Here is a 115,343-nt window from a genome sequence, read left to right on the forward strand (position 1 = left end):
TAAAAATTATGTAGCTTTTCTACATATACGGCTGTTCAGTTTGATAGAATTAAATACGAGGTAAAAAAAATGAATGGCCTGTCTATGCGGCTTTAGCTATGGAAGATAGCTTAAATGCCGGGCTATGGTGCCTTATGGCACAACCGCTCTCCATACATAGTCGTCCTTTTGCCTATGCCGAAGCTGGGCTGATGACATAAGCGTCATAGCCTGATCTGCAAATCATTTATTTCAAGCAGTCAAACCGGCAATGGATTGCTCATGCAGCTGAAACTCCCGGCAATGGCTGGGTCTGGCAGATGCTCGACCTGGCTATGGCTGGTTCTGGCTGGCGCACGACCTGGCCATGACATGGGCTGGCAGATGCTCGACCAGGCTATGGCTGGTTCTGGCTGGTGCACGACCTGGCCATGACAGGAGCTGGCAGATGCTCGACCAGGCTATGGCTGGTTCTGGCTGGTGCTCGACCTTGCCAGGTAGGGACATGGAGGATGACCTGCACTCTTGATCGCAATGAGCATATGTCAAGTCATGGCAGCATATTGACGCCATTACTCATGACAGGCTCTGTCCTGAGTGTTCCTTATTTATACGTCTGGTTCACATGTTTGTGGATACCTGCAGGAATGGAGTGCAAATGCTCAGCAGGGAGGATGTTTGGCCAGCCATGCTGTGCCTGGCTTTGGCTGTGTCTGGCTTTGGGTTTGATGAATCATGCAGCTCTGGCAGCTGTTACAGCATTGGCTGGAGTTTTTCCGGGCGTATGGGCTGTGAGTTGCAGTGCCGATGCAGTGGCTCTGCAGTTGTGCTGCACTGGTGCTGCAGTACGCAGCATGTCCGGTGGTCGACAGTGAGTAAAGTATTGCAGTAATTTCAGTGAGTATGGTCGTGCAGTAAGCATTGATGCTGTTTAATAAACGAACAAATTTTGGGATGTGAGCTGACCTTTTCAGGGCAGGCGCCATAAAAGTGGGCAATTTGTGCATTTGCGGGTCTTTTGCAGATAAAAATGCGCAGGCCCTGGTCCCTGCCCGTCTCATGCGGACGCATGCACAGCCTGGCAGCAGCAGGGACGGCAGAGCAGCTGCAGAACTGCTGCTGGGACGGCTGGGTGGCTGAGCGTTTATCTTGCCGGAGCATCGCTGCAAGCATTTGCAGCTGTCGGGGCTGTGTCTTGCTCAGATGCAGCATCTGAAGCAGGGCTGTTGTCAGATGAAGCCTGCAGATCACTGATGCTGTCGGCAGCAGCCGCATCGCAGCCCGGTGAGCCCTGCATTATCTGATCGAGAACTGAGCTCAGCTGCTCATCATTCATGTCGTCAGCTCGTGTGACATCCCTGATAACTTCATAGGCTATGTGGTCAGCTGCAGCAGTGCCCGAGTCGGCAGCTGCGCCAGATGAGGCAGAAGCTGCGCCAGCTGAGGCAGGGGCGGCGTCGGCTGAGGCAGAGGCTGCGGCCGAAGCGGTGGCAAGGGCTGCACCGGCCTGGGCAGCTGCGGCCGGGACGCTGATGGCAGCCTTGGCTGCGCTCTTTTGAGCTGCGGCCTCAAGGGAGGCTGCGATGACACTGGCAGCCGTTACCAGGGCTTCATCAGTGTGGTGATGAGCTTTGCTTTCGTACTCGCAGGCAGTTCCTGAAAGAGCAGCGACTGCCTATTTTTCATCAGGGGCTGTGACCTTGTGGTAGCGCTTTTCTTCACCAAAGCCATATATGGTTCCTGCCACTACCGAGCCGGTACCGGCAGCTGCATCCTTGTCTGGGGCAGTGACCTCCGGTACGTCTGGTTCCTGATTCTTATGGCGGCTGGCATCAAGATCAACTCCGCTGGCAATATCCTGAGCAGCCTGTTTTTTGATGCTGTCGATGAGATCGTGACTTGGGGTTTCTTTAGCTGCTTTCTGAGGATTAACCTTAAGAGAAGCCGGAGCCTTCAGATAGACCAGCAAGGCAATGATTACGAGAATCGTGCCTGACATCATGAAGATAATGGACAGATTAATCCATGTGGCGATCAGGCCGCCAATCAGAGGGCCAATGGCACCTCCAATCTGCTGGGATGAGAACAGCATGCCAAAGGCTGAGCCACGCTCGAGGGGGCTGGTGAGGTTTACTATCATGGCATTGGCTGAAGGGAAAATACCGGAAAAACCAAGTCCGACACAGAACTGCAGGACGGCAAAAGGTATGAGCGTATCCGGAATGAACTGAGCAGCTATCAGAACGCCTGAAGCTACCAGTGCGGCCAGCATGGTACGGTAAAAGCCTACAGCCTGACCCTTGCGGCCCCATAAAGGAGCTGCAATGGCGCCGGCTATGCCTGACAGGGAGAATACAATTCCAGAGATCAGGATCAGATGCTCCTCGCTGTGGCGCAGCTCTGCAATATACAGAGTCATGATTGGCTGAAGCAGCATGATTACCATATTGGTAAGTCCGGCTGCTATCAGAAGAATGCCTACACCGTCACGGCGCAGCAGTGCGCTGTAAGTGACCTTTACTCTGGTGCGACCATCCTGAACTTTAGGCGGCTCTTTGATGAATATTACGGTAATTGCAGTAATGACGCACAGGGCTAAAGCAGCAATGAAAAATGAGGTTCTGATACCGAAGCTTTCAGCCAGCAGGCCGCCGAAGAGAGGGCCAATGATATTGCCGGTAATCAGGGCGCTCTGCATGATACCCATGCTTACGCCTACCTTGTTTGGCGGGGTATAGGCTGAGGTAAGAGCCAGTGAGGCAGGCCACAGTCCGGCGGCAAAGCCCTGCAGCACACGCACCATAAACAGCTGGCCTGGTGTCTGCACCAGGGCACCGCAGAAATAGGTAACGGCAATCAGAGCGCTTGAGCGTATCAGCATCAGCTTCTTGCCTTTGGAATCGGACATTTTGCCCCAGATAGGAGCCATGACGGCACAGACGGCAAAGGAAATGGCGAAAATGGCACCGGACCACATGTTCAGTGATTCTTCAGGGGTGCCGAGTTCGTTGCGCAGATAAAGGGGCAGGAAAGGGATAAGCATGGTGTAACTTGATGACATCAGTACAACGTTACACGTCATGATGGCTAAAACAACCTTCCAGTTCACAGAGACCTCCAGTTTCCGAAGTGAGCACATCAGCAAACTGTTTCAGTTACTGTCATGGCTCTGCTAAAACAGCGGAAACCAGCCATGGCAGGCATTTGCATCATCACCTGGCAAAAGAGCATACCTGCACGAACCTTAGTGCAGGCGGCTTCATGCCACTTTCAAAGCAGACACCAGTCTGGAGATTACGGCTTAGCTTAATAGAGAGTTCTGTATAAGATAAATGCCGGCAAATCTGACGGACGTCAGCTCTGGTGCTAACTCAGACGGGGATCTGCCATGCACTGTATACCGGGGAAGCATCCAGTTTCAAATCCTCTTGTGAGTTGAGAAAGCCATGGTAATGCCATGAACATGACAGGAATATGTCACTGCACCTGTATCATGCCAGGGCACCGCGCGGCAGCGAAAGCCATTGCACGGGGCTGTGCTTGACCATGCACGGGCAACAGCATGACACTGCATGGGCAACAGCATGACACTGCATGGGCAACAGCATGACACTGCACCGCAGAGTATGACACTGCATTGGCGGCAGCATGTAACTGCGTGGCAGAGCATGTCATTGCACGGGGCTGTGCTGACAGAGCATGACAGGAGCAGGTCCTGGCATGGGCATGTCATGACATAAGCATGGAAATCTGGGAGGTATTATCCAGAGTGATGAGGGAAACAGGTACTGAACCTGAGAACAGATAAGCTTCGATTCCGACGGCACGCGCACAACTACTTTAAAAAGGGATAGGTCCAGTGCAGGGCGCGACAGGATCTGCAGCTGCCTCAATATGTATTGCCCTGATCAGATTCAGAGCCGGTAATACATAAGGCTAAGGGAGCACAGCATGATAAGGACAGGACTGTGTAAATAAGGCAGCAAGGATAGTGTGAATTTCTTCCTGATCCCGTGCGTGGTCGATGGGGAGTCAAGCCTAAGAGTCTGTTGCTAAAGTATATGCCCAATTGAACTGCATAAAAACCCATGCAGTACTAATTTTCTCGATAAGGTTAAGCAAAAGGCAAAAGAATGGCAGTATATGATTGTTTAGCAATGCACCAAAATAATGCGATAAAAGTTTGGCCCGGATCACGCTTTGTGATGGGAAGATGAGCGCTAAAGAGTGAATAAAGCCTGTTAACAGAATGTAAATATCCGGCCGTAAGTGCACCCTCAGACCGCGTCAGTCAGGCTGCCACCATACTGTTCACCGGGGGCAGCACACTGGGCGTCTGATGCATAAGCATGCAGCCATGGGGCATGGGCTGCTCTACAGCGTGCTGGACGGATGACGGTGAGGATGGCTGGCGCCGCCATGCCCGCAAGGATGCAGGAGGATGGGCATGGGCTGCTCTACAGCGTGCTGGACTGATGACGGTGAAGATGGCTGGCGCCGCCATGCCCGCAAGGATGGAGCCGGCACGGCATGTGGCAGGCAGCTGGGCATGTGGCAGCCGGCTGGGGTGAGGAAGCGGGACGCGGCGTCACTGGCTGTGCCCTCAGGCTGCCATAAAGCAAACAGGCGGCCTGAGGCCGCCTGCAGTCAGCGATAAATGTTTAATGGCGCGTTTTTAATCATACTGGCCAGTCTGCCCGGGGCATAAATACAGGCGGCCGTTGTCAGCACTACCAGCAGGCATACGAGTCCTGCATCCTGAACACTGATAATCTGGCCCATCAGGGCTGCATAACGCATTTTAATCATCAGGGTGGTGATGACCTCAAGAGACATGCAGATCATGGCACTCATGCCGGCAATGCGCACCATCAGACCAAGCAGGTGGAGCATATAGCTCCATGCAATAGGCCTGGTGGTTTTAAAGGCGGCAAAGGTTATTGTGAACATGCCAAAGGAGCAGGACAGGTAGACATTCAAAAAGAGCAGAATGTAGTAGACCACCAGTACCAGAATGCATACGTAGATGATGGAGACAAAGATAAAGAAGAAGATGACATTGGTTGAGATAATGCTGCGGGCATAATCCTCAATCAGGGCAAAGATCTCTCCTATCACTGTTGAAATATCACCTGACACTATGGCGTTATCGCCACCAAGGCGCAGGGCGGTAGCAACAAGATCCGGGGCTATAAGGTCACTTGACAGTATCAGTACCTTGATAATGCCAAAGACCAGAATAATGCGTACAAATGAAAGTACGAAGGTGTTCAGGGTGCGATGGCGCAAAATCAGCTTTATGCCCTCAAGGGTAATAGCCATGGTGAATATATAGACCATGAAGTTATTGGCGTAGAAAATCAGCCTCTGGTGCAGCAAAAGCAGCTCTCCCAGCAGAAACTGCACTGTCTGAGAAATGCTTATCACATCAGAAATCACAGGTGCAGCCTGAGCGCTGCTGCCCGTAACAGCCAGCAACACAGTGAGCATAAAGCCTGTCATAAGTCGGCCATTTGCACATAAGTCCCACAGCCTCATGGCACGGCCAGCGCTCCAGCCCAGAGCGCGGATCAGCACAAACACGCTGTTTGCAGCGCTGCCTGCGGTTCCAGCGCTGGCTCCGGCTCCGGCTCCGGCTCCAGCGCAGGCTCCATATGCGATGCCAGACGCAGTGCAGACAACGGTGCCGGAGCAGACAACGGTGCCGGAGCAGGCGCCGATGCCGGCTCTGGAGGACGCACTGAGGCCTGTCATGGGGCTGGAAGTGGATGAAGGGGGCGTGTTTGCTGTTATGGTCTTGCTTTCCTGCTCTTTGAGGAGCTGTTGGTTTAATGGTGTCATAAAGATGCTCCTTACTGTCAGTGGCGCTGCATAAAGCTTTGCAGAGGCAGGCGATCCGGTGCCCGCTCAACATGGCGGGTAATCTCTTTGAGATAGCCCTCCTGCGCAAGGCGGACATTGCTCTGACGGGCAAGGTCATGGCTTTGCAGACGGGTAAGCAGGGCTATCTGATTGTTCAGGTCAATCATGGACAGAGCTGCTGAACCGTTAATCTTGGACAGAGCATCGAGAGTGCCGGCCTGACTTGCTGTGGACTGGCTTTCAACTACCAGAGCCTGAACCTGGTCAATCTGCTCCTGAAGCTTGATATTCATGGACTGTGACATTTCAAAGGCTTCCATGGCCTGAGAAATTGTGCTGTCCTCAAGTTCGGTCAGAACTCGGGAAAACGAGCAGTTGCCCGCCTGCATGCATTTGCTCCAGGCACTGGCTTTTTGGAAGGAAGCCAGATACTGCTGGGCCGAACCAAACTCCTCCCATGCAGAGCGCGAGGCATAGAGCATGGACAGGGACTGCTCCTTGATGCGGGCAATGTTCTGCCAGCTTTCCTTGCTGTCCATGACATAGTTTCTGTCCATAAGATTCTGGGTGTCATGAGCAATGTTATTGCCCGAAAGCAGCTCCTGTATCTGACGGGCCTGATTGATATTGTCACGGGCCCACTGCTCAATGGAAATAATGCGCTGCATTACGCTTTCGTTAAGTGCCGAAGCATCCATAACTGGAATAGCAGCATGTGCTGTGTTGAAGCTGGCAACTGCTGTCATGATTGCTGCGGCGCTCAGTCCTGTTTTCAAAGCGCCTCTCAAGGTTTTTGTAAGACTGCTGCCATGGGGTGAGGTGAGGTGCTCTGCAGTCTTTACAGCGCCCGCGCCCGCGCCAGTGTCGACGGCGACGTCCGGGCCGCCTTGCTGTGATAAGTGTTCCTGGGATGAAGCTCGTGAAAAGTGTTCCGGGAGGGAATACTGTGAAAAATGTTCCTCGGAGTAAGCCTGTGATAAGTGTTCCGGGAAGGCATCCTGCGATGAGCGTTCCTGTGAGGGGGTCTGTGATGTGTGTTCCTTGAATGAAAGCTCTGATGAAAAATGCTGGTTGAAAACTGTCATTGCAGATACTCCATAAAATTATAAGTACAGTGATTACGGCAATTACCTGGTTTTTGCTTTATGGCCGGTCAGGGAAGTGACCGGCTTTGCGCCTGATGACTTTATGGTGCCCTGATATGAAGATTCATATCTAAAACATAAAATAAAGCGTTTATCAGTTAAATGCCGTGCCTGCAGATGTCTGGGCTGTGTAAGCCTGCTGATAACAGGCAGATGCTCTGTAAAATGAATTATGGATGGATCTGCTCTGAGCGACTGGCTGCACAGGTCTGTTATGCAGCTGCAACTGCATCTTTGGCTGCAGCATCTGGGGCTGCAGCGGCTGATGCTGATGCTGGCGCTGGCTCGGGCGCTGGCTCTGGTGCTGTGAATCAGTTGCTGATTGCCTCTGAGGTCTGGCCTGATGGGCCTGTACCTGTGGTACCGGGATTTTGGCAAGGCTGACGCAGCTGCGGATCAGCTCGCCGTTGTTGCGGGCGTGCTGCTCAAGGTAGTGGCACAGGATAATCAGAGCATGAAAGCGGCCCACAGTGCTGTTGGCAGGCAGGGTCTGAAGTGCATAAAGGGCTCGCTGACTGAGGGTCATGCACTGTCTGTGCTGGGCACTGTCACTGCGTGGAGTTATACCCATGCTGCTCAGATGGCTTAAGTAGCGCTGTGAAAGTTCGCTGTGCATGAGCTTTAGCAGGCGGCTGCGGCGCTGCTCATAGCCTGTTTGCAGCCTGCGCTCCTGCTCTGAGTGCTGCAGTGAGCCCATACCGTTGTCCACTGTATGACGCAGGGCATAATCATGGCTGCAGCAGGCGGCTTCGGCGCTCAGTGCCAGAATACGGGCACGGCGCATATTGAGCTCAACCATTTCATCAAGGTCATCACTCTGGATGCTTCTGACATTTAACAGAGCACCACTGCCTCTCCAGCGCAGCTGCTCGGCTGTGTTCTCAATAAGAGCAGCGGCACGGTCACAAAGGTCAATAATGGTGTCGATAATGAGCTTGCGCAGCGTACCCACTCCCTTGCCTTTAAGACTGTCTCTGATATGTGCCTTGAGCCTGACACAGCCATGGGCAGCCGGATCAAAGAAGGCCCGGGCCAGCACGCTGTCGCGCGGAATAAGACTGAGCACCTCTTTCATCTGCATGCTGCCCGCCCAGGTGCAGTCCCATCCTGTAATCACCTCATTGACCGGCTGTGCATTCTTAGCACGCTCACGCTCGCGCTCAGTTTTACGCTCCTTATCTCCATTGCGCTCATGCTCATGCCCGCATTCGCACTTACGCTCATGCTCGAGCTCATGATCATTGAGTTTAGTCCTGCCCGCCATGGCGGAACCATATTCCATGGTGCCCACAGCTTTCACAGCTGATACGCCGGAGCTGCCCTTGTCGTGAGCTGGAGACTCCAGAAAGGTCAGCAGTTCATCAGGCAGGTCCAGTCCCATCAAATCACCGAGCATTCCATGAGCACGTACGGCTGACATGCGGGCACGGGCATTAATCTGAGCTGTGCCCAGCTCCTGCTCAACGATCATCAGTGCTGTCATGGCCTCACCGGTGCGGCAGGTAGTACGCCAGCTCTCAAGCTTGCGTAAAACATGAACCACCATGGCCTCTCTGATGTGAGCAAGTGCTCCCTTGTGCCCGCCAGTGATGCCGCTGCCTTCGCTGCAGTACTGTCCACCATTGCTGGTGGCAGCGGCAGAACAGCTGTTTGCAGCGCCAGCACAGCTGCCGTCGTGGCTGTTCTTGCCATAAGTAAGACTGCCGTCAAGGCCAGTGCAGCTGCTGCCTGCTGTGGTAACTGAGGTAACAGAAGTGACTGCAGGGGCATCTGTACCTGAGATGACTGGATAGTCTTGAGTGAGTGCAGTATCTGCAGTATCTGAGGTGACTGGATAGTCTTGAGTGAGTGCAGTGTCTGCCGTATCTGCAAAGCCCATAATGGCACTTACAGTGGCGCTGTCGGCATCAAGGCCGGTAAGGGAGTGGATAAAGGTCAGTACTGAGCAGAGCTGGTCCAGATCGCCACTTAAACGGCTGGCGCTTTTAACCTGCAGTCCGTAGTGGGCAAGACAGCCGCGCAGATGGCTGTAGTATTGAGCATCATGGCCAGCTTCAGGGAAGACAGTGCAGTCGCAGTCTGCGGCTGGATCAGGGGCGGCCACAATCATGCGTGCGTTGTGAGCAAAGAACTGGCGTGAACCTGTATGGCCGGCATCATGGTCGGCATCATGGCCGACATCACGACCAGTGTCATGACCAGTGTCATGACCAGTGTCATGACCGGCATCGCCCCCTGCCTCATCGACAGCGGTATTTGCCTTACCAGCAATCTCTGCTGCAGACAGAGCGCCTGAGCGGCCAGCCCCATACTGGGTTCTGCCCAGAGTTGTCACTGCAGGCAGGGCAGAGAGCACGGAGTCCATGCTCTCAGTAAACTCTCCCTGACATCCCACTGTGTGCATTTCCCTGCATAAAGAAGATTCACAGCCGGTATTGGCAGCACAGGCAGTCGCAATGCTGCTTACATGACTGGCAGCACAGGCCCCTGGCTGGGCAGAAGATGCTGACTTGCCTGGAGCTTTGAGCAATGGCAGGTCAAGCAGCTTGCAGCTTACTTCGCCCTCTTCCATACGGCGCAGCATGAAGGCACAGCGGGCGCGCAGCTTAAAGGCAATGGCGCTTAAAGTAATCTGGTCGCTGCCTGATGCTGCAAGGGCAAGAGAGGTAAGACAGTGACGCATTTGAGAGAGCATGCGGCCTGGCATAAGGCGCAGCACCGGCTCAAGAGCAATGCCGCTTCCAAGGATTAGGGAGCTCCACTGCGGATCCTTACTTTCTGTGCCTGTGCTTATGCCTGCGCTGCTGGTAAAAGCGCTGCCTGATACAGCAGCTGAGTTATCTGCATCAGGCAGTGCTTCATTGCCAGCCTGTCCGCCTGGGACCTGGTCGCTGCGCAGGTGGGCGCTGTGCTTTAAGTAACGGGCGGCAATAACATGGAACTGGTCAGAGACTCTTTCATTGGCAGCCTCATTGGCAAGAGGGATATGACGGCTTGGGGATGCCGGCTGCAGTCTGAGCTCAGAGCTGCTGCCTGGGAGAGTGAGATTTGATTTGAGGGCTGTAGCAATCATGACTGTTATCCTTATGTTTATCTGACTGGTGCGCGCATCAGCGTGCTTTGTCTATGTGACTTGCTGTTACTTTCAGGCCTGTCTGAATGGCAGGCTGAACGTCTGTCCGCAGAGCCAGCATAGTCAGCTGCAATGTCGGTCCGCAGAGTAAGCAGCATCAGCTGCAATGTCTGTCGGTAGCGCTCACTGCAATGTCCGTCTGCAGGGGCTACTGTAAAGCCTGTCTGGAAAATCGGCTTAAGTGTCGGTAAGACCGACTGTTGTGTGGGTAAGCGCTACTGCAGTGCCGATCGGTAAGACTCTGTGCAGGGTCTGGGTGCATTGCACGGGTGTTCAGCATGTTTGTTTTTCTGCCAGCAGGCCTCGGTGAAGCGCCTGCTGGTAACTTTGGCATATCAGGCGGTCCTGACAGCGGGGGAAGGCCTGCCTGGTGGTTAAGACTGCCGGGCCTGAGTCAGGCTTATGATGTGGCGGCCGCAGTTCCGACCTGTCGTGACCGGCTGTCCGTCAGCGCCACTGTCTGGCTGCTGCGCTGCGGGCAGTGCTGCGGTCAGTGGTGTTGTGGTAAGGGGCGTCAAAGTAGATGTCTTTGGTCAGGGTGACATTGAAGGCAAAGCCCGGCTGAACCTTTAAGGTAGGGGAGAGGTTCATATTGCGCTCAATTACCTGAGTCATTACCCGTCCAAGAGACTGGCCCATGCTCTGAGACAGGGCTCCATTGAGGGTGAGTTCGCCATTGCTGTCGCGGGTATTATCGTCGGTGCTCAGGGAAATACCGGCTGTGATGCCGCCCAGCAGCACGGCATGACCGAGCATGGACCAGAAGTGGGTATCAACATCGGCACTGAGGCCTGACCATCCGTCATGACCTGCTGCCGGCATGGCGCCAAGATTCATGGCACGGCCATCAGGGAAGATAACGCGGTTAAAGGCCAGCATCAGGCGCTCCTGACCCATCATGGGAGCTGAGGCATACTGTCCTGTTACTTTGGAGCCACGGGGAATCAGAACATGATCACCGCGAGGACTGTCATATACATCCTCGGTAACCTGAGCCTGAACCATGCCTGGCAGGTCAGAGTTGATGCCTGTCATAAGTACGCATGGCAGTACTGCTCCCTGACGAACCAGATAAGGGCTGAGCACAGGCTCAACTGCGGTATTAAGTAAACTGTCACTGTTGCCAAGGGCGTTATAGGCACTCAAAGTGCGGGAATTCATGGCAGGGGCGCTGTGAGCTCCGTAGGCTCCATAAGCTCCGGAGGCCCCATAGCCAGAACCGCTACCGCCCATGCCACCCATACCTCCCATAGCGCCACCGGCTGCCAGTGAGTTATAGGAAGACTGGGCTTCTGAGGCTGTATTCATTCGTAAGGCAGCTGAGTTCAGATAGGCCTGAGATGCAGGTGGAAGAGCGCCAGCTGCTCCATAAGCACCGGCGGCATATTCAGCTGCCAGGGAGGAACCGGCGGCACCGGCCCCCTGGGATGCGGCGCCCGCCCCGGCTGCACCTGTGCCCCTGGCAAGCGGACTCATATCTACCGGGGCACGCAGTGAACGCATAATGCTGTCATCGCGCATCTGGCGCAGGCGGGCGGCCATTTCCTGCTCCGGTGTCAGGGCAGCAGGTGCAGCTGCAACTGCAGGAGCGGCTGGTGCCTGCACTGGTGCCGGGGTGTCATTGCTTTCATAGCGGGATACATAGGTTTGCAGATCCTCAATATTGAAGGCATCAGATCCCTGGCTTTCAAGGGCGGTACGGCTTAAGGCCATAACAGGACTGCTCATGCCCTCAAGATAGTCAACAAAGCCGCCGGCACTTTCAAGAGCTGAACTTTGCTGCTGATTCTGAGGTGGCTGAGCTGGAGGAGCTGAAGTGCGCTTGAGGCTGACATAAAAGCCAAGGCCCATAAGCACAAAGGCAATGCCCAGGGCTATGAGCAGCGGGGTGCGGGTAATATGCCCGGCTTTTACGGTCTGATTGCGGTTTTCCATAACCTTATTCCTTATGTTCTTTCAGGCAGTACTGCTGTTATCTTCTCTGCCTGCTGCGTTACCTGGCATGGCAAGGCCAGACTGTGAACTGTCATGCTGCTGTCATAATGAGGCTGCAGCCTGCAGCCAGGTGACAGGTGCGCTCCTGCCTGAGCTGTCAGCTTCGGCTCTTTGTGAATTGACAGCGGCATTAAGGCTGTCATCCTGGCGGCGCATAAGCAGGGATGCTCCCTGCAGCTGTGAAGACTTGTGGGACTGCACGCTATGGTTAAGAGCTGCACCTGAGAGCAGGGCAGAGGATGACAGTGATGCAGTGGTCCTGGTCTCAGGCTGTGCACAGTCGGCCTTGTCAGACTCTCCTGCACTGTCCATGTTCCAGGCGGCTCTGAGGTCTTCAGGAATATGTGCAAGGCCTGGCGCAGCGGCTGCACCTGGCCTGGCAGCTGCGGTATCACCTGACTGAGCTGCGGTTGTACCTGAGAGAGCAGCACTTGAGGCTGACCTTGCTGTCTGTGAAGCTGATGCACCCTGAGCACTGTGGGCAGAGTCAGAGCCATAAGCTGATGCTGACAGCACTTCAACAGCAGCAGGGGCAGATGTTGCAGAGGCGTTTACTTCACTTGCCGGGGCGCCAGTTGCACGAGCGGCTTGAGCCCTGGCAGTTGCATGGGCATCTGGAGCATGGGCGGCAGCTGCATGGCTATCTGGTGATGCCGCAGCAAGGTCAGCGGCGCCAGCAGCAGCTGCCAGGCTCAGGGCATGCGGCTTTTGGTCTGGGCGGGCGCTGCCTGCGCTGTGTGCTGAGACAGGCTGCCATGTGGCTGTGTTTAATGGGGTAGCAAGGCCTATCTGAGGCAGGGCCTGACGGGTAAAGGCAAGGCTGTCGAACAGTCTGTTTTCATTGCTGGCACTTTGCAGCGGGGCGGTAAATTTGAAGTTGCGCAGCTTCTGCTCAGCTGTGCTCTCCTGGCTGTTAGCTGGCAGAGCGCGTTCGGCGGTGCCAGAGGCTGAGGAGGTGGCTGAGGATGTGGCTGATACCTTCAGGGTCTCACTTTCAGGGCTGAACTTTACAGCATCCTGATCCTTGGCAAGTGCTGCGCGGGCAGCTGGTGCGTGGCGGGCATGGCTCTGTCTGTTCGAGCCGTTACGGGCGCTCAGCAGCGGAATACGTGGCTCGTCAGGCTGGGCATCATACCAGTAAGATACGTCGTCATCGCTGAGCACTACTATGCCCTTATTGCTCTGTGCCAGATTCTGGTTAAGGGCAGTGAGGTAGTTGTAAAAATCACCCTGCAGCCGGGCCATGCGGCCGGTGATGGAGTCAGCTGGCAGGCCGGAGGCCTGTGCAGCACCGGCATTGCCCTGTGCAGCAGCGCCGAGGCCCTGCTGGGCTGATGCGCGGGCGCTCATGGCAGCCCCGTATGCGCTGCCTGATGGATGGCCGGCGGCATCGGCAGCGGCAATGGCGGCGGTGGCTTCAGCGCGGGCACCGGGATAAAGCTCAGGCAGTGAGGTGCGCAGGGCGGCAGGTCCCATCAGCTCGCCTGAAGGTCCAATCAGAGCTGAAATGGAGAAATCGTCGTTATAAAGCTCTACCAGGGTGCCGGAGGCAGATCCTGTGCTGCTGACAAAGCTGTGCAGAGGTACGGCAGCGGCCGGGCAGCTGCTCTGATCGGTGCATACCATGGCGCCCTTATGCTGCAGGGCACGTCTCAGGCATTGCCAGTTTACGCGGGTCAGGGCGTCATCTGAACTGTCCTCAACAGCCGCAAAAGCAGTGCTGTTAAGGGCATATACAGAGCTCAGGGACTCAAGCAGGCTGCCATAGGCGCGGTCAAGCTGACTTTCACGGGCGGCCATGATCTCTGCAGGAGGAATTTCCTCAAAAGCAAAAGGCATCTGGCAGCCGCTCAGGCCAATAATACCGGCACTGAGCAGGGCGCAGGTCAGGGACTTTTTTACCAGGGAGGCTACGCCTGTGCCTGTGGCTGATCCGGAACATGATGCCATGGCGCCGGCAGCAGCGGCAGTACCTGCAGCGCCTGCAGCAGGGCGGCCGGCACCATGCATGCTGGCTTTGCCAGTGCTGTTGCTGTGTATGTCGCTACTGTCCTTGCAGCTGGAGCTGACCTTGAGTCCGTCAGTTCCAGGGGCACCTGAGACACTGGTGCTGTTAGTGTGGGGTGAGTGGGAAACTGTTATCTGTATGCTTTTCATATGCTGTCCTTTGAGTGCCTGGTCAAACGAACTCAGGGCTTATCTGACTGTTATCCTTATGACTGCTGGTGGATCTGGCTATATCAAATGATGCCAGGTTGTGCAGCAAATACTGTTATCTCATTTCGCCGGGCCGCGAAAAGCTGTGCCTGGCAGGCTTAAGGCCCGTCAGCACAGTTCAGCGTGGGCGCTGGAGGTGACGTCCGGCGCGGGCACGGGGGCTGACGTCAGGCGCGGGCACGGGCGCCCGAGCTTAAGCAGGGGCCTGCGGCCGGGGCGGAGCTCAGGAGCGGGTGATGTCCACGCTCAGGTGGGAGCCGTTTTTCTCATTGCCCAGTATCAGACGCATGTGATCCGGTATGCCGTCCACTACGAAGCTGTCGTTGCGGATACGGTAGTTGGTAACAGCAATCTCGTCATCGCTCATCATGCCGCTTGAGTGCACTACCACCAGAGCTGGCAGTCTGCCCTTCATGACCTGCTCAGGCATTTTGATATAGGTCTTAAGGCCGTCATTGAAGACGCGCAGCGGCTGAATCTTGCTGTCGCCCTCAATCTCGTAGGCAAAATCAAGAGCGGCCGGATCCACTCCCTCTGGATGAGCTGAGGTGGCAATGGCACTGTGATTCATCTTCTGGCTGAGCAGATCACGCTGGGCCTGCACATTTTCAAATACGCTCTGAGGATAGATAAAGGACACCAGCGGCATATAGTCTTTTTCGGTGGACTTGAGGGTCAGATGATACATGCGTCTGTCAGTGGAGATAAGCATATTGGTATGCATGCCCGAGCTGAAAGGCTTGATGATGACCTGCTCAACAATGCCCGCATCTGATCCGCTGACAGTACGGTTGATTGACCATGACTCACGGGCACCTACATCCATGGAAATAATCTGCTCGCCCGGCTCAAGCACAATGGCAGTCAGATGCAGAGGAGTGGTCAGCACAGTATGCATGCCGCTGCCATACACAAGGCGTACCTGAGAGTCGTTGCTGACCTGCAGGGGAGTGCGGCGGGCCAGATCGGCACTGCGCTGACGTGCCTTATTGAGAGCTGCAGCCGTGCGTCTGTCCTCGGCAGAGCTGTGATATTCATAGCCGCTCTGAGCTACCAGCTCATCCTGAGTAAGGGCCTGAGCCTGCAGGGTGCTTACCAGCAGACCGGCAGCACACAGGGCCTGCATGATCCGGCCTGATGCCAGAGGATTTATGCGCCTTGCGTCTGCCGATAAGGTGCCGGCACCTCCCATGCTGCCAAAGAAGGCCATGCCCCTGGACATTCCCTGGGAGCCTGTATGGCACTGGGCCATGCCCTTGGAGCTGTGGACCTGGGAGCTGTGGCAGCTCGAGTTTAAATCACTGAAGTTAAGGTGGTGTTCCATATTGTTCATTTGAATTACTCCTGATGTTGTCTTTTCTGGGCCTGCCCTCAGGGCCATGGCCATGGCCAGTTCTGGCTGCCGGGGCTGTCAGCGCCCGTACGGGGCAGGCTGCGGCAGGCTGCGCGGCGGGTCATGACAGTACCGGTGATACTGTATATTCCGTTATGTAAAGATTTAAGGGATTGAGCATGACCATGGCCGGATCGGATGACTGTGCGGTGCTCAGCTCATAGGAGATGATGGCGCGCATCTTTTTGTCAGGAGAGGCAAGGCCATCACTGTCGGTGCTCTTTTCTGTCCAGTCAATCTGATAGCTGGAAGGACCACGCGGGATGATATTGGCAATTTCAACTCTTACCTGACGATTGCGGGTGTTAACCATGGGGTTGTTGGCCGAATAGTACTCATGCAGCTGACGGTAAACTGTGCTGCCCTTGCGCAGCAGGGCAAATACATGGCTTACGGCCTGGCGCTGTACTTCCTTGTCAGTGGAGATAAGGCGTACATCGCTGATAAAGCTGCACAGCTGGGAGCTGATAACCTCAGGGGGCAAAGTGGCTGCACTTACCGGCTCAACTGTTCCCTGAGAACGCACTACACCATGGGTATCAACAGTTACTACGTAAGGGACCAGACTGCTTTGCATGCTGCGATAGACATAAGCTCCGGTAGTGGTCAGGGTAATGCCGGCCAGAGCAAAGAACATGGCGGCGGTTACTATGCTGCTATTAAAGGTCTTAAGCTGCAGATCCTGACGGGCCATACCTACAGCAGCCTCATCGCCCTTGACCTTGCTGCTGCGCCAGGCGCTCAGCATACGGATGTGGCCGCCGCTGCTGGCGCCGCCGCCGCTGCCGCTTTTGCCCTTGCTGGCCGAGGCTGTTCCTCTGCTGGAGGCCGTGCATCTGGCGGTGCTGCCTGCGGCTGCACTTTTACTGGCACTGCGGGCTGTGCTGCTGCGCGAGCCGGTACCTGCAGTGCTGCGCGAGGAGGCGCTCGAGCGAGTGGCTGAGCTGCTGGTGCGGGCGCCTGAGCGCGAGCGGCTGCCGGCTGTGGTGCTGCGGCCGGCGCGGCTGCGGGCAGTGACAGCTGCTGTTGTTGAGGTGGAAGCGGCAGCCTCAAGCTTTGCCGCCTCGGGAGCAGCCTCAGGGGCCGGGGCAGCTGCGGCTGCAGAGCCGGCAGCTGTTGTGGCGGTGGAGGAGGTGGCAGTATCTGCTGTCTCACGGTCAGGGGCTGACGCGTCATCCATGGACCTGAGGCCACTGGCAGCGTGTCGGGCCGGGGTTTGGTACTTGCGGGTACTTTCGGTCTTTTTACCGTTACTCATTGCTGAAATAAGGAAATTCATAAGTGCTCCTTGAGCCTGCCCTGGGTTTGATATTCAGGGCAGGGCTGTGGTTAATCAGGCAGGACTGCGCCTGAGCTGAGGATCAGATCCGGTCTTGTCCAGCTCAGCAGCTGCTGGCCGGGCGTTGGCCTCGCTTACGGCGCTCTGGGAGGCCCCGTCCAGATAGTGGGCCGGAGCCAGTTTGAGCATCTGAGTCTGGCCAGGCTCCTGAGACCTGGCATCAGCCTCTGCAGCGCTGGCAGGGACGGCTGCAACCGCAGCTGCTGCATTTGCAGCTGCAGCAGGAGCTGCCTGGGAGGCGCCGGCCGCCGTTGCTGTGGCGGCAGGCAGGTGTTCGTAGAAGGAGGAGCCAAAGCGGCTGTACAGTTCGTCAACTTCAGGGACGCGGTGGTCACCGGCAACGCTCAGCAGCGCCAGCTCAGGGGCTGACATGGGCAGGGATACCATGATGCGCTGATCGTTTTTGACGAAGTAGTAGTCCTGCTTGGGACGGGCCTGAGCAATGGAGCTTATTTCAGCATCGCTAAGACCCATGGTCTGGTAGGTGCCACGTACCGCATCAGTGCCGGCATCGTAATTAGGCAGATAAAAACGGGTGCGGGCGCATTCAAGCAGATTGTTAAAGTGAGGGGAGCTCTGCAGATCGGTAATGGACTGAGTGGCAAGAATGACAAAGGCGTTGAATTTGCGCAGGGTCTTAAACCACTTGATAAGCTCGCTGGCAAAGACCTCGTCCCTGAGCATAAGCCAGGCTTCATCAACCACAATGGCAGCCGGACGGCCGTCAAACTGCTTTTCAATCATGCGGAAGACATGGCGCAGTACCGGCAGGGCAAAGGATGGAGAGGCGCTGAAAATGTCGGCACATTCAAAGACAGTAAGACCGCTGTTCATGGCAAAGGAGCTGTCACCATCGAGTATGCAGTGCTCGGAGCTGACACGGCTGTAAGGAGCCAGAGCTTCCTTGAGATGACGGGAGAACAGAGCCAGATGCAGATCGCTCAAAGTGCGCTGGGACGGTTCACGGCCACCAAGGATATGCAGACAGTCGGTCAGCTCACTGCGCTCGGCCGGGCCAACGGTCAGACCATTGAGACGGAAGAGCAGCTCCAGGAAAGACAGGGCATAGTCGTAATCAAGCTCACTGTCCAGATCATGCAGGGGACAGAGCATGGCACGGCTGTTGTCAAAGGTAATGTGAGTACCGTTAAGAGCGCGGCTTAAGGCATAAAAGGAGCAGCCCTTGTCAAAGGCAAAGATCCTCATGTCCTTATAGCGTGACAGATTGAGCATTAATGAGCCCAGCAGTACTGACTTGCCCGCACCGGTAGGACCAAGGACCAGAGTGTTGGCCAGATCAGAGTCATGCAGATTGAGCAGATAGCGGCCCTGACCTGCAGTGCGTACCTGCATGAGCGGACTGCGTGTGCTGCCCAGCAGCGGGCTTGGGCAGAAGCTCTCACCTGCCACAGGCTCGGACAGAGGAATGAGGTCAAGCAACACATCCTGAGAGACAGTAGGACGGCGCAGGTTTTCAAAGAAATGACCTGGCAGGCTGCCAAGGAAGGCGTCAGTGGCATTGATGGTCTCAACACGTACCGACAGACCTGCCTTTTCCACAGCTCTGATGACCATGCGGGTTTTGGCACTCAGGCGCTCGTAGCGTTCGTCAGCAAGGATAATGGTGGCGGTATAGGCACCATAGACCACCTCATCGTTATCAAGAGCACGGGCGGCCTCGTCAATTTCCTTCATCTGATCAAGGGCATTCTGATTGACGCGGGCATTTTCAAGATTGAACAGCTGAGCGGCAAGGCTCTTGGAGCGCTGTGACCAGTGAGCGCGGTAGCGGCTTAGCAGGGTCTTGCTGCGCAGCTTGTCAAAGAAAACAAAGCGGGTGGAAATACGGCAGGAAAAAGGCACCCCGGCCAGAGCATTGACCATGCCCTCATGGGAAAAAGAAGGCAGGCCCTCAACAGCCAGTACGCTGATAAGCTTGCGATCGGCCTTGAGCGTATGGCCGGTAATGAGGTCACAGGTGCCAAGGCTCTGGTCAAGCCAGCTGCCCGGACGGGGAACAGCAATACGGCGCTCACAGGCAGTAAGACACTGATGAATGAAGGACAGTCCCTGATGCCATGTTCCACCTGCGCAGCTGGCGCCGCTTGTGCCGCCGGCGCAGGCATGAGCGGCGCCAGCCTCTGCAGCCATGCCTGCATCTGTGCCTGCAGCCATGCCTGCAGAGGCGTCTGCAGCCGGGGCCAGACCGAGGCACTGCTCATCGGCGCGCATGCGCTCCAGCTCGGCGGCACTGAGGGCAGGCCCGCTGTGCTCCTGGCTGATGCCCAGAGGGCGTACGGTAAAGTGAGCCTCAAGGGTATCGACAGCTGCAGCGCACAGGGATCTGAAAGTGGCCAGCTCCTGCAGGGCATCGCAGTCGAAGGCGTCAGCGGTGAAATCATGGCTGACATAGCGGTCAAGACGGGCGGTAGCGGCGGCAGCACCAATCCAGGTGATGGTAAGCACGCGGCGGGTACGATAAGAGCCGTCGCGGGCGAAGATCTCGCGGCGCAGCTGCTCAAGATGCTTTACTGTACCAAGGTCGCTCTCTACCTCAGGCAGGTAGGAATAGTCCTTATTGCGGACGACATCGACATGAATGGCGCAGTTTTCACTGAGCTTGAGCAGGGCTTTCTGAGCGTTGGCATAAATGGCAGACACCTGGTTTTCACTCATGGCTGACATGTCAGGAGCACCGATTTCGTACATGGCCATCAGGGCTCCTGATTTGAGCACAATGATGTGCTCGTCAGCCATGACGGCATAATCGAGCAGATCGGTTACAGCCGGCATGGTCGAAGCCCGGCGGCTTACCAGACGTGAGCGCAGCAGCACCGCGCAGCTTAGCAGCATGCACAGTACTGAAAATGCCATAACGCTGTAAAAGGTCAGGGTTACGTAACTCATATTAAAAGTACCGGAAACAGTGGGTTTATCAGCAGGTTCAGGCCCGGCAGGTCATATGTCGCCTGCAGCCATGCTGCAGCCTGGCAGCCGCCTGCCGTACAGAGTCCTTACTTTCTGCTGATGCGACGGCTTGAGCAGTGCAGATGAGGCTGCGCAAGGTAGTAGCTGTAGTAATGAAGCTGTCTTACGTAGATATGCCTCATCCAGATATCCTTTTTGCCCATGGTGTACAGCAGGCCGAAGTTCAGGCCAAATACCAGTGATGAGGCAATAAAGACGGTAAGATCAAAGGACATCATGCAGACGGCTGTGCAGAAAATCAGGTTGAAAAGGAAAAGCTCGCGATCGCAGCCAAAGAGCTGATCGGCGTTTCCCAGAGAGTGGTAAATACGGTGTGCTGACATGCTTTACTCCAGATATCTGTCACCGTGCCGTGCCCAGGGGCAGCAGCACGGTGCCGGTGCTGTCCTGACTGCAGCCAGAGGGGCTCCGTCCCCTCAGGGCGCAGCCAGTTGCGCACCATCAGGCAAAAACACTTAAAGTGCTGTCAGAGCAGGAGATAAAGCTGTGAGCTGGCACTGGCTTTGGCAGGGTGACGAAAATCATGGAGCGAATCATTTCATCGGCTTCATCACTGCGTGAGCTGCCCTTTGCTCTGTCAGCGTTATCCTCAGTGGCCACAGCTGCCACAGCCACAGCTTTCACTGCAGCCGGCTCAGCAGCTCCCTCAGCAGCTGGCACAGCAGCTGCCACGGAGGCAGCCACGGAGGCAGCTGCTGCGGCAGCCGGTGCAGCGCCCTTAAGCGGCAGGTCTGAGGCCCTGTCGCTCTGAGCTTTGTAGGTGGTGGTAAGAGCGGCCTGCTCAGGCATTGGGATGGAGGCTCCGTTGAAGAAATTGGTCATCAGGGAGTTGGCACCAATGAGCATGGACATGACCATGATGATGTAGATAATGGTGCGCACGAAGTGGGATACCTCACCACTGCCCAGAATCAGGCTGATGCCGCCTACTACAATGCCAATGAGGGCAACGGAGAAGGCTACCGGACCGGTAAGGGATTTCTGGAAAGTGGCAAGCCAGGCCTCGTAAGGCAGCACTGAAGCAACTGCATTGCTTGAGGCCATGGCCGGGGAGGAGATCAGTGCCATAATGCCGGCCATGCCAAGCATTACCATAGTAATTTGTAAAGTATTTCGTATCAGTGAGTGAAGGGTCAATCTCAAAGACTGATTGCAAAGATATAAGTCATTCATGACATGTTCCTCGATTAAGCGCGGTATCGGCAAGGCCGGTACAGCACAATGTTCTGTGCTGAGCTCTGTATCAGATGCGGGATGGTTATGGGTTCCGTCTGCTGCCCGGGCTTAAGGCCAGGACAGCACTGCCGGACTGACAATCCATCCCGTAAACAATGACAGTGCTGTAAAGTGGTGTCGCCAGCCGCCGCCAAAAGCTGCTGCCGTCGACACCTGATGATCCTGAAAAACTACCGCACTTTACTGTTATCACAGGCCGCACCGGGGCCTGACCATAACGTCAGCTCCTCAGTGCTGCTCCTGCTGCATATATGCTTTACAGAAGATAAAACATGGTATGCAGCATCTCCTTATGTCTGCAGACCTTGCCGCAAGTCCTTACGCTGTTTGTCAGAGAGCTGCTGTTGCATCCCGAAGAAAGACAGCGCACTGTTTGCGGCAGTGACTCACCCTGATGCATCCGGGCTCTGGCATTTGCGCCTGCGTCTGCAATGCATGTGCACTGCACCTGCATTGCAGCTGCATGGGGCTGCATAGCAGCCCGGCGCAGCTGCCGGCCCTTTCCTTATGTCTGTTTGAAGCTCACTGCACCGGTCAGGAGACCTCAGCAGTGAGTGCTACTGTTATCTTTTACTGAAAGAGGCTGCTGCCTTAAGGCTTGTAAACTCATGCAGATTACACGGTTGCACAGGCCTCTTAAAGCGGTACAGTCTCTGTCAGTACTGTTACTGTTATCCTCAGTGCCTGGCAGTACATTACTGCGGCACTCCATATAATTATGTAAAGCATCTTATCTGTTAAGGTGGTCAGATGATGCCTGACTCTGGATGTCAGGATTTATGGTCCTTACTGTCAGCAAAAGTGGAGCAATGCGCCACTTTCCATACTGTTATCTAAACTGATTTGTAAAGCTTTTGCATACAGCAGCTGTCATGAACGTCAGCTGCCATGAAAATCAGCTGTCATGAACGGCAGCTGTCATGAAAAACAACTGGCATAAGCAGCAGAAATCATTAACAGCAGCTGTTATTAACAAGGGCTGTATGCAGCCGGCTTTAAAAGCAGCTGTTTCAAAGAGCAGCTTCAAATCTGTGTTTCAAGCTGCTCTTTCAAACCGCTGTAAATGGCCTCCGTTCAATGGGCACCAGGCATGGACCTGAGGCCATGCGCAGAACCTGAGTTTTATCTGCAGCACCCTGCCGCTAAGCTGCAGTGCCCTGCATCTGCAGTGTCCTGCAGCATCATGGGATCAATAATCTGTGCTTTTGTTTACGCTCTCACTGCGCTTTTGCAAAGCGTATGTCAGTGAATCTGTTACTTCGGTAAGCTCGTACTGGCCGTTATGGCAGCCTGTTACCATGGTCAGTGATTTTACGCAGCGGTGCGGAGAGCGGGTCACCTGAACAATGAGTTCAATGGCAGCTGCGGCTGTAGGCTCAATCAGGGCCGGACAGGACGGATGGCGCGAAATAAGAAGGTTAAGGCGCTCCATGGCCTGCAGCGGGGATCCTGCGTGAATAGTGCACATGCCGCCACGGTGACCTGTGGAAAAGGCATCGATGAGATCAAGGGCCTCAGCGCCGCGTATTTCACCTACTACAATGCGGTCAGGACGTAAACGCAGGGAGGATCGCACCAGACGTGACATGTCTGTGCCTTCGCTGGTAAAGAGACTTACGCTGTTGGCTGATCTGATTTTGAGCTCAGGTGTGTCCTCAATGGTAATCATGCGCTCGTCAGGGCACATAGTGCTCATTTCATTGAGCAGGGCATTTACCAGCGTGGTTTTGCCTGATCCTGTAGCACCGGCGACCATAATGGAAACATGAGCTGCTATGGCCTCACGCAGCAGTTCACTCTGTTCCGGGCTTACTACCTGCATGGCTGTCAGATCATCAAGGGTGAGGTCAAGGCTGTTATGGCAGCGAATGGAAAATACCGGGCTGCGCACCAGAGGTGGCAGCAGGCCCTCAAAGCGTGAACCGTCATAAGGAATCTCAACTGAAACTACAGGACAGGCCGGATCAATCTGACGGTCGGCAATCGAGGCCACGGTACGGATAATGAAATTGCCCCTGGCTGAGTTGATATGGTCAATAAGCTTCATGCCCTCAAGGCGGTGCTCAACAAATAAGGAGCCATCGCTGTTGAGCATGATTTCATTGACCATGGGATCTCTCATGGCGGCGCAGATATTCTCGCCCAGATCCCTTTTGAGATTGTTAAAGCCCAGCTCATCATAGGATGAGCGAAAGGCCATCACTTTGGCGCCTTTCATCAGCAGATCGGCACCACCATCAGCCACGGCACCAGCGCCTGGTCCTGCGGCACCGCAAGCTCCAGCAGCACCGCAAGCTTCAGCAGCACCGCAAGCTTCAGCTGCATCACCATGGGCGCTGCCCAGGCCTGCAGCCATCGCAGCTGCAGCAGCTGCAGCCGCCGCTGCGGCGCCCAGAGACTCGCAGGCAGTCTGTGAGCCCATGGTGCAGTTACGTGATACAGCTCTTTCACAGCCACCGGACAGAGCTGTAATCTCTGGATCCTCATTGAGGCTGTCTGTGAGGTGAGCGGCATAACTGTCAGCTGGCATGGCGTCCAGCTGAGCACAGCTGCTGCGGGCCAGGGCTGCACTGGACAGGGCATAGGCCACACCGGCAGCCCCGCAGGTCCTGAGGTGGCTGTTAACCTCTGATGGTGAAAGTGAGCTCAGGCTGGTCATAAATGTTTTGTTCTCCTGAAGTGTCTGATTGTTAGTGTCTGACTGTCTGTTTGCCCGCTGCGCGCCAGCTGCCTGCTGACCCGCCGGCAGTGCGCATGCATTCATGTTGTCTTTATGTTTGTTTGTTTGTTTGACTGAGTGCTTTCAGTGCTTACTGTTATCTTTATCAGATACAGGGACTGGCCCTGTCTGGTATGCGCCCATTATTCCAGAGCGCTTTTTTCATGAAGGTCCCGTAGAAAGCTCAGCTCATTTCAAACTTGATCCAGATCACAAAATGAGCGACAGCTACCTGGCAGACCAGGCTTGAAAGGCTCAGATCAGTACCAGAAAAGTGTGACAGCCATGTTGAAAATGGTCTGAATATGGGCTCAGGGCTACATCTTCGGCATTTTGTGAGCTTGATCACATATGGATTTCAGGTCCGGAAATTTTGTGATGGGGTTCACATAATCGTCCGCACAGGCCTCATGGAACGCGTTCAGCAAAACAGTTACAGAAAAGGGAACGCACCTGGTGGGCTGACTCCTTTCCGTGCTCATAGCGCGGCTTCTGGCACATACGAGGCTTCAGGCCCGTATGAGGCTCTGTGCTGCCGGGGATAAGTGAAGTGATGGTACTGAGAGGATAAGACGGGCAGAACAGTTAAAGCGCAGTTTCGAGGCCTGGTTTTGAGCTCAGGGCAAAGACGTGAATAAGAGGAACCACGATGTGACTGTGCAGCCTTGCTGTGTTGTTCAAGACGGGGGCTGACATTCGTGGCCGTAGTGCGCAATGATTGGGAGCTGTCCTTTGGGGATGCAGTGCGCTATAGCGCCGTGGGTGGGTGTGATGTCTGTGCGTATATCCCGTCGGGCTGGTGTGCTGTCTGTGTGTATGGCCCGTTGGGCTGGTGTGATGTCTGTGCGTATGTCCCGTCGGGCTGGTGTGATGTCTGTGCGTATGGCCTGTTGGGCGGTTGTGATGTCTGTGCGTATGGCCTGTCAGGATGGTGTGCTGTATGGACGCAGGGGCTGGGATATGGACAGGCTTTGATGCTTGCAGATGCGGGGGAACTGACAGTTTTGGCGCCTTAGTTTTACGGCAGTATGCTAGAATGAAAGGTCAGGGCTGCGTGCCGGATTTACGGCAGGGCGCAGCCAGGGATGATGCATCATCATGGATAAGAGTCTGAGACGTCATTAGAGCTTTGCGGGTCATGGGCCCGGTGTATGCCGTCCTGAACAACTGGTCATCATCAGCTTAACAGTGCAAATCTGCTGCAGGAGCCGTCAGGTACGGTTCTTACCGGCTGGCCCGGGCTGCGGCCTGTGAGGCTGCCGGATTTTGCAGGTAATGAGTGTTTCTCAGGCGCTCTTAAACAGTGGGTGGCCTTTTCCGGAAACTAGGAGAGTAATAAGTGCAGGTCAAGACTTGGTTGCCATTGAGCTCTTTAGCAATTGCCGTACTGACTTTGTCAGCACCGGCCATGGCCGATACTGCCGCTTTACAAAAACAGATTCAGTCTCAGCAGAATCAGATTTACATGCTGCAGCAGGACATTGCCACCTTAAGAGGTGAAATGGAGCAGCTGCGCTATCTGGTAGCCCGTGGCACCGGCAGTTCAGTGTCATCATCCTCAGGCGGTACTGTGGTTAACATCCCAATGGGTAATACCTCAGGATCAGGCGCCTCATCATCCTCAACTGCCTCCTCAGGTGGCGGTGTCGGCGGCGTAAAAGGCACCGGCGGTGCAGGTCCTGTGACCCCAATGGGCAATGATAATCTGGCAGCTCACAACAAGGGCCCTGTTGCTCCTGCCAAGCCTGCAGGTTCAGGTAACAGCGTACCTCTCAAGGGCGTGGATGCTGATGCCAAGATTGCCTATGAAGGTGCTTATGCCAAGGTGCAGCAAAACGATCTCAAGGGCGCTCAGAGTGCCTTTAAGAGTTATGTTGAGAAATATCCTGACAATGCCCTTACACCAAATGCCTGGTACTGGCTCGGTCAGGTTCAGTACTCTCAGGCCCAGTATGATCAGGCCCGCCTGAGCTTCCTCAATGTAGCCCGCTACAATGACTCTCAGAAGCGTCCTGACGCCCTGTACAAGCTCGGTATGATCAGCAAGTTCCTGGGTGACACTGACAAAGCACTGCGCTACTTCCAGCTGGTTATTCAGAATTATCCAAATGACGCAGCTGCCACCCTGGCAAGCCGCGAGATGCAGCGCCTGCAGTAGCAGAGCCTGCAGCAGCCACTGCCTGCAGTTGCATCTGCAGCGGCCGCCGCAGCGCCGCCACTGCTACAGGGCCGAAAAGGCCGGAGCATGGGCCTGGTACGGGCTGAGGGTGCTGCGTAAATTACCTTTTAAGCGGTCTGTTACATGCCGGACTGCAATGCCGCTAACAGCGGCACATGACATGGCTTTACTGTTTACTGTGACAGGCTGACAGCAGTGATATGCCTGTGATTATGCTTTGTTTTACATCTGACAATGAGCTGCACGGCAATTCAGCTGTGGTTTTACGCTGACAATGAGCTGCAGCCCAGCTCGGCCGTCGTATTTATGAGCAGGCATAATCTTACGAAAAACGATGCTTTTGTGCGCAACAGTACATCTGTATGTGCGGCCTGAGTATCAGGATCTGTGCAGGATCATGCTCGGGTGGTTAATCTCAAAGTCTGGTGCAAGAGGCAATTTTTGATGCTCAAAAACTTTATGATGGGGTCAGTCAGTCAGAAGGACGGGCTGCAGAAAGATAATCTGCAGGTCTGCACTAATCGTGACTGCGCCATTATGAGCGCCTCTGACAGCGACTGCCTGAGGCAGCACCATCATGACTGCACCAGAGCTGTTGAGTGCACTGACATGGCGGCCCCGGCTCCGGCCCCGGCCGTGGCAGGGCCGGAAGCCGGGGCAAAGCCGGCGCTCCGGCCGGGCCGCCTTGCCGCTGCTGTTGCCCTGGCTGTAAGACTGTGCTGTGCCGGTACTCTTGCCGGTGGGGCCGCCGTCATCATGTCCGCCTGCTCGAGCAGTGATCTGCCTGAGCATGAGTCTCTGGTGACCGATCCTGTGTCTTTCAAGGTCGAGGGCATTTCAGGTGAGCTGCTGCAGAATGTTGAGGCTCACTTAAGCGGTATGGCTGTTATTTCCAAGAAGCGCGCCTTTTTCTATGTGCGTGAACTTGAGGAAGTGACTACCAGAGCCCTGCGTGCCTATGGCTACTACCATCCAAAGATCAAGGTAACTCTGCCTGATCGTGCCAAAGAGGAAGATCGTACCGTGGTCATTTCCGTTGACCAGGGCAAGCCTCTTTATATCCGCAATTTCACTGTTGAGGTCCTTGGTGAGGGTCTTGATTACCTGGTATTCCAGGACATCATGGCCAAAAGCGAGCTCAAGTCCTATCAGATTCTCAATCACGGCAAATATGAAAAGCTCAAGAGCGATATCCATCAGACCGCTCTGTCCCTGGGCTTTTTTGACGGCAAATTCTCCTCTGCCCGCATTCTGGTCTATCAGGATCAGAATATGGCCGACATCGAGCTGCTTTACGACAGCGGCAAACGCTACAAATTCGGTGACATCACCATGGATGAAAACACCGCCAGTCTCTTCCTGCCAGGCCGTAATCTGCAGAAGTTTAAAAAGGGCGATGACTTTTCCACCCGTGATATCAACTCCTTTGTTTCGGCTCTCAACCAGACAGGCTACTACAACTCAGTAGACGTGCGTCCTGATGTCAAAAATGCCAGCAATTATGAAGTTCCGCTGGAAATGCATCTGGAGCGCCGTCCTGATAACAATGTCCGTCTGGGTGCCGGTTACAGCACGGACGAAGGCCCGCGTGTGCTCGTAGAGTGGAACAAGCCACTGCTCAATGACAGAGGCGATTCTTTCTCCTCACTGACTACGCTGACGCGTTATACCAATGACGCTACCATGATCTACAAGATCCCGCGCAAAGACCCTAATCTTGACTACTACACGGTAAATGCCTCGCAGACTCATACCGATCTCAATGACACACTGTCTGATCGCTCCGAGTTCTCCATTCACTATGTGGCCAATGAAACAGGCAGCTGGCGTCGTGATTATGCCCTGCGTCTTGAGTATGAAGACTATTCTCAGGGAAGTGAGGAGGACTATGCACTTAACCTCATTCCTGCCCTGACCTTAAGCCGCCGTGAAAGCTCAGGCGGTTTTGACCCGTCACGCGGTTACTCCATCAAGCTTGAGGCATCAGGTGCTTCACGTGGCATTTCTGATGACAGCTTTGTTCAGTTAAAAGGCACCTATCGCGGCATTATTTCCCTTACGGAAAATTCACGTTTCCTCTTTCGTGCCGAGCAGGGCGTGAACATGGGAAAAGATGCTGACAGCCTGCCACCAAGCCTGCGCTTTTTTGCCGGCGGTGATAATTCCATCCGTGGTTTTGGCTACCGTGACCGTGCTCCTTTACAGCCTGACGGTTCAGGTCTTAAGGGTGCAAAGTACCTCACAGCAGGTACAGCAGAAATCCAGTTTCCTTTTGGTGTTCCCAGCTCCCGTCTGGCCCTCTTTCTTGATGCCGGCATGGCAACAGATGACTATGAAGACGATATTCTCTGGGGCCCGGGCATAGGCTACCGTTTCCTGTCACCATACGGCATTGTCCGTGTTGACGTGGCAGCCGGTATTCAGAGCAATCAGGAAACCAATTACCACTTACACTTTGCTTTCGGACCAGAGTTCTAGGCATGGCAAAAGCTTCATCTACTGAGAACAAAGCCCCAGGCGGCCGTGACAGCGGTGCTCATGAAAATGAGCGCCACGCACACTCACGCCTGTTAAAAGGGCTCTCGGCAGAAAGTGAGCCTGCAGCAGGAAAAGGCAAATCTGGTGAGCGCAGCACCAGGAACAGTGACGATATCATCATCAGCAATGGCACCGGCAGGCGCCGTGGCTGGTGCCGCCGCCTGTGCAAATGGGTATTGATGCCTTTTATGATCCTGCTGATGGTACTGATGGCCGTGCTGTACTATTTCCTCGGTACGCTCAATGGTGCCCGTCAGGCTCTTGATATTGCCAATGCCTTTATTCCTGAGTCCATCATTATTGATACCACTATCCAGTCAGGATCGGTGCTTGAGGGCCTGCAGCTTGGTGAGACTCTGGTAGATATCAAGGATATCGTGGCCATCAATGCCGACTCTCTGGTCCTTGATTACGATCTGACCGAACTGACCTCGGGCATGTTCAAGGTTCATACCCTTGAAGCCTCAAATCTGGGCGTCGCTCTGTACGATCAGCTCTTTAACGGACCAAAGGCCCCTGAAGAGCCTGTTGATCCTAACGAGCCTCCTTTCCGTCTGAGCTTCCCTGTAGATATCGAAATCGATAACTTCCATATCAGTGACTTTGCTTTCCGCTCCATGATTGTGGATGTGGAAATCAATGATCTTCAATCAGCTCTGTGGGCCCATAAAGACAATCTGGGTACCCGCAATACTGATGTGGACGTGATCGACGTACACCTCAAGAATTTCAATGATGTAGCCTACGATCAGCAGCAGGCTCAGGCAGCTGCACTTGCCGATCAGCAGCTGGCCATCAGCATTGATGGCAACGTGCTCAGCGGTCAGAAGCTCGAAGACTCGGTAGCCGCCCTGGTTCAGGCCGCTCAGCAGGGTAAGAGCGTAGAAATGCTGCTGGTGCACAACGAGCAGCAGCGCCGTGCTCAGCGCACTGAAGATAAGCTGCTGGGCAGCCTTGACTCCCAGTTTGCTGGCAGCGCAGGCGCCACGGGCGCAACTGGCGCCACCGGTTCTGCCAGCGGTGCCGGCAGCGGCTTCTATCAGCGTCACGACAACAGCGACACCTCCATGAGCAATGCCCGTCGTGTCAACGATTCCCTGTCCTTATTACGCCCAGGTCTGGTGTACTCAGACCCTGAGCTCTTTGCTGACGCCATGGAGTCAGCTCTGCTTAACCGTGCTCCTGTGCCGGCCTTTGTCAATCTGCGTCCTGCCATTGTCGACCCGCGCACCAGCCCGGTAGCCCTCAAAGAATCAGTTACACGTCGCAACAGTGATGATTTTGAGTCCTCACTGCTTGATAAGGTCAACGCTCATGCCGCAGCTCTGGCGGCCAGCCATATCTGCACAGCTGACAGCTGCGATCACGCCTCATTTAATACAGCTTTAAGTGCCGCACCTCTTAATATCAGACCACGTCTGAGCACTGATCTGCCTCGTATTCCTGCTACCTTCGCTCCTACCGATATTACCGGTGTGCCTGATCATCCCGGCTCCAGCGCTCCGGCTACCTGGTCTGAAAAAAGGGTAGCAAGGGCTGCGGCTGCTGCTGCAGCTCTGGCCGCCGCCGCTGACGCCGGGACTGGCTCCGTGGGGGACTTTGGGGCTGGCGCTGCTGGCTACAGTGCCCCTCCGGCTGCTGATGGGGAGCAGGCTGCAGCTCAGGATAATGCCCCTGGTTCTGCTGATCCTGAGGGTGCGGTCAGTGTTGAAAGTGGCATCACCAGCACCAGCGGTGCCGTAGCCAGGGCGGCCGGCAAGTCTGCGCTGGCCGCTGTGGCTGAGTCCAATCGTCAGGTAAGCGATGGCAAGAGCTCAGGTAATGTCGACGTGGATGCCGTATCCGGCTCCACGGCCAGCAGTGTGGCTCAGGCGGCCCGTCTGATGACTGATGAGCGCAGCCAGAAAGTGGTTGCCAAAGCCATTGAGGGTGAAAATCCCAAGGCTCTTATCAAGGAATTTGGTTCTGGCGATGGCCGTATTGAAACCCTGGCAAAGGTAGTTCTGCCTTTTAATATTGAGGTGGACAATTTCAATGCGCGCAAGGTGCGCTACTACCAGGAGGGTTTTGATACCCGTCAGGCTGACATTTCCTTTAATGCCTCCTGGTTTGATACCAATCTCAAGATTTACAACATCGATCTGAGCCATGAGTTCGGTACTGTCCATGCCTCAGGTGATCTCGATCTTAACAACTACTATGACCTCAATTTCGTACTTGAGGGCGAGGGTTTTAAGAACGACATTACCCATGATTTCATGCATGGACTGCTCTATGGCCTCAATGGTGATTTCAGAGTATCAGGCAATCTTACTGACCTGAAGGTAAGAAGTACCCTCAATCTGGGCGGCACTTCCGAGCTCAATGTTCACGCCAATGTGCTCTCAGCGGCTCTGCCTATTACTGTCAGCCTCAGGACCCGCGACTTTACCTGGCCTGTTTTTGGTGACCCTCTGGTCAACGCCCGCTCTATCGATCTGCACACTGCAGGCAATCTGCTTGACGGTGTGGATGTGGATCTCAAGGCACTGATCTCAGGCTTTGACTTTAAGAATGTCAAATCTGATGTCAAGGCGCAGATCTCCTATGAAAAGAGCCATATCGAGAAGTTTGAGGTTAACGGCACCTATCTTGGTGAGCCGGTAAAGGCCAGTGTCCGTGGCGACTTTTTCTATGGCAAGGTCCTTGGTGCTGATGCCCGTGTCTTTGCTCAGGTCAAGGATGCCGGTTTCCTCTCACCAATGCTCAAGGGCGCGCTCAAGATCGATGGTGATTTTGTAGCCATTCTCAATCAGAAAGAGACTGGTCGCAGCGCTGTGTCCATTGCCAGTGAGCCTGCCTATCTGGACAACCGTATCCCTAAGAGTGCTGCCAGAATTGAGGATTTTGATGCCGACACCATTGAGCAGCGTCTCTTTGCTCAGATTAGATCAGGATCGGTCAGCACCAGTGGCAATACCACTGTCTTAAACTCTTCTGCCCGTGGCAAGTCTTCACGCAGAGACAGCGTCGCGGCAGCTGCCGGCAGCATCACCGGCGGTGCCGGATCCGGGTCTGCTGGCAGAGGCGGCCGTGGAGCAACAGTAGTGGCTGCCACAGCTGACAGTGCCGAAGAGCAGCTTCTGGCCGGTATCAGCGCCAATATTGAAACTGCCCGTCATGTAGCCACATCAAAGGCTGTTGATGCTGTTCGTTCAGGTCAGTCTCTGGCTGCCGTACGTCCTATTTCCAAACCTTATCTGCTTGCTGATGGCGTACCTGATGGTCCATATGACATGCTCATTACCCGTCAGGAGTACATTGATGCAGTACGCTTTGTAAATGAAGCAGCTCCTGAGGATGCAGCTGACGATCAGGATAATTTCCTGAGAACAGTAATCAGCAGGGATCTGCCTGAGATCATGACCAATATCCGTCATATCAGAGGCGATCTCTTCATAAACGGACATCAGGCCAGTCTCAATATCACCGATGTGGTAGGAGATATTCATCAGGGCTTCCGTGTTGAGCTTATCAAGTTCACTCAGGCTGACAATGTCATTCTGGCCGAGGGCCAGGTAACCGGCCGTGGTGCTGACCTTAATCTCATTGTTGACCTCAAGGATCTGCACAAGCTCTCACCTGCTGTACATGGATCCATGTCGGCCTACGTTACCAGCTCGGGTAATCTTTCTGATCTGAACTTTGATATCTCAGGATCGGTGCCTGTTTTAAGTACGGGTGAGTCCAGAATACGCAGTCTGGTCTTTAACTCGAGCTTTAATATGCAGACCCGTGCGCTCAACTTTACCGCTCTTGCCGATCGTGTACGCTGGTCAAAGAGTGTGGCTCCGTCACGTCAGTGTTTCATTGACGTTTCCGGCACTCCGCTGCGTCACTCCATTTCAGCCAACTGCAGCGGTGTGGCTGCAGCCTATGTCAATGTGGACGGCAGTCTGGACTTCCCGGCCTCACGCTACAATGCCAATCTGCTTGAACTGTATTTCTTCAGTGAGTCTTCAGGCTCTCTTTCGCTGGTAAATCCTGTCTATGCTGAAATTGACTATGGCAATATCGAAGGTCACATCACCCCTGTAGAGCTCAAGGGTGAAATTGGTGAGCTTAAGATTGCCGAGACCACTTTTACCAGTACAGATGCCCGCAGTCATCTGACTGTACAGAACTTCAATCTCAATTCGCTCAAGGACCTCTTCCCTGACAGTATCAAGATGCAGGTACCACTGAATGTGGATGCCTCGCTGTTAATGAAAAATGGCAAACCTGATATCAAGGTAGCGGTCAACAGTGACAAGGGTGTAGTGTTCTCCACAGCCGGAGCCGGTTTCGTTTACGACCACATGGCCCTAAACGCCCATATTACCCGTGAACTGATGCATACTGAGCTTGATATCGATTTGCGAAACAACCGTGGTCAGATTGATGCCGTGCTTGATATCAGTGATCCGGCCGGAGCAGGCAGGCTGGGCGGCTTCTTCAGGATTAAGGATTTTGATCTGGAGAGCATTTCCAACATTGGCCAGAGCTTTACCGAGCTCAAGGGCTTTACCAATGTTGATACTGTCTTTGCCGGAACCATTGCCCGTCCTATGGTACATGGCACCATCACATCAAAGGGATCGGCCGTACCCCGTTATGACGTAGGTCAGGTAAACGATTTTGATCTGACCATGAAACTCAATGGTCAGTCAGGCGTGCTTGATGGCAAGGTAGTACTCAATGGTGGCGAGCTCAAACTCGGAGGCGATCTGGACTGGTCTTCCGGTGCCAACGGATCTCTGTTTGCCCGTGCCAAAGAGCTGCCTGTATTCCTCGTAGGCTACGGTATTGCCTATGCTGATATCGATACGTCCGTAAAGCTGGGCGATATTATGGATATCTCAGGAACGGTCAATATTCCACGTGCAGCTATCTCGGTAGCCTCAGCAGGCTCAAGCGGCACCTCGGTAAGCTCAGATGAGATTCTGGTGCCGGTTAACGGTACTCAGGCACTGATGAAGGCACCTTCTGCTCCATTTAAGAGCTCCATCAATATTGGTGTGGGCTTTGGCGATGACGTCAGGTTTACTGCCATGGGCATGGTCAAGGGCAATCTTGGTGGCGGCATCAGGATTACCAAGAAGGTCAGCGATGCCGCTGTCAAGGCCAATGGTGAAATCAACGTGATTGACGGCACAGCCGATATTTACGGACGCAAGTTTGACTTTGCCCATGCACGTATCATGTTCTTTGATGATATTGCCGATCCAAATCTCAATATCGAGGTAGTAGCCGATCCTGACTATCTTGAAAGCGATGTAACTGTCGGTGCCCGCGTACTTGGTACCGCAAACGCCCCTGAAATCAAGCTGTTCTCAAGGCCAGTGATGTCAGAAAACGAGATTCTCTCCTACATTCTGTACGGTCACGGACTTGATAAGACCTCGATTAATCAGGACTCTAACAACTCCAATATGCTCCTTGGTCTGGGCGTATCCGGACTTTCAGGTGTAGCTCAGGCTGTAGCCGGCTCCTTTGGTGTTCAGGACGTACAGCTTGCCACTCAGGGCACAGGCGATGAGATGCAGGTAGCCGTTCAGGGCTATATCAACCGCCGTCTGCGTCTGTCCTATGGCTATGGCGTATTCTCAGCTGTAGGTGAGTTCAAGGTACGCTACGAGCTCGTTCAGAATCTCTACGCCGAGTTCGTCTCCAGCATCGACCAGGCCGTCGATCTGGTCTACTCCTTCGAGTTTGACTGATATCAATGCCCCCAGCCCGTCAGCTCAGCCGTTCCGGCTGCGCTGACGGCCGGCCGGCCAGGCAGGCCAGTCGAGCCAGGGAGGCCGTCCTATCAAGCCTGGGAGGACGTTCCATCGAGCCTGAGAGGCTGTCCCATCCCTCCTGCAAATTCCCCTCTCAAGCCTGCAAATCAGGCACATACCTTGCTCTTAACACTGCTATGGCATCATTGTGTCTGGAATCTGGCACTGTCCGAGCTGTGCCCTCAGCACGCAAGTCTGAAGTCCTGCTCCTCAGGATTTCGATGCTCCGTATCAGGTACGCTGGGCCCATGGTATACAGTGCAATGGCCCGCGCCTTAAGTTGCTGTCATCACTGCTTATCAGTTTAAGGACGTTCGCACAGGATGGCCTGACTGATTTTTTGCGCATTCAGGATGCAACGCAGGTCAGCTTTTTTTTTCTGCATAACTGTGATTTTTGCCCCGAAAGGCGGCATGCATCAGAAAAATATCGTTTCCACGTTAATGCGCAGGCCCGTCAGGGCGTTAAAATACCAACACTGACAGAGCTGGCTCACACAGCCCATGCCTGATTACAGTACAGCATAAGAGTGCTGTACCTCAAAGCAGAATACACTCACACCTGACGCCCCGGGCTGTGCCAGTCAGGGCCGCTCACCGGGCAGCCCCTGGCTTTGCCCGTCAGGGCCGCTCATCGGGGCCTCCCCTGGCGGCCAGTCTGCAGTCTGCAGTCTGCAGCTGGCTGCTGGACATGGTCACAAGGCCGGCCTGATTGAGTGCAGCCTGTGCTGACCGCAATTTTGATAATTTAGCTGTTGTAACAAAATAGGAGAACACCATGCAGGGCTTAGATAAAGGCAGTCATTCAAAGACCAGTCATATCCATGCAAAGCACATTGCTGAGCGTCCAGTGCTCAGCAGACTGTCCCGTGCCTGCATGCTGGCTCTTGCCATGCCTGCTGTCTGTGTGAGCGCAGCTGCTCAGGCAGCCCCGGGCGATGCTGACAACAGCCAGGGCCAGGCCCCGATTAATTATGTCCAGCAGGCTCCAGCCGCCGCCCTGCAGGCCGCTCAGGCAGCCCGTGCCGGTCAGCCTGTGGTTCAGGCAGGTCAGCAAGGTCAGCAGCGCAGCTATGCTCAGCCGGCTGCACAGTACGGTCAGTACATGAACTCAGCCCAGCAGCAGGCTCTGGCCCGCCAGCAGGCAATGGCCCAGCAAGGTCAGCCTCAGCAGATGACAGCCGAGCAGGCCCAGCAGCTGCGTATGGCTCAGCAGCAGGCCCTTGCACAGCAGCAGGCCCTTGCACAGCAGCAGGCCCTTGCACAGCAGCAGGCTCAGCAACAGGCCATGGCTGCCCAGCAGGCCCGTGCCCAGCAGGGGCAGCCTCAGCAGCTGACTGCTGAGCAGGTCCAGCAGCTGCGCATGGCTCAACAGCAGGCCATTGCCCAGCAGCAGGCTCAGGCTCAGCAACGCGCCGCAGCTGCCCAGGCACAGCAGCGTGCCGCCCTGCAGGCTCAGGCCCAGCAGCGTGCCGCCGCCGCTCAGGCTCAGCAGCGTGCTGCCCAGGCCCGCCAGAATCAGGACGCAGGTCCAGGCTATGGTGCCCAGTATGTGAATCAGGGTACCTCTGCTGTAGCTGCAGCTGTAGCTGCCGCCTCAGCCGTTCCTGGTCTTGGTCAGGGCACAGAAGAATTTATCCAGCGTATCAAGCACAAGCACAACTGGTTCTACTCAGAGCAAAGTGAGGCTGAAAACCGTATCAATCTGGTTATTCAGACCGGTGCTATCAATGTTCCTGCCCCAAATCTGGCTGTTAATTACGCTGCCAACAAGAAATACATTGGCCATGGCAACGGTCACTACCAGAATCCGGTAATCAATACCGAGCCAGAAAGCTCTATGGTGGAAAAAGAGGATCCGCTTGCTTCCCCATACTACGATCCGCTTACCGGCAAGGTTAATATTCCTGAAAAGGTAAAGGCCGAGCAGCGTCAGGCCCGTGCCGAAGCCGAGCACCGTCGTCGTCTTAACGATGAGGAAAACCGTCTGGCCCGCTACGATCTCGAGCGCTCACGCAAGCTCGATGAGGATCCTGCATATCTTCCTTTTGGCGATTTTGCCCCTCATGAGGCTGACTACCGCCGCATGCCTAAGGAAAAGGACGTATTCTTCGTCTCCTCAGTAAGAGATATTGAGTGGATTCACGACAAGATTGCCCGTATTGAAAAGGAACTGGGCGGTGAGCTGGGCTTTGCCATGTTTGACCAGCATGGCCTCGTGGCCCTCAAGGACAACAGTCCATATCCTCTTCTTGGTTTCAGTAACTTCCAGCTGGCCTATGCCACTGCAGCTCTGATGAGTGTGCGCGGTGAGGATACTTCACAGCCAATTACCTTTAACTTCAACCGTCTCAACCGTGACGTGCCTTCTCCTTTCGTTGAGTCTCTGTATAACAGCCGTCTCAATGGCCTTGACGGTGGCTTTGCCGGTGACCCTAACAGCCTTGCAGCACGCCGTGACAAGGCCAAGCGTAAGGCCGCCCTTGCCAGTGCCGCCAAGCAGCTCAAAAGTGGTAATACCGAGCAGGCCCGTGCCGAAGCCCGTGCCAACGCCAAGTCCCTGAAGGTAAACACCAGCCCTCTGTCTGTAGGCGCCGGTGTTAACGATGGCAATGCCGTACAGTCCAGTATTGGTGAGCTGCTGCATTATGCTCTGTCCTTAAACGATCCTAATGCTTTCAGCGTACTCGTTGATTATCTGGGCTCGCTCAAGACCCTGGAGGTTTTTGCCCAGACTCAGGGTGTCAAGGACATAAAATACAAGGTAACTGAGGTTGACCAGGTTTTAAGTCCAATTCTTACTGACAGCAATACCGCTCCTTTATATCAGAGCGCCCGTATGATGGCTGCATTTACCCAGGACAAGAGTGTCAACCCTCAGGCCCGTCAGACTGTATACGACATGCTGCAGTCCAATCAGTACACCCGAAACCTCATTCAAAAGGGCGTCCGTGAGTCTCTGGATTCAGAAAAGCAGGAAATTATCAACAGCACCCTGATCTACTCTCAGGCCGGTTCATCAGGTTATCTTGACACCCGCCAGCAGCGTCCTGTTGTTCAGGATCTGGCCCTGATTGAGTACCGTGGTCAGCGTGTGGTTATGGCTATTTCAGCCCGCAACATCAAGGGCCCGCTCAACCGTACCCAGATTTACGGCGAAACTGCCATTGCAGAGGCCGCCAAGGTTCTCTTTGATTACGAGAGATACCGCATCAACAACCGCCTCTTCAAGTAATTACCAGGCCCTGCCCAGTGCAGGGCCTTTTCGTATGCGCTGCCATGGCCAGACTGGCTGGCACTGGGCCTGGCGGCAGCCGCGCGCCGCAGGCGCGGCGCAAACAAAAGAGGTCTGTCCCTGCATGAGGGACAGACCTCTTTGTGCTTTTCAGGAGGGCCAGATCATGATGAGCAGGCCGTCCCTGTCATGGCTGTGCCCGTGGCAGGCCAGACATGATTAGTAGTTGAGGTGACGTTTAAAGTAACTGAAGATGGAGTCATAGTACTCGCTGGTACGCTCAGCATCGGCGCTGGCACGGTCGAACCAGTGGAACAGACCCTCAGATACGTTGAGATCAACAGGAACATTGGCGTTGAGCAGATCGTTGGCGTAGCTTACTGATTCCTGAGCAAAGAGGTCAATGTCACCGACAAAGATGTAGGTTGCAGGCAGACGGCTCTTGTCCTGAGCCATTACAGGGGAGAAATAGCCCATGTAATCGGTCTTTGAGATCATCTTCTTACGTGGATCCGGACCCATCCTGGAAACTTCCTCAGGATTGCCATACTGGCTCCAGGCAAAGGCATTGCTCTTTGCAGTCCAGGTAACCTCACCGGCTACAGTTGACTTGTAAGGGCTCTTGTCGGTGCCGGTACGGTAGTCAAGCATAGGGGCAAAGAGAATCTGAGCGGCAATTGGGAAGTCGTAATGATCGCGGTTGTACAGAGCAAGACCGGCAGCCAGGTTACCACCGGCGCTTTCACCCCATAAGAAGATGTGGTCCTGATCAATCCTGTATTCGGCTGCGTTGTTATACAGGTAATCAAGAGCGCTGTAGCTGTCAACCAGAGCTGCAGGGAATGGCTTTTCAGAGCTCAGACGGTAGCGTGGTACGGCAACCAGAGACTGAGTGGTGTTGGCAATCATCTGCATGTGGGCAGCCTCATAGTAGGCAGTGCGGAACAGATAGCCGCCACCGTGGCTGAAGAGAATGAGAGGACGGTCGGCACGGCGGATGCCCTTGCGCTCACCTTCCTTGTAAACAGGGCAGGTGGCAGTGGACTTCTCACAGAACTGAGGCTCATACAGGGCGACCTCAATTTCAGTGCCGTCAAGCTCGCTCTTGACCTTGATGAGCTTTGGCTTGATGTCGGTAAACTTCATGGTGTCAGCAGCCGACTTGTTGAAGGCATTGACCTTGTCCATTGAGTCATATTCAGCCATAAATTTTGGAGCCTCCTCGCGGTACTCAAAAGCAATACGCTCGATCTCTTTGATCTCAGGTGCCTTGTCAGCAGCGCCGGCAGGGAAGGCCAGCATGCCGGCACTTAAAACTGCACCGGCCAGAGCGGTGGTAACAGCTTTGCTAAGAGAAGACAGACGGGAACTCTTGTTTGACTTGATCATGATCTCTCCCAAAAATGATACTAACAGCTGCAAGATAGTTAACTTTACCCCTGATATCAAGGGGACGGAAATCTATGTGTGCCCTTGCTGTGTCCGGGCACATGTAAGCGGCAGTTACTGATACTGCCGGCAGTATGAGCATGTGAAGGCAGACACCGGGCATGCAGCACCATGGCGCGGCCATGGGCGCTGCATGCTCAGGCTGCGCCGCAGGCAGCAGCCGCGCCAGGGCGCGCTGCTGGTGGCGTTATCGCTTTTCCTGAACTTAAGGAATTTAAGGCCTGGTCTTAAGGCTGGGGTGAGCCCTGAGCTGATGTCAGGGGCGTTAATGATGACTACATAATGAGTCATGATGATTAGCACAGACCTGGACACAGCAAAAACATTTCATCTGGGCACTGAGCGCAGGTGCGGTCCCGGCGCCAGGACTGCCCGGGTACGTGCCCTTAAGCCACTGGTATTGCGCCGGGCTGCCACCGGTCCGGCACGGGCCATCTCTAAGGCTCAGGCATCAGGGATTATGCCTGAGCCTGGAGGCCAGTGCCGGGGCGACGGTATTGCGCCGGGCCGTGCAGAAATGAACAGGGCTCCCTGAGGTCATATGAAATTTCATATGTTCCCGGGGAGCCCTGGGGCAGCTCCCTGTCCTGCCGGGCAGGTCAGGGGCTGGTCATATCAACAGCTGAGTGTATTACACGCGGTTGATATTGTTGTGGTAGCGGCGGAATGTGGACAGACCCATGTCGTAAGCCTGATTGTCCTTATCGCCGTTGTAGAAGCTGCTGAAGAAGCTGTCGTTCTTGTAACGGATAGTGTTGGCGTTGCTGGCCTGGTTGGCAAGGAAGCTCTCCTTGACGATCTCAAAGCCGTTAACCACGGCATCGGAGGCATTGCCGGTAGCATCGTAAACACCACGGGTGGCGTTAAAGGCGTCCATTACGTTCTTCGTGCTGAACTCCTTGTAGGCTTCTGCGGAGGAGCCGGAGAGCTCTTCGGCCTCTTCCTGCTTGGCCTTTAAGACCTCATTGAAGGACTTGACCTTGGAGTCAACGAAGTTCTCGAAGTTCTTGTCAAAGAGCTCGGTCATGTAACTGGAAGCGCCGTTGTTCTTGAGAACTTCCTGAGCCTTAACGTAGGTCAGACCCATCTGGTAGCCCAGCTGCTCTTCGGTGATGGAAGTGTCATCGTTAACAAAAGAGGACAGGGCGGACTGGAGCTTGCCCAGGGACTTGAGATCAGCCAGGGAGAAGGTGGTGCTGCCCTTCTTGTCGGCCTCTTCAATGTCTTTCTTCTCAGGGAGCTTGCCGGTTTTCTCAGCTTCTTTGGCAGCAGCCAGAGCGTTCTCTTCCTCGGTCTTCTTCTTGTCAAGACGTACCTGAGCCTCGTGACGGAGCAGTACCTTGGCAAGGGCGTTGTCATCGGAGTTGAGCTTGACATCAGGGCTTTCAGCCTGAGCCTGCTTTAAGTACTCCTTGCCCTCAGAGGTGCTCAGGAAGTTGAGGAACTCATCCTTCTTCTGCTTTACGAATTCTACCAGGGCATTGCCGGCATCCTTGCCGCCGTTACTCATACCCAGAGAATCAAACAGACCCTGAGCTGCAGTACCGAAGTCAGCGCCGAGATCCTTTAAGCCGGCCTCTAACTGACGGTCGAGCTCTTCCTGCATCTTGGCCTTGGTCTCATCGGAGAACTTGCCGGAGGAAATCTGCTCACTTAAGGCAGTGTAGCGGGCAGCTACAGTGTTAACGATACCTTCAACGTCGTAGTCATTCAGGGAGCGGAAGCCTTCGCCATCGAGGGAGAATGCGCGGATGTAGTTGGCAAAGTCCTGGCTTTCAGAGCCGGTCTCTACTGTGTAGGAGAGCTTGCTTAAGAGATTGGCATTGGACATGGCATTCTCTTCGTGGATAAGCTCAAACTCAGCATCAAGGCTGGTGCGGGCTGCAGCCTGAGCAGCGCGCATCTGCAGCGGGCTCTGAGGGTCCTGCATGCCAGCTGCGCCTGGCTGGTTAAGCCTGAAGTTGAGCTGCATGCCTTTGACGCCGCCCTGGTTGGAAACTAACTGACCGCCAATATTCATGTTGATCATAGTACTTCTCCGTTATGTAGGTGCTGCACAGGAGCCCATGGCTCTCTGGCAGATGGGGAAGATTAAGTGCATCACATAGCCGCTGCGATACTCAGGAATTACACCTGGCCTGTTATCAGCCTCATTTTTCATAACCTCAGGGTTCGGTCTTACTCTGGCACATTCACATTATGATTACATAATCATTTTGTGAACATACTGTGCCTGCCATGGTACAGGTAACATAACCACGGCCAGCCGACCCCTGTCTTCAGGCAGGTCAGGTCAGTCATTACAGGGCACGAATCAAGGACGAAAGCCGGAGCCTGCGACTTAATATGGCACTGCAGTGCAGCCTGAGATTTTGCTCAAAAGCAGTCTGCTGAAGAAAAAATGAATAGGTAATGACAGTTCAAGCTCAGGTGGATGCGACCGTATCAACCTGCGTATCCACGACTGAATACACTGCGGCTGGCTTGGACTACGGACACAGAAAATCAGTTATCACGAAGCCTGTTTCTTATGACAGAGTGGGATGACCAGAGCCATCCTGGGGTTTAAGGTAATCTGCCGCGCATCAGACTGCGCAATTAAGCTTGTTAGCTTGAAGTATGTAAGCAAAAGCTAAATACTGCCTGTTGACTACTTAGCACACACAGTGCCAGATCTGTATTGATGCAACTATGCATGTAACTGGTAAAGTGGCAAAAACCTTTAGCTGTATGGACAAAAGCAAAGTCATTCTGTATCCAGATGTAAATAAAGTTGTAAATGAGTGTAAACAGATTGATGCCCCTGTACGGTAAAACTTGCCTTTTTGCCGCAGTGGCAAAGCAGTTTTTGCCGCCATTTATTTACATCAATTTCTGGACAAAATGTCTGCCACCCACTTCCCGGCAGTTCTGGGGAACTCTCCCGCCACGGCTCATAAATTCAATGTCATGCATGGCAGGGACGACCCCGATCTGGCCATGGCAGCCCCGGGCAAACCATGCAGCGCACAGCCGGGCAGGCCCTGTTAAGAGCCTGTAAATGCCCGTGCTTTGCCTGGCGGACGGATTGCCTGTTATTGCCAGGTGTGCGCGGGCATGGCATGGCAATGCCAGGGAAGCGCTGCATGGCCGGCTGTGTCCGGCTGGGCGACGCCGGGACAGGCTGGAATGTCACAGACAGCTCCGAGCGCAGCTTGTTCTGTCTGGTAAGGTGGTGGTGCAGAGACGAGCGCGATGGCCCAGGCCGGCTGTGCCCGGCTGGGCGACGCCGGTACAGGCTGGAATGTCACAGACAGCTCCGAGCGCAGCTTGATCTGTCTGGTAAGGTGGTGATGCAGTGACGAGCGCAATGGCCCTGGCCGGCTGTGGTGCTCGATATTTACGTGTTTTTAAGTGAGCGTGGTTCAGGGGCTTTGCAGGGGATGGGAGGCCGGGTGTTGCCGGCCGGGAAAATTGGCGTGGCATGGGCGTAGTTACGCCGATTTTAAGTGACTTGCAGAGGGCTTTGGGGCTATAATATCGCAATTTATTTATGCCCTGACTGAGCGGGCAGAGCAGGCGAAAACAGTATTCTCATCGGATCTTTTGCCCAGGTGAAGTCAAGGGGATGGTTAGAGAGTTCCGTTCCCAGCTGAGGAAATTTTGTATGAGCGAACCACAAGTCAAAGAACTTATTCCTTTATTCACCAGGGATATGCTTCAGGAACGTATCGCCGCCATGGGCAGACAGATCACCGAGGATTACAAAGACAGGAATCTGTGCGCCGTGTGCATTCTCAAGGGAGCTATTCCTTTCTTTGCTGATCTTATCCGCGCTATCGACAATGAGAACATGTGCATTGACACTCTTCGTGCCAGTTCCTATGGCGACGGCACCTCCACCAGCGGTACCGTAAAGTTCACCAAGGATGTGGAGCTTGACATGAAAGGACGTGACGTTCTGATTGTTGAGGACGTGGTCGATACCGGTCTGACCATGAAGGAAATCGTAGCCCACATGTATGATCTGGGCGCACGCAGCGTAAAAATCGCCGTATGTATTAACAAGAACGAGCGCCGTGCTGTAGACATCGACATTGCCTACCATGCCTTTGAGCTCGAAGAGGGCTTTATCGTCGGATATGGTCTTGATCTGGCCGAGCGCTACCGCCAGTTAGACGGAATTTACGAGGTTGTTCTTGCAAACAGTTAAGTTCAAACACAAGGACGGCTCAACTTCAGAGATCATCAAGGGTGTCATGATGCTTGAGCACAGTGATCTTTATCCTGTTTTTCCTGAGTATCTGGTCTGTCCCGAGGGTGTACAGTGCACTGGTAAGGCAGACAGCAGCTCTGCACAGAGTTCAAAGGTATCAGGCACAGTAGAGCTCAGCGGCTCTGTGTGCGACCAGTCTGGCCGTACCGCTGCCGGAGCTGCGCCAGCCGCTGCGACAGCTGCCGCGCCGGCCGCCGCTGCAGCAGACAGCACTGATGCTGATGCAGACAGCGCTGATGCTGACGATGAGCAGGATTATGATGTCCTTGATGATGCTGAGCTTGAAGAGGCTCATGATGAGGATACCGGGGAGGCTGCAGCCAGCACGGCAGGCGGATCTGTGCCTGAAGCCGGCTCTGTGCCTGAAGCCGGCACAGGTGACGGAGCTGGAGCTGAGCAAAAGCGTCAGCTGCAGCTGTCCACTCTGATTCGTCCGCGCTCTTTTGCCTCACTGCAGCTGCGTGCGCGTAATGCCATGAAGGGCCTTTTTGCCCTGAACCGTGAGCGCATGCTGGTGCTGTGTGCCAGCAGCAGCGTCGATCCTTTTGCTGTGGCCTCTGATATGGTGCGTGAGCTTACCGGCATTGAGCCAACAGTTGCTTATGCACCTTCCAAATTTGAGCTTTTTGGCGATGACAGCGTCGACGGTATCTTAACTGCCGGCGGTTCGGCTGACAGCGCCACTGCAGCTGGCCGAACCGAGCGCAGCGAGCTGCGCTCCGGACGTGACGACCGTAGCTCCGACAGTCGCAGCGATCATCGCTCCTTACGTGAGCTGCTGGGCAAGCTGGCTGCTCCTCAGGCAGGTCAAATCAGCTCTGAGGGGGAGACAGGTGGCAAGGATGCCCTGGGCACCAGACTCAATGTCGTCATCATGCCTTGCATCCACCTTATTGACCATCCAAAGTGGCTGGGCATGGTTGAGGCCTGTCTTGCTCAGAACAGTGCGCTCAAGCTGATTCTGGTAGGCAATGCCACCGATGTGGCTCAGCTGAGCATGTTATGGCCTGTGCTTGATAATGCCATTCATGCTGACATTGTGCTGGAGTTCTCAGTAATCGGGGCTCTGCAGACTCTGGCCGGCCTTATCAGCTGGTATCAGACTAATGACAGTGACGGCCGTCTGCTGCTGCCTTTTGACCGCGATGCTCTTGCGGTACTGGCTGCCTACAGCTGCAGATTAAGCGGTGATCGTCGCTACATAGGCCTGCCTGAAGTGCCTTTAAAGGGCCTTATTTATGAGGCCAGCCGCTATGCATGGCAGGACTGGCAGCAGCGCTTTAACCGTGCTGTAGTCAATGCTGATCTCGACATGCAGGCTCAGATGGCTGTGCAGGCTCATGCCTCAGCCCTTGGCCTTGCTGATGAGGACACAGCCACCGGTGATGACGCCTCAGTGCTCCCTGAAAGCCTGAGAAATCCTCATGTTGGCCGCCGCCACATGCTCAAGGCTCTGGGCGCCAATGATTTTCGAAATAACTACCTTGCCGAATCCAGTCTGCGCGAGCACCGTGACCGCCAGCTGCTGGTAGCTACTAAGGGTGCTGTAGTAGGTCAGATTAACGGTCTGTCCGTTATCGAGACTCTGGGTACCAATTATGAATATGGTGAGCCTGTTCGTATCACGGCCACCCTGCGTGCCGGTGGCGAGGGCGATGTTATAGACATCGAGCGCAAGGCTGAACTGGCAGGTCAGATTCATGCCAAGGCCATGATGATTATCAATGGCTTCCTGACCAAGGAATTTGGCGCCGAGCAGCCACTTCCGGTTTCAGCAAGTCTGGTATTTGAGCAGAGCTACAGTGAAGTAGACGGCGACAGTGCCAGCCTGACCGGCCTTTGTGCCGTGATCTCGGTACTGGCAGGCGTTCCTGTACGTCAGGACCTGGCTGTAACCGGCGCTGTGGATCAGTTTGGCGATGTACAGGCTGTAGGTGGAGTTAATGAGAAAATCGAGGGCTTCTACCGCGTCTGCCGTCTGCATGGCTTTACCGGAACTCAGGGTGTGATCATCCCAAGCTCCTGCGTCAACCAGCTGGTACTGCGTCCATCGGTAATCAAGGCCGTGCGCGAGGGCAAGTTCCACATCTTTACTGTCTCTCATGTAACCGAGGCTGTAAAGATGCTCACCACTGTAGACTGGGGTGACAGCGAGACTGAAAACACTGTCTGCTACCGTATCTGTGAGCGCCTGAACAATATCATTGCCGGAGCTCAGGAAGAGAGCTGGACCGAGCGCCTGAAAAACCGCTTTGAAGAGCTGCTTGAAAAGGTTCCCCTGCCTTTCCTCAAGTCAGATGATAAAGATGAGGGCACAAAGCAGTAAAAAGCTGTATATGTGCGTTCGTTTAGTGAACATTTGGTAATTTTGTAATATTTGTCGTGCTGTATATATGGCACGATAAATATGATGTTTAAAATGCTGGCCCATTCCTGTATAACAGAAAATGATCCGGCAGTATATACGAGTCAATCCCCACAAAGTCGAACTGTATATTTGGTAAAAATTTAACAGCACAGGCTTTCTCATAGATACTGCAAGCATCCTTATACATGCGTATCATTGTAATTATCATGATTCTTATGAAAAATAAGTATCAGGCGGGTATAATTCAAATATCATCAAATCTCAGGAGGCATAAACTATGACTGGAATTAAGCTTGTGTTTAATACCATAGTTTTTATTTTTGCTTTAATATCTGCCCATGCTATAGCAGCTGAAAATACAAATGATCTTCAGGAGGCATCTTCTGATAAAGATCAGACAAGTGCTGTTGAGCAGAAGCAATTAAATCGTCAAAGCCCTTATGATATGGCACTGCATATTATGAATCTCCAGTTAGCAGGAGATGCTAAGGGAATAAGTGACCTCATTAACTACTCAGCAAGGAAGGACCTTAGCGAGCCTGAGTCTATGCAACTTATTCAAGAGCAGATAGATGAATTAAAGAATAAACTTGGGGAAAGAATATCAAGAGTAGACAGGCTGCGTCCGCTTCAGATATGGGGTTTTTGTATTAACAGCGGTGATCACTGCACTGTCAAAATTGCTCTGGAACAACTGAAGATTGCCAAAAAGTCGCACGGAACTTTTTCGGTGCATCTTCTAAATCAGGACGGTATTCTTGAGCCATATCCTGATTATAGTAAAAAGCAGAAAGCTAATAGAAAGTAATTATGCTAACAAAAGACTGGTTTTTCTTTGCAGCATCCTGTTTTCAATGCGTCAGCACACATGCTTAACTGATAAAGTTTAATTAATGGCGTATTAAAAAAGCAGATCCTGGTTGAAAAGATTCTTTTCGAGGTTGAAGAGTAATATGTCTAAAATAAAAACATTGCTGGCAGTTGCGTCAGCTGTAATTCTCGCCATTGTTATGAGTGGTTGTGGTGATTCAGACAGTAAGAAGGCACAGCCGGAAATAGAAATAAAGCGTCATGTTGATACAGCAGTAAAAATATTTGAACTTGTTGCAAAGGGAGATGTAGAGGGATTGAAGCCTCTTGTTCCTTATGACACAACTAATGGTCGAGAGTACTTTTATCGTTATTATGAGATAGCTCACAATACTATCCAGGAATGTGGTGGTGTTACTAAATTTGAGCCTGTATATATGGACGGATTTTGTAAGGATATTGGTGGTTGCCGAGTCTTTATGAAGGCCGATCTTGGAGATGGGCGACTTGCTGAAATAACTGTCAGTCTTCAGGAAAAAAATGGTGTTGTTCAGGGGGAGCCATTCAGAATGGTTCTTATAAGATTTATCCCAAGGATTAATCGATAAATTTACTGCAATATGTTTTGTGGCCCAAGTACACTCAGGCACAACAAAGCCCCGCTCCGTAAACACGGATGCGGGGCTTTGCCTTATCTGGAGAGCCGTTAAACCACCGCTTAAGTCACAGCCTCGGCCGACTGGACGGCAGCGGGCCTGGGCAAGGCCATGGGCCAGCTGCAGTCCCCGGTGGCCCAGGAGGCCTGTGGCCCATGAGGACCGGATGGCCGGGCTAGAGCTTGGTGTGGCGGTATTTGTAGAAGAAAAGTGGTGGAACAGCCAGACCCACGGCAATGGCAAAGACAATGCCCAGAGCCTTCATGCCGCTGCGGAACAGTATGGCTATGTTGTTATTGAGCAGCTCACTGTTAGTGCTTTCTATGATGTGAATCAGAGCGAGCAGCGAATTGTAGGCATCAAGTCCCGGAATCATGGAGATGATGCAAGGTACGGTAAATACCGGACGCGGCACTCTGAGCAGTGGACCAAAGTAGATAAAGATAAGTGAGCATATGGCACAGGCAATGAAGGTGGCTATAATTATTTCCATGCCTGAAAGGACCAGAAAGGCACGGATGCCTCTGGTAAGAGCAGAAACGGCCGCAATCAGAGCAAGAAAGCGTGCCGGTACGGCAAAGAGCATGGCAAAAGCAGGTCCAATCACACCGGCACCAATACTCTGATAAATAACATTAATCCATTGATCTACACTCAGCAGATGCATTTAAGACCTCATAATTGTTGCATTGCAGCCTGCAATGGCTGCATGACAGGGGCAGCAGACAGCGGCAGCTGCGCCATGCGCGCAAGCAATGGCGGCATGCCCGGAGCGCGGGCGTGCAAGGGCAGCTGCCCGGGACGACTGTCAGCTGCGGGGAAGCGGGGGAATAAGGCTGGTGATAAAGTCCATGGTGTACAGGGTTGCTACCAGACCAATGGAAGCTGAGATTACCAGCACCATGGCAATGGACAGGCGGGTCATGCCAATGGGCACATAGCCCTTGAAGATGTCCAGAAAGCCGTTTATCAGAGGGAAGCCGGGTACGAGCAGCAAGGTGGTAGCAGAGGCTGCCAGAATGACCTGAGAGTGCTCCAGATTGAAAATATACTGAGCACACAGTGCTGCGGTTAGGGATCCGGTAAAGGCTGCCAGCATAAAGGTAAAGGACTCGAAAAAGCCTTTTTTGATGAAGCTGAAGCGGGCGTACATCAGGAACAGCCCTCCTATGAGAGCTGACAGACAGATAGCGGTATTACCACCATTAAGTCCGGCAAAGCAGGCACCGGCTATAGCCTCAAGGACAATAAGCAGATTGTGGTCGTAATGTCTTGGGCGCACTGCTCTGATAGCAAGGAGTATGCGCTCATGGTCAGTAAGACGGCCGCTTGAAACATCATGGCAGACAGTGTTCAGGCGCGACACGGAGTCCATGTTGATGGCAAAGTGCTTGATTTCCATGAACTCAACACTGACCAGACGGCCTTTGCGCAGTTTGACAATAATGCCGTTACGCGTGAGGCTCATGTCTATGCTGGTACAGCCCAGATCATGGGCCATTTTCTTTACGCTGTGAGAAATAAGGCGGGTTTCAGCTCCGGATGAGGCCATGCGCCAGCCCAGAGTGGCAAGCAGGCGTGCCTTGAGCGCAAGACTGCGCTCTTCAGGGCTGTCATGGCCGACACGGCGGGCATAAAAGGCATCATCACTTTCATTGAAGTGATGCGCCTCCGGATACCATGATCCGGCAACGGAGCTCAGCCAGCCGCTGCCTGCAGGAATGTGGTCGCTGCCATAGCCATCAGCATCAGTCTGACCGCTGCCCATGCTGTTGCAGCTGGCCGGGCTGTCGGAGGATGCAGCTAAGCTGCCTGCGCTGTTGGCAGTGTCTGTGTCTGACGGGAGTGACTGGCAGGTGTTTTCAGTGGCAATGTCGGATGGGAGTGGCGGGCCGGAGTATTCACGGGCCATGCACTCCTGGGCGCTGTAGCCCTGTGAGTGAATGCCATCATTTTCGCCTGCCAGCTCTGGCAGATGATCCAGGCTGTCAGAGTGGTTAATAACTGTTCCAGTATTGTTATCTTGTAGTGCTGAACCGTGATGTTCGTGCATATTGTTGAGCTCAGGTCCTTAAAGGGTGTGAACAGGAGCAGGGCTGCCTGTTGCGATAAAGCTGCTCTGGTCAGTGCTGTCAGTTAAGGCATGACCCGAGTGTAAGCAGGTCAGTTGCAAATGCATTTTGTTCCTTTACTGAGTATCAGTCAATTCAATTTGTCCATGCAATTGATACATCAGGGCCTGGCATCATGCCAGGGGCCGTAAACAGGCTGGTCATGCATGAATGTTTTTTTTCACAGTCACAATATGGAGCATGTGGCCTTTAACTGAGCAACTTGCTTTTTCTTGCCCATTAAGTGCGCCAAGGCCAGACGGACCGCTGCACAGGGATACGGAACTCCACTATCAGGGCAGAGCAGTATGCTGTTCAGGCTTACCTGCAGGTAAGCACTGTGTAACGTACTGTATGACGTACTGGCTTATCAATACTGAAGCTCCATGTCCATGCTGGCTTACCTGCATGGCCGCTCTGCAGGACATAGTCATGAGGGGGCATATGAGCTAACTTATGGCAGCTGTAAATACGGCAGAGTGAAAGTAAGGTGGCAAAGCTGACAAACATCCGCATGGAGCAGTGGATTACAGCTGGAGTGACTGGGGACAAGGCATCAATTTATCTGTCAGAGTATGGCAGGGGCTGCAACATGTGCCAGAATATGGTGCAATTTAGTCAGACAAATTAAGATACACTTATGTCTTTTGCCCTGTGACTGTAACTGGCACTGTGAGTATGGTTCTCAGCTCTTGCCAGGTGCATCCATTATGACATGGCGAGGCTCGATGGCATGTCCTGATGACATGGCGAGGCTCGATGGCATGTCCTGATGACATGGCGTGGCTCGACGGCATGTCCTGATGACATGTCGTGGCTCGACGGCATGACCTGATGACATGTCGTGGCTCGATGGCATGACCTGATGACATGGCGAGGCTCGATGGCATGTCCTGTTGTCATGGATTGCTGGTACGGCAGGGCAGATAGTGTATGTATAAAAGTTATGTAAAGTATCTGTCTGATAAGGTGGTAACAGAGGATTCTTATGAGTTTATTGAGATGACTCTGTTGAGGACTGGAGGCGCTGGTATGAGCGCGCAGGCATTAAGAGAGGTTCAGCTATGGACAAGTCCAGAGTAATTGCAATCACAGGTGGTTCTACAGGCATAGGACGCGCCTGCGTGCTGATGTTTCTTAAAAGGGATTATAACGTATCTTTTGGTGACATTAATGATGAGGAAGCATCATCTCTGCTCGAGGAGTGCCATAAGCTTGGTTTTGATTCCTCACGTGTCATGTTCAGTCATGTAAATACCACCTGTCGTGAGGAGATTGCCCGCTGGGCCGAGGCTACAGCGCAGCATTTTGGCCATATCGATGCTGTCTTTGCCAATGCCGGTATTCACCGCTCCAATACCATGCTCAATATTGACCCAGCTGAGCTGGAGCTGATGATCAACACCAATATCTACGGCACTGTCTGGACCTTACAGGAGCTGGTGCCTTATCTGCAGAAAAACGGATCAGGATCCGTGGTTATCAACTGCTCTGATCAGTTCTTTATCGGCAAGGGCAATAACTTTGCCTATGGCCTTACCAAGGGTGCTCTGGGACAGATTACCCGCTCTCTGGCTGTAGATCTGGCCAAAGACAATATCAGGGTCAATGCTGTCTGTCCGGGAACCATCAGAACTCCGCTTGCTGACAAAGCTCTGGGGCGCTGGGCTGATAAGGCCGGTATCACTCTGGAGCAGGCCTGGGCTGAAGAGGATGCGCTCTTTACCATGGGCCGCTGCGGCACTGCTGATGAGGTTGCCACAATGGTGTACTTCCTTGTCAACGACGCCACCTTCTCTACCGGCTCCCACTTCCTGACTGACGGCGGCCTCGTATGCCGCTGACCCTGAGCCCGGTCGTCCGTACCACTGTGGTATAGAATGCCCTTGCCTTTGACATGTACGCTCTGCCCAGTGACATGCATGCTCTGCAAGGTCTGGAGCCGGGCTCCAGACTCAGTTTGCCAGTGATTCATGCCATATAGGGCGGCAGGGCAATCAGCCTTGCTGACCTCTCCTGCCTTTGGTCATACATTTAGACTGCAATGAAAAACAGCGCCCTGAGGCGCTGTTTTTCATTGAGGGGATGCCGATGCAGTCCCATGGATGTAGTAGCTGACTGGAGGTCAGTGCTGGTTATCCTGCCTTGACTGGTCTACTGGACGTTGTTGATGTCCTGGGTATGGAATACAAAGCCGTTTGAGGTCAGCACTGTCGGCATAATGGTCTGATTGGCCTTGAGCATCTGAATACGGCGGTCACCGAGCTTGAGCAGACCTGTGATGATAGGAATCTGCGGCAGACGTGAGTGCTTGTAGCAGCAGTGCAGCAGCTCCTTGAGGGTAGCCGGCTTTGGTGAGGTCAGGTTTACCGGACCTGATGGGATTTCCTTCTGACAAAGGAACTGCAGGGCATTGACGGCATCATGAACCTCAATGAAAGGAATCTTGTTGGTTCCATGAATGATGGTAAAAGGAGGAGTCATGGATGACTTCTTGATAAAGCCGCCATCACGGGAGAGCACAATGCCCAGACGGGCCAGGTAGAAGCGCTTGAAGTTAAACTGCTCATTGAGTTGGCGGGCACGCTCTTCGAGCTTGTGAGCAATATTGGAAATATCGCTGCTGCCTGTGCATGGGCTGCTTTCATCCTGCACTTCATCGGTATTTTCGTTGTACAGGGAAATAGCGCTTGCCTGGATGAATACCGGAGGAAGTACCATCTGCTGGGACAGGCGGTCCAGAACATCAAGACGTGAATTGAGCAGTACCGGCAGACGGCGGGTAGTAATGGCCTTGGCGCCAAGTGACTCGCCTGCAAGGTTAATCAGCACATCACCCTCACCGTTGTACTCGTCATAAGTGATGATTGAGGCGCTGCTGGAAATCTTGTGTTTCTTTTCCAGACGGGAGGCAACCTGAGAGATGTCAGACTGAGTCAAAATGGTTACCTGATTATGCTGGTCAATAAGACTCTGTGCCAGGTGACCTCCAACGTAACCTGAACCACCAGCAATAACTACATGCATGATTAATCCTCCCGGTATCTGACAGACCATTAACTTGAGACTGTCCTGTACACGGCTTCATTATATTCAGGGATATCTGTGGCAATCAGCCATTGAGTCCTGCACTGTCAGGGGCCTGTACATACAGGGCATCCCGTCACAGGGCTGTCCTGTATGTACAGGGCTGTCTGTCACAGGGATGTCCTGCGTATAGAGGGCAGTCCGTCACCGGGCTGTCCGCGTTATACAGACTTGCCCGTTGACTGGTGGCACCGTACATACAGAATCGTTGTTCAGATATCCCGCTCACCGCAGGCAGAGACCTGAGCCGTATGCCGTCTCTGCTTGTGTGGCTGCCAGAGCGTGGGCAGCCTCATTGTGTCAGCGCCGGGGCTGACAACAGATTCTATGCATGCCTGATATTGCAGGGGCTTAACTCCTGAACAGACCCGGCAGCGGCAGCATTCGAATTTATATTATTGTGTATCAGGCTGTACAAGCGGCCATTGCTTTAAAAGCACTCAAACTGTGCCTGAGGGCATACTTGCCCCCTCATAAGGCGCATTCAGCGTGAATGGTCTATTGTACAGATTAAGAAAGCTGATAAGACCGGCAAAGCCGGTAGCGAAAGTTTTTTTCAGATTGTCCAGTACAGCTGCCCGGTGTTCAGCCATATAAGTGGGCCTTAAGATCAAAGCACAGACGTGACCGCATGGACTTATGCCAGTACCCAGGTTGTGAGCAGACTGCCTGCAATGTCAGTATGAACACAAAACTTCAGGCCTGACCTGGGACGTCTTTGCTGGGACTTATTTTCTGGGATGTATTTGCTGAGATGTCCATCCCTGATGTTTTCCCGGATGTTTTTCCCATATGCATTTACTGGATATCTGTCATGTACAGACTGGGGGCCAGTCAGCTTTGCAGGTGCTCCTGCTTTAAAAGCATTTCCTGGGGCAGAGCGGACCGGGCTTAGCCGGTCAGAACTGATTTCTGCGCGGGCGCATTTGGGCAGCTGAGTTTGTCGTAAGTATTTCTTGTGATATCAGGTTAATGTTTGACTGTTACATACCCCTTATACATGCTTGATCGGTAACGAGCACTGCATTATGCACCGGACTGTACTCAAAGGCCGGAGCAGGGATAGTCCAGGTTTATCAGAGACAGGGCTTTGGCTGTCTCTTACACCACATCACACAAAACAAAGCTTTCGACTCTGAACTCAGAAGCTCGCTGGCCGGCGCAGCTCAAAGCTTATGTCTTTTCTCCCAGGACTGCAAAGACCGGCGGCGGGGAGCCGCTCAATATCCAGGCCGGGTGTTCATTGCCTGGCTTTGTGGGGCTCAAGGGATGCAAACAGACGCTAAAGGTGGCTGCAGGCTCAGGACTCTATGGTAGTCCCAGGGAAATTGAATGACTAATTATAAGTCCCTTTTCCGGAACAAAAGCGCTGTATCCCGTCAGGGGCGGGCAAAATAGACAACTGAGATCTTAATTTGCAACTATGCTCACATATGCGCACCACCATGAGAAGAAAATGACCAATTTTTGTCAGCCGACACTCACTTTTCCAGCCTCTTTGCAACCTCAGTTGTCTGCTCTTGCCTCATATCAGACTGGATAGATGCGTGCGCTGATGATTACATGGTGAAAACAGGCTCAGTGCCCCTCATTAACCGTATGGTGCTGCCAGGGTGTGCCGGGAGGTGCCTGGCATCTGGATGAGCTGTTCCAGTAAGGGTACGCTCATGGGGACAGGCAGCTGCATGATGGATGGGCCATGGTCGGACTGAATCGTGAGCTGATCCTGGCCATAATCTGGACTGAGTTCTGGCGATGGATGGGCCATGTGCGGCGCTAAGCTGTGCTCAGGGAGATTGTGCGCAAATGAAACAGCCCTGCATGGCAGGGCTGCGGGTAAGGCGCACTGACGCGCCAGGCGCTCAGACGGCCTGATGTTGCAGGTGACGTCCGTAGCGATAGTAGTAATAGCGGAACTGGTTATAGCTTGGAGCTGTTTCCACTGTGTCCTCTGGGTGATGGAGCAGATACTCATCAATGAGGTTGGTATAAGTGCGGCGCATGGTCATGCTGACCGGGCCCTGCATCTGCTCGACCACATAGCGGTGGAAGAGTTCGCGAATCTCATTGTTAAGTGGTGGTGGATTTAGATTGCTCTTGGAGAACTTTGGGCCTACCTTCATGCGGCAGTTGCGCGGAGCAGTGTTCTTGCCATAATCAGGCAGCAGGGCTGATATCTTCTGACCTTTCTTCCAGTAAGTGGACAGCAGGCGTGAAAGCTTGCGGCGCAGGCTTGGATCGTTGTGAGCCATGGTTGAGAGCAGGTGGGCACGCTCTCTTTCATTGGTTAAGAGCATAGGGCCAAGATCAATAATTGGTTTGATCAGAGTGTAATTGGCTTTCATCTTGACCAGGCTGCGGCTGCCGGCACGGGTACGTGCGGCTTTCTTCACTTCAGAATCAAGATCAATGTATGGATCAGCGGAGTGTACGATAAGGCCCTTATCTTCTTCGGTACGCATTTCGGCTTCAGACAGTATTTTCAGAGTGATGCCATTGCCATTCATAGGGTAGAGAAAATACTTGCCCTCCACCTCTGCAATCACCCGGTAGTGCTCCTTATGCCACAGTAGCACTTCGTTTACTTCGGCCATACTAACCTCATGATGTTCGACTACAATGCGCTGAAAGACCATTGGGTGCACAGGTAATATTGGATTTAAGGTCCAGCAGCTGAAGAAATTTTAGATAAAGCGAATAATCAAAGTACAGACAGATCTTTAAAGAGTGTGACCTGTGGGTCTTAGCACAGTAAAAAAATGATCATATATTAACTTTTGGGGCCTTTATGTGCTCCATAACTGTGCAAAAAATCCCTGTCATGCTATCAGTATACCCGAAAACACTTGTATGTAAGTGTGAGACAGTTGGTATTTATATGCTGAAAAATGTTAATTTTCGTGGGTCTGATGCTGTATTTAGTACCGGTTGCAGACAGCATAGCGGTTTCCACATTTTTTTCCATTTTGTTAATTACTTTTTCTGTGCTCAACCTCCCGTATTGTGTTCAGATAAAGCTTTGTACTTCCAAATATCTGAGCCTGTATTACGCATCATTTTGCCTGTCAGGTAGTGAAAAGACATAGAAAACGTCAGGCATGGGCTCTGGGTCTGGTCAGACGGGGCATCAGACAGGGCATCAGGAGCTGGTCAGACGGGGCGTCAGGCGCTGCGTCAGGTGCATCGTCAGTCGTGCTGTAATGCGCCTGAAAAGAGTGCTCTTAAGGCCTGAATATGAGCTCAGGAATAAGCCTGATGGCTAAACTCAAATGAAGGGCAATGATAGAGGCGCTGAGCATGGTATGCATGCCTGCAGCTTTGACTGGGCATGACGTGCTGGCCGCCATCAGTAAAGGATGTATGAATGGACGGACTGTACTGATAAACAGAGGGATAGACAAAGGCTGTATGCCCTGGGACAGATAGACGTGTGGCGCAGGCATCTGGCAGAGCCTTGTGTAGGAACTTTGGATTGGGACTGACGTGCAATGACATCATGGCTGCGAAGCTGAATGGTGTGGCAGGGCGTGGAGCAGCAAAGCCTCGCGTGGCACGGCCTGGAGTGGCTGGCTGGGCCTCGGGCCACAGGGAAAGTATCGGAAAGGGATGCTGGTCTGGATTGGCGGGTACAAAAAGCCCCGTACAGCAAGGCTGTCGGGGCTTTATGAAGGGGAGCTCACTGGAAGCTTCCCTTGTCAGGCTGCGGCGTAAAGCGGCTGCCTGAGGCAGTTATTACTGCTGATCCTGCTGACCGGCCTGGATAGCGGTGATAGCAACGGTGTATACGATGTCATCAACCAGAGCACCACGGGACAGATCGTTAACTGGCTTGCGTAAGCCCTGTAACATTGGGCCGATAGCCACAACGTTGGCAGAGCGCTGTACAGCCTTGTAAACGGTGTTGCCGGTGGACAGGCTTGGGAAGATGAATACGGTGGCCTTGCCTGCAACCTTGGAGCCTGGAGCCTTCTGAGCAGCAACGTCGGCCATTACGGAGGCGTCATACTGGAGTGGGCCGTCGATAACGAGATCTGGACGTAATTCCTGAGCCTTCTTGGTAGCCTCGGTTACGAGATCAACGTCTGGACCCTTGCCGGAAGTACCGGTGGAGTAGGTGATCATGGCAACGCGTGGGTCAATACCAAAGGCGCGGGCGGTGTCAGCAGACTGAATGGCGATCTGAGCAAGCTCATCGGCATTAGGATTGAGGTTCAGAGCGCAGTCACCGAATACGTAAACCTGCTCTTCCATCAGCATGAAGAAGATGGCAGATACCAGGGAGGCGCCTGGAGCGGTCTTGATTACCTGCAGAGCTGGACGGATGGTGTTGGCGGTGGTGTGAACAGCGCCGGAAACCAGGCCGTGAACTTCATTGCTCTCGAGCATCATGGTAGCCAGGAATACATTGTCCTGCAGAAGCTTGCGAGCATCTTCTTCGGTCAGACCCTTGGACTTGCGCAGCTCAACCAGACGTGCAACGTAGTTCTCACGGATCTGATCCGGATCGATGAACTCAACACCCTCATCAAGGGAAACGCCCTGAGCCTTGGCAACAGCCAGGATCTCGTCCTTCTTGCCGTACAGAACTGGAACAGCAATCCTGGAGGCAGCAACACGGGCAGCGGCGCATACGGTACGTGGCTCATCACCCTCAGGCAGAGCAATGCGCTTGTTGGCAGCACGGGCCAGCTCGGTTAACTTGTAACGGAAAGCGGCAGGGCTTAATAATGGGAACTCCTTGTTGTTAGGAGCAGACAGGAAGTCGATCAGGGCCTTGTCGAAGAATGGGGCGGCAAAGGCGGCAGCACGATCAGCGCGCTCCTGGTCGTCCTTTAATAACATTGGAGGCAGGGTCAGGAAGGTCTCTACTACAGCCCATACACTGGAGGTGGTGCAGATAGTGGCCTTACCGGCAGAGCCCTGAGCGCCGTCGCATAATACAACGATGCCGGCCTTGGTGGAGGCTGGAACCTTATTGGTTACCAGCATGTCGTGCTCTTCGGCAGCCTCAGCGTCGAATACTACATTGCAGGCGCGTACATTCTCATCGCCGGCGAGGGTGCCATCGATGAAGCCGGCCAGATCCTTGGCGCGGAAAGCGTAGTTGTTGCAGTCATAAGGAATGACAGCAAATGGGGTGCAGCCGCAGTTACCGCCCTCGGAACCGCCCTGAGAGGAGCAGGCATCAGCCTTGCTGCCACAGCAGGCAGCTGGAGCCTCAGCATCCTTACGACCGGCCAGAACCAGCTTCTTCTGACCCTTGGCATCACGTGGGGCATCCTGGTTTAATAACAGACCGCCTATGAAGCGCTCCTTGCCGGCGTTGCCAAAAGCACCCAGAGCAAGGTGAACCAGGGACATGGCCTTCTTGCACTTGCCCATGGAAACTACGCAGATGTCAGCGTCCAGAGCGTGGCAGACAGCAGCGTTGAAAGCGTGCTGGTCAAACTTGTCGCTGACGGTACCCTCAACAACAACTACCTGAGCCTGGGAGTCCTTTAATAAGCGGTTGTAGTTGGCAAGAACAGCCTCAACCAGCTCGCTCTTCTGACCCTGAGACAGATACTTGATGGCTTCGCAGTTGGAAATGGAGTAGTTGGAGCAGCAGTCCTTAGCTGCATTCTTGCAGGCGTCTAAAGGACGGAAGACTACAGCCTTGATACCTTTATCATTCAGGGCCTTGACCAGACCTGAAGAGGCAACGAATAAACCATTTGCTTTACCAGCAGGAACAAGCATAAGTGAACGTGACACTTTATATCTCCAATTGTTTAGTGGTGCTTACTGCCCGCCAGTGATGACCGGACACTCCGCAGACATAAATTAATAAGGCACCCTGTCCTTATGTCCCTTGACCATATCTGTACAAGACAGCAAGGACAGCCATGATCCGCCGCATCAATGAACAGCTGCGGCCGTTGGCCACAGCAATGCGCCGCTGCAGCAATGAACAGCTGAAGCCAATGACCACAGCAATGAGTCGCCGCAGCAATGAACAGCTGAAGCCAATGACCACAGCAATGATCCGCCGCAGCAATGAACAGCTCCAGCCATGGACCACAGCAATGAGCTGTTGCAGCATGAGGCGCTGCTGCTTTGCGCAGCCAGTGGACTCAAGCACATACAGCCAGACGACTGTAACGTATGATGCTGATGTGCCATGCGGCTGTGAAGCAGGGAAAGGGGGCGGTACTAATTTATGGCAGCCAGGTGTCGCAGGATGCTGACTTAATCCGGAGTGATAAGTACTCATCCGAAGCAGCTCCCTGGTCAGCTGAGCAATCAGCCTGAAAGCTGAGCACCTGAAATGAACAGTTACTAACTATAGATCTTTGATGGTCATGTGAAGTTGACTGAGATCAAATAGTTATTGATGTCCTAAAGAAAAACTGGCCATGAGTCCTTAAGCGGGCTCATGGCCAGTATTCTAAATCAAATTCTGTGAAAAGTCCGTTGCACGGCCCCGCTTAGCGGGTTAAGTGGTCAATCAGAGCCTTGTCGTACAGACCGGCGCTGAAGGCAGCCACACGCTCGGCACGCTCGCTGTCGTCAGCCGGGAGCATTGGAGGGACATCAAGCAGAGCCTCGGTTACAGCCAGTACTGAGTGAGGGGTAGTAATGGTGGCCTTGCCGGCAGATCCCTGAGCACCGCCACACAGTACGACTACGGCAGCCCTGGTAGAAGCTGGTACGCTTGAGGTTACCAGTACATCGTTCTCAGTAGCTTCCTCTGCAGTGAAAGCCAGACCGAAAGCACGGGTGGAGCAGTCACCGGAAACTTCGCCACCTATGAATCTGGCCAGATCACGGGCGCGGAAAGCGTAGTTCTGAGGCTCAAATGGAATCATGGCAAATGGAGTGCAGTGGGCACCACCATCGCCGCCCTGACCGTCTTCCTTCTTGCAGCCAGCCATGCCGCCTGCGCCCTTAGGACCGGAAAGAACGAGCTTCTTTATCTCAGCTGCATCGTATGGAGCGTCATAGTTAAATAGAACGCCACCGATAAAGCGCTGTTCGGCAGCCTTGCCAAAAGCACCCAGAGCAATGCGCACCAGAGCCATTGCGCGCTGGCACATGCCCATGGAAGCCATGCAGATATCACCGTCTACAGCCTCACGGATAGCGGCATTCATGGTGTGCTGATCGAACATGGTGGTTACTACACCCTCAACGATCACAACCTCGGCACCTGTATCCTGAATAAGACGCTGGTAGTTGGCAGAAATGGTCTCAATCAGTTCCTGCTGCTTGCCACCGGAGAGCAGCTGAATGGCCTGCATGAGGGATACGGAGTAGTTCTTGGGGCACTGGTCCTTGAAGTTCATGCAGACGTCTAAAGGACGGAATACCTCAGCCTTAACGCCCTTGTCTTTGAGGGCCCTGGCCAGACCAAGTGAGATAACGAATAAACCATTGGCCTTGCCAGCTGGTACGAGCATAAGTGAACGTGGCACTGTCAGATCTCCAATTTTGCAGTGTGCCTGCTGCCGGAAGTCAGAGCAAGAAAAGACAAGTAAACTTTTCTTACTCATTGGCAGCGAGCAGCCTAAAAGCTGTGCACCCCTGCTTAAGAACGCTGCGATCCATCGCTCAGTAATGCCGCATAATGCAGCCACGTTCTTAATACAGGAAGAAATAGATCAGCGTCAGACTGATGATTAAGGCCTGCAAGAGCTGTGTGTGAACTCGCTGCACCCCATCCGGGGACCTGATTTCAATGATTAGTTTTTCAGGTGACGGTCTGTAACTGATGGATACAGAATAAACCAACTTGACAAAAATTGCTCTCATATTTTTGAGGGGTCCATCACAGTAAAGAGCAATTTATGCAAAGAGATATCAATATCACTTTGCTGAAATTGCACAGAACGGCATAAATATAACTTTCAGCCAGCACGTGAAAATTTTCCGTAAATCTGTGCAATTTTTAATCAACGAGCTTATGAGCAAGAAATTTGTTACGTGTAACCCATTCTTTTGTGATCTGGCCCACAAAAGCGCCAAGTAAACAGCCCTTCGTTAAATTAATACAATGAATTAGTAAATTAATTTTAATAACTAAGGAAACAGCAAACAGCGTAAATACAGGTCAATACAGCAAACATATTAGAAGTTGCATAACTTTTACTAATGCTGAAAATTGCCCCTTTCCCACAGAAAACAGCACAGACTCACATCAACTATCTCAAAACAGTCGGCAACTGCCCCAACGCAGCACCAGCACCACTCCCCATCCAGGAATGCCCCGAACTTTACAGTGCCATACAGACCCTTACGAACTTGACAGTGCCGACAGCCCCAACAAACATGATAGTGCCGTACAGCCCCTAACGAACTTGACAGTGCTGCACAGCCAGCACCATATGAATCATTAGAGACAGGGCATATTACAGTGCCAGCGGCGCAGCTGTGCTCTTTCATATGACTGAATAGGAAGTTATGAGATGAGCAAGAAACGGCCTTTACCTGTGATGCCCTCAGAGGAGCCATGCAGCCCGACTTGTGTCTGTCATGCAAAGTGAGCTGAGCAAAGGCTCAAACCTTTCAGCTGGTTCCCCAGTACGGCTATGCAGGATGCGGCGCTGATGTCTCCAGTTACAGCTGCAGAGTGCACTGTAGCGTGTAACTGCAGTGACTGCTGGTAAAGTCCAGCCTATGCGATATAGACCGTCATGAAGTCTTATTACTGGACCACCAGGCATAGCCATGGAGAGCCTGTATGTATCGGCGCTACAGGCCTGTGGCTGTGTGGGATGAAGTGCAGGGCAGGATGGGAAAAGGCTGGGCTGAACCGTAGCATTGCAGGTCTGGCACAGCTGAGTGTGCCCTGGCCTGGCTCGGCTGATATAATAAGCGCCTGTTTTTGAGCATATTGCGGGCTAAGGTGCCCGCTATTGTAAGAGGTTGATCTGAATGTCGCTTTTTGCCCGGGTTAAGCAGGGTGCTGCCTATATGGATCTCTGGCCGGAAGAGCCTGTGTTAAAGGCTGTCTTTATGGAGGCCAGAGTTAAAGCTGTATTTGGTGTGGCCAAAATGGTTATTCCTCCAGCCGTTGCCCTGATTCTTTTCTGGATTTACTACACCTGTGGCGGCTGGCAGGGGCTTTATCTGCTCCTTGCCCATCCTCAGTCAGGCTATATGCACCTGTATCTGGCCATTACCTCGCTTATCATCATGGTTATGGTGCTGCTTTATGCGCCTGTGCATATTCTGTTGTGGTTTTCCTACAGTGCCGAGCGTGATCTCAATGCCCGCCAGAAGGCCTTTTATGTAGATCTGTGCTCACAGCTGCAGCGCCAGCCGTCATCTGCTCCTGTCATGTATGACTTCGTAAAAGTGCTGCATGATGCCTGCAACACTCTCAAAGACAGGGAGTTCCTCAACAAACTGTAATCACAAGCGCAGGGTTTCAATAAGCCTGCACTCATCCAAATGAGTCTGCCAATTACCATTCCAATGCCCGTGGCAATGCCCGTAGCAATGACCGTGGCAATGACCATTGCAATGACAGTGGCAATGACCATGAAAATGCCAGTGCACTTGCCTGCAACCTTGCTATGGCAAATTACAATGAGTACTCATACTTATAACCAGACTGCCTAAGCATAGACTGAGTACGCTCTGGCTGATTATTGGCAACATGCTTTACAGAATTTGATATATGTAACTGGCTGTTTTGCCTCGTGCCCTTGAAGCTATCTCATCATAAAATGTTTTATACAGTATAATCGTAAGCAGTTGATGAATGGCTGGGATAAGGTTGTTAAGCGTAGTCTGGCAGGGTGAGGCAGGATGAGATGAGATGAGGTGAGGTGATGTAAGGTGGCAGGATGATGGTTGAGGGTGGAACTGGCAAATGAAACTTTACAAAAGAAAAAGGACAGCGTCCATAATGGGAAGCTGTCCTTTTTCTTTGCCCTGTGAACCAGGGAGCTTTTGGGCTCCCTTAAGATAAATTCAGTTTGTGTTACTGCTGTGGTACGCCCTGCTTGGCGGATTCAGCCTGCACATAACGCTGGAACTGATCCATCTTGTCATCAAATTCAGCGTAGTCAGCGCATGAGTCCTGGTTGCCAAGGTCGCAGGCGTCCTTGTGATACTTGAATGAAAGCTGGGCTACCTTGACGTCCTTGAGTACATAAGCCTCAGAGAAAGTGATTACAGCCAGCTGACGGCAGCCTACAGGATCCTTGAGGTCGCAGGCACGCTGTGCATACTTGCTGGCACGTACCAGGTCCTGTTCAACGTGATTGCCGATAAAGAAAGCGTTGGACAGCAGCAGACAGCCGTAAGGATCGTTCTTGGAGCACAGATAGTCGCCAATCTTAATGCCGGAGGCGTAGTCGTTGATGCCAAAATTGCTGTCAGTGAGCATGGTGGTCAGAGCAGCGCAGGTCCTGAGGGCATCAGGGGAATCAGAATAGCAGATACGGGAAAGATATTTGGCTGCCTCAGCATAGTTCTTGTTATCCAGGTAGTACTGGGCAAGGTAATTACATGATTCAACCTTGCCGGCCTCGCACTGCTCAATAGCAGCTTTCTGACCCTTGAAGCTCTCGGCAGCCTGAGTATTGAAAGACAGAGAAAGCAGTGCGGTACATCCCAGAGCGGTTAAACCTTTGAGAAGCTCAGGTGCAGAAAAGAATTTGTTAGCCATAACATCAATCCTGGAAACATAAGTAGAGGCAGGGGGCAGGTATTTCCCGTCAAGCCGATACTCAGCATGCATCTGGTACAAGGACAGGGCGAGATAACAAGCTGGTGTTTGTTTTCAGCGTCCGCAGATAGTTTTATGACAGCATAGTATGCAATTCTTCATGATGCGGAGCTGTATATCTAATCGGTTTATTCTAAATTTTCTTTACAGCGTTTGCTCGGGCTTTTTTAGGGCTGTAAGCTCATTTAATAAAGGCTATATACAAAAAATCTGTATCTTGTCACCTTTCTGAAAAATGAAAGTGATAAATATTATTAATAAACTGTGTATTTCATGGATACAGCAATAGGTTCATATCGATGCAAAGTTCACGATTTTGGGTTTTTGCATGTTTCGATACTATCGACTGCCCTTAAAGACGTTAGCAGTAAATTTCGGCTGTATTATTACTGGATCGACTATGGCAGGCAATGCAAACGTTTCAACTATGAACGTAAGATTCGCCCATGAGCTGAAGAGATTATGAAAAAACATCAGGCCAGCTAATGAACACGGCCTGGTAAAGCTATAAAGTGTTTTAGTGAGCGTCTTGTCATATATGCCTGTCCAAATGCGTGCGCAGGAATGAGCCAGCATTCCTTTTCCAGCTGCGGCTATGCACCCACAATCAAAAAGGCCCGCAACCGTGAGGGTTGTGGGCCTTTATAGGGTCGCAGATGAACGGTGCGACCCGGTTTTGTATTGTCAGTTAGCCTAAGAGGGACAGACCCAGCTGAGGACGGGTGTTAGCCTGCATCAGCATTGAAGTAGCTGCCTGCTGAATAATGGACTGCTGGCTGAGGTTTGCAGACTCTTCGGCGAAGTCTGCGTCACGAATGCGGCTACGGGCGTCAGCCTGGTTGGCGGAAACGTTGGCCTGGTTACGGATTGAGCTCTCAAGTCGGTTCTGGATTGCACCTAGTCCTGCACGGGCAGAGTCTACCTGGGCGATCATCTTGTCTAAACCAGCAATGGCGCTGCCGATATTCTCAGCCTTGGTAAAAACTATACCAGTGTTCTTTGACCAGAACTTCTTGAGCTCTGCATCACCTGGACCATTCAAACCAATTTGTGAGAACTTCATGGCATTGACTTCAAAGCTGATGGTATCACCTTTATTGGCGCCTACCTGAAGTGTCAGTTTGCCGATAGAGTTATTAGCACCACCATTGCCACCCTTGGTAAGTAAGCCAGCTGCGCCATCGAGAATCTGGCCGCCGCCAAACTTGGTCTGCTGAGCAATACGAGTAATTTCCTGGGCAAGTGCTGTGGCTTCTTTCTGCAGAGCCTTGCGGTCTTCAGCAGTATTGGTGCCGTTTCCAGCCTGAACAGCCAGAGTACGAATCTTCTGGAGCATGCCGGTCATTTCATCCATGGCGCCTTCAACAGTCTGAGCAAAGGCAATACCATCGGAAGCATTACGGTTACCCTGATTCAGGCCATTAATCTGGGTGGTTAAACGAGAGGAGATCTGAAGGCCGGCTGCATCGTCCTTGGCGGAATTAATTCTCAGACCTGAAGAGAGGCGCTGGTAGGTGGTAGTCAGCTGTCCCTGTACATTATTGAGATAGCGGCGTCCGTTAAGAGAGCTCACATTGGTATTTACATATACAGCCATTTTTCAGTCCTTCGTGCTTGTACTAACAACTAAATAATTCAGGCAGGACCGTGTGTGTGTTGCCTGCTCTGTAACCGTTACCACTGTTAACGACAGAGCACGGCTTCATTGATAGACATATGTTTAAGCAGCTATAAGGTTAAATACAGGCGAAAAAATCGCCGGTAATAGATGCGAATTACAAATGTGAATTTGTGCTTACGAGAAAGATGCTTACGGGAAAAATAGATATCACTTGAATGATAGTGTAATGGCCCCGGCGCGATCATAATTACTGTCGCGTCTGTAAGGTTTTCCAATAGCTTTTCGCAGCTGTTATGGCTGTTCGCAGACGTTACTGTTGTGGCTCTGGTGTAGCCAGATGCATAGGCAGCGCGTTGAGGTTGCGGTAGAGATCGGCGGTCAGCTCTGCAATCTCATCGTTGTCCGGAGTGGTCAGATGCTGGCGCTTGCAGGCAATATCGAAAGCATGCTGCTCAAGGTCGCTGTAGCACCAGTGCAGGCGTTCATCGTCATTGCTTCCTGATGCATAAAGAGACATCAGCCACTTTCTGTTGATTTGCTTTTGCATGGCCTCAATGAGCAGTGCGGCTTCATCTTCAGAGAGCATGTAGTCTACGCACAGTTTGACTGCAGCTTTCTGGCAGATATCAATCATGAGCTGAGCGTCATCAGGCCTGATTTTATCAAGCCCCTTGCGGGCAAGTCTGGTGGCCACAGTGCTGCCTGCAAATGCGCCTGCTATGCCTCCCACCAGTCCACCCACAGCAGTACCTGCTCCTGGAATTACCGAGCCTGCTGAGGCCCCGATTGCGGCGCAAACCAGCCAGCCACCGGTTCCTCCGGCAATACTGGCTATGTTCAGGGCTATGTTTTTAGTCAGCTGTTGCCAGGAAATTGATTTGGCAAAAATGGCCCTGTAGAAGTCAGGGGCAGTCAGTATTGCAGCTGTAACAGCACCTGAAATGACATTGGTTCTGAGCAGCGAAGATACCTGAGCTACAGCTCCGGCGCTGCTCAGTGCGCTACCGGCCGAGTATGAGGCCAGACTGTCTATGACTCTGTGTCCTACGCTGCTGCCATAAAGATTGCCCACTACACTGGTAGTGGCTCCGGCGCCTACAGCAGAAACTGAGGTGCGCAGCACCTGAGCAGTTGCTACGGAAATGAGCATAGAGGAAAGGGAGGAATTAAGAGAGCTGCGCAGATTGGTAACAAAGGCCTGCCTGATGTTCTGTCCGCCCCATATGGATAAGGCCATGCCTATGGCAAATGAAACGCCCAGTGAGCAGCTGCAGCTGACGGCATTTGTTTTGATATCAAATTTCAGCGAGTCAATATTTCCAGCACGGGCAATATTCCTAACCTGCTTGTAGCTCAGTCCGCCTTTCTTAATATTCTGCAGAATAGTATCTGGGTTTTTGATGGTTTTACCAGATGAGGTTTTGACCTTGCCCAGCTTAATCTTTTCTTTAAGGCTGGAAATAATCTGGTCGTATTGCTCTGGTGGCACCTCAACATATGAGTTGTCAAAGAGAAAGGTGCCGTCATCATCAAAGAGGGAGCGTGCGGTAGCCTCCGAGTCATCACAGTAGCGCGAGCTCACCGAGGTGATATTCAGATCAACAATATCAAAAGATCCTGCATGTCGGCTGTTGCCCGTACTGGCTTCTGGGTCGGCAGTACCGGCAGTAGCTGCAGCTGTGCCAGTACCGGTAGCGGCAGCTGCGCCAGCACCCGTAGCGGCACCTGTAGAGGAAGCCGCAGCGGCACAGCAGGCAGCAGATGCAGCCGCCTCTGATGAAGCAACTGCAGCTTCATCCTTGCCTGCATTTTTGTCTGCAGCCTTCTTTCCTTTAAAAGTTTCAGATGCTTTTTTGATGCGGGATATGATTTGCATGAGTACTACTCTTTGTCAGGGAGCTTTCCCCTGAAAGCAAGACCTGATGACGAAGCTGAAGCCACAGAGGCTGCCCTGTGACAGCCTCCTGTGAGTGCAGCTCACAGTGGCCCCTTCACCTGACAGGCGGCCTATGCTCCACAATCAGTATGGCAGCTGGTGTGACAGGGGGCGTCAGATATTGCACATGCGGGCTATCAGTGCAGGATTTATCATACACAGTGATGGAGAGCATCCGGTAATTTCCCAGACATACTTGGGAATATCATCAGGCTCATCAGTTTCAAGAAAGGCTGAGACATTGAAAGATGGAGTGTCGCTGACAAAAAGGGTGTCTCCATTGGCTCTTTGTGGCAGCAGCATAATAAGGTTAGGATCGCCGCTTTGGGCTTTGGCAAGTTCAGGTATTTCAATAATGGTGAGAGCCGGGAATGCCTCCTTTATCTCATCCATGCATATCTGAGCCAGTTCCAGTGATTTTGGGGCAAGCATAAGGACCAGAGGTTCATCGGCTTTAATTGAGCCCTGGTTTTGACTGTTAAGCCTCTCAAAGAGACTCATAATGTCGTCCATAATCATTTCCTTGCCATCCTCTTCCCTGGCCTTTTCCTTCCATAGACTTGATGGTATTACTCCAGAGGTTCTGATAGCTGCAATTGTGCAAGGGCACAGTTCAAGACTGTTGAGAAGTCCCCGGCGGCCTATTTCCCTGATGCCGTATAAAAAGATCCAGTTGGCATATGAGGCTATTGCACCTGCAGTCTTCGTCTGGATTTTTGCCAGCAGCTTAACCTCATCTGCCTCTTTCTTGCAGTTGCTGAGATCTTCCTTGAGCATTTGACCTGCATGCTGACAGCTGGCAGCTCCAAGGCTTTCGTCCTCCAGGCAGAGATTGTTAAAGGCCTCAACCTTTTCTTTGATGCTCTCATGGGTGACGTCAATCATGCCCAGCAGGGTGCTGTGATAATTGGACTTCAGACACTTGATAACGTCTGGATCGACCATATCAAACAGTGCAGTGCCCGGATGTTCACTCTTAAGGGTTTTAAGTCTGAGTGCCCAGTCTGGCTTTGGCGGTGAGCCGGCAGCGGCTCTGCCAGACGGGGCCTTATAAAGATCAGGTATGACCACGTTCTGGTATTCAAAAAAGATGCTGCAGGCGCTGTTTTTAGCTGGGATGCCATTTGCTTCAGTCTGAGCTGAGGACATAGTGCTTCCTTGTAGGTAACAAAAAGGTTTAGGGAAGAATTTTCCTAATGATAGCAAATCAGCATGCAATTCCTGCATTTGTGTCAGTCAAAGTAATGTCAGTAACAAAGCTTGTAAGACCGTGACACGACCATTCCCTTAATTAATGCCATACACAGGCCTCAAGCATCCCTGGTCAATACAGGTCAGCGGCAGGTATGCAGACCATGATGTTTTCCGGTAGTCAGCCCCAATGGCAATTGCCAGTCTCAGGAAGTCCAGGCCCCTGGCAATTGCCAGTCTCCGGAAGTCCACGCCCATGGCAATTGCCAGTCTCCTGAAGTCCAGGCCCATGGCAATTGCTGGTCTCTGGCAGGGCGGTGATATTGAAAGTGTGAAAATGGGCAAGCCTGAGCGTGCAGTCGCAACTTATAATTGTCAATACAGCTGACTTCCACAATGGGCTCATGCCTGGTCGTATGGTGAGCGTGATTTAACTGTGCAGATTGGGTAAGAGTATCTGTGCAGGCTATGGCTAAGGCCGGGTCCATGGCAGTGGCTATGGCTATGGCAGTTACTGAGGCTGAGGCTGTGGGGCTGTGTTTTCAGGTTTTATGGAGTAAAGGTAAGATGAAAGATAATTCACAGAATCTGCGCTGCTCTCAGACAGATGCTCCAGTTCTGGTTTATGGCTCATTGAATGTGGATTATGTTTACAGAGTTCCTCATTTTCTGCAGCCAGGAGAGACTTTGCATTCTCTTGACAGAAATGTTTATGCGGGCGGAAAAGGTCTTAATCAGGCTGTGGCTCTGCGCCGTGCTGGAGCTCAGGTGCGCTTTCTGGGCGCAGTTGGCAGCCAGGACGGACAGCTTCTGGTTGATACCCTCAAAAATGAGAGCATTGATCTGAGCCTGCTCAAGGTGCGTGAGGACATGGCCAGTGGTCATACCTTTATTCAGGTAGACCTCAATGGACAGAACTGCATAATGCTTTATGCAGGCGCCAACCATTCTCACAGTCGTGATGAAATTGTCAGTGCTCTTGATGGCTGTGCCAGAGGCAGCTGGGCAGTTGTGCAAAATGAGACTAATGATGTCGCCTTCTTCGTTGAGCAGGCAGCAGCACGAGGAGTTAATGTTGCCATTAACGTCTCGCCACTTGGACCTCAGATTGATCAGATTCCTCTGGAAAAGTGCCGGGTAATAATAGTCAATGAAATCGAGGGCGCAGCCCTGTCAGGTCATGGGGCAGATGATAATACTGATGACATGATGGCCTCCCTCAGAGCCCGATTTCCAAATTCCCTGGTTGTCCTTACTCTGGGCACATCAGGCTCTCTGGCAGCTGATGGCAATGGTGATGACAGCCCGGTATGCTGTGCAGCGTTTAAGGCAGAAGCCGTGGATACCACCGCAGCAGGTGATACTTTCTTTGGATACTTTATAAAATATTTAAGCTGTGGTCATACTGTTGCAGAATCCCTGACTGCAGCCAGTGCGGCTTCGGCTATTGCGGTGACCCGTTCGGGCGCTGCACCATCCATTCCACTTGCAGCAGAAACAGCAGCCTTTCTTGAGTCACACAAACAGTAGATTACTTTACAGATTCACAAAGAGAACGACTGCAGCGCTGACGGATAATACCAATCAAAGTATTTTATAAAGCATAAATGTCATTTGCGTTGTGTTATGTTTTTCCTGACAGCTGTGATGCCTGCAACATAATCTTATGAAGCTGAAAGCTCATATGGGCACCACATTTTTGATGGCTCTGTAGCACCTGTATACAGCTGTCAGTAAGCTCAATATAGCTTTTGCTGCTCCTTGAAAGACAAACGGACCTGTCAGGCAGTATGCCTGCAGGTCCGTTAATCTTTGATTTTTGCCTGGTATGGATCCGTTTATTGGGGCTGATGGCCCATGGCAGAGTTCTCAGGCTGAGTCCGTACTGAGTGGGGGCTGGCTGCTAAAAACGGGAAGCAATGAGCTACATGGTACGTGGAACTCTGACGTAGACTATCTTCTCGTAGCTGTTCTTTTTCTTGATGTGAAGTCCATTGAGCACGGGGAAGCGGGCTGAATTTTCTTTCCATTCCTTGTTGTCGGTCCAGACGTCAGCTGTGGCGGCACGAACAAAGCTGCAGGTGTTATGCAGCAGCATGCATGGTGTGCCTGCAGGCTCAATTTCAAGGTCACTGTAATTACCAAGTCCTGGACCTGCCTCTACAGTATGGCCCTCAAAAACCTCATTGAGACAGGAGCGCTGGCCCTGTTGCTTGATGTATGAGTCAAGCAGGCTGCAGCAGGCATTCTGAGGATCAAAAAGACTGGACGGGGCAAGGTCAGGGTTTGATGAGTAAATCATCTGTGAAATGATGCTGTCAAAGCTGTTATTGTTCATTGTTGAGCGCAGTCTGCAGTTAAACTGCCTGTCATCATGAACAAATGCTGTTCTGGTTACAGGATTGGACAGCAGTAAAAGAAGGGTAACAGGACGGCGATCGAGCAGGCGCAGAAAGACCGAGTAAAAGTCCTTTTTAAGCAGCGGCATGAAGTGTTCAGCCAGCTCTTTTACTGTCTGATTGTCTGTCTCCATATCAGAGCCGGACTTTAGCAGGCTGTCGATTTTACTGTCATATTCCACGATATAGGAATTTATGGAGTTAACATCATAAGCTGATGCCCCGTCTTTTGGGGCTGGGGCTGGGGACACAGACCTGGCATCATCACTGCTGGACTTGGAGTCCTGAGAGGACGACTTTACATTTGAGTCAGAGTCATCTGACAGTGCGGCAGCTGCACTTTGGGCACTGTGCTCATCAACAGTTACTTCAAAAATTCTACCCAGTTCCTGAGCAAGGCTCACCACGTCACTGTTATCAAGTGACTGTACCTTATCCAGCTCATTTGTGCAGTCATGAGCCTCAAGCCATGAGGCAAGACGGCCGCTGCGGTAGTGCTCAAGTACTGATCTTATGCTGAAGTGACTTTTCAGATCCTCAACGGTACGAGCCTCAAAGCCATCACACATAAGACTTAAGCTGGTATTGTCGTACATAATTGTCCTCTCAGGAATCATGTGTCGATAGTCTGCCTGGCATGCACGATTTTAATAAGCTGACTATGCACGGTTGCAGCTTTCACTATTTCCAGGCAAAAGGGGATGGTGCTTGAGTATTAGTCACCAAAGTCGGGTCTAAAGTTCCTGGTTTTAGCACTTTAGTAAGGAATAAATTAACGGACTTTAAAATTTTCCATGATCCAGGCCAGTGCTCACGACTCTGCTTGTGGTATTCAATGAAGGCAGATCGTTGAGATATCCGATGAAATAAGGCCCATGCTCACTTTGTTCACAACTGCGTTCATTCATCTCAGGTTAAATCAGCATGTGCATTATGGTTATACGGGGCTGAGCATGGACTGAGCAGAGCCATGAAACATGTACTCAAAAGAGGATCTGCTATGCCCGGGCACCTCTGAGCCGTATACAGTGAGTGCAGCCACTACCATGAGCTGACAGCCTGCGCCATGCGTACCAGTTGCCACAGCTGGTGCTAAACGCATCCTGTGCTGCAGCTGCCTGGTGCCACAGGCCTCGGGCCACACACGTGGTGCTGCAGCTGCCTGTTGCCTCAAACAGCAGTGGCACAGGCCTCCATTATGAAGTCAGTCGTTTTCCCGGGGCTGCAGGCAGTGCACCGAGCACAGGAAGTGCCCAGGAAACTGTAGAGCAAGGTTAGCCGCAGGTTTGTGCCTTTAAAATCAGCCGGGTTTTGGAAAGTGCTGTTATTCAGGGATAGCAGCTTGCCGGTGTCCGTGGCGGCAGCTGTGCGGTTGCGTGGGCTGTACTGGTCAGAGTTTGTATGGCTGAGGGTCAAGAGGGATGGGATCCGGGTTAAGTGCTACCCACTGTACAGCAAGCTGGCAAAGCTCCTCTAAAGTCTCGTCATCGTCATCTCCCTGGGCATGTATTGCTGAGGAGGCAGCCTTTAATCTTTCAAGCTGCTGCTTGCTTAGAGAGTTTGCTGAGGACATAAGCTCTGGCAAAGTATTGAGCATCATGCGCCACTGCCTGCTCCAGTTGGCACCTCCATTGCGCATCAGCTCGTCGCGTATCTTGCCGGTGATACGTATCACCTCTCCCTGTGCAGTAGCGGCTGAACCATGACCAGGTACCAGATAGTTCCAGAGGTCTTCGTACTGCTTCTGCCATGAGCCCTGAGCAACAGTGATAGTATCCCTGCCGTTGTGTTTTTGCATCCTTGGTGGGCGGACAGTTCCAGTAAGAGCACAGAGCTCATCAAGAGCCTCATCTGTCTTGGGCAGCATGTCCTTATTAAAGGAATCACGGTAAAACTCAAAGCTCTGGGCAAGACGCTCAATACTCTCCTTCATCTTAGGGGTAACAGGCACTCCCTTTGAAGTCAGCAGCTTTGCTGAGGCTGCAAGAGGGATTATGCCCACATTGCTGCAGGAAAGCATGGCCTCTTCAAGAGGGCTTTGACCTCTGTCATTGAGGGCATTGAGATCAGCTCCGTGCTCGACCAGCAATCTGACAGCCTCAGCCTTGCCATTGCCAAGAGCTCTGTGCAGCGGAGTTGTTCCATAATTATCCGCTCTGTTTACATCAGCTCCCAGCTCTATAAGTACACTCACCATGGCAGTTCCGGCGCCGGCATGAATGTGAAGAGGAGTGCGTCCATAGTAGTCAGGGGTATTGATATCAAGACCCTGATCGCAAAGCCAGCGGGCAAGTTCCTCATTAAGAGCATAGGCATGCAGGGCTGTAGAGCATGATTTTGAGCTGTCATACCTGGCATTAAGGGCGCACTTGCTGTACACCTCCATAATCTGAGCATTGTCACCGGCATCAAGAAGTTCAAGAAAGTTCTTTGGCAGGGTTTTTCTTTTGGCAGCCATGGTTGCTCCTTTGTCTCTTTTCCTTGAAGTTTTCTTACTCATCTTGCCCGGCATGCTGGCCAGGCAAGGCATGCTTGCCAGGGCCAGGAGCTGGACATGAATGCCATGTACGGCCATGCCACAGCCTGTCATGCGACATGATGAAATGTCATTAAGCATTATGAGTTGCTATGCGAGGCATTGTCGGCACTTCAGCGCTTAGCATGGTGCAGCCGTACTGCGCACAGCAGGGGATGATGCCCGGCTGGTGTCTGGCCGTGATCTCATATGCGGCATCCTGCCTTGCCTGAGGCATACCTGTCCATTCCGTGATTGATGGTGCTGAGTCTGTACTTTGGGTTGTCAGCAGGGGATTCAATCGTATATCAGCTCAGATGAGTGACAATTATAGCCTGGTCATTACAAGTGGCTGCCTGCTTTGCTGGCAGCAGGGCTGAGCAACAGAGCAGGACTGCAATGCTGAACCGCAGATCCGAGCATGGCGGAGCGGCATCTACTGGCATGGCTGCAGGGATGAGCTGCAGAGCCGTGCATATCTGAGCAGCAGCTACGGGCATGGCTGAGCTGAGCTGCAGCGCCTGGCATGGCTGCAGGGGAATTCCGTCAGATGACTTTTTCTGTGCGTGCTTCTGTCCTTATCAGAGGTGATGAGCTCGGGAATTTAGGAAGGACAGGGAGCAAAGCCGGGAACAGGGAAGGGGATGGCAGGCGGAGGATGAGGGTAAGGTCTTCGTCAGGCAGGTCAGCTGACCATGGTGTAATTACCTGGATTTAACAATTTGTTTTGTGTGACAGCAGGTGGCCTTTAAGGGCGCTGGTATCTGGAGTGCCTTATAAAATAGCGGGTATTGAGGGCCTATAGCTATAACATTATGCATGTGCCGCTTAACAATTTTCCTGAAAGTTTAACTGAAGTTTTACAATCACGTCCTTTGCGCTTAACAGAGGCTGCTTATCATGCCTGCAACAAAACGATGACCTGAGGGCCGCACTTCCTGAATGTGTGTGGGCGGCCTCAAGCAGGGCGTGAGTCCCTGCATCAGACCTTGCAGTCATGGCTTATTTCCCATCTCCTGAGGGAAGTCAAGTGCAGGGCTGACTGACAGAGCAGCGTTTGTCTTTTGCCTCCCGCAGCTGACGGTTCAGATGCGCAGGGTCCTGGCATGAAGACAGAGCTGAATGTCAGGTCAAGGTCGATTTAGTGCAACTAAAGGATTTGAATTATGAAGCTCAACCGTTCAACTCTGGCCAAAGCTGTTGCCGTTGCTGCAGCTGCCTGCGTGATTTCTGCCTGTAACTCCAACACTCAGACTGCTGCAGTAGATGATTCTGCTCTGTATGTACGTCAGGCTGCAGGTGATATCACTCAGTTTGCAGGCGCCCGTCGTATTCAGGACAACCAGACTGAGCTGTACGAGAATGTTCTGGCTCTGGCCAAAAAAGAGCACGCCAAGAATGTAATTCTTCTGATTGGTGATGGTATGGGTGACAGCGAAATCACAGCTGCCCGTAACTTTGCCAAGGGTGCAGGTGGCTACTTTGAGGGTATCGATTCCCTGCCATTTACCGGTCAGTACACCCACTACTCACTGCATAAGGGCAGCAGCAAGCCTGATTATGTAACCGACTCTGCAGCCTCAGCTACTGCATGGTCCTCCGGTGTAAAGAGCTATAACGGCGCTATCGGTGTTGACACCTACGGCAAGCCACACATGACTCTGCTTGAGCTTGCCAAGGCCAACGGCCTTGCTACCGGTGACGTATCGACAGCCGAGATTCAGGATGCTACCCCTGCAGCCATGCTTGCTCACGTTGAGCACCGTAAGTGCTACGGCCCTGAGGCTACCGCTGCCAAGTGCCCTGCTCAGGCTCTGGAAAACGGCGGTGCCGGTTCCATCTCCGAGCAGCTGCTGGCTCTTCGTCCTGACGTAGTTCTGGGCGGTGGTGCCGCAACCTTCAAGGAGAAAGCACGTGGCGGTCAGTACAAGGGCAAGACCTTATTCCAGCAGGCTCAGGAGCGCGGCTACCAGCTCGTATCTGACCTCAATGGCCTCAACTCCATTACCGCTGCCAACCAGGATACCCCGGTTCTTGGTCTGTTTGCCGAGGGCAACATGCCAATCCGTCTTAAGGGTCCACAGGCCTCCAAGTACGGCAACCTCAAGAAGCCAGTAGTTCAGTGTGAGGTTAATGCCGAGCGCGGTGCCAACGTTCCTACCCTGGCCCAGATGACCTCGAAGGCTATTGAGCTGCTGTCCGTAAATGAGAAGGGTTTCTTCCTGCAGGTTGAAGGCGCATCTATCGACAAGCAGGCTCACGCTTCCAACCCATGCGGCCAGTTCGGTGAGACCATGGATCTTGATGAGGCTGTTCAGGTTGCCATGGAGTTTGCCAAAAAGGATGGCAACACTCTGGTTATCGTAACCGCTGACCACGCACACGCCACTCAGATTGTTTACCCTGATACCAAGGCCCCAGGCTGGACTCAGGCCGTTATGACCGCTGACGGCTCTCCAATGACCATTTCTTACGGCAACTCTGAAGACATCGATGATGCCGGCCACACTGGCGCTCAGCTGCGTGTAGCCGCCTACGGTCCAGGTGCCCTGCGTGTAGTAGGCCTTACCGACCAGACCGACATCTTCTTCACCATCCGTGACACTCTTCAGCTCAAGAACTAAGAGCAATTAACAGTTACACAGCGTAGTCAGGTCAGGAAACACCGGGAAGTCCCGGAATGCGCAGAACGCTCTGCCAGACCGTAATCACAACCGACGCCTGACTTGCCCCTTTTCAGATTTCAGGAAAAGACTTATCCCAAGGCTCGCCGATCTGCACTTCGACGGGCCTTTTTAGTTTCCTGAAAAAGTACATCCATGGCTCGCCGAGCCGCAATTCGACGTGCCTTTGCACTTTTGAGCAGAGCTCATCCATGGGCACTCCGAACCACGTTTCTAGAGGCTTTCTCAATGTAACGTCACTGCAAGCTTGAGCATAGAGTCGTGACTGCGAGTCTGTGCCTTGCGCGGGCTATTGAGGATGTAAGGCACGGCAGGGGCTGCTGTCGGGGCTATGATTTTGCAATACTGCGGTGTTATCCAGTGCAGGGCTGACCGCCTGGCTTATGTGATGGTTTTGCAACAATAAGATCAACTGAAAAAAATAAGCGCCATACAGGCCAAACGGGCCTCTCAGGTATGACCTGACCTGCTCCTCCCACGGGCCTGTACTGGACCTGTGTATGTAGTTGAGCTCGGTCCGGGCGCATTTTTGTGCGGATCGTTTGCAAGTTCTGTTGAGCAGTTAACAGCAAATGAGCTTAAGCGCGTTTTGCTCTGATGGTGAGATTCCGTAGCATGAAGGGAAAAGAAGGACTGTTTTGTGAATAAAAATATGGTGATTTTAACTATGTCAATACAATTGTCCGGATAAAGACCACTGGTATGCTGGCAACGTCCTGGATTATTTTCAGAACCGTCTTTTTATTGCTGTGGAAAAATGGGACAATGGTCCAACAGATCAAAGATTTCTGCGTTCAGCCAGGGTTTTCAGTTCACTCTCACTTCACTACCGATTTCGGATTCCATGTGCCAGGAGTTTCAGGCCTTTTGTGAGTGTGACTGCTCCTGAAAAGCATCAAGGCTGTAGCTCAATGCCGTTTATTTTTTGTTCCCGTCAGCCGTTGGGCTGACCCCCGTCTTTCGCTGTATTCCCCTTTTCATGTACTCACAGATTGTATCTGAGCCCGTGGCTTTATCAGTCCTGTCCAGATGCGAACCGTTTCAGCATGCCTGGCCCATTGCGCCTGTGTAATGTCTGCCTGAAATGAGCCGGTAACAGCAAGACAGGGAACATGATTACAGTAGCTGTGGATAATACTGAAAGTAATGTCTTCAATGCTTATGCGGCCCTCATTTACGGGCTGAGTCTGCCTTTAAGACAGATCTGATGTCCATATCCATATTCCGGAGCTGTGCCGGAGTGCAGTTACAGAGGGCTTAGAGCCGCTTTTTGCAAAATAAGGTCAAGTTCAACCATTCGTATATCACGCCTCCGGCCCGATCAGTGCCGGAAGTACAGACATGACAGCTGTATCAATTCGTATCTGGCTGAGTTCCGGTTCAGGTGCTCAGATACGCTCCTGTACTGGCTGTCCTGTACTGGCACTGCATGTGCTTATACTTTCCTGAATGCATTTTCTTGCGTTTGTCTTTTGGCAGTTTCAGTCAAACAAAGGGCTGTCATTCCTTTTCTGATTTAGTCGGTTCAGGCTAATCACCTCCTGGCTGACCTCATTGCTGATCAATCATTACCTCTGTTTTTTCTCTTTCCGACGCTGTGCTAAACAGGCTGCGCTGGCAGCTGTACACCGGGATGGAGCTGCAGCTATGCACTGCAGTTTCGTTTATGCGTGCGGAGATCAAATTTGTGTATGTCTTTTGAGCATATGCTGCCCTGCCATTTCTGGCTGTAACTCAGGTCAGGACAAGGCAGGCTGTAAAATCCCCAGGAGAGCATCATTACAGCTGTATTTTTACAGTTGTAATTCTTTCAGTGTTTGAAAATGATGTAATGCCGGGCATGCTGCCATAGCCATGGGGCTCAGGGCAGATACAGTGCAGTTTATGCAACGGATCCTGCAGTAACAGTGTTTTATTACTGTTTCTGTAACCGGACCGTGAGGAAAGGTGTGCAGGGCAGATGTGGGATAACACTTAGATGGGGCCAGTCCGGTGGCGCTCTCAGTAAGGAGTGGCAGGAGTTTTAATATCGTCTTGTATTAGGTCATACTCAAGATGAAAGTGTTATCCAACATCAAGGTAACCCTGCCTCGCGCTTTCGACAGGATTACCCACAATGACGCCACCGGTGGCGTTATCATGCTCATATGTACTGTTCTGGCTCTGATTTTACAGAACGGTTCATACTCTACATCCTACCGTCACTGGATCGAAATGAATGCCGGTATTGTGTTTGGTAATTTCGAGCTCATCAAGCCTTTACTGCTGTGGATTAACGACGGTCTGATCACCATATTCTTCTTTGCTATTGGTCTGCAGCTCAAGGTTGAGTTCATCAAGGGCCATCTGTCCAACCCGCGCAATATCATTCTGCCAAGTATTGCGGCCATTGCCGGTATTATTACGCCGTCACTGTGCTTCATGGCTTTTAACTTCCATGATGAATATGCAATGCGCGGCTGGGCTATCCCAACGTCTACTGATACTGCCTTCTCGGTTGCACTGCTGTTGCTGCTGGGCAGCCGCGTGCCTGGCTCGCTGAAGATCTTCCTGCTTTCCATGGCTATCTTCGACGATATTGGCGCCATTATCGTAATTGCAATTTTCTACACCTCAGAGCTGTCCATTCCGGCTATTATCCTGGCTTCATTTGCAACTCTGGGACTGCTTATTCTCAATTACTTTGGCGTAGCCCGCCGAGTGCTCTATCTCATCTTCGGCATAATTCTCTGGTTCTCCATTTTAAAGAGCGGCATGCATGCCACTCTTGCAGGTATCATCACCGCATTCTGCATTCCAATGAAGAGTGCCCGTGGCGAGATGATGGTGGAGCCTATTTCCGACAGTCTGAAGATGTGGGTAGCACTGCTGGTGCTGCCAGTATTTACCCTGGCCAATGCCGGTATCGATCTGTCAATGATTGATATCAAGGACTTCTTTGCTCCGGTAAGCCTTGGTATTTTCACCGGTCTGTTTATTGGCAAGCCTCTGGGTATCTTCTTTACCGTATGGCTTGCCATCAAGATAAAGCTGGTAAAAATGCCGTCAGATGCCTCCATGCTGCAGATTTATGGTGTGTGTATCCTGACCGGCATCGGTTTCTCCATGTCAATGTTCATTGACTCCCTTGCCTATCAGGGAAGCAATGTCTTTAACTATGCCGATTCCCTGGCCATTCTGGTAGGCTCACTGTTCTCCGGAACCTATGGTTACTTCTTCCTGCGCTATGTGGCCTGTAAGGTCAATGTAATTGAGTACCGTCCATGGCTGCCTGGTCCTGAGGGTTATAAGGGTACTGCCCGTACCGCCAATCTCTACAATCTGGAGAAGCCTGTTCAGGGTCCTTCTTCTGTTGCTCCTACCGCTGCTCTGGTTGCTGAGGCCAATGCCCGTACCATGGCCGCCGCTGAGGCTGCCGCCGCAGCTGCCGCTGCCGCCGCCGCTGCTGCTGAGGCTGCCAAAGCTGCTGCAGAAAGCGAGGATGAGGATGACGATCAGATTCGTGCCAAGGTCCAGCTGGCTGCTGCTAAGGCCGCTGCTGCTGCCGCCAGTGCTGCTGTATCCACCTCCAGGCTTGATGACTCGGAAGATGAGGACACCAAGGAAGTAGCCGCCGCTGCACTTGAAGCAGCAGGAAAGGCCGCTGAGGTTGCTGCAGAAGTAGCTGCCGAGGTCGAAGAGGATCTCAAGGAACAAGAAGAGTCATCTGATGACGATTCTGAAAAGTCCTATAAGTCCGCCAAGGGTGACAAGTCTGCAAAGAGCGACAAGTCCGGCAAGAGCGATAAGTCTGGCAAGGCTGAAAAGGCATCCCTTGATGACGGTGAAGACTCTGATGACGACAGTGATGATGCCGGGAAGGAAGAGCGCAAAGAAGGCGCAGCCTCCATTATCGGTGCTACCACTCAGGCTGCTCAGGCTGCTACCAAGGTGGTTGCCAAGGTCGTAAGCGCTGTTATTTCCGACAAGGATGACAAGGACGATGACGACAAGTCCGGCAAGGGTGACAAGTCCGGCAAGGCTGACAAGTCTGACAAGGGTGACAAGTCCGACAAGTCAGGTAAGGCTGACAAGTCCGCCAGGGACAGCAAGTCAGATAAGGATGGCAAGACCGACAAGTCAGCAAAAGTAACCACTGGCACTGGCAAGAAGGGAGTAACCGCTCTGCGTGCCGATGGCCTTGATGACAGTGATGAGCCACAGACCATTATTGCTGTTGATTCAGTAGGTATGGCCAAGGTTCACAAGGTCGAACAGCCAGCCCGTCCTGCCGCAGAAAGCGCCGATGGCCTCAACGCCGCCGACATTGCCCCTGATGAGGTAGCAGAGCACGAGCGTGAAATTCACGGTGATGAAGCTGCATCTGCAACCAGGTCTGCAGGCAAGGCCGACAGTGGTGACCGCCGCTTTGACAAGGCAGCCGCCGACAGCGCTGCTGACAGGTCTGCTTCAGCCGCGCAAAAGGCCTCTGCAACTGCCGACGGTTCTGACAGTTCCGACAGGGACGCTAAGGACAGTGCCCAGAAGACTGACAGGGGTGATGATACCGGTACTGCAGTCAAGGCTGATTCTGCATCAGGTCCTTCCCTGGCCGCCGACACTGGCGCAGGAACTTCTGACAGTTCAGAGTCTGACTCTGAGGGCAGAAAGGGCGATGACGCTGGCTCTGACAAGGATGCTAAGGATGCTGACGAAAAGTCAGCTGACGACGGCTCCGAGAAGAAGGGCAAGAAGAAGCCTCTGAGCGATGATCCTGTCGAAAGACAGAAGCAGTACAACGAAGAGTACATGCGCAAGATCGCCAGCTCTGTAGCTTCCCACATCGAGAAGATTGCAGAGGAAAAGGCCAGGGCTCGTGCCCCTGTAGCCAATGTGGCTGAGCTGATTGCCCGTGCCCGTGGCATCGATGAAGCCATTCACCGTGAAACGGACAATGCTCCTCAGACCCGTGAGGAAAAGGCTGCTGCCAAGGCAGCTGCCAAGGAAGAAAAGGCCGCCGCCAAGGCTGCTGCCAAGGAGGAAAAGGCCGCCGCCAAGGCTGCTGCCAAGGAAGAAAAAGCCGCTGCTAAATCTGCTGCCAAAGAGGAAAAGGCTGCAGCCAAAGGAGCTGCCAAAGACGATAAGGCAGCTGCAGCAGAAGTAGCCTCGACTTCAGCTCCGGCAGAGTCTCATGCAGAGTCTCAGGCAACTGAGACTGGCGCGCCGGCTGCTTCAGCCGCCTCCGCTGCACCAGCTGCCTCCGCTGCACCTGCTGCCCCTGTCTCTGGCACCCAGGAAACCGGGGCCCAGCAGGCCCTGGCTGCAGCTGAGCCTGTTTCTGTCGCAGCAGCAACTCCGGCTGCACAGCCAGAGGGTGAAGGCCAGCAGGCAACGCCGGCTCAGGACAGTCAGACTGCTGATAAGGCCGAGCCTGCAGCAGTAAAGGAGAACATTACTCCACTGCTTGCCCCTGAGCAGGACGAGGAAGCAAAGTCAGCCTCAGATCAGCTTGATCATGACTCTGACAGCTACACTGGTCTGAATGCCGCTATGGCAGCAGCCGCTGCCATGGCCGCTGCTAATGCTGAACCTGCAGAGCATGCTCCAGCTGGAGCCACGGCAGCTGAGGTCGAGCCGCTTAAAGTCTCGGACATTCTTCCTGACATTGAGCAGTCCCCTGCAGTGAGCGCCACCGCAGCTGCAGCATCCGCCAGCGCTCCGGCAGAATCGGCTGATTCAGGCGCAGACAGCGGCAGGAGTCAGGCTTATGAGGGACTGTCAGGACAGATAAAGGCCACTGAGAGCGATGAGCTCAAGGCACCTGACTTTTTCCAGAACGTGCTGACAGGCAAGGCTCAGGGCAAGCAGGAGGTAACTCCTCTGACTGTTGATGAGCTGGTGTCTGCACCGGCGAGCAATGCCGAACTGAGCAGCTCAGCCATGACTCAGACCATGACTGCGATGGGTGAGCAGGGCAGCGTAACAGCCGTAGCAGCTGATCAGGCATCAGGAAGCGCTGCTGAACAAAAGGCAGATGCCGAAAGTTCAGACAGGGCCACCGGCGACGCCGAACCTGCAAAAGCTGACTCAGGCCGCCCGGAGGAAAAAGAGGGCGGTATGCTCAAGAAGATCTCAGGTCTTATCAAAAAGCCTAAGGTCTAAACTCTGAGCCCGCCTGAGAGTTCCGGCCCGGCCTTTAAGGCCGGCGCCGGAATCTCAGAACCAGAAAAATCGATTCTTTAAAAACCACAAAGCCCATAACCGCTAAACCGGTCATGGGCTTTTTTCTTTGGCAACTCACTGATTCCCGGCCAAAACCTTATCTGAACCTCCACACCAGGCCTGCAGCCCTGGCTCCTTTCCTGACCTGTGCCCGGCTCGCTTTGCCCGCTCCGCTGTGCCTGCGGCCCCATGAGCCTTCGGCCCCATGAGCCTGCAGCTCAGTTGTGCCAGGGCGATCAAGTTCTGAGCGGCAGGGCGGTCGCAGCAGCGGGCGGACAGGCCGGGCTTTTGCCTGAGACAGGGATCAAAGGCAAGGACAGCGGCCCTGGCCAGGGCATGTTCAGGGGTAGTGATGGGCTTATGGACAGTGTGATTGTGTATTTGTTGACTGGTGCTAAAAATGCTAAAATAGGCGGTTATTTTCACGGCAGTCACCTGTAAGCTTATGCCTGAAGTTCAGGCCGGGAGGCCTGAGAGCTGTCAGGTTTCAGGGGCGCCTTATGAGCCCTGCAGGCATGGAGAGCATGCGTGCAGCAGCCGCAGATTAGATGGCAGCAGTCGTTTAGGTTTTAGCATGCAAGAAAGTATTTTAAGAAGATTAGACTCCATCGTAGAGCGTCACATGGAGGTTGAGCAGTTACTGGCTCAGCCTGAGGTGATTGCAGATCAGGAGAAGTTCCGCGAACTCAACCGTGAGTATTCACGTCTTCAGGTGCTGGTTGACACCTACAAGGAATACCGTACCTGTGCCTCGGACCTCGAGGAAATGCAGGCCATGATCAATGGTGACGATCCTGACATGCGCGCCATGGCCGAAGAAGAGATGGGCCCTACCAAAGAGCGCGTTGAAAAGCTCGACCATGATCTGCAGATTCTGCTTCTGCCTCATGATGAGCGCGATGACTGCAACTGCTTCCTGGAAATCCGTGCCGGTACTGGCGGTGATGAGGCTGCCCTCTTTGCCGGTGAGATGTTCCGCATGTACACCAAATACTGCGAAACCAAGGGATGGACTCTGGAAATCGTTTCTGTTTCCGAAGGTGAAATGGGCGGTTACAAAGAGGCTATTGCCAAGCTCTCAGGCGAGGGTGCTTACGGCTACATGAAGTTTGAGTCCGGCGGTCACCGTGTACAGCGCGTACCTGAGACAGAGTCTCAGGGCCGTGTCCACACCTCAGCCTGTACCGTAATGGTTCTGCCTGAGATTCCACCTTCAAAGGCTCCTGAAATCAACCCTGCCGATCTTGAAGTTGACACCTTCCGTGCCTCCGGTGCCGGTGGTCAGCACATTAACAAGACTGACTCTGCCGTACGTATTACTCACAAGCCATCAGGCATTGTAGTTGAGTGTCAGGATCAGCGTTCCCAGCACTCCAACCGTGCCCGTGCCATGGAAGTTCTGATTTCCCGTCTGGCCAAGCTTGAAGAGGACAGACGTAATGCCGCTCTTGCCGAGCAGCGTCAGAGCGTATTAAGTACTGGTGACCGTTCCGACCGTATCCGTACTTACAACTTCCCGCAGAGCCGTGTAACCGATCACCGCATCAATCTGACCTTATACCGTCTTGCTGAAATCATGGAAGGCAAGCTTGATCTGCTTTTACAGCCGGTAATTGAAGAGTACCAGGCTGAACAGCTGGCAGCTATGGCAACCCAGGGCGGCCTCTAAAACAAGCATGCTAATTTCCCGGCCCGGTGCTTCTGACCTTTCAGGTCAGCAGCCCGGGCCTTTTTCATGCCCGCAATCCGTACCTGCAGCAGCACCGCCACCGCAGCGCCCGGCATACAGCGCTGCCGCCGTCGCGCCGCAACCCCTGCAGCGCTGCGCTGGCAGGGCCACGCCGACGGCGGCGGCTGTGCGACGGCTGCACTGCAGGGCACATAAAGAAAAAGCAGCCCGGAGGCTGCTTTTTTAAATATTTTGTTGTTTTTTAGGAGTCTTACACCGGCTCACCGGCAGGCAGCAGCTTATGCTGCGTGGTCTGGTGAAATCTTTGCGTTGATGAGCTGACCATGGTCATCATAGTAGCGCTCAAATGGAGCACGGATATCAGCCTCAGACTCATTGGCGCCATGGCCTGCATGAGTGTTGATGGTGCATGAGTCAAGGCTCAGCTGCTTCCAGATGCCATCCCAGCGGGCAGCTACGTGCTTTTCAGTGGCGGCATCAAAAGCTGGAGCCTGAGTGTTCTGCTCAGCTGTACGCTCTACGGTATCGCGGGCGGCGTTGATGGAGGCCATAATCATGCTCTGAACATCGTCGTAACCTCGCTCGGAGTACATCTGCTGGTACTGGGCAACCAGTTCCTGAGCTGATGGGGCATCATGCCTGGTGCTGCTCTTGCGGCTGCTCATCTCTTCGTTGAGAGCGGCGCTTAACACACCTGATACCAGAGACATGGCAGGGCTGATATCAAAGCCGTCTTCAACTACGCTAAAGCCGGTCTCATTGGCGGCTGGACGCTGTGCAGCATTGTGGCTACGAAGCTGCTCGTAAAGGCTGGCAGCAAACTGTGCAGATACCGGGGCCTGAGCAAAGATACCGGCAAAGTGCAGAGCTTTGGTTGGGGCTTCGTGCTTTACAGTCTTGACGTAGTCACCGTCACGCTCGGCAGTGGCTCGCAGCTGCTCGCTCAGGGCAGCGGCATAAATGCCCGAAGCTGGAGTCAAGGCAAACATGTGAGCATTGTGCAGGGCACGAACTGGAGCCACAGCTTTGTGAGCCTGCTCAGCGGTGCGGGCAGCCTGAGGATCGGCCTCAAGAGGCTGACCAGCGGCAGCGTGCAGCTGGGCACTCATGTCAGCAGTGGTCTGTGCGGCTGCAGGGGTAGTAGCAAACATGTGGCCGAAGCTTAAGAAACCTGGCAGGACGCTGTTGCGCTCAGCATTCCTGTCTGCGCCACTGTTATCAGCCTTAAGGCTGTCAGCCTCAGAGCCATTGTTATCCTGAGCCATGGCACGCAGCTGTTCGCTCAGGGCGGCGGCATAAATGCCTGAAGCTGGAGTCATGGCAAACATGTGAGCATTTTGCAAAACACTGACGCTCTTTGAGTTCTGAGCGGACTTTACAGAAACAGTATTGAACTGGGCGCTGGCCTCGGCATTTGCCTTGTCAGCGGCGGCGCTGGTGCCGGAGAGCATGCCGCTTTCAGCACGGGCACGCAGCTGCTCGCTCAGGGCGGCGGCATAAATTCCGGAAACTGGAGTCATGGCAAACATGTGAGCGTTGTGCAGGGCGCTTACATCATTACGCAGCTCATTGTGCTCATTTTTGTTCTGAAAGCTGCGCTCAACTGCACGCTGCTGCTCGCTGTGAGCTCCGCTTAATACGGCGGATATAACTGACATGCTCATGCTTACCTGATACTCAGGTGCGGCGGCAAAGCCCTGTGGCAGATTGCGCTCAGCACTGATGGAGGCGCGCATGTTCATATTGCGATTGCTGTTGACGAGCTGCTCGTGGGCAACTGAATCCATTACTGCAGATGCTGGAGTGGTAGCAAAGCTGGCAGCGAAAGTATTGCCCTCAGGGGCGGCGAAGAAATCCTTGATACGGGAGATGGTGTTCTTGACGTTTGCGATTACGTTGATCATTTTTTGCTTCTTAAAGGTGAACCTTATGCGGTTCTCTGTCTGATTTTGTCGCCAGGCATCATGGCCTCTTGACTGCTTGACCAGCGTGGCTCTTTTCTAATCCATGCCTTCTGTGGTGCTGGCCGGGTTCTGGATGTGTCTGCAGCCTGTCCCTTAGCAGGGGAGCTGTTCGACATTCAGGCAGCAATTAACAAATTGAGACATCTGATATTCCTGCATGTCTGTTCCGGGCAGAAACTCGAAACTATGAGGAAACGCTCCTGGCTTGCGACCCTGCGCTCTGCTTTCTCATGAGCCGGTGGATCCTTTCTGCATTTTCTCGGGCCGGGAGCGGCTGGAGCACTGCGGCTTTCCAGCGCTGCTGTCGTGGCGGGTACCAGGCTTTGTATGTCCTGTCTTGCCTGACAACAATTTCATGTTAGCAACTTTTTCAGGGGGCGGAGGCTGCTGTCATCGTGTGACGTATGTCACAAAAATGCAGCGAGCTGGAAAATGGCTCAAATACGGCAAAATGCAAACATTTGCACCATTTCGATAATTTTACCAATTACGCATGAATATTATGTCAGGTTATACAAAAAGCATGAAAATTAACAATCAAATGGCGTAAATATCAATAAAATCAAGATTAAATAGACAGCAATGTATGGAAGCCGTTAAGTGTGGCCTATGTCACATTTTTGCGGCGACTATTTCAGTATTTCGATTAACAAATACGATATATATGGTATTTGATAAAGAATTATCAAAAAGCAAGCAAGAACTTAAAGAAAAACCAAAATTTTGCCATATATCACATTGATAAAAAACCAGGTGTAACGCCCAATGAAACAACAATGCAACAAAATGCAAAATTTTTCATAAGCGGATCCAAACTAAAATCTGGCTTATTTAAGCCATAAAGTCAGGTAAAAGCGTACTCATCACCATGATAAAGATCAGCTAAATCACTTGGCATGATGCATAAATGACTGCAAAAGTATGCAATGAGTTTTGGTAAAATAATTAAATCACTGGTAATTTTTGCGCTGAAAAGCCCCCGGAATACCAATTCCAATACCAATACCAAAAGGCCCCACAAACGCCATTCCCATACAGCTAAAACCAAATTCACAGGCAATCACCATCCCACCACAGCCAAATCCACAGAGCATCTACAGCCATTCCTCCATAAGCAAAAACTTTGATGCCAGGGCAGGATAAAGCCACCATGATCATGCAAGGCTCACCGATAAGACCAGGCAGGTCACGCCTGACCAGTATGGTCACGCCCTAAAAGTGAATGACAGGAATGGCTCTTAACAGTAAGGCAGGGCCATGAAACCAGGACAGGGTGGGATGTTTTCTGCTATCAGCATGGAAGTAGCAGGCAAAGCACCTGTTAAATACAGGGGACGGAGTATTATGGTTAGTACTGTTAAGCGGCGCTTGCCTGGGGCTGGCTTGCCAGGCTGCGCTTTCCAGGGGATATGCCCGTATGGGGCGCTTGCCTCGGGCCAGGTTCGTATTGAATCGCTTGCCTGCGGAGGTGCAGAGAGATGCTGCATATTTATCTGTTGCGCTCAGGAGTGGATAGCTGGCGGTGTTTATCGTTTATCATGCATGTATCGTGACCTGCCTGCAGATCAGTAAGGCACTGAGTGGGTATCTGCTGTTATTATTTATGGACAAATACCGTTATGAACTGGAGAGAGTGCCATGATTATTAGAGAACTGCTGCGCAAGGGCGTTGAAGAGCTCAAGGCAGCCGGCTCAGAGAGCTACCGCCTTGATGCCGTACTCTTGCTGATGAAGGCCTGTAATTTAAGCCGGGTTCAGGTAATCACAATGGACGACAGTGAGGTTGATCCAGACAGAGCACAGGAGTTTGAGCGCCTGATATCCGCCCGTGCCAAAGGGCATCCCGTGGCTCATCTGCTGGGTGAGCGTGACTTCTGGGAGCTTACCTTAAAGGTCAATGAACATACTCTGATTCCTCGTCCTGATACTGAAGTTCTGGTAGAGCAGGCTCTGAAAACTGTCAGCAGCCATGATTTTGGCCCTGCCCCCAGAGTTCTTGATCTGGGCACAGGCAGTGGAGCCATTATTCTCTCCATCAAGCATTCAGCCGGGCACATTATTGCCAGTGCAGTAGAGCGTTCCGCTCAGGCATTAGAGGTAGCCCGGGAAAATGCCCGGCTTAATAATCTTGAGGTGCACTTCTATGAGGGCTCATGGTTTGAGCCTTTACCTCAGGGCAGCTGCTTTGATTTGATAGTATCCAATCCTCCATATATAGAGGAGCATGATCCGCATCTTACTCAGGGTGATGTCAGGTTTGAACCGCTTACTGCTCTGGTGTCAGGACAGGATGGCCTTGATGATATCCGCCACATTGCTGATAAAGCTGGTCAATATCTGGTCAAAGGTGGATATTTGCTCTTTGAGCATGGATATAATCAGGCAGAGGCCGTCAGAGCTGTACTGAGCTCATCTGGCTTTGACAACGTCAGCACGGTAAAAGACCTTGGCGGTAATGACCGTGTCACCATGGGACAGCTGCGCTGATCCTTGCACAGGCCCGTTACAGTATGCTGCCAGCAGGACGACGGTCAGCATTGCAGCCTGATGCAGTAACCTGCAGGACAGGCTGATGCAGAGCCCAGCCGGGCAGGATGATGCCGTGCCCAGCCGGACACGACCGCATGTGACGCGGTGCTCGTACCTGTGAGGTGAGGTGAGGTGAGGTGAGCTGACTTGTGGCTGCTGTGATGGTAGCTGTGAACTGAGTGCGCTGTTATCTGTTTTATATGACAGGTTGATACTTTATAAAGTATTTTAGGAAGAGGTTGTTATGAGTGATAAGAGAATTAAAGTAGCAGACTTTGAGATTGGCAATGACTTGCCTCTTACCGTTATTGGTGGTCTTAATGTGCTTGAGGATTACGACCTTGCTGCCCGCACTGTCGAGGTTTACAAGGAGACCTGTGCCTCACTTGGTCTGAACTTTATCTTCAAGGCCAGTTTCGACAAGGCCAACCGCTCTTCGGTGCACTCTTTCCGTGGTCCTGGCCTTTATGAGGGTATGAAGATCTTTGATCGCATCAAGGAAGAGTTTAATGTGCCTGTCATCACTGATGTGCATGAGCCGTATCAGTGTAATGAAGTAGCACCTTATGTTGATGTGCTGCAGCTGCCGGCCTTCCTTGCAAGGCAGACTGATCTTGTGAATGCCATGGCTGAGACCGGCAAGGTTATCAACGTCAAAAAGCCTCAGTTCATGTCACCAAATCAGGTGGTTAACATTATTGAAAAGTTCTCCGAGTGCGGCAATGAGCAGGTGATGCTCTGTGAGCGTGGCACCCAGTTTGGCTATGACAATCTGGTAGTGGACATGCTGGGCTTTACTGTCATGAAAAATGTCAGCAACGGTGCCCCAATTGTGTTTGACGTAACCCACTCTCTGCAGTGCCGTGCCTCAGATGCAGCAGCATCAGGTGGCCGTCGTGCTCAGGCCCTGGAGCTTGCCAAGTCAGGTGTCGCCCAGAAGATAGCTGCCATTTTCCTTGAGACTCACCCTGACCCGGATCAGGCCAGGTGTGATGGTCCAAGTGCTCTGCCACTGGCCTTACTCAATCCTTTCCTCACTCAGCTCAATGAGCTGGACTCACTGGTCAAGTCTCAGTCTCCACTGCAGATTGACTGACCGGACCAGCAGGTCTACCCTGCAACAGGTCGCCTGACATCAGTCGTGTCGTGACCTGACGCTGCAGGGCATCAGATCTGAGTCTTTTATCAAAACAGGTCCCGTGACGGGCGCAGCTGCTGGCTGTCCGGGACTTTTGGTCTGTACTGCACAAACGAGCACAGCCGATTACGTGCGGCTGCCCTGAGAGTGATGCATCGGTACTGAGCGTGCCGCTGCACAACAGCGGCCCCGGCATGATGCAGTTTTGCGACGGCATGGCTGCATTCGGCCTGGTGGCTTTTGAGCTGTTTCATAGGTGGCAGGCTCTCCCGGCCTTGCCTGTGCTGTAAGGCCTGTGCCTGAAAAGCCATACGGCTCTGGCCGTTAAGTCCGGGCGCGCGGGTCGGCTGCTCGGTCAGGGCATGGCATGACAGGGCATGTGCTCAGGGCTGCTTGCATTCTCATCAGTGAGCGGCAGCGTGGCCGCAGGCTGAGTGCCGCAGGCAATGTGAGATGGCCGGGCCGGTATGGCTCAGGTCTGATTGAGCAGGTTTTTAATCGGCGGCATTTAAGGTCATCAGCTGCCAATGGCTGTGGCCGTATTTCATGGATGTGAGAACAGCAAGAAGATGATCTCTTTAAATTTTGGTGATGATACTTTTTCCTCAGGCGGCTTTATCAACACCGCTCAGATGAGTGAAAACAACAAGGGTAAAACCTCAAAGAATGGCTTATATAAGCTATTTTCATGGGGGGGGGTAGAGCTTTCTTCGCTTAAGGACAGCTCCGTTTGCGAGGCCCGTTTTCGTTACACACTGGAGCGTATGGAGCCTGAGCAGGGGCAGTCTCTGATGTGGCTGTTACCTGAGCTGTACCGTATCTGCGCTCATGGTGCTCATATTGAGATCGTTACCGCTCCGCCAGCCTATATCCGTAATTCCGGTGATCCGGCTGTATGCCGCACCATCACTGCTGACACCTTAAAGTTCCTTGATGCTGATTTGCGCAGCAAACTCGCAACTTCAGACACATCCCGCCTTACCTGCAGAGCCCTTGATGAGCTGGGCATCAATTTCCGTCTGCTCAGTACCCAGTGTCAGTTCTCTCATCAGCTTATGGCTGAGTATTCCGGCACCAGATTTAACAACGATGCCGAACTTAACGCCTTTATCGCCGCTCACGAAGATCAGATCGTCAACTACACCTTCCATCTGGTCTGCATTAAGGAGCCTGGTCAGTTCTTCGGTCTTATCAGACTGCCTGATGACATCAGAAGTATTAAGCTGCGAGATGAAAGCGGACTCAACAAGGCGCTGCCAGAAGGCCAGAGATGGCGTGGCGACCTTTCACCTTATGTACTGCGTACCTTTGACCCGTCCATCTTCCATGGCTACATTGCCAGCACTATTGCCCGAATTGGCTGCTGGGAGCCTGAAGACAGCAAGATCGTAGCCGAGCTGATCCGCATCTTTGCCGATCATAAGGACAGCTTTACCTTGGCCAACATAGGCGCAAACATCGGATGGTATTCCATCCTTGCCGCCCGTATGACCAACAGGGTTAAAATCGATGCTTTTGAGCCTAATCCTGAGACTCTGGAGCTGCTCAAGGACAATGTCCGTATCAACCAGCTTGAAAGTCAGATTACGGTTCATGGCATAGCTCTGTCAGACAAAAAGGGCGAAGTTGATTTCCACGTCAACCACAACAACGACGGCGGCAGCTCCATTCACCTGAGTACCCATAACCAGGCTCGTGACCAGACAGTATTTGAGAAAATCACCGTGCCGACAGACTCAATGGAAAATATCTTCTATGGCAGGGGCAAGGATCAGTGGCCTGATCTGATTGTCATTGACGTTGAGGGCCATGAGCAATTCGTCTTCAACGGCTGCTGGAAAATGTTTGAAGAGGGCTTCCGTCCTGTTATCTTTGCCGAGTTCTGTCCTTATCTTATGGAGACCTCTGGCGGCACTACATGGTGGCGCGATATCATCGAGAAATATAACTACAGCGTCTATGTGGTCAGCCATCAAAGCGGCCAGTCGGGCATGATCAGAGGCACTCTTGATCAGATGCAGGAGCTTTACGACGATATTCGTCATGTCAAGGAAGATGAGGATGCGCGCCTGAGCAATATCCTCCTGGTTCCTGATTTCATTGAAGAGCGTGACGGCAACCTGGTTTTCAAGGACCAGGCCTGACCGCAACCGACCCTGGCTACGGCCATTGTCGGCCATGCCCACGCCTGGCCGGACCTCAGGCCCGGAGCCCGCCTTATCGCCCGTACATCTGATGCCTCCGGCCAGTAGGTCCGCAGCCGTGCAGGGCCTGGGGCCGACTCCACACTGCACTCATGTCTTTATCCTTTCCCATCCATTCCATTTCCCCTCCACTCCCTGCATTCTGGCAGGGATGCATCCTGCCTGAGCGCTCCATGAGGTTATTCGAGAGCGATGGCTGTGCCTCATTGATGACTCTTGGGATGACCCTGTCTTCTCATCCGTTCCTGATACTGCAGCTGTTCTTTGCAAAAGTCTGTGTTTGCGGCATTTTTTGGGATAGAATAGCGAGTTCGACGTGAGCGGTAACAGTATGACGGCATTTGTCTGAGGCCGGCGGTGCTGCCTTGCTGCAAACGTTTTTCTGCCTGTGCTGCGCCTGCTGGGGCTGTAGACGGGTTCAATATCTGCTTTAGCCTTCACTCATGTCTGGCCCGCGCTGATAAATGCTGCGCTGTGTATGCATATTCCTCTGTACTGTGCAGCAGGAATTTCTGGCCCTGGGCTCCGGTTTCCCGGCCTGTCCTGGCACGCCCTGGTGCCGGGTCATCAGGGCAATGAGCTCAGATTATGAGCTGTCCTAAGATTTGGCTAATCAAAAAGGGCTAAAGTAACGCAGTTGTTTTGTTTTATCACGGGGCATCATTCATGCTTAGTTCAAATAGCCCAATGGGCAAGTCTTTTGTATTGTCTTCACTGTGTGCAGCTCTCCTTGTTACTGCCTGCAACGATTCCAACGCCACTGCTCAAGACACTAAGTCTGCTCCGGCTGCTGCCAGCACTCAGGACAGCGTAGCTCTGGTTACCTCATCTTCTGATATCAACAGACGTAATCATGTCTGCTTCACAATGGATGTGAACAACGTCAAGTGTGTTCTTGGTGACACCGTAGCCTATGTTCCACAGCCAATTCTTGATGAGCAGAAGGCCGATCAGAACAAGGGCAAAGGCAAGAAAGACAAGAAAGAGGATGCCGCTGAAAAAGAGGCTCAGGCTCAGTTAATGGCCAACCAGAACGCCCTTAATGAGGCCCGTTCTCTGGTATTTGTTGCCAAGTACTGTGACATGAACAGTCCTGTTGTTTACTCCAAGGAAGGCGTTGCCTGTACCTTCAAGCCACATGCCCTGTATGATGCAGGTGCTGTAGCCGAGGCTACCCAGTATCAGATGAATCTGCTGCGCTCCAATGAGTTCTTCAAGGAAGTTGCTTCAATCGAGGGTGTTGAGAAGTTCACCGATGCTGCCTTTGGTCAGCACGGCGGTTACCGTATTTTCCTTGAGCGCGGCAACAGCGGCGATGGCAAGAAGATTGGTGATGACACCTCTGCCCGTATCCTGACCAAGCGTATTGACCTTGAGGGCAATGTACTGGGCTTCTATCATGAGGAGCTCAATTTCGCCAACTTAAACCCACAGATGAAGATCCTTACTGCCGGTCTGTCCGCAGGCGATCATGTAAAGCTGGTATTTGATACCACCTTACAGAATGAGCAGCCATTATGGCGTACCTCCTCTCTGGAGTTCGGCCAGCCATACATCTGGGAAGTTGAGGTTGAGTCCGTAGGCCCTGCCATTGTTGAAAAGCCAGCTGAGACTCCTGCCAAGGATCAAGCCGCAGAAAAGGCCGGCACCGACAAGAAGAGCAAGTAATTGCTCTGTCATCTCCACGGCGCTCAGAGGCAGCCTGCGCTGCTCTTACGTGGCACAAGCTTATGCCTTATGCCCTTGCATGAGGTATAAGGCAGGAGCTGAACCTGCCCACCGGTCTGGCTGTCAGACATAGAAAAAGGCTTATGACATATGCTGTCATAAGCCTTTTTCTTTTGGGCAGAATCTCCGATCCGCGCAGTCTGGCAGCTGGCCTGGTCAGTCCCGGTCGAGCCCAGTCTGCAGTAAGCCACCCACAGCCTGTTAAGGTATGGCAGGGCCAGTGCTCCATAACACCTGGGACTGGCTGGTACTGTGGCTGTATGCGTGCCCTGCAGGGCAGCGGCTGTGGCTGCATGCGGCCCGGCAGGGCAGCTGCTGGCTGACATGTGTCAGATGAGCGGGGCTGGACTTGAGTTCAGCTACAGGATTTGCAGCGCCAGACTGGCACAGGCGCGGGCATCAGACAGGGCCTGATGGTGCTGGAGATCAATATTGTAGATTCTGGACAGGGTGTTCAGACGGTGGTTGGGCAGCTCAGGATGCAGACGGCGGGCAGCAAGCAGGGTGCAGTGGAACTCGTAGTCAGGATAGATCATGTCATATGCCTCAAACACATTCTGCAGACAGCTGCGGTCAAAGGCACGGTTATGAGCTACCAGCGGCAGGCCTGATATGCGGGGCTCAATGCGGGACCATACTGCAGGAAAAAGGTCAGCAGCGGCAACATCACGTGGTCTGATACCGTGAACATTGATGCATGCCTGACTGAAATAGTCCGGTACTGGACGAATCATTTCGTAGATTTCTTCTACTATGGACCCGTTTCGGCAAATCACAACGCCAACAGAGCAGACACTGCTGCGCTTGCTGTTGGCCGTCTCAAAGTCGATTGCGGCAAAATTCTGCATGGTGTGATCTCGTGAACAACTACGACAGCTAAGCTGCCTCAGGGGTACGCCATCATTAAGCGTAAAACGTACCTGTAAAAACAGGCACATAATAGCCCCTATGTCTGTACTCAGCAAGTCGTGCATACCATGCTGTCTGTTAAACAGGCCAAGGCTGCAAGCGCCATTGATGAGTTTGCATGCCCAGGCTGCAGGCGTCATGGCTGTGTATGCAGGCCCTGGCTGCAAACGCCATGGCTGTGTTTGCATTTCCGTAAGTAAGCCCATGGTCAGCTGTCTGCCCGGCACTCATTGCTGTCGCCCGTAAACAAACCGGCCTGCCGTAGCGGCAGCATGCCCTGGCCCCGCCGGGCAGGCCTGTCGGGACAGGCAGCCACTTTGGCTTGCTCAGGATGTGGCTGGTATTACCATGGGAGTGACAGCCCTTGCCATGAGCCTGGCTGCCCTGTCCAGGAGGTTATGGTCCAGTTCCTGTGGCTTTCCGGGTGGGACTGAGCATTTGTCAATGCAAGTGAATATTGTGAGCATGATCAAATAACTGGGCGCACTGCAATAACGTTTTGTACACTCAATTGACCTGCACATTTCGCAGCCCTGTTTTTCTGGGCATAATGATCGTTTGATTTCATGCCTTACACCTGACAGGCTGCCTTGATATTCTGGCCTTAACAGCCCCGGGGATCCGCCAGGACTCAGCCCATGGGCAGCTCAGGCGGCGCGGGCTCTCCCAGAGGTCCTTGCCATGCCTGGCTGCGCCAGGTGCTGCCGGGGATGGCAGACTGTGGTGTTTTTTGCTTCAGCTTTTGCTTGAGGACAGTGACTATTATGATTCGTGGCTTAATTGCGCTTGCTTTTGGCACCCTGGGACTGGGAATTGCCGAGTATGTGGCCATGGGCCTTCTCCCTTACTGGGCTGCAGACTTTGATGTCTCCATTGCTCAGAGCGGTCATGCCATTTCTTCTTATGCCATAGGCGTGGCCATAGGTGCTTTCTGTATTATTGTCATGCGCCGCATGCGTCTTAAGAGCATACTTTTGCTGCTCATTGTGGTCCATATTCTGGGTAATGTGCTTACGGCATTTGCTCCTTCCTTTGAGACCATGCTCGGAGCAAGATTTATTGCCGGCCTGCCCCATGGTGCCTATTTTGGTGTGGGCTCAATCATTGCCCAGCGCCTTGCAACAAAGGGCAAGGGCACCTCAGCCGTGTCCATCATGGTGGCCGGCATGACCGTATCCAATATTTTCGGCGTACCTCTGGGTACAGCTCTGGCTCACAGTCTGTCCTGGCGCACTATTTTCTATCTGGTCATTGTCTGGGGCATTATTGTGCTGGTCAGCGCCATCATGTGGGTACGTGATGTGGGCAAAATCGAGGATACCGGCTTTAAGGGACAGTTTGTCTTCTTAAGACATCCGGCTCCATGGCTGGTGCTGGCAGCTACCATGTTTGGCAATGCCGGTATTTTCTGCATGCACTCCTACATAAGCCCTCTTATTACCGACTATGCCGGTCTGCCACTGCAGTATGTATCAGCCATCATGGCCGCCATGGGTATATCAATGGTCATTGCCAATCTGGTATCAGGACGTCTGTGCGATCGCTATACACCTGGCAAGGTAGCCTTTGTCTGTCAGTTCATTACCATTTTTGTACTGCTGGGCATAGCCGCCTTTGGTCAGAATCCTGTGGTACTGATTATTCTGGCCTGTGTTGCTGCCGGTATGCTCTTTGCCATTTCCTCACCTGAGCAGGTCTCTATCCTGAGAGTTGCACCTGGCGGCCTGCTGCTGGGAGCCTCTCTGGTCCAGGCGGCTTTTAACCTTGGTAATGCCATTGGAGCCTGGGCAGGCGGTATTCCTTTTGAGCTCAATATGCACATGAGCTGGGTCACTATATTTGGTGCCATTCTGGCAGCCGTGGGAGCATTGGCACTGTACCTCTATTTCCGCCGTTACGAACCGCTTTTCCCTGATACAGCAGGCAGCCACGACGACGTCGATGACAGCAGCCAGTCACAGACCGGCGCCAGCAGCACATAAAGCTAAGCTGCATGCGCCGCTGTATGCTCAGTCAGCATCCCGTAACGGGGCCTTGCAGGAAGAGCAAGGGCAGAGTCGGGCAGGGGCAGCGCCCATATATGGCTGTTTGCAGTCAAAGTGATTTTATCCAGCCCTGTTCTTTATGAACAAAAGCAAAGAGGCCAGACACCCAAAAGTGTCTGGCCTCTTTGTCAAAATCAGGTGCAAATTAAGCTGCACCATCTGGTACGGTCTTTTTCCCGTGACCTCATACAGCGCTGTGCAGTGCAGCTTACTGGAGCAGGTCGCACCGCAGGGATTCCGGAACAGCCTGGGGCCGGGCACTGACGCACAGTCACTGACTTTCAGTCATTGAATGAAGCCGGTGCCCGGAACTTAAGTTACAGCCTCACAGTTACTGCGGCTGTTCCTGAGCATCAAGGCTGTAGTTTAAGTAGATATTGCCTGGTTTGGCTTTGAGATTGGATGGCAGTCCAGACTGATCGGTAATGACAAAGCCGCAGTGCTGGTAGAGACTCAGGGCAGCCTGATATGAGGCAATAGTGGCAATAATGACGTTATGACACTTCTTTTCCAGCGATGAACCCAGCTCTATGGCTGAATGGATAAGGCTGGTAGCTACACCCTGATGGCGGTGGCCAGGGCGCACATAAATGCGGTTGACGTACAGGTAGCAGCCAGGGTCACGGGTCTTTTGGCCAGATGAGCCCCCGGCGCTGCCATCGCCATCTGCTGAGGATGAGTCAGAGCTGTCGACGCCTTGAGGATCCGGTGAGCTTGACCTTGCAGAGGCCAGGGCTGCCTCGAGCAGACTGGCTGTAGAGACATTCTGGGCGCCGCTGTCGGAATTGCCGCTGGAAGCCTGACGGATAAGCTGTATCTGCAGAGCGGTCAGATCAACAGAGGCGGCCTTTTTGGCTTTGATATCCTCATAAGGAGTGACACTTGCTGACAGCAGACCGGCCAGACGGCGCTGACCGCTGTCATCATGGGCAAAACATACCAGCAGGTGAGTTCCCTTAAGATAGTCAACTACGGTCTGATCGACCTTTTCGAGCAGCTCATCAGGGATGTCTTCATCACTGTCATCCAGATACTCACCATAGCTCTTGAGTTCAAGAGACATGTTGAAAAGCTGCATATAGTGCTCATCATGGTTGTAGGGCAGAACCTCAAGCATGGCATGGGCAGCTGCACCTTCACTTACGTTACCGTGGTCGTAGCTCATATTATTCTCACCAGAGCCATACAGCTTTAAGACTGTATGTACTGGCACCCTCCTGTCAAACAACAATTCGGCAGTACATCCCCTGAGGGGAAAAGCAAAGTAGACTGCCTCGGTATTGAGATGTCGTCAGGCTGCGCATAAGCTCAGTCTGGCCATGACATCTAAGGCCTGCAGGTCAGGCCTGTGATATTTTAATCATCAAATGACTGGCATCTCCACATTTATGGAGCTGCCATGCATCTTATAACACATCAAAGCGCCAGGTGACGCCAGGTGTTAATAATTGTCCTTTATTCCAAAGCACATGCCATAAGGCCAGTCACAGCCTGAGCGTCATGCCCTCAGCCATGCCCATCATGCATGAAGCCATGCTCATCATACCCGCAGCCATGCAGTGCATGCCATGATAAGGCATATAACGTACGGTTAACCTGGTCAGCATGCCGGTGAGCTAAAGCCATCATGGCACTGAACCATGGTCACAGCCGCAAGGTCAGCTGTCCGGCAAGGCATCAGTCCATGAGTATCAGATACCAGGACGTAAGCCTCACAGGTATGAGATACCAATGGCATGATTATCACGGGGATGAGATACCATGGGCATGATTCTCACTGGTATCAGATACCCGGGACGACTCTTATGGTACCACTATGCCCCGTATTTCCCGGCAGCAAAATCCCCTGGTATTCTGACCGCAGGTCAAACGGGCGGGGAACAGGCAACAGCAAATCTGCTGTCCTGTTACCGAGCGCCTCAATACCATGTGATCAAAGCAGAAATCTCAGGGGCATTACCAAGGATGCATAAGCTGCACAGAGGCAGCTCAGTTAAGCATGGCCCATACAGGCAATGACCGGCACGCTCAGCAACCTGAAAAATGTCCCTCGAGGGCAATCAATAAAGGCGCTCTTCATGATCGCAGACCTGGGGATTTCACTCAGGGCGTCACTGCCCCGACGTTACCCGTTATGGCCAGTTCAGCTCATCAGTCGGGCCGAACATTTATCAGTCTCAAAGTGTAGCTGAAGCATTCATATGGTCAAAAATAATGATAAGGGTTAAGCATACCCTGTGGCCATACCTCAAAGACACATAATTGCGCGCTCCGTCACGCTCAGACAGATTTTATCTGCCCATGAACACGCATGAGGCGAAAAAAGTACCCTCATTATGCATCCACAGCGGGCACTTTATTACACAGTTTGTATCGGTATATCTGAATAACTGCAGGGATAGGGCACTGCAAAGCAGCTCAATGCTCAGAGCATTGAGGTCGGGAGCCATATGATATGCAGCATATGACATGCGCCATGTGCCATATCCCTTGTGACAGATGCCATGGCAGTAACATTGACTGCAAATGGCAAAGCCATGGCAGGCAAGAAATGTACGAACAGACTAAATGACAGAGAACAGGGCTGAATCAAAAGGCATGACCTTAAGGTCGGCCAGGAAGTATCCTGCAGTCAGTCAGTCATGTCATGGTGCCTTTATAAGGCCTGTATAAGGCCTGTATAAGGCTTTTCCCAGGGCGGATGCGCAGGGCAGACTGGGGAGAATGTTGAGCCGGGACATAATCATGGGAACAGGCAGCATGCTGGACAGCATGTGCGGCATCAGGCATGGATGGGCACGTCTGCAGCAGTCAGATGTAAGTAAGGCGCCAGGAAGGCTCACGGGCGGGCTATGAGCCGGTCTTCAATGGCACGGGCATCTGGCATGCCCACGACAGGTCAATGGCACGGGCATCTGGCAGGAGCACAGACGGTGCAATGGCTCGGTCGTCGGGCAGGACCACAGACGGGGCAATGGCGCGGGCATCTGGCAGGAGCACAGACGGGGCAATGGCCTGGGCGTCAGGAAGGAACATAGACGAGAAAAGGAATGTTTCCTAAGGCTTGTCCACAGGCGGGGTAAATGACTGTGGCCCCAGGTATTGATGTAAGGCCTGGTACAGGCCAGCCGGCATGGAATGTTCCATCAGTGAGCAGAAACTGCAGCCTGTATACATCCGTGATCACTTGGGGAGCGAATCTGGCGGAGTTGCACCCTGTTGGACCTCAATTGTGGCCTCAGCTGCAAAAAGCGCGTAAATAAAACGTAAATAAGGAAAATAATGTGATCTTTGTTGATGAATTTCTCTCAACAAAAAGATAATTTGATGTCTGCATCTCTGGATCCATGGCTGCTGACAGTATTTGTGTGGTGCCTTGCAGATGCAGAGGATTGTCTTGATCAAATGCCGCTCAGGGCTGCGTGAGTGAGGCTGCGTGGCCGTTTTCAGATATGAGCATAAGCATTCTGGAGTTTTTATACCCGCACAGAGCGGTTTTACTGGCAGATTGTAGTTGCCACTGCCGTCGACAAGGAGTTTTTGGAAAAATGGGTACTATTTACGAGCGTGCCATGGCTGAGTTTGCCTATGGTGTAAGTGTCAGAGCAGCAAGCGTTACTCCAACCGATGATCTCTCCTCCCAAAATGACAGCCATGAGGCGTCAGGAGCATCTGAGGATATGGAGGGTACTAATGCTTAAGCTGTCAGCTCTGGCAGGTGCTCTTGCCGGAATTATGATGGCTGCCTGCGTTCAGGCTGCCGGTACAGAAGCTGCCAACACTCCTGCAGAAGTGCCAGCTCCCGTAAGTGAGGGGGTTACAAATAAGGAGTATAAGAAAGGACCGGTTATCAAGGTTGCATCCTACAATATAGCTGCAGCCCGTGTTTCCTCTCTTAACAGTGTTGCCATGGCCATTAAGGCCATTGATGCTGATGTTATTGCCTTAAATGAGGTGGATAACAAAACAGCTCGTGCCGGTGGCGTTGACCAGGCCAAATACATAGCTGAGAAGCTTGGTTTGCAGTATGCCTTTGGTCCAGCCATAGATTTTGAGGGCGGCAAATACGGTATTGCCGTATTGAGCCGTTATCCCATTACCAGTTACGAGGTAGTCAATCTCCCTCAGGGGGAGCCTGGGGTTGATGAGGATCGTGTAGTTCTGGCTGTTGAAATTAACCACGAGAAGTTTGATACCCCGGTGGTAATTCTCAATACCCATCTGGATTACAAAGAGGATCATGTGCTGCAGAGAAAGCAGATTGCCACCATCAATGATATTGCTGTGGCCAACGTTTCTCTCAAGCAGATCAGAGATGTGACTACCAAGGTCAAAATCCTGATGGGCGATTTCAACGATACCGGCAACAGTGACAACATTGCCGAGCTGTCACGTTACTGGGACCTGGTAACTCTTCAGGACCGCTACAGAATGCGTACCTGGCCTTCTGCCAACCCTATGGCCGACCTTGACCATATCTTTACCTCCCGTGGTCAGCGCTGGACTCTTAAGAGCCTTACCATCCCTAAAGGAAAGGAAATGGGCATCGACTGGGCCAGTGTCTCAGACCATCTGCCTGTGATCGCTGTCATGACGCTGTATGAGCGCTAGGAAAAGTCCAGGAAAAAATCTATATAATTGGTTGCGCAAAACTCACACAAGTGATTTTGCAAACTACTCACTAATCTATATTAAGGCGGGTCTGAGGATTCGCCTTTTTAGTTTGTGCCCTGCATGTAGCGGCATTGGGCCCCAGGTAGGTCCCGCTTTGCCAGCACTCACACTATGTCAGCAAACCAGGTTGTGTGGCATATTGCCCTGTCTGTCTTCATGCAGCACTCAGCTCCGGCTGGCTCTGAATCCGACTCAACAGTTTCATATCTGTCACGCCTTGCAGAGTAGGACCATGCTTCCTGACTTGAGCACGCCTTGCAGAGAAAGAGCATGCTTCCTGACTTGAGCACGCCTTGCAGAGAAAGACCATGCTTCCTGATTTGGGCCCGCCTTGCAGAGAAAGACCATGCTTCCTGATTCGGGCCGCCTTGCAGAGTAAGACAGCTCTTTCGTGACCGTGGCCCTGGCCCTTTGTTATCAGTTCGTGCCTGACCGCATTTGGTGGCGTTACTATGACCATACGGCCATGCCTGCTCCATCTGAGTCTTTTTTCATGCACTGACTCATGGCTGTGGCCATCAGGCGTGGCCAGGAGCAGTGGCCTGGGATTTTCTCAAGTGCGAGGACAGCTGTGATTGATTAAGGGGAGTTTTTGAATGCGATATGGAGGGGACTGTGCAGCCGACAGCAGGGGGTTACGCGTTTGGCTGAGGGCTGGAATGTGCCTGGGGAATGAGTGCATAGATAATGAATTTTTCGTCTTAAAGCCCATATATACGGGCTTTGATGCGATGCTGGTGAGATTTGGTTAACTTTGTATTATAATTACAGGTCGCTGTGCTGGACCGAACCGTGTTTTATGGGGATTGTTCAGCATACATTCAGTCAGTCTGAACATCAGATTCATCACCTGCCCATGCGCTGTGTAGAGACCTCGTCAGGTCCTGAGGCCGGGCGGACAGCTTTCCGGGGATAGACAGAAGATGTTCTGTCATATGCTTTAACTGTCTTGCACGGGCATGCCTGAGCATGCCAGTAAGTGCTCCATGCTTCATGCCCGATATGCTGGTATCTGCAGCTTATGTATGGCCCTGCACGAGAGATGGGAGCCATGCCCTGCGCTACGCTGATGACTGGGACGTGTCCAATAACTGAGGGTGCATTTTTATGAGCTGGATTGATGATATTGCTAAGAAGTTTACCAAGAGTGAAAACAGCAAGCATGAAATCCCAGAAGGCGTATGGACCAAGTGTGAGTCCTGCGAGCAGGTCTTATACCGTTCTGAGTTAGAGCGCAATCTCAATGTGTGCCCAAAGTGTGGCCATCATATGCGTCTTAAGGCCCGCAAACGCCTTGAATCTTTCCTTGATGCTGACCGCCGTGAAGAGCTGGGTGCCGATTTTGAGCCTAAGGATGCTCTGCGCTTTAAGGACCTCAAACGTTATAAGGACCGTTATACCAGCGCTCAGAAGAGCACTGGTGAAAAGGACGCTCTGGTAGTGCTCAAGGGCACTCTCAAGGGTATTCCAGTAGTTGCCTGTGCCTTTGAGTTCGGATTCATGGCAGGTTCCATGGGTTCTGTAGTAGGTGCCCGTTTCTGTCTGGCTGCCCAGGAGTGTCTCAAAGAAGGCCGTGCCCTGGTATGTTTCTCCACATCAGGTGGTGCACGTATGCAGGAGTCTCTGCTCTCCCTGATGCAGATGGCAAAGACCTCAGCTGTACTTGCCAAGATGTCTGACGCCCACCTGCCTTTTATCAGCGTTATGTCTGACCCTACCATGGGCGGTGTGTCTGCATCCCTGGCCATGCTTGGTGACGTTAATATTGCCGAGCCTAATGCCCTGATTGGCTTTGCCGGTCCTCGTGTTATTGAGCAGACCGTACGCGAAAAGCTCCCTGAGGGCTTCCAGCATGCTGAATTTCTGCTTGAAAAAGGCGCTATTGACATGATCGTTGCCCGTCACAATATGCGTGACGAGATTGCCGAGCTCATTTCCAAGATGATGGGTTATGAGAACGCAGGTTCAGGCTACAGCAAGGCCGGTTCTGCAGCCCAGGAGAGTGGTGCAGCACTGCCTGTCGAACTCAATGCCGACGAGGTTAAGACCACCAGCCGCCGTCGCCGCGCCCGCAGCGAGGAAGAAACCCGTGCCGGTGAAGAGGCCGCTCAGGCCATTGCCGCTGCCGAAGAGGAAAAGCAGGACGGCAAGCAGGCTAAAGGCTCATCCCGTCGTATCGGCTTCAAGAAATAATTCACTTTTTTCTGACTGAAGTACTGAAAATCCCGTACTGCAGCACAAACAAAGGAGCTGCCTCACATTTGAGGAGCTCCAGACAAAAAAAGGAGTCGCCCTGACAGGCGGCTCCTTTTTTTCCATCAGGACTTTAACAGCATGATTTGCTGCTGCATAACCCTGATGCAGGCCTGCAATTCTGGCTGACATCTGCAATATGCCGCACCTGCAGGTGCCACAGCAAAATGCCTCAGCCCCAGCTTCCGCTGCAGCAGCCGCAGCAAAATGCCTCAGCCCCAGCTGACGCCGCCGCTGTAACACATGCTGCAGGGCGTAAGAACAGCAGGGGCGACTGCATGAGTGGCAGGTATGGTGACTGCCGGGCTGGGTGCTGCAGGCTCTGCCGGGGGCTTATACAGGCTTAATGTGATAATAAGATGTACTTAACATGCAGCTGCAGATTCATTAACCTGATTTAGGTATGATGTGCTTTTGACCGTTGTGTTCTTACAGGGCTGAAAGAGCGATGGCTGAGACTGGCAGGAGTATGCCTGAAAGGTAATACGGCCATTAAGATCAATTTGAGGTTTGATTATGAGCGTAACTGAGACCATTGGCGGAGATGCCGTTGAGCGCGATGACAGCGCACTGATGGCTGAGCTGGCCAGAGCCCGTGATGAGGGTCGTAACTGGACTGTGGAGAGCTGGGAGCAGTATCTTAACGCCATCAATCCCAACCACATGACCCTGGGCCTTGACCGTATCAGGGAAGTAGCCTTCCGTCTGCACATGTTTGAGGATCTGGTAAATAACGGAACCTATATCGTTACCGTTGCCGGAACCAATGGTAAGGGCTCTACCTGTGCTCTGATTGCTCAGGCCATGAGTAATCAGGGAGTAAACGTAGGTCTTTTTACCTCACCGCATCTCATTTCCTTTAATGAGCGCATGCAGATCAATGGTAAAAATATCGACAACAGTCTGTTATCGCTCTGTCTTTCCGAGGTGGTTGCAGCCCAGTATCCTGACTGTGACCTGCAAGGCGTAATTGTTCCTGATCCTGAAAAGTTCAGCACCGAGTTCAACTCTGATGACTTTGAGGAAGACAGCTCAATGAGCGACGATGAGCGTCTCATGGCTATTGCTGAGCTCAATCACGCTACCAGAGCCCAGGAGGACGGTGCGCCAGAGCTGATGGCCAAAAAACGTCCTTTTAAGGATGCTGTGGTACTGCTAAGTTATTTTGAGCTGGTAACTCTGGCTGCAGTACGTGCCTTTATGCGCAGCGGCTGTGAGCTGCTGGTGCTGGAGACTGGTCTGGGCGGGCGCCTTGATGCCGTTAATGTCTTCTACAATGATATTGCCGTGATTACCTCCATAGGCATGGATCATGTGAAGATTCTGGGCAATACCAGCAAGGAAATTGCCTTTGAAAAGGCCGGCATTATCAAGCCTTATGGTGAGGTGGTAATTGGCCGCAATATGGACGAGGCTGCACGTCAGGAAATACTGCGCGTAGCCAAAATCAGAGATGCCCGTAACTGGCCTGAGGACTTTGCTTTCAAGGTGGACCTGGTGCCACGTTCCGAGCCTGACCCTCGTGTTGCTGAGCTTGAAAAGCAGGGACGCAGAGTTCCAGATGAGCTCAAATACGATATCTGTTACCAGGACAGAACTGTAAGCTTTGCGCTGTACTTCCCATATCCTAAGGTCCCACTCAGCTGCGCAGGTCTGGCACTCAATGTCATATTCAAGCTCAATGACTCCCTGGGCTTCAAGAACGACTACGACAATCTCAGTGCTATCGAGCGTGCCGTGGCTACGGTATCTCTGCCAGGACGTATGCAGAAAGTTGCATCGCAGCCTGCTGTTTATCTGGATGTCGCCCATAACGTTCCAGCTGCTGAGCACCTGTGTCGCAATCTTGATTCCTATGCCGGTACCTGTGGACGTCGTATCGCGGTAGCAGGCATGCTCAAGGACAAGGATGTTGAGGGCGTGCTTAATGTGCTCAAGGACAGCTTTGATGCCTTCTATGTAACCACCCTGCATACCGAGCGCGGTGAGAGCAAGGAGCGCCTTGGTGAATGGCTCAACAGCAACACCGATAAAGAGCGCGTAACTGTACGAACCTTTGATGACACGGCATCAGCTCTTGATGCTGCCCGCAGCGATGCCGGACCTGACGACACCATTGTGGTTCTGGGCTCCTTTGTCACCGTAAGCGAGGCAGCACGTCATCTGAACGTGCTCTAGCCTGCGGCTGCACCATACGTGCAGGGCATAACAGAGCTGCACCATACGTGCGGACTACACCAGACCTGCACCATACGTGCGGTCTACACCAGGGCTGCGCCATACGTGCAGGCCATACCAGGACTACACCAGGAATGGACCATGTGTGCAGGCCATACCATGACTGCAACCATCAGGCGTCGGCCAGCAGTCTGTCCTGGCATCATGTCCAGCCTGGTTGCAGCATAAGTCTGTATCATACGGTTGAATCATCACTGATGTACCTGATTTTCATGCCTCAGCAGCATTGAACATTTCAAACGGCCGGCGAGCTTATGCTTTGCTGGCTGTTTTGTTTCCGGGCACTGGTACAGGCAAGGCAGCAGGCAGTTAACGCCAGTCAGCCGCAGGAGCCATTAAGCTGACAGTCATCAGGCACCAGTCAGCAGTCAGCCGGGCGGCTTTCACTGGTAGAAAAATGCAGTACTGACAATAGCGGGGCGGTAAATTGATGCTTGCTTACTGGCAGCTCAGCCGTAAACAGTGCATTAGTTCTTTGGTAGCCAATGGCCATGAAAATCAGTGTACAATGGGCTCAGTCCGGCACCTGACTCAAAGGATTACAGCCGGCAGAACACAAGTCACCGGCCTTTAAGTCCATGGGCCAGTGCCAAGAGACGGAGCAGAGTTTTTCATGGCTGTCAGCAATACCTTAAGAAACCGCCTGGTGGGCTTTGGCATAGTAGCCTCTTCCATTTTGATCATACTGCCTTTAATTCTTTCCAAGGATATGATCACCAAGAGAACTCCTGATGCCATTGCTGTAAATGGCAATGGAGCCGTAGTCAATGAAAAAGGTGAGCTTGCCTACAAGGACCAGGCCGATCTGAACCTGGCACTTAATGTAAACTCAGATCGCGGTACTCTGCAGCTTGCCGGTGAGCAGAAGAATCCTGCTCCAGACCTCAATGACGGACCGGTTACAGCAGGTCAGGACAATGGCGTTGAAATGCTTGAGTTTTCCCGTCCTGAAACCAGTCCTTCAGGTGAAATTCTTACCAGCAATCGTGCTCCTGCAGCCGCCCCGTCAGGTCAGGCTGTTCAGTCCGGTGGTACTGAAATTCTGACCCCGTCAAAGCCGGCTCAGAACGCTCAGACAGCTCAGAGCCAGCGCCCACAGGGCAATTCTCATGAGGTTCTGGTATCTGACAGAAATCCTCCAAAGAAGGAAGTTAAGCCAGCTCCTGCACCAGCTCCCGCAAAGCCATCCCCTGGTCCTGGCTCCAATGATGAAGAGATCATTGCTGGCAGCCGTCCAGGCGAGCGCTTTGTCATTCAGGTTGGCGTATTCTCCAAGAAAGATAATGCCATGAAGGTGGTCAAAATACTTCAGGGTGACGGCATTCCTGTCTATGCTGTCAGGGTCAATACCAATGGCCGTGAGCTCTTCCGTGTCTTTGGCGGTCGATCCAACAACAGAAATGACCTGAACACTCTGGTAGAGCGCGTAAACCGCCTGTGCGGCACCAAATCAAAGATTGTTCCTAACTGATGCAGGCGCGCCGGCATCAATGCCAGCACCCATGCCAGCACGCATGGCTGTTACCATGCCAGCAGGCATGCCTGCTGCCATGCAATGCACTCAGGCGTAGCCGCATCTGCTATACCGGCCAGTCATGAATGTGCCCGAAGCGGGCTTCATTTAGGCCGTCAGTACAAAATACAAAAGCCTCTGAACCATAATCTGCGTTATGGTCCAGAGGCTTTTTTCATTTATGTCCAATCTTAAGATGATGTATCAGCCGCCTCTGTAGATTGCGCCATAAAACTGGTAATTCCTTGCCTGCGATGACGTCATGGCACTTGAAGAAGAGGCGTCGTCGGCCGTGGCATGGGAGGAAGATGGGACAGGCCTGTTGAGCGATCAGCCGGGCGCATTTTCAGTAAACAAGCGCTGTTTGGAAAAGCAAGTGTTACTTCCAGCGGTCACTGTATCTGTATTTTTTTCAAAGAGCATTGAAGGAGGCCATAAGTCGTAGTTCTTTAGATCACATTGATGGTTTTTGCCATGAAATTACAGGCATAGCTTCAATAGCATTAATCAAAATTTCATGACTTCAGTGTTTAAATAAATTCTTATATAGATAGACTATATAAATGTGTTTTGGGGGCATTATTCTGGCCACTGTTTATAGAATTCGATTCCTGTCGCATAACAAAGTGAGTTTGCAGTAAGTAGCTTTACTGTCCATTAAATTAAAAAATAATTTAATATATAGTTGAACTTTCGTAACTTAAATGCTAAATTAGCTTGGAATTACAATGTAATGGCTGTGCTGTAATCATTTTGCCCTTATGTTCGCCTGGCCACATGGCAGTCTGGCCAGCTGGCCAGCAGGCTGCCCGGACACGTGGCTGCTCATTTTGCAGCAGTCCGCCGCAGGCCTCAGCGTTCCAGAACATGGCGCCGCTGCCGCTGCCGCTGCCGCTGCCGCTGCCGCTGCCGCTGCAGGCGCTGCTGATTGCGTCTTATGCTGATGACATGGGAAAGGGCGGGACATACTGACAGCTGTGCATCTGTTGCAGGGAGCTTTGACAAAAAGCACTCTGTACTGACAGAGTATTTCAGACCGTATCAGAATTAAGAAATGATGCTGGTCAAGACAAACGACTTTTTCAACCCAACCTGAAAGGAGGACAGCGCTTCCTCGCCTGACTGCAGGCAGTGGAGCTGGGCGCTGAGTTTATATGAGCGACATTCTCAAACCATGTATGGAAGATCTGTATAAGGACGAGCTTGAGGCACTGGCCTTTCATGACAAGGGTGAAAAGCCAGCAGGCTGGAGGCTCTCTCCAAAGTCACTGCGTACCTTTATTCTTGGTCAGAAGAAACCTCTTGAATATGAAGGACGCTCCATAACCATTTCACAAAAGTTCTTTGGTAATGACTCTCTGGTAGAGCGCTGCATTGTGTCTCTGGCCAGCTCCCGTCCTCTGCTGCTTATTGGCGAGCCTGGCACAGCCAAGTCCTTTTTAAGTGAGCTGCTCAGTGCCGGTATTTGCGGAAACAGCCGCAATACCATTCAGGGCAGTATTGGCCTGACTGAGGACATGATTAAGTACTCATGGAACTATGCTCTGCTTATTGCCAAGGGCCCTGTTCCTGAGGCTCTGGTGCCTTCTCCGCTCTACACCGGCATGACTGAGGGTATCATCACCCGTTTTGAAGAAATCACCCGTGCTCCGCTGGAAATTCAGGACTCTCTGATTTCTGTACTGTCAGACAAGATTCTCTCTATTCCTGAGCTTAAGGATCAGCCTTTCATCATGGCTCAGCGTGGCTTTAACATCATCGCCACCGCCAATACCCGCGACAAGGGCGTAAATGAGATGTCCAGCGCTCTCAAGCGCCGCTTCAACTTCGAGACTGTACAGCCTATCAAGACCATTGATATGGAAATGTCAGTTATCCGTTCACAGGCATCCAAACTCTGCGCTGACATGAAGCCTGAGCTTTTTGATGACAGCTTCATCAGCATTCTGGCTTCAACCTTCCGTGATCTGCGTACCGGCACTTCCTCAGGCGGAGGCAAGTTTGACCGTCCTGATGCCGTGCTGTCTACAGCTGAGGCTGTTCAGGTCTATCAGCAGACCGTTGTTGACGCCCATTACTATCATGATGACGAGATCTCCATGAAGACTTTCGTCAACAACATCAAGTCAGCTGTAATCAAGGATAAGGAAGAGGACCTCAAGACTCTGAAGAACTATGTCAAGGTCATAGCCAAGTCAGAGGAGAAGAGCAATGACGAACTTTATCAGGAGTTTGCAAAGCAGGTAGCCAAGTGCTGATTGAGGGGTGAACTGCAATGAGTAAAGCTCACATATCCAGTGACAGCCAGGCTCAAGCCAGCACTGAAGCGGTCACTGCTGATGCCACCGCAGCCACCGCAGCGACTGCAGTTGACGCAGCAGCTGCAGCTGCAGCAACTGATGCGTCAGCGGCAGCTGATGCGGCAGCTGGTGCTGACAAGCCCAGGGCAAAAGCCAAAAGCAGGAGCGGATCAAAGACAGGTTCAAAGACCTCATCTAAAGCAAAGGGCAAAAAAGGCAGCAAAGAGGCTGATGTACTTGACCCTGAGGTTATCAAAGAGCACTGGAAGAAGGCTCTGGATTTTGAGTCCAAGGTGCTGCTCGTTCCAATGCGCCATCACTCCCCGGCCATGGCTCTGCATCTGCCGCGTATTATCGACGCCTACCAGCCAGATCACATTGCTGTGGAAATGCCTTATGCCTATCAGGAAATCTGCCGTGATCTGATAGCCCCGGGCGTGGTGCCTCCTGTTGCCTTTTTCAGCTATGGAACAACAAAGGTTAATAAGCTTGTTCCTGAAAATGAAGATGATCCGGATTCAGAACTTGTTGAGCAAACGGTTGAAGTGCCTTTTAATCACCTCTACCCAATGCTCGAGCAGTCACCTGAATATGTGGCCATAAGAGAGGCGGTAAACCGCAATATCGACTTCAGCTGCATTGATCTGAGCAGCTGCGAGACTGACTATCTTGATGAACTTGAGAAGGCGCAGGCTCAAAATGAGCTGGCTGCTCTTATGGAGCAGCATGCCATGGCTGAAGGCCAGATTCTGCTCAATGCCCTGGGCGCTCAGTCCTCAGACAGCAGTGATGATGGCCTGAAGGTCGACAGCGAAGATGGGGCTGACACCGCAGCAGCTGCTGCAGATGAGCAGCGCAAGGCTCTGCAGATGGAGGCGGTAAAGCATCTCAAATCCGATTCCTCATTTGGCGAAATCATCGAGTGCATAACAGAAAACAGTGGTTCTCTGAGCTTTGAAGAGTTCTGGGATCGCTGCTTTGAGATTAATGCCCTTGGTGTTGATACTCTGACCTATCTGCGTGATCTCTATATATACTGTTATGTAACGCGTAAAGGATCTGGAGATCGTGAGGGACTGGCAAATGTGCAGCGTGAGCTCTTCATGCTCAAGCAGATTACTGCTGCCTCCAAAAAGTACAGCCGTGTGCTGGTACTTACCGGCGGTTCCCATTCTGTAGCGCTTTGTGACTACCTCTACTATAAGAAAGCCAAAGACAAGCCGGTCAAATTTGGAAAGATCAAAAACAACAGCTTTATCATTCCATTTTCATGGCGTAGAGCTGATGCCCAGGACTCCTATGGAGCTGGCATGGTCTTCCCGTTTTTCTACTTTGTGCTTTACAGAGCAATTAAAGACTCAATGTCTTTCAACCCGTCGCTGAGCCTTAAGCTGGCTTCGGATCTTGCTGCAGCTGCGCTCAGCGCCGCTGAAGATGCCTCTGTTTCTGTGGCCGGGAAGTCTGCCCATGCTGAATCAGGCAACTCAGAGTCTGCTAATGCTGAGTCAGGTAGCTCCGATTCAGCTGATGCTCAGTCAGGTAACTCTAATCCAGCAGATACTGAGTCAGGTAGCTCCGATTCAGCTGATGCTCAGTCAGGTAACTGCGATCCAGCTGATGCTCAGTCCGAGCAGCAGTGGGTTGCTGTAGCCTGTGATCACAGTCAGTTTGAGCACTGGAATGACCCTCTGTCTGCCATCAGAGCCGCCTGCAAGGTCTATAAGATAAAAGACAGTAAGGATGAGGCAGATGATGAGCAGGGCGGACGAAAAAAGAAAAAGGACAGCAGCAGCGACCAGACACCGTCAGGACCTGTTGATAAGGTACTTGATCTCATCAAGTCACTGGGATCAGTAGCTGAGCAGGCCAAAATCAAGGACCCTAAGGAGCTCAACGCCCTGGCCGCCAGAGCTGTGGCTGCAAATGCCATGGAGGGCAAGGGTGATGGAGCTGTATCAGACAGTGCTGACAATCAGGCAGAGACAGCAGATGTTGCTCAGACTGCTGCAGCAGAGACTTCAGTGGAGCTGAGTCCGTCGCAGCGCATTGCACTGTTAAGCTACCGTGCTGATCATGAGCAGCTCATTGCCGCTGCAGAAGCTGCATGCTTCTATTTCAGCCGCCAGCTGCGCGACTATCGTGGCCGCAGACTGGCTACAGCTGTGCAGATTGACTGCAATGTCATGCTCAAAGGCCTTTGTGCTATACGTGACAAGCTCGCTCCATCAGTGTTTGAGCTTATCGATGCTGTCAAGAGCACCTGCATTAAAGAGGAGCTGGGTGAGTCTCATTACATGCTGCTTAACCTGCAGAAAGCTCTGACCTCTCTGCCTTCAGGATCGGTCCCGCTAAATGTCAATGTGCCTCCGCTGTGGCGTGACTTCGTGTTAAAAGCCCGCAAGTTTGGCATGAAGACCGAAATCGACACGGTAAGCAATGCCACCATCGACATCTTCAAGGATGAAAAGAACATCCTTAAAGGCCAGTTCTTTGCTCAGGCAGCATTCATCGATCCTGACAGTTTTACAAAACTGAGCCAGGAAACCACAGGCAATACAGTACGACGTCGAGAGACATACAACTACTGTTTCCGTGACAGTACCATTATGGCCATTATCAGGGCCGCTGAGCATGGCGAGGATATGGGCACTGCCTGTCGCAAGCTGGTACGTATGCGCCTTGAGAGCAGCAGGGACAGTCTTTCAGAGCTGTGTACTCTGTTCAGTCAGTGCGTCGACATGGGCATTGACGAGATCCTTCGTAAACTTGCCGGCCTTATCAGAAATGCCATTTCCAGCGAAAAGGAGCTTGGTGAGGTGGCCGAGGCTCTTAATATCCTCAGCTCTTATTCCTTTATTGCCAAGGTAGAAGAACACAGTCAGACAACAGTCGATCAGCTCAACAGTCTGGTGCTTGATCAGGCTCTGCGTATTCTGTCTCAGCTCAATGATGTTACAGATGATGAAGTCGATGACTTCGTTGATAACATCCAGTGCATCAACTACTACTTTGGAAAGTATGACAGTCATAAAGAGGCCTACTGTACCCAGCTGCGTGAGCTCATCAAAGATGATGCTGTCGGTTCAACTCTTCAGGGATGCTATCTTTCCCTGCTGTTTAAGAACAAGGAAATCTCCTATGAAGAGTTTGAGCGCCATGTCGATCAGTTCGTTTATGGCTCAATTCTCAGCAACAATGACTGCATAGGCTTTTTCTACGGCATTATCAAGATCTCCCGTGCCGGTATTTTCTACCGCAACGGCATCATGAAGCTGCTCAATGCCTACATTGAGTCTCTTCGTGGTGAGGAGTTCTTGAAGGTCCTGATCATGCTCAAGCGCTGCTTTGCTGATTTCAGCAAGGTTGAAGTCTTCAAGGTGCTCAAACTGCTGCGCAAGATTCATGGCCTGTCCATTGAGCAGGTAGAGTTTGAGGTTTCACCTGAAGACTATGTTGCCAATATGGAAGCTGACAGAATCATGTACCAGCAGATGAGCAGGTGGCTTGATATGCCGGATTGGGGCATGATTGATCAGCATTCCTCCAATACCCTGGCAACTCCAGGACTGGTTGAGGATCTGACCGGACGAAAGCCGGTAAATATCCTGAATCCGGCAGCAGCAGCACCGCAGAGCCATGATGACTCTCAGCGCAGCAGCGCTGATGACGATATCCTGCTTGATGATGAACCACTCTGAGCCGGATAACTCAAATCACGACAATCAGCTCACCGCATCAGACACATGGCAGTAAGCTTTGCTCACTGCCATGGCAGGCCCGGCATGCACCAGGCCACCTGCTGTATGCCTCCCCGGCATGCACCAGGCTGCCTGCTTCATGTTGCCCCAGCCTGTACCAGGCTGCCTGCTTCATGTTGCTCCAGCCTGTACCAGGCAGGAGTAACGGAGGCCTGCTGTTACGGCCTGCTGCATTCAGCAGGGCAGCCTGCAGATGCTGCACATGCTCTGTTGTGCAGGTGCGCTTTGTGGTGAGCACGACGTGAGCTGGTGATTAAGACTTTTTCGGGGTAAAGGATTTTGGACGTAGAAATCGATATTAAGGATAAGTGGCGCCTGATCCTTGGCAGCAGTGCTGAGGGAGATATGCCTCTGTCATCCGATCAGGAATTTTTTCAGGAGCCTGGCAGTAATCGTCGCTACACTCTTGGAGATCTCGACAAGTGCCTTGAGTATGTTTACGAAAACGAGCTTGATGAGCATAGCGGTGAAAAAAGTCAGGGCGGAAATGAGGATGTTTCACTGACCGCTACCAACTGGCTTAACACCTCCAAAAAGCTCTTTCCTTCGGGCATTTATGAGATTGTGCAGAAGGATGCCATGGCTCATGGCCGCATCGCTGCTTTGCTTCAGGATGATGATTTTGTGGCTCAGCTTGAGCCCAATATGGATCTGCTCTCTTCCATTCTCTCACTGAAGAACTCTCTCAATGGCAAGGCTCTGGCTAATGCAGAGGCCATGGTAGAGCGCATAGTAAAGGAGCTGCGTAAGCATTTTAAACTCGAGGCTCAGCGTGCCTTTTACGGTCATCGTGACCTGAGTTCCACACCGGTTCGCACTTTCAGAAATCTTGATATCAGGCGCATTATAAAAGCAAATATGAAGTATTACCTGCCTGAGTATCAGTGCATAGTGCCCCGTCAGCTGTACTTCACACCACGCAGTATCAAAAACGTGGTTCACGACCTTTTTGTTGTAGTTGACCAGAGCGGATCCATGATGGATTCCTATGCCTACAGTGCCATTGTAGCCTCGGTATTTGCTCAGCTGGGCTGTCTGAATACCTCTATGGTGATCTATTCAAGTGATGTGGTGGACTACAGTGAGTATCTGGACAATGTGGTAGAGCTGCTGTTCAAGTCACAGCTTTCAGGTGGTACTGAGACCTGCAAGGCACTTTCCTATATTGAGCCGAAGTTTGCTCAGCCAGAACGTACCATTGTGGTATTGATTTCAGATCTCTATGATTTTGAGCCTGCACGCATGATCAAGATGATCAAGGACCATATTGAAAGTGGTGTACGTTATCTGATTCTGCCTGCTCTGGGAGACAGTGCTCCTTCGTATGACAAAGAAACGGCCGCCAGGCTCTCTTCAGTTGGTGCCAACGTGGCTGTGCTCAGTCCGGATCGCCTTGTCGAGTACGTATCGACCATGGTGCGCGGCTGACCGCCCTGACTGCTGAGCTGCACCGCAGGCAGACTGCCGCACCACAGCTGTAGGACTGCACAGCATGCGCTGCAAAGACTATGAGCACAGCAGGCCTCTGCACTATGCAGGCCGTGCGCAGCAGGCATCTGCATTATGCAGTAAGGTGCACAGCCAGGCCTCTGCATTATGCGCAGGCCTTAGCTGCTGCAGCCGTGGCATGCCGGGACTGCATTGTATGCTGACGCCATTTTTTAACCTGACATGAAAGGAGGACAGCGCCTGCCTGTACTAAGGAACAGGTTCTGCGTTGAATTTCGATGAGTAATGTTAATGCTCTTTTTCTGGCACGAGTTAACGAAACCGTTCAGGAGTATCTGATGCTGGGCTACAGCATCATTGAAGATACCACTCTGGTTGAGCTCGACAGCCTCAGGGAGACAGCCGAGAAGATTGGTTTCAAGTCTATTGGAATGCTCCTGGGCAGGCTTTATACGGCCTGCAGTGACTATTTGCGTACTGTTAATCCCCAGACAGCTCTGGCTGTAACCATAGCCATATCTCATATTCAGTTTGCTCTGTCATCGCTTGACGTGCCGTTGCAGGAAGCACCGGGCAACAATGATCAGATGAGAAGCATGCTAGAGCAGCTATAAGACTTTGTGAGCATGTCCTGCAGCAGCACATGTCTGCAGACGGCTGCTGCATATGAGGTGGCTGGGGAGTGCTCCAGTGGATAAAGCAGTGAATTAAATGCTCAGGTGCATGCATTTAAGCATGACTGTATTCATACAGCCATGCCAGGAGCACAGCTGCATGCAAGGCATGGTCGCAGGATTACCAGTGTTGCATGTAGCGACAGCTGCACAGGCAAATCAAAGATTACGGCTCACCGGACAGGAGTGCCGGTAAACAGGAGAACAATATGTCGCAGATCGAGCAGCCAGAGGGTGGTCAGAGGCAAGAGTCATCCACTGATCTGGCCCTGGATAAAATCAATCAGACAGTTTCAGCTATTGCCGATCTGACTGCAAAGCGCCGTCAGCAGCAAGCTCAGCAGGAAATCCAGAGTCATCAGTCATGCTCCTGGAACAGTGCGCAGCTGGAGGTGCTGGGGCGCTTTTTCACCCTCAGTGAGCGCGACTACATGCCATATGACACATCCAGCGCTCCTCTGAGTGCTCAGAAAGTGCGTGAGCTTATTCTTGAGGGGCACTATGGCGGTCTGGACAGAC

Annotated in this window: 63 protein-coding genes and 1 pseudogene (1 of these 64 running past the window's edge); 31 read left to right on the forward strand and 33 right to left on the reverse strand. The window is 52.6% G+C overall.

What is annotated here, in order from left to right:
- Positions 1-1,123 precede the first annotated feature (1,123 nt).
- The 12 genes from MXE41_RS02870 to MXE41_RS02925 all read right to left on the reverse strand — a co-directional run bounded on the left by MXE41_RS02870 (position 1,124) and on the right by MXE41_RS02925 (position 21,224).
- Complete coding sequence (locus MXE41_RS02870; protein WP_247099292.1) at positions 1,124-1,315, reverse strand: hypothetical protein; 192 nt, start codon at positions 1,313-1,315, stop codon at positions 1,124-1,126.
- A 339-nt stretch (positions 1,316-1,654) separates the two neighbouring features.
- Positions 1,655-3,061 (reverse strand): MFS transporter, encoded by a 1,407-nt coding sequence (locus tag MXE41_RS02875; protein ID WP_247099293.1) that lies wholly within the window; start codon positions 3,059-3,061, stop codon positions 1,655-1,657.
- Between the two features lie 1,565 nt (positions 3,062-4,626).
- The gene (locus tag MXE41_RS02880) at positions 4,627-5,820 is read right to left on the reverse strand and encodes a hypothetical protein (RefSeq protein WP_247099294.1); all 1,194 of its coding nucleotides are present in this window, start codon (positions 5,818-5,820) and stop codon (positions 4,627-4,629) included.
- 17 nt (positions 5,821-5,837) lie between these two features.
- Positions 5,838-6,617, reverse strand: a complete 780-nt coding sequence (locus tag MXE41_RS02885) for a hypothetical protein (RefSeq protein ID WP_247074027.1) — start codon at positions 6,615-6,617, stop codon at positions 5,838-5,840.
- Positions 6,618-7,080: 463 nt separating this feature from the next.
- Positions 7,081-10,059: a hypothetical protein gene (locus MXE41_RS02890; RefSeq protein WP_247099295.1), complete on the reverse strand. Its 2,979-nt coding sequence runs from the start codon at positions 10,057-10,059 to the stop codon at positions 7,081-7,083.
- Positions 10,060-10,566: 507 nt separating this feature from the next.
- Positions 10,567-12,054, reverse strand: coding sequence for a TrbI/VirB10 family protein (locus MXE41_RS02895; protein ID WP_247099296.1), 1,488 nt, complete (start codon positions 12,052-12,054; stop codon positions 10,567-10,569).
- 102 nt (positions 12,055-12,156) lie between these two features.
- Positions 12,157-14,271: a hypothetical protein gene (locus MXE41_RS02900; RefSeq protein ID WP_247099297.1), complete on the reverse strand. Its 2,115-nt coding sequence runs from the start codon at positions 14,269-14,271 to the stop codon at positions 12,157-12,159.
- Positions 14,272-14,554: 283 nt separating this feature from the next.
- Positions 14,555-15,664, reverse strand: a complete 1,110-nt coding sequence (gene trbG / locus MXE41_RS02905; protein ID WP_247099298.1) for a P-type conjugative transfer protein TrbG — start codon at positions 15,662-15,664, stop codon at positions 14,555-14,557.
- 121 nt (positions 15,665-15,785) lie between these two features.
- The gene (locus MXE41_RS02910) at positions 15,786-17,003 is read right to left on the reverse strand and encodes a type IV secretion system protein (protein WP_247099299.1); all 1,218 of its coding nucleotides are present in this window, start codon (positions 17,001-17,003) and stop codon (positions 15,786-15,788) included.
- 54 nt (positions 17,004-17,057) lie between these two features.
- Positions 17,058-19,937 (reverse strand): hypothetical protein, encoded by a 2,880-nt coding sequence (locus MXE41_RS02915; protein WP_247099300.1) that lies wholly within the window; start codon positions 19,935-19,937, stop codon positions 17,058-17,060.
- A gap of 140 nt (positions 19,938-20,077) precedes the next feature.
- The gene (locus MXE41_RS02920; protein WP_246978521.1) at positions 20,078-20,374 is read right to left on the reverse strand and encodes a VirB3 family type IV secretion system protein; all 297 of its coding nucleotides are present in this window, start codon (positions 20,372-20,374) and stop codon (positions 20,078-20,080) included.
- Positions 20,375-20,492: 118 nt separating this feature from the next.
- Positions 20,493-21,224 carry a TrbC/VirB2 family protein gene (locus tag MXE41_RS02925; RefSeq protein WP_281503530.1) on the reverse strand — a complete coding sequence of 244 codons (732 nt, stop codon included), beginning with the start codon at positions 21,222-21,224 and terminating at the stop codon, positions 20,493-20,495.
- 983 nt (positions 21,225-22,207) lie between these two features.
- Between MXE41_RS02925 and MXE41_RS02930 the strand changes: the two genes are divergently transcribed.
- Positions 22,208-22,387 (forward strand): hypothetical protein, encoded by a 180-nt coding sequence (locus MXE41_RS02930; RefSeq protein ID WP_247099302.1) that lies wholly within the window; start codon positions 22,208-22,210, stop codon positions 22,385-22,387.
- Positions 22,388-22,476: 89 nt separating this feature from the next.
- Here MXE41_RS02930 and trbB read toward each other — a convergent pair whose 3' ends face one another.
- Positions 22,477-23,946 carry a P-type conjugative transfer ATPase TrbB gene (gene trbB, locus MXE41_RS02935; RefSeq protein WP_247099303.1) on the reverse strand — a complete coding sequence of 490 codons (1,470 nt, stop codon included), beginning with the start codon at positions 23,944-23,946 and terminating at the stop codon, positions 22,477-22,479.
- Between the two features lie 1,423 nt (positions 23,947-25,369).
- Between trbB and ybgF the strand changes: the two genes are divergently transcribed.
- From ybgF to MXE41_RS02955, 4 genes are all read left to right on the forward strand, one after another.
- Positions 25,370-26,164, forward strand: a complete 795-nt coding sequence (gene ybgF, locus MXE41_RS02940; RefSeq protein WP_247099304.1) for a tol-pal system protein YbgF — start codon at positions 25,370-25,372, stop codon at positions 26,162-26,164.
- Between the two features lie 465 nt (positions 26,165-26,629).
- Positions 26,630-28,663, forward strand: a complete 2,034-nt coding sequence (locus tag MXE41_RS02945) for an autotransporter assembly complex family protein (protein ID WP_247099305.1) — start codon at positions 26,630-26,632, stop codon at positions 28,661-28,663.
- 2 nt (positions 28,664-28,665) lie between these two features.
- Positions 28,666-34,461, forward strand: a complete 5,796-nt coding sequence (locus MXE41_RS02950; RefSeq protein ID WP_247099306.1) for a translocation/assembly module TamB domain-containing protein — start codon at positions 28,666-28,668, stop codon at positions 34,459-34,461.
- 840 nt (positions 34,462-35,301) lie between these two features.
- A complete protein-coding gene (locus MXE41_RS02955) occupies positions 35,302-37,758 on the forward strand; it encodes a class A beta-lactamase-related serine hydrolase (protein WP_247099307.1) in 2,457 nt (818 codons plus the stop codon).
- 219 nt (positions 37,759-37,977) lie between these two features.
- On the opposite strand, the gene MXE41_RS02960 is transcribed toward MXE41_RS02955, so the two are convergent.
- Both MXE41_RS02960 and MXE41_RS02965 read right to left on the reverse strand, forming a co-directional pair.
- Positions 37,978-39,147 carry an alpha/beta hydrolase gene (locus MXE41_RS02960; RefSeq protein ID WP_246978535.1) on the reverse strand — a complete coding sequence of 390 codons (1,170 nt, stop codon included), beginning with the start codon at positions 39,145-39,147 and terminating at the stop codon, positions 37,978-37,980.
- Positions 39,148-39,838: 691 nt separating this feature from the next.
- A complete protein-coding gene (locus tag MXE41_RS02965) occupies positions 39,839-41,236 on the reverse strand; it encodes a hypothetical protein (protein WP_247099308.1) in 1,398 nt (465 codons plus the stop codon).
- A gap of 1,617 nt (positions 41,237-42,853) precedes the next feature.
- Between MXE41_RS02965 and hpt the strand changes: the two genes are divergently transcribed.
- The 4 genes from hpt (at position 42,854) to MXE41_RS02985 (ending at position 47,248) form a co-directional block, all read left to right on the forward strand.
- Positions 42,854-43,399 (forward strand): hypoxanthine phosphoribosyltransferase, encoded by a 546-nt coding sequence (hpt, locus tag MXE41_RS02970; protein ID WP_246978539.1) that lies wholly within the window; start codon positions 42,854-42,856, stop codon positions 43,397-43,399.
- Positions 43,386-45,788 (forward strand): S16 family serine protease, encoded by a 2,403-nt coding sequence (locus MXE41_RS02975; protein WP_247099309.1) that lies wholly within the window; start codon positions 43,386-43,388, stop codon positions 45,786-45,788. The genes hpt and MXE41_RS02975 overlap by 14 nt, the downstream gene beginning before the upstream one ends.
- 319 nt (positions 45,789-46,107) lie before the next feature.
- Positions 46,108-46,638, forward strand: coding sequence for a hypothetical protein (locus MXE41_RS02980; RefSeq protein ID WP_247099310.1), 531 nt, complete (start codon positions 46,108-46,110; stop codon positions 46,636-46,638).
- A 145-nt stretch (positions 46,639-46,783) separates the two neighbouring features.
- A complete protein-coding gene (locus MXE41_RS02985) occupies positions 46,784-47,248 on the forward strand; it encodes a hypothetical protein (protein WP_247099311.1) in 465 nt (154 codons plus the stop codon).
- Positions 47,249-47,471: 223 nt separating this feature from the next.
- Here MXE41_RS02985 and MXE41_RS02990 read toward each other — a convergent pair whose 3' ends face one another.
- Positions 47,472-47,963, reverse strand: a complete 492-nt coding sequence (locus tag MXE41_RS02990; RefSeq protein WP_246978543.1) for a threonine/serine exporter family protein — start codon at positions 47,961-47,963, stop codon at positions 47,472-47,474.
- Positions 47,964-48,104: 141 nt separating this feature from the next.
- Complete coding sequence (locus MXE41_RS02995) at positions 48,105-49,349, reverse strand: threonine/serine exporter family protein (RefSeq protein WP_247099312.1); 1,245 nt, start codon at positions 49,347-49,349, stop codon at positions 48,105-48,107.
- A 1,122-nt stretch (positions 49,350-50,471) separates the two neighbouring features.
- On the opposite strand from MXE41_RS02995, the gene MXE41_RS03000 reads away from it, so the two are divergent.
- Positions 50,472-51,251: an SDR family oxidoreductase gene (locus MXE41_RS03000; protein WP_246978906.1), complete on the forward strand. Its 780-nt coding sequence runs from the start codon at positions 50,472-50,474 to the stop codon at positions 51,249-51,251.
- A gap of 310 nt (positions 51,252-51,561) precedes the next feature.
- Here MXE41_RS03000 and MXE41_RS03005 read toward each other — a convergent pair whose 3' ends face one another.
- From MXE41_RS03005 to MXE41_RS03025, 5 genes are all read right to left on the reverse strand, one after another.
- The gene (locus MXE41_RS03005) at positions 51,562-52,434 is read right to left on the reverse strand and encodes an NAD-dependent epimerase/dehydratase family protein (RefSeq protein WP_247099313.1); all 873 of its coding nucleotides are present in this window, start codon (positions 52,432-52,434) and stop codon (positions 51,562-51,564) included.
- A gap of 1,922 nt (positions 52,435-54,356) precedes the next feature.
- Positions 54,357-55,088: a hypothetical protein gene (locus tag MXE41_RS03010; RefSeq protein WP_247099314.1), complete on the reverse strand. Its 732-nt coding sequence runs from the start codon at positions 55,086-55,088 to the stop codon at positions 54,357-54,359.
- A gap of 1,138 nt (positions 55,089-56,226) precedes the next feature.
- Complete coding sequence (pta, locus tag MXE41_RS03015) at positions 56,227-58,248, reverse strand: phosphate acetyltransferase (RefSeq protein WP_247099315.1); 2,022 nt, start codon at positions 58,246-58,248, stop codon at positions 56,227-56,229.
- An 88-nt stretch (positions 58,249-58,336) separates the two neighbouring features.
- Positions 58,337-58,747 carry a hypothetical protein gene (locus MXE41_RS03020; RefSeq protein ID WP_247099316.1) on the reverse strand — a complete coding sequence of 137 codons (411 nt, stop codon included), beginning with the start codon at positions 58,745-58,747 and terminating at the stop codon, positions 58,337-58,339.
- A gap of 214 nt (positions 58,748-58,961) precedes the next feature.
- Positions 58,962-59,948, reverse strand: coding sequence for an AAA family ATPase (locus MXE41_RS03025; RefSeq protein ID WP_247099317.1), 987 nt, complete (start codon positions 59,946-59,948; stop codon positions 58,962-58,964).
- A 1,459-nt stretch (positions 59,949-61,407) separates the two neighbouring features.
- On the opposite strand from MXE41_RS03025, the gene MXE41_RS03030 reads away from it, so the two are divergent.
- Positions 61,408-61,887: a DUF412 family protein gene (locus MXE41_RS03030; protein ID WP_246978912.1), complete on the forward strand. Its 480-nt coding sequence runs from the start codon at positions 61,408-61,410 to the stop codon at positions 61,885-61,887.
- Positions 61,888-62,461: 574 nt separating this feature from the next.
- Here MXE41_RS03030 and MXE41_RS03035 read toward each other — a convergent pair.
- The 4 genes from MXE41_RS03035 to MXE41_RS03050 form a co-directional block, all read right to left on the reverse strand.
- Complete coding sequence (locus tag MXE41_RS03035; protein WP_247099318.1) at positions 62,462-63,151, reverse strand: hypothetical protein; 690 nt, start codon at positions 63,149-63,151, stop codon at positions 62,462-62,464.
- 748 nt (positions 63,152-63,899) lie between these two features.
- Positions 63,900-64,808, reverse strand: coding sequence for a flagellin (locus tag MXE41_RS03040; RefSeq protein ID WP_246978915.1), 909 nt, complete (start codon positions 64,806-64,808; stop codon positions 63,900-63,902).
- 334 nt (positions 64,809-65,142) lie between these two features.
- Positions 65,143-66,708, reverse strand: coding sequence for a hypothetical protein (locus MXE41_RS03045; RefSeq protein WP_247099319.1), 1,566 nt, complete (start codon positions 66,706-66,708; stop codon positions 65,143-65,145).
- Between the two features lie 174 nt (positions 66,709-66,882).
- Entirely contained in the window at positions 66,883-67,917 is a 1,035-nt protein-coding gene (locus MXE41_RS03050) for a hypothetical protein (RefSeq protein ID WP_247099320.1), read from the reverse strand.
- Positions 67,918-68,526: 609 nt separating this feature from the next.
- Here MXE41_RS03050 and MXE41_RS03055 point away from each other — a divergent pair.
- Positions 68,527-69,489 carry a ribokinase gene (locus MXE41_RS03055; RefSeq protein ID WP_247099321.1) on the forward strand — a complete coding sequence of 321 codons (963 nt, stop codon included), beginning with the start codon at positions 68,527-68,529 and terminating at the stop codon, positions 69,487-69,489.
- Between the two features lie 394 nt (positions 69,490-69,883).
- Here MXE41_RS03055 and MXE41_RS03060 read toward each other — a convergent pair whose 3' ends face one another.
- Positions 69,884-70,954 carry a hypothetical protein gene (locus MXE41_RS03060; protein ID WP_247099322.1) on the reverse strand — a complete coding sequence of 357 codons (1,071 nt, stop codon included), beginning with the start codon at positions 70,952-70,954 and terminating at the stop codon, positions 69,884-69,886.
- Between the two features lie 794 nt (positions 70,955-71,748).
- Positions 71,749-72,858: an ankyrin repeat domain-containing protein gene (locus MXE41_RS03065; RefSeq protein WP_247099323.1), complete on the reverse strand. Its 1,110-nt coding sequence runs from the start codon at positions 72,856-72,858 to the stop codon at positions 71,749-71,751.
- A gap of 1,181 nt (positions 72,859-74,039) precedes the next feature.
- Between MXE41_RS03065 and phoA the strand changes: the two genes are divergently transcribed.
- The 3 genes from phoA (at position 74,040) to prfA (ending at position 83,427) form a co-directional block, all read left to right on the forward strand.
- Complete coding sequence (phoA, locus tag MXE41_RS03070; protein WP_246978989.1) at positions 74,040-75,497, forward strand: alkaline phosphatase; 1,458 nt, start codon at positions 74,040-74,042, stop codon at positions 75,495-75,497.
- Between the two features lie 2,115 nt (positions 75,498-77,612).
- Entirely contained in the window at positions 77,613-81,698 is a 4,086-nt protein-coding gene (gene nhaA / locus MXE41_RS03075) for a Na+/H+ antiporter NhaA (RefSeq protein WP_247099324.1), read from the forward strand.
- A 634-nt stretch (positions 81,699-82,332) separates the two neighbouring features.
- Positions 82,333-83,427, forward strand: a complete 1,095-nt coding sequence (gene prfA, locus MXE41_RS03080) for a peptide chain release factor 1 (protein ID WP_246978991.1) — start codon at positions 82,333-82,335, stop codon at positions 83,425-83,427.
- A 299-nt stretch (positions 83,428-83,726) separates the two neighbouring features.
- Here the strand turns inward: prfA and MXE41_RS03085 are convergent, their stop codons facing one another.
- The gene (locus MXE41_RS03085; protein ID WP_247099325.1) at positions 83,727-85,352 is read right to left on the reverse strand and encodes a hypothetical protein; all 1,626 of its coding nucleotides are present in this window, start codon (positions 85,350-85,352) and stop codon (positions 83,727-83,729) included.
- A gap of 904 nt (positions 85,353-86,256) precedes the next feature.
- Positions 86,257-86,466: a hypothetical protein gene (locus MXE41_RS03090; RefSeq protein ID WP_247099326.1), complete on the reverse strand. Its 210-nt coding sequence runs from the start codon at positions 86,464-86,466 to the stop codon at positions 86,257-86,259.
- 584 nt (positions 86,467-87,050) lie between these two features.
- Here MXE41_RS03090 and prmC point away from each other — a divergent pair.
- The 4 genes from prmC (at position 87,051) to MXE41_RS03110 (ending at position 92,951) form a co-directional block, all read left to right on the forward strand.
- Positions 87,051-87,899, forward strand: coding sequence for a peptide chain release factor N(5)-glutamine methyltransferase (prmC, locus tag MXE41_RS03095; protein WP_247099327.1), 849 nt, complete (start codon positions 87,051-87,053; stop codon positions 87,897-87,899).
- Positions 87,900-88,185: 286 nt separating this feature from the next.
- The gene (gene kdsA, locus MXE41_RS03100) at positions 88,186-89,037 is read left to right on the forward strand and encodes a 3-deoxy-8-phosphooctulonate synthase (RefSeq protein WP_246976340.1); all 852 of its coding nucleotides are present in this window, start codon (positions 88,186-88,188) and stop codon (positions 89,035-89,037) included.
- A 575-nt stretch (positions 89,038-89,612) separates the two neighbouring features.
- The gene (locus MXE41_RS03105) at positions 89,613-91,223 is read left to right on the forward strand and encodes an FkbM family methyltransferase (protein WP_247099328.1); all 1,611 of its coding nucleotides are present in this window, start codon (positions 89,613-89,615) and stop codon (positions 91,221-91,223) included.
- Positions 91,224-91,949: 726 nt separating this feature from the next.
- Positions 91,950-92,951 (forward strand): hypothetical protein, encoded by a 1,002-nt coding sequence (locus MXE41_RS03110; RefSeq protein WP_246976347.1) that lies wholly within the window; start codon positions 91,950-91,952, stop codon positions 92,949-92,951.
- Between the two features lie 419 nt (positions 92,952-93,370).
- Here MXE41_RS03110 and MXE41_RS03115 read toward each other — a convergent pair whose 3' ends face one another.
- Positions 93,371-93,859 carry a 3'-5' exonuclease gene (locus MXE41_RS03115; RefSeq protein WP_247099329.1) on the reverse strand — a complete coding sequence of 163 codons (489 nt, stop codon included), beginning with the start codon at positions 93,857-93,859 and terminating at the stop codon, positions 93,371-93,373.
- An 825-nt stretch (positions 93,860-94,684) separates the two neighbouring features.
- Here MXE41_RS03115 and MXE41_RS03120 point away from each other — a divergent pair.
- Positions 94,685-95,902 carry an MFS transporter gene (locus MXE41_RS03120; RefSeq protein ID WP_246976353.1) on the forward strand — a complete coding sequence of 406 codons (1,218 nt, stop codon included), beginning with the start codon at positions 94,685-94,687 and terminating at the stop codon, positions 95,900-95,902.
- A gap of 394 nt (positions 95,903-96,296) precedes the next feature.
- Here the strand turns inward: MXE41_RS03120 and MXE41_RS03125 are convergent, their stop codons facing one another.
- Both MXE41_RS03125 and MXE41_RS03130 read right to left on the reverse strand, forming a co-directional pair.
- On the reverse strand, positions 96,297-97,130 hold the full coding sequence (locus MXE41_RS03125) for a GNAT family N-acetyltransferase (RefSeq protein ID WP_247099330.1): 834 nt from the start codon (positions 97,128-97,130) through the stop codon (positions 96,297-96,299).
- Between the two features lie 1,685 nt (positions 97,131-98,815).
- Positions 98,816-99,001 carry a hypothetical protein gene (locus MXE41_RS03130; protein ID WP_247099331.1) on the reverse strand — a complete coding sequence of 62 codons (186 nt, stop codon included), beginning with the start codon at positions 98,999-99,001 and terminating at the stop codon, positions 98,816-98,818.
- 512 nt (positions 99,002-99,513) lie between these two features.
- On the opposite strand from MXE41_RS03130, the gene MXE41_RS03135 reads away from it, so the two are divergent.
- The 11 genes and pseudogenes from MXE41_RS03135 to MXE41_RS03185 all read left to right on the forward strand — a co-directional run.
- Positions 99,514-99,666, forward strand: a complete 153-nt coding sequence (locus MXE41_RS03135; RefSeq protein WP_246976362.1) for a hypothetical protein — start codon at positions 99,514-99,516, stop codon at positions 99,664-99,666.
- Positions 99,659-100,576 (forward strand): endonuclease/exonuclease/phosphatase family protein, encoded by a 918-nt coding sequence (locus MXE41_RS03140; RefSeq protein WP_247099332.1) that lies wholly within the window; start codon positions 99,659-99,661, stop codon positions 100,574-100,576. Before MXE41_RS03135 ends, MXE41_RS03140 begins: the two co-directional genes overlap by 8 nt.
- Before the next feature lie 1,170 nt (positions 100,577-101,746).
- Positions 101,747-102,586: pseudogene (accD, locus tag MXE41_RS03145) on the forward strand (acetyl-CoA carboxylase, carboxyltransferase subunit beta); the annotation flags it as partial.
- Between the two features lie 822 nt (positions 102,587-103,408).
- Entirely contained in the window at positions 103,409-105,070 is a 1,662-nt protein-coding gene (locus tag MXE41_RS03150) for a cyanophycin synthetase (protein ID WP_247099333.1), read from the forward strand.
- A 673-nt stretch (positions 105,071-105,743) separates the two neighbouring features.
- Positions 105,744-106,601 carry an SPOR domain-containing protein gene (locus MXE41_RS03155; protein WP_246976371.1) on the forward strand — a complete coding sequence of 286 codons (858 nt, stop codon included), beginning with the start codon at positions 105,744-105,746 and terminating at the stop codon, positions 106,599-106,601.
- Between the two features lie 304 nt (positions 106,602-106,905).
- Complete coding sequence (locus MXE41_RS03160; RefSeq protein ID WP_247099334.1) at positions 106,906-107,088, forward strand: hypothetical protein; 183 nt, start codon at positions 106,906-106,908, stop codon at positions 107,086-107,088.
- Positions 107,089-107,797: 709 nt separating this feature from the next.
- Positions 107,798-108,901, forward strand: coding sequence for an AAA family ATPase (locus tag MXE41_RS03165; protein ID WP_246976377.1), 1,104 nt, complete (start codon positions 107,798-107,800; stop codon positions 108,899-108,901).
- A 17-nt stretch (positions 108,902-108,918) separates the two neighbouring features.
- On the forward strand, positions 108,919-112,641 hold the full coding sequence (locus tag MXE41_RS03170; RefSeq protein WP_247099335.1) for a DUF5682 family protein: 3,723 nt from the start codon (positions 108,919-108,921) through the stop codon (positions 112,639-112,641).
- Between the two features lie 339 nt (positions 112,642-112,980).
- Complete coding sequence (locus MXE41_RS03175; protein WP_247099336.1) at positions 112,981-114,129, forward strand: VWA domain-containing protein; 1,149 nt, start codon at positions 112,981-112,983, stop codon at positions 114,127-114,129.
- Between the two features lie 299 nt (positions 114,130-114,428).
- Positions 114,429-114,764 (forward strand): hypothetical protein, encoded by a 336-nt coding sequence (locus MXE41_RS03180; RefSeq protein WP_246976387.1) that lies wholly within the window; start codon positions 114,429-114,431, stop codon positions 114,762-114,764.
- A 269-nt stretch (positions 114,765-115,033) separates the two neighbouring features.
- Positions 115,034-115,343, forward strand: partial view of a hypothetical protein gene (locus MXE41_RS03185; RefSeq protein ID WP_247099337.1) — the start only. It continues 1,394 nt past the right edge of the window; the window shows 310 of its 1,704 coding nt (coding positions 1-310); its start codon is at positions 115,034-115,036; its stop codon lies beyond the right edge, outside the window.

Origin of the sequence: Anaerobiospirillum sp. NML120449 (genome assembly GCF_023051105.1) — a bacterium.
In the GTDB taxonomy this organism is placed as follows: Bacteria; Pseudomonadota; Gammaproteobacteria; order Enterobacterales; family Succinivibrionaceae; genus Anaerobiospirillum.

Coding starts and splice junctions, on each gene's coding strand:
- MXE41_RS02870 (WP_247099292.1), bottom strand. CDS start 1,315: ATGAATGATGAGCAGCTGAGCTCAGTTCTCGATCAGATAATGCAGGGC.
- MXE41_RS02875 (WP_247099293.1), bottom strand. CDS start 3,061: ATGACGTGTAACGTTGTACTGATGTCATCAAGTTACACCATGCTTATC.
- MXE41_RS02880 (WP_247099294.1), bottom strand. CDS start 5,820: ATGACACCATTAAACCAACAGCTCCTCAAAGAGCAGGAAAGCAAGACC.
- MXE41_RS02890 (WP_247099295.1), bottom strand. CDS start 10,059: ATGATTGCTACAGCCCTCAAATCAAATCTCACTCTCCCAGGCAGCAGC.
- MXE41_RS02895 (WP_247099296.1), bottom strand. CDS start 12,054: ATGGAAAACCGCAATCAGACCGTAAAAGCCGGGCATATTACCCGCACC.
- MXE41_RS02900 (WP_247099297.1), bottom strand. CDS start 14,271: ATGAAAAGCATACAGATAACAGTTTCCCACTCACCCCACACTAACAGC.
- trbG (WP_247099298.1), bottom strand. CDS start 15,664: ATGAACAATATGGAACACCACCTTAACTTCAGTGATTTAAACTCGAGC.
- MXE41_RS02910 (WP_247099299.1), bottom strand. CDS start 17,003: ATGAATTTCCTTATTTCAGCAATGAGTAACGGTAAAAAGACCGAAAGT.
- MXE41_RS02915 (WP_247099300.1), bottom strand. CDS start 19,937: ATGGCATTTTCAGTACTGTGCATGCTGCTAAGCTGCGCGGTGCTGCTG.
- MXE41_RS02920 (WP_246978521.1), bottom strand. CDS start 20,374: ATGTCAGCACACCGTATTTACCACTCTCTGGGAAACGCCGATCAGCTC.
- MXE41_RS02925 (WP_281503530.1), bottom strand. CDS start 21,224: ATGAATGACTTATATCTTTGCAATCAGTCTTTGAGATTGACCCTTCAC.
- MXE41_RS02930 (WP_247099302.1), top strand. CDS start 22,208: ATGAAAAACAACTGGCATAAGCAGCAGAAATCATTAACAGCAGCTGTT.
- trbB (WP_247099303.1), bottom strand. CDS start 23,946: ATGACCAGCCTGAGCTCACTTTCACCATCAGAGGTTAACAGCCACCTC.
- MXE41_RS02945 (WP_247099305.1), top strand. CDS start 26,630: ATGCTCAAAAACTTTATGATGGGGTCAGTCAGTCAGAAGGACGGGCTG.
- MXE41_RS02950 (WP_247099306.1), top strand. CDS start 28,666: ATGGCAAAAGCTTCATCTACTGAGAACAAAGCCCCAGGCGGCCGTGAC.
- MXE41_RS02955 (WP_247099307.1), top strand. CDS start 35,302: ATGCAGGGCTTAGATAAAGGCAGTCATTCAAAGACCAGTCATATCCAT.
- MXE41_RS02960 (WP_246978535.1), bottom strand. CDS start 39,147: ATGATCAAGTCAAACAAGAGTTCCCGTCTGTCTTCTCTTAGCAAAGCT.
- MXE41_RS02965 (WP_247099308.1), bottom strand. CDS start 41,236: ATGATCAACATGAATATTGGCGGTCAGTTAGTTTCCAACCAGGGCGGC.
- hpt (WP_246978539.1), top strand. CDS start 42,854: ATGAGCGAACCACAAGTCAAAGAACTTATTCCTTTATTCACCAGGGAT.
- MXE41_RS02980 (WP_247099310.1), top strand. CDS start 46,108: ATGACTGGAATTAAGCTTGTGTTTAATACCATAGTTTTTATTTTTGCT.
- MXE41_RS02985 (WP_247099311.1), top strand. CDS start 46,784: ATGTCTAAAATAAAAACATTGCTGGCAGTTGCGTCAGCTGTAATTCTC.
- MXE41_RS02990 (WP_246978543.1), bottom strand. CDS start 47,963: ATGCATCTGCTGAGTGTAGATCAATGGATTAATGTTATTTATCAGAGT.
- MXE41_RS02995 (WP_247099312.1), bottom strand. CDS start 49,349: ATGCACGAACATCACGGTTCAGCACTACAAGATAACAATACTGGAACA.
- MXE41_RS03000 (WP_246978906.1), top strand. CDS start 50,472: ATGGACAAGTCCAGAGTAATTGCAATCACAGGTGGTTCTACAGGCATA.
- MXE41_RS03005 (WP_247099313.1), bottom strand. CDS start 52,434: ATGCATGTAGTTATTGCTGGTGGTTCAGGTTACGTTGGAGGTCACCTG.
- MXE41_RS03010 (WP_247099314.1), bottom strand. CDS start 55,088: ATGGCCGAAGTAAACGAAGTGCTACTGTGGCATAAGGAGCACTACCGG.
- MXE41_RS03020 (WP_247099316.1), bottom strand. CDS start 58,747: ATGAGTACTTATCACTCCGGATTAAGTCAGCATCCTGCGACACCTGGC.
- MXE41_RS03030 (WP_246978912.1), top strand. CDS start 61,408: ATGTCGCTTTTTGCCCGGGTTAAGCAGGGTGCTGCCTATATGGATCTC.
- MXE41_RS03035 (WP_247099318.1), bottom strand. CDS start 63,151: ATGGCTAACAAATTCTTTTCTGCACCTGAGCTTCTCAAAGGTTTAACC.
- MXE41_RS03040 (WP_246978915.1), bottom strand. CDS start 64,808: ATGGCTGTATATGTAAATACCAATGTGAGCTCTCTTAACGGACGCCGC.
- MXE41_RS03045 (WP_247099319.1), bottom strand. CDS start 66,708: ATGCAAATCATATCCCGCATCAAAAAAGCATCTGAAACTTTTAAAGGA.
- MXE41_RS03050 (WP_247099320.1), bottom strand. CDS start 67,917: ATGTCCTCAGCTCAGACTGAAGCAAATGGCATCCCAGCTAAAAACAGC.
- MXE41_RS03055 (WP_247099321.1), top strand. CDS start 68,527: ATGAAAGATAATTCACAGAATCTGCGCTGCTCTCAGACAGATGCTCCA.
- MXE41_RS03060 (WP_247099322.1), bottom strand. CDS start 70,954: ATGTACGACAATACCAGCTTAAGTCTTATGTGTGATGGCTTTGAGGCT.
- MXE41_RS03065 (WP_247099323.1), bottom strand. CDS start 72,858: ATGAGTAAGAAAACTTCAAGGAAAAGAGACAAAGGAGCAACCATGGCT.
- phoA (WP_246978989.1), top strand. CDS start 74,040: ATGAAGCTCAACCGTTCAACTCTGGCCAAAGCTGTTGCCGTTGCTGCA.
- nhaA (WP_247099324.1), top strand. CDS start 77,613: ATGAAAGTGTTATCCAACATCAAGGTAACCCTGCCTCGCGCTTTCGAC.
- prfA (WP_246978991.1), top strand. CDS start 82,333: ATGCAAGAAAGTATTTTAAGAAGATTAGACTCCATCGTAGAGCGTCAC.
- MXE41_RS03085 (WP_247099325.1), bottom strand. CDS start 85,352: ATGATCAACGTAATCGCAAACGTCAAGAACACCATCTCCCGTATCAAG.
- prmC (WP_247099327.1), top strand. CDS start 87,051: ATGATTATTAGAGAACTGCTGCGCAAGGGCGTTGAAGAGCTCAAGGCA.
- kdsA (WP_246976340.1), top strand. CDS start 88,186: ATGAGTGATAAGAGAATTAAAGTAGCAGACTTTGAGATTGGCAATGAC.
- MXE41_RS03110 (WP_246976347.1), top strand. CDS start 91,950: ATGCTTAGTTCAAATAGCCCAATGGGCAAGTCTTTTGTATTGTCTTCA.
- MXE41_RS03115 (WP_247099329.1), bottom strand. CDS start 93,859: ATGCAGAATTTTGCCGCAATCGACTTTGAGACGGCCAACAGCAAGCGC.
- MXE41_RS03120 (WP_246976353.1), top strand. CDS start 94,685: ATGATTCGTGGCTTAATTGCGCTTGCTTTTGGCACCCTGGGACTGGGA.
- MXE41_RS03125 (WP_247099330.1), bottom strand. CDS start 97,130: ATGAGCTACGACCACGGTAACGTAAGTGAAGGTGCAGCTGCCCATGCC.
- MXE41_RS03130 (WP_247099331.1), bottom strand. CDS start 99,001: ATGTTCCTTCCTGACGCCCAGGCCATTGCCCCGTCTGTGCTCCTGCCA.
- MXE41_RS03135 (WP_246976362.1), top strand. CDS start 99,514: ATGGGTACTATTTACGAGCGTGCCATGGCTGAGTTTGCCTATGGTGTA.
- MXE41_RS03140 (WP_247099332.1), top strand. CDS start 99,659: ATGCTTAAGCTGTCAGCTCTGGCAGGTGCTCTTGCCGGAATTATGATG.
- MXE41_RS03150 (WP_247099333.1), top strand. CDS start 103,409: ATGAGCGTAACTGAGACCATTGGCGGAGATGCCGTTGAGCGCGATGAC.
- MXE41_RS03155 (WP_246976371.1), top strand. CDS start 105,744: ATGGCTGTCAGCAATACCTTAAGAAACCGCCTGGTGGGCTTTGGCATA.
- MXE41_RS03160 (WP_247099334.1), top strand. CDS start 106,906: ATGGCACTTGAAGAAGAGGCGTCGTCGGCCGTGGCATGGGAGGAAGAT.
- MXE41_RS03165 (WP_246976377.1), top strand. CDS start 107,798: ATGAGCGACATTCTCAAACCATGTATGGAAGATCTGTATAAGGACGAG.
- MXE41_RS03170 (WP_247099335.1), top strand. CDS start 108,919: ATGAGTAAAGCTCACATATCCAGTGACAGCCAGGCTCAAGCCAGCACT.
- MXE41_RS03180 (WP_246976387.1), top strand. CDS start 114,429: ATGAGTAATGTTAATGCTCTTTTTCTGGCACGAGTTAACGAAACCGTT.